Genomic DNA, 115,343 nt, shown 5'->3' with positions numbered 1-115,343 from the left:
AGCGCACGCTCAGGTTCAGCCATTCCAACAGATGTGCTTCCACAGTCTTTACCTCTCGCCTGTCACTCTGTCGTCGAGTGATCAGACCTTCTCTTATTGGTGGGGGGCAAGGATCAAACGCTCATCCTCTTTGAAAAAATGCTCATCGCAGTTATTGCCTGTGCCACTGCGATCAACCACCAGGAAGTCATCCCGCTTTTCGATCGTCAGCACCGGGTGGTGCCAGACGCCGCGATGGTAATTAATGCCCTGCCTGCCGTTGGTGACGAAGGCGCGGACCAAGCCTGATACAGGTTCATCGCCAAGTGGCGCGACCACGATCAGAAAGGGGTTGCCGAGCAGCGGAATGAAAGCCTGGCTGCCCAGCGGATGACGCTCCAGCATGCAGACAGTCAGCGGCATGTCCTGCGCGTCGGCGCGGAAGATGCTGATGATTGCCTTGTCCTCTGGCGTGGCGGTTTCAACCGTCGCCAGTTTGTGAAAGCGCATGGTCGAACCGTTGTTGATCATGAAGTGATCGCTGCCGTCGGTTTCGATCACGTCACCGAAAGGGGCGAAGGCTTCTTTGGTCAGCGGTTCAATCGTCAGTGTGCGCATGCTGGTCTTCTTTTCGTTGAGTTCTGTGTTGTTTGATCTGGCGCCTTCGCGGGCGAGCCTCGCTCCTACGGTCGGTGATACCTGTAGGAGCGAGGCTTGCCCGCGAAGGGCGCGCCGCTTATTTAGCGACCTTGCCCAATACGCGCAGGCGGCTCACACCGCCATCCGGGAACACGTTCAGGCGGATGTGGGTGATCGGGCCCAGCGCCTTGATCTGCTCGGCGAAGGTGTGCTCGGCATGCATCTCCAGTTTCTGCGCTGGCAGCAGTTCGCGCCAGAACAGCGATTGGGTTTCGATCTGGCTGTCGGTACCGCCCTTCACGAACGCGCCCTGGATCGAGCAAGTGTCCGGGTAGTTGCCCTTGAAGTGCAGGGTGTCGACGATGACTTTCTCGATCTCGCCGGCATGGCCCAGCGCGACGATGACCCAGTCGTTGCCTGGGGTGCGACGACGTGCAGTTTCCCAGCCGTCGCCCATGTTGATGCCACGGCCCGGGTTGAGGATGTTGCTCATGCGACCGAAGTGTTCGTCGGAGCAGGCGAGGGCGCGGCCACCGTTCAGGGCTGCGGCCAGGTCGACTTGCTCGTTGTCGCCAACAGCCGACCAGTCGCGGAACGGAACGCCGTAAACGCGCAGACGGGCTACGCCACCATCCGGGTAGATGTTGAAGCGCAGGTGGCTGAAGGCCTGGTCGTTGTTGATTTCGTGGAAATGGTGGCTGTTGCCTTGCAGCTCGACCGCTGAAAGCACTTCAGTCCACTGGGTGTTTTCGTCCGGCTCGCCCGAGGCCAGGAAGCAGGCTTCCAGGGAGGCCGACGGCGGGAAGTTGCCGGTGAAGAATGAAGTGTCGATGTCCACGCCTTTGATCGAGCCCGGTACACCCAGGCGGATCACGGCACTGTCGTAGCCTTCGAAGCGCTTGCGGCGCGACTCCCAGCCGTCCATCCACTTGCCGTTGTCATCGAACACGCCCTCCTTCCACACGGCCGGGGTCGGTTGGAACAGACGATTGGCGTCTGCGAACCAGTCATCGGTGACCGAGATGATTTTGGTGCCCAGGCGGGCGTCGGCCAGGTTGACGAACTTCTCGAAAGGTACGGCGTAAGCTTTCATTCTTCTTGTCTGCCTTTAATAAGTTGGCTTGGGATACTCGCGAGGCCCTGGGTGCTTTCCGCGTTCAAGAACACTCGGGCCATGCTTGCTATAGGGTCAGTAAACGGAACAGGGCAATTTGGTTGATCTGCGCCAGCGCACATTTGAATTCGGTGTCGACCGAGTTGTGGATGCGCGTTTCGAACGCCGCGAGGATCTGATGCCGGTTGCTGCCTTTTACCGCCATGATGAAGGGAAACTTGAACTTGGCTTTGTAGGCATCGTTCAGCTCGGTGAAGCGAGAAAACTCTTCGGCCGTGCATTGGTGAATACCCGCGCCAGACTGTTCTTGAGTACTGGCTGCGGTAAGCTGGCCCTGGACGGCGGCTTTGCCGGCCAGGTCCGGGTGAGCGTTGATCAGGGCCAGCTGGCTGGTGTGATCGGCGCTCAACAGGATGTCGCTCATGCGTAGGTGCAGGGTTTCGATCTGGTCGATCGACGCGTCCTGGCCCAGGTCGAAGGCTTTTTCGGCCACCCATGGCGAATGTTCATAGACATCGGCGAAGGCGGCGACAAATGCATCGCGGCTCAGGGTCGATGGCTTCAATGTTTGGAAGGTGCTCATTTGGCAGCCCCTTGGTACGGGTGGGTTTCGTGCCAGTGGCGAGCGATGTCGACGCGACGGCTGAACCACACCTGTTCATGACCTTTAGCGTATTCGATAAAGCGTTTGAGCGAGGCCAGACGCGCTGGACGGCCGATCAAACGGCAGTGCAAGCCAATGGACAACATCTTCGGTGCTTCAGCACCTTCGGCATACAGCACGTCGAATGCATCTTTAAGGTATTCAAAGAAGTCGTCGCCCTTGTTGAAGCCCTGGACCTGGGTGAAGCGCATGTCGTTGGTGTCCAGTGTGTACGGGATCACCAGGTGCGGCTTGCCGGTCGGGTTGTTCGGTTCCCAGTAGGGCAGGTCGTCGTCGTAGGTGTCGCAGTCGTAGAGGAAACCGCCTTCTTCCATCACCAGTCGACGGGTGTTCGGGCCGGTGCGGCCGGTGTACCAGCCCAGCGGACGTTCGCCGGTGATTTCAGTGAGCACGCGGATCGCTTCGAGCATGTGCTCGCGTTCCTGCGCTTCGTCCATGTACTGGTAATCGATCCAGCGGTAGCCGTGGCTGCAAATCTCGTGGCCGGCATTGACCATCGCGCGGATTACATCCGGGTGGCGCTGGGCGGCCATGGCCACGGCGAAGATGGTCAGCGGAATGTCGAATTCCTTGAACAGTTTCAGAATCCGCCAGACGCCGGCACGGCTGCCATACTCGTAAAGGGATTCCATGCTCATATTGCGCGCGCCTTGCAGCGGCTGTGCCGAGACCATTTCCGACAGGAAGGCTTCAGACTCTTTGTCGCCGTGCAGGATGTTGCGCTCGCCGCCTTCTTCGTAATTGAGTACGAAGGACAAGGCAATGCGGGCATTGCCCGGCCAGTGTGGGTGAGGAGGGTTACTGCCGTAACCGATCAGGTCGCGTGGGTAGTCAGCGCTCACTGCAGTCTTCCTTCTTATTCGTTGACAGGTTGTGTGGCGGCCTGGCGGTGAGATGACAGGCTGGCGTCACAGCGATGGGGTGATTGTATACAACTTTATATTCACTTTGTAAGCCTGAATTTTTGCATTTTTGATGAGCTGTCATCATTAGCTGCTCCAGGAGTGGCCCGTGCAAGAAATCTGCCTGAGTGGTCAGCTAATGGATCGTTGAGCCGCTGGTCGCCTGGTTTGGCTACAGATTCGTGCACAAATGGCGGATGCCGGTGTTTGCGGTAAAAATGTCGTTTTTATTGTGTACAATTTTTTTAAAAAGTGTCTTAATCAATCGCTCGCCGTAGCGTTTCGTGCTCCGAAACGGTGCGGCCTCCTTTCAACTGACTTCGGGAGGCGCGAGGTCTGACTGCTTGATGCAGGCAGGCGCGCAGAATCAATGGGACGTTTGACTACTCACGTTTTGGACGCTGCACACGGTTGTCCGGGCAGCTCGATCAAGGTCGAGTTGTACCGCGTTGAAGGTTCGCAGCTGGAATTGGTCGCCAGTGCGATCACGAACAGCGATGGCCGTGTCGATGCACCGCTGCTGCAAGGTGATGACTACCGCTCCGGGGTCTATCAGGTTCAGTTTCATGCGGGCGATTACTACCGCGCCCGTGGCGTTCAGCTGCCGGAACCTGCGTTCCTGGATGTGGTAGTGCTGCGTTTTGGTATCTCTGCCGAACAGGATCACTACCACGTGCCATTACTGATTTCGCCGTATAGCTATTCGACCTACAGAGGAAGCTAGGACTTTCCCCCCAAAAATCCTGCGCATAAAGCTTCTTTGGTCTTTCGCCCGCTCACACTGCGGGCTTTTTTTTTGCTAAAAAATATCCACGGACACTGGCTGCATCCGCTGCTACATAGGACTCACCCCGCCAAAATAGGGGACAACAAGACAATTCAGTTACGTATTGAGCGGGCAAAAAGCCAATTCATGTAGTATAACTACAAGCGTGCTACATCCCCGGCGCCTGCCAATAACAAAGAGTCCAGCCCCTTGAATCTGCTGCAACACATCGCCCAGTCGCGCCACCTGTTACGCAAGTCGGAGCTCAAGGTTGCCGACCATGTACTGCTTGACCCAGCAGCCGTGATGCACAGTTCCATGGCCGACCTGGCCCACAGCGTGGGTATCAGCGAACCGACCATCGTGCGTTTTTGCCGAGCCATCGGGTGTTCCGGGTTTCAGGATCTAAAGCTGAAGCTGGCGCAAAGCCTGGCGGCTGGCGCGAGCTTCGGGCAGTTTGCGATCCATGAAGACGATTCGGTTGCTGACTACAGCCTGAAAATTTTCGATACCACCTTGCACACCCTGATGGAGGTTCGCGAGAAGCTCGATCCGGTGGAGTTGCAGCGTGCTGTGTCACTCATGTCCCAGGCGCAGCGCGTCGAATTCTATGGCTTTGGTGCGTCGGGCGCGGTGGCGGCGGATGCCCAGCACAAGTTCTTCCGTTTGCTGCTGACCGCGGCAGCGTATTCCGACCCGCACATGCAGGCGATGTCGGCGGTAACCCTGAAGCCGACCGACGTCGCCATCTGTATTTCCCAGTCCGGGCGCTCCAAAGACCTGTTGATCACGGCCAACCTGGTGCGTGAGAGTGGTGCGTCGCTGATCACGTTGTGCCCGAGCCAGACGCCGCTGGCAGAGCTGTCGACCGTCAATCTGGCGATCGATGTGCACGAAGACACCGAAATCTATACGCCGTTGACCTCGCGTATCGCTCACCTGGTGGTGATCGACGTCTTGGCAATGGGCGTGGCCATGGCGCGCGGGCCGAGCCTGGTCAATCACCTCAAGAGCGTCAAGCGCAGCCTGCGCAGCTTGCGGTTGTCGCCCAAGTCAGTGAAAGCGCTCGACGATTGATGCTGATCTGAAATGGCTGGAAGGTCGTTCCGGTCTTATCGCGAGCAGGCTCGCACACGTGGGATTTGTGCACGCCACAGTTCAAATGTGTGCGAGCCTGCTCGCGATGGCATCCTTGAACACACCACTGCCACCGGCAACTTTCATCAGTCTGTAACGTCCGAGCCGCCAAACCGTCATCCCCCGCGCCTATCTTGAAACTCCCGTACTCGCCTTGGGAGACTAGAAATGGCCCAGCCCTACGAAGAACGCAACAGTGCTGTCAAAACCCGTCGCCAGCAGGAAGATCGGCGCCGCATGGTATTTCGCCGCGCTATCGAAGATCGCTGCGAACGCCGCCAGCTTCTGGCTGAGATTGGCGATTTTCCTGACGGACTGGAACTTAATTACTGGCAGGCAGCACCGGTAACTTCCCGTCGAAACGCTCAACCAGCGCGCTGATCTGTACTCGCTCGCTGCGGATAAACGCAAGGAATGCGTGAGCTACCGGTGACAGCCGTTTAGCCTTGGCTTGCACCAGGCACCAGCTGCGATACAGCGGCAATTCTTCGACCGGCAGCTCGATCAGTGCGCCGGTCGCCAACTCAAGGTTCAGGGCGTGGCGCGTCAACAGCGCCAGGCCCAGACCCGCCAATACGCATTCACGCTGGGCTTCAGCCGAAGCGACCTCCTGGGTCTGCGTGAAGTGCACGCGTTTCTCTTTGAAATACTCCTCGCACGCCAGTCGCGTACCGGAACCGGACTCGCGTAGCAGTAGTGTGTAAGGCTCGAGGTCTTGCAAGCGCAGAGGGCCCATGTGGCTCAGTGGGTGGTCGGGCGGAGCCACGGCAACGATCGGGTTGTTGAGAAAGGGCAGAAACTCCAGTCCCATGTCCTGTGGCACCATCGACATGATGACCAAGTCATCGCGGTTGTCCGATAGGCGCCGAATGACCTGGCCGCGATTCACCACCGTCAGGTGCAGATTCACTTCCGGATGCTGGCGCTTGAACGCAGCAAACAGATGCGGCACAAAATACTTGGCGCTGGATTCCACTGCCAGTTTCAGCTGGCCCTGCAGTGATCCCTGCATGTCCGAGAGCTGCATGTCGAGGTTTTCCAGGCGGCCGAAAATGTCGCGACTCGCCCGTTGAAGGGCTTCGGCGGCCTCGGTCATATAGAGCTTTTTGCCCACATAATCGAATAATGGCTGACCGATCAGCTCCTCAAGTTGACGAATCTGTAGGCTCACGGCAGGTTGTGTGAGCGACATTTCGTCAGCCGCACGGCTGTAGGACCGCAAATCACAGACCTCGTTGAAGATTTGTAATTGACGTAATGTCATACGCATCAAGGACTTACGCATTTTTAGTAACTCTGTCCGCAGGCTGATGCATCAACTATAAGTCTTTACTTATGCCTATCCCAATAATTATTCATTTTTGTTAATCCCTTGTGGGCGCTAGTGTGGTGTCGCGACTGAATTGAAACATTTGGTCACGCGTCGACCTGGTCTAGCAGGTCGTGGGTACCACCGGCTCAAGGGAACCTCCAAGTGATAAAAAAGATCCTGATCGCCAACCGTGGTGAGATTGCCGTACGAATCGTGCGTGCCTGCGCCGAGATGGGCATTCGCTCGGTCGCGATCTATTCCGACGCCGACCGTCATGCCTTGCATGTGAAGCGTGCGGACGAGGCCCACAGTATTGGTGCCGAGCCGCTGGCCGGTTACCTGAACCCGCGCAAGCTGGTGAATCTGGCGGTGGAAACCGGTTGCGACGCATTGCATCCCGGCTACGGTTTTCTCTCGGAAAACGCTGAACTGGCCGATATTTGCGCAGAGCGCGGCATCAAGTTCATTGGACCATCGGCTGAAGTGATTCGCCGCATGGGCGACAAGACCGAAGCGCGCCGCAGCATGATCAAGGCGGGCGTGCCCGTCACCCCTGGCACCGAAGGCAACGTCGCGGACATCGCCGAAGCCCTGACCGAAGGCGACCGCATCGGTTACCCGGTCATGCTCAAGGCCACCTCCGGTGGTGGCGGCCGCGGTATCCGTCGCTGCAACAGCCGCGAAGAACTCGAACAGGCTTTCCCCCGGGTGATTTCCGAAGCCACCAAGGCCTTCGGTTCGGCGGAAGTGTTCCTGGAAAAATGCATCGTTAATCCGAAGCACATCGAAGCGCAGATCCTTGGCGACAGCTTTGGCAACGTGGTGCACCTGTTCGAGCGTGACTGCTCGATCCAGCGCCGTAACCAGAAGCTCATCGAAATCGCCCCGAGCCCGCAACTGACCCCGGAACAGCGCGCCTACATTGGCGACCTGTCGGTGCGTGCAGCCAGGGCCGTGGGTTATGAGAATGCCGGCACCGTGGAGTTCCTGCTCGCCGAGGGCGAGGTCTACTTCATGGAGATGAACACCCGGGTGCAGGTGGAACACACCATCACCGAAGAAATCACCGGCATCGACATTGTCCGTGAGCAGATCCGCATTGCCTCGGGCCTGCCGCTCTCGGTGAAACAGGAAGACATCCAGCACCGTGGTTTCGCGCTGCAGTTCCGGATCAACGCTGAAGACCCGAAAAACAATTTCCTGCCGAGCTTCGGCAAGATCACCCGTTACTACGCGCCCGGCGGCCCCGGTGTGCGTACCGACACGGCGATCTATACCGGTTACACCATTCCGCCGTTCTACGACTCGATGTGCCTGAAACTGGTGGTGTGGGCGTTGACCTGGGAAGAGGCGATGGACCGTGGCTTGCGTGCCCTCGACGACATGCGTCTGCAAGGGGTCAAGACCACCGCAGCCTACTATCAGGAAATCCTGCGCAACCCGGAATTCCGTAGCGGCCAGTTCAACACCAGCTTTGTAGAAAGCCACCCTGAACTGACCAACTACTCGATCAAGCGCAAACCCGAAGAGCTGGCCCTGGCCATCGCCGCCGCCATCGCCGCCTACGCAGGCCTGTGAGGAATAGAACAATGAGCAAACAAATCTACGTTACCGACACAATCCTGCGCGACGCTCACCAATCGCTGCTCGCCACGCGCATGCGCACCGAAGACATGCTGCCGATCTGCGACAAGCTCGACAAAGTCGGCTACTGGTCGCTGGAAGTCTGGGGCGGTGCAACATTTGACGCCTGCGTTCGTTTCCTCAAAGAAGACCCGTGGGAGCGTCTGCGCCAACTGCGCGCGGCACTGCCTAACACACGCCTGCAAATGCTCCTGCGTGGCCAGAACCTGCTGGGCTACCGCCACTACAGCGACGACGTGGTCAAAGCCTTCGTCGCCAAGGCCGCGGTCAACGGCATCGACGTGTTCCGTATCTTTGATGCAATGAACGACGTGCGTAACCTGCGAGTGGCCATCGAAGCAGTAAAAGCAGCGGGCAAACACGCTCAAGGCACCATCGCTTACACCACCAGCCCGGTACACACCATCGATGCCTTCGTGGCGCAAGCCAAGCAAATGGAAGCCATGGGTTGCGATTCTGTAGCGATCAAGGACATGGCCGGTCTGTTGACCCCGTACGCCACCGGCGAACTGGTCAAGGCGTTGAAATCCGAACAGTCGCTGCCCGTGTTCATTCACTCGCACGACACCGCTGGCCTGGCTGCCATGTGCCAACTCAAGGCCATCGAAAACGGTGCCGACCACATCGACACCGCGATCTCCAGCTTCGCCTGGGGCACCAGCCATCCGGGCACCGAGTCGATGGTTGCCGCCCTTAAAGGCAGCGAATTCGACACCGGCCTGAACCTGGAACTGCTGCAAGAGATCGGCCTGTACTTCTACGCCGTGCGCAAAAAGTACCACCAGTTCGAAAGCGAATTCACCGCCGTCGACACCCGTGTGCAAGTCAACCAGGTACCGGGCGGGATGATTTCCAACCTGGCCAACCAGTTGAAAGAGCAGGGCGCGCTGAACCGCATGAGCGAAGTGCTGGCCGAAATCCCGCGCGTGCGTGAAGACCTTGGTTTCCCGCCGCTGGTGACACCGACCTCGCAGATCGTTGGTACCCAGGCGTTCTTCAACGTGCTGGCCGGTGAGCGCTACAAGACCATCACCAACGAAGTGAAGCTCTATCTGCAAGGTGGCTACGGCAAGGCACCGGGCGCCGTGAACGAACAATTGCGTCGTCAGGCCATCGGCAGCGAAGAAGTGATCGACGTCCGTCCAGCCGATTTGCTCAAGCCGGAAATGACCAAGCTGCGTGCCGATATCGGCAACCTGGCCAAGTCCGAAGAAGACGTGCTGACCTACGCCATGTTCCCGGACATCGGCCGCAAGTTCCTCGAGGAACGCGCTGCCGGCACCCTGACACCTGAAGTGCTGTTGCCGATTCCGGAAGTGGGCGGCGTGAGCTCGGCCGGTGGCGAAGGCGTACCGACCGAGTTCGTTATCGACGTCCACGGTGAAACCTACCGCGTCGACATCACCGGTGTCGGCGTCAAGGCCGAAGGCAAGCGTCACTTCTACCTGTCCATCGACGGCATGCCGGAAGAAGTGGTGTTCGAACCGCTCAACGAATTCGTCAGCGGCGGCGGCAGCAAGCGCAAGCAAGCCACTGCACCGGGCCACGTCAGCACCACCATGCCGGGCAACATCGTCGACGTACTGGTCAAGGAAGGCGACACCGTCAAGGCCGGCCAGGCCGTGCTGATCACCGAAGCGATGAAAATGGAAACCGAAGTTCAATCGGCCATCGCCGGCAAAGTCACCGCCATTCACGTGGCCAAGGGCGACCGGGTAAACCCGGGCGAAATCCTGATCGAGATCGAAGGCTGAGTTAACAGCCGAGATAACACCGCTTTAAACCTCGGGGGGGCATGTGCTCCCCTTTTTTTTGTCCTGGATTTGTGGGTTAGAAGCTCATTCGCCACTGACCCGTCACGCCATGGGTTCGGCTGTCGTTGCCGATCTCACCGTACAGGCCTACGCCCAAGGTATGTTTGGCTGATAAACCGAGTTCCAGACCTGTATCCAGCTGCAGACTGTCCCGATCCAGTGGCGCACCGGAAACGGTAAAGTTTTGCTCTTCTGTTACCAATCGTTGTCGGGTATCGCTGTGGACCTCGCCGTACGTGTGTTTCCAGCCGGCGCTGAATCGCGGTGTCAGCTGCATGCCGTTATCCAGAGTATTGAGCTTCGCCAAGCGTAAGCCAAATGTGCTGTTTAGGTTGTTCTGGGTCTGCCCGTGTACTTTCAGCGAAGCTGCACCACCTTTTTCCGTGTAACCGTCGCGCTGATAACGTTGGTAGCCAAGGCTGGCGAACGGTTCGATGCTGAGGTTGGCCCGGCCCAGGTTGAGACCTAGTTCCGCAAAGAGCTGTTGGGTGTTGGCATCGTAACGCCCTTCGGGGCGGTCGCTGAAACCGTTGAAGGCAACCCGGCGCTTGGTGCTGCCGTCGTGGCTGCTGAAGGTCGCACCGAGGCGCAGCGACAGGGGGCCATTCTGACGCAGGGCGTAGGCGCCCAAGTGCCAGCTGTCGAGATCGCCGTCGAGTCCATGGCTATCCAGACGAGTCTCAGACTTACCCCCCATCACACCCAGACGCCATTCCTCATCGATGCCCCAATCTGCGCCCAGCACCAGACCGTGGGTGGAATGTTTCAGGGCGTCGTAGTCGCGATCCAGCGTTCCGCTGTGACCCAGGGCTTGCAGCCAGACTCTGCCGTTGTGTTCGTTACCGGCGGCCATACGTGGAGTATTTTTCTGACTGCCATTGCCTGCGGCGTTGTCCAGTTGGCGCATGGCCGAGAGCAGGGTGGCGCTGATAGGAGCGTCGCTGTTCAAGGTTGCCTTGGCGAGGTTGGCGTTGTTGCCACCAATCAGTTGTTCCAGAGCGATCTCGAAAGTGGCGTCATCGGCGCTGAGCAGGGCGGTGAAGAGCGCGTCTTCGACTACGGGTTCGGTCGGGGACAGGGCGAGCTCAGCCTCAGACGGATCATTTTTTTTACGCTTGGGAGCGGTAGGTTTCTTCTTGGCGGGTGTTACGACAGCGGCATCAGGCTCCGCTTGCTGAGCCATGGACACTTCGATGCTGCCAAGGGTGAGGGCGATCGCCAAGGCAAATTGCTTTGGGCGATAAATGAACGGTATGGGCATTGAGTACGACCTCGTTTTCGGGAGATCGAACGTTATGAGGTCGGCCCTGTGCTTGAATGCCGGGCATTTCCGGGATTTTTGCAGGGGCTTGGAATTTTGGTTGTAGCTAAAATCCAACACAGAAGCCTGCGTGTGCATCGGACTCCATGGGTGGGTAAACCTGCCTACAACTTTTCAGGAGCGACCTGTTTCATACGGCTCAAAAACTCATCTGCCACTGCCCAATCACCCCATGATTCTGGCTATTACTCCCGATCTCTTCACTAAAACCAACACACCGAATGATGCGCCGAGATACCCAGATCCAAACCTGTCTCCAGCATTAGGCTGTCGCGATCTGGCGAACGGCCATCCACCCTAAATTGCCTTGCCACCAACCATAAACGCCTGTCGCGTCAAGCAGCTGACTGATGTACGTGCTCTATTTTAATCTGCACTATATTGCAGTTTTAAGGGTCTAGTAACTTTGTATGTGCATTTTAATGCGTTTTTTAGGATGTTTGGGAAGAGAAAAATGCACTATATTGCGTTCATGACTTAAAAAATCTCAAAGAAATGCATTTAAATGCAGGTGATGATGGCATGTACAACCTGACGCTACAGATCTTCACTACAGGGAAATGGCACGACGCCATGGTCTTAAGCTTCGACAGCCCTGAAGAAGGTTTCGAAAGCCGGTGCAACTTCGGCTACGAAACCCCCTATCTCGTCGAAAACATTGAGGGTATTGGTGCACCCTTTGCCAAGGCAGTGAGTGCCAGGTTTCCTTTGGACTGGGAAGGTAAGCGATCGAAAGCACCAGCATTTCTGCATGACATTGCACCTGCCGGTGCTGCCAGGAAATTTCTTCTGGCACACATAGGTCGTGACAAGCCCGATGACATGAGTGCCGACCTCTACTTACTGTCCAGAAGCACTCCGGCACCTATTGGCAGCATGCGGATAAAGGAGTCTGCGGAGGCAGTGGACCAACGTCAGCCGATGGGGTTTAAGCGGCATGACGTCATTATTCGCGACAATAGATTTCTCGAGTACGCCTATGAGCAGGGCGCTGCCATTGGCGGCGCAACGGGCGCAGGTGGCGAGGCGCCAAAACTCTTGTTGGCTCAGGCTAAGGACGGACTTTTATACCCTGATGCCGTATTGGACGACACAGACGTCACCCAGCATTGGTTTGTAAAATTCGCTCGCAATAAGGGGAATACGACTGATCAAGACATTCTCAGAAGCGAATACCACTATTACAAGGCGCTACAAACTCTGGGGATCGAGACGGTGGCGGCACTAGGTTTGGCTTTGGAAGAAGCGACCAAACCCAGCTTGTGGATGCAGCGTTTTGACCGTCAGGTGACCCCTCATGGCGTCGAGCGCTTTGCCGTTGAGTCAATCTACTCATTGGCGGACGTAACCACGCCGGGTAGCCGGATGAACCATATGGAAGTTATCCGGTTACTTGCCGGACTCTGGCGGGACGCAGGCCAAGCGATGCAGATTCCGGAGCTGGTTGCCGACTACTTGCGTCGGGATTTGCTCAACAAGATTCTTGGTAACTCGGATAACCATGGACGCAACACCGCAATCATTCGCGAAGCTTCCTCGTTTCGTCTGGCACCGATCTATGACCTGGCGCCGATGGTAATGGACGATGAAGGCGTGACACGCACTACCAAGTGGCCAAAAGACCTGGAAAGTGCGGGTGACGTTGATTGGCGTGGGGTTTGCCGTGCCTTGGCCGACATTGCTGATCCGAATGATCCGCTGGCAGCATTGAGTGATTCGCAGGATTCTTTTGAGCGACTGCGCGAGGATGCGAAGCGACTGATGGCGCTTCCCGACATTCTAGCGGCCAGCGGCTTGCCTGACGTGACCATGAATCACCCGCACATTGCATTGAAAAATCTGGAACAGCGTTTTAAAGAGTGGGACCTGAAATGAGCATGACCGTTGCCGAGCGCACTGTGCTCATCGAAAACATCCAAGAAGCGCTGGTGCAAGGCACTCTCGAAATCGGTGATGCAGTCCGCCGCTTGCGAGTGGAAGTCACTGGTTTGCACCAGACCCAGTTTGCAAAGATGTGCAAAATCTCAGTGCGCACACTGGTGCATATCGAGCATGGCGAAGGGAATCAAACGCTGAAGTCACTGAATGCGGTGTTCAGACCGTTTGGATTGAAGATGGGCGTGGTGCGGATCCGTCGAGATATTAGCTGAGCACACTCTATTTGGAGGTGCATCAAAAGCTTCGCGGGCAAGTCGGATCGCCGCATCGCTCGCTCCTAAGGTTTGGGGGCGTTCACACAGTTGTGTTCGGCAACATCCCTGTCGGAGCGACGCTTGCCCGTGAAGGCGTAGGCCCAGGCGCCAATGATTTACCCGCGACACTCGACCAAGGTTTTCACCTGCCCCGAATCCGTCTGGTTCTCATCGCTCAACCAGCGCTCAAACCCCGCGCCAATCGCCGGCCATTCCGAATCCAGAATCGAATACCAAGCCGTGTCGCGGTTCTGTCCTTTCACCACCATGTGCTGGCGGAACACCCCTTCAAAACTGAACCCCAGCCGTTCGGCCGCGTACTTGGAGCGGGCGTTGCCGTTGTTGCACTTCCACTCGAGACGCCGATAACCCAGGGCAAACGACTCCTTCGCCAGCAGATAAATCGCCTCCGTGCTTTTAGGCGAGCGCTGCATCGGTGCACCAAACGTCACGTGGCCGATTTCGATGCGGCCTTGTGCCGGGACGATCGACATCAAACTGAGGATGCCTTGCACGTCACCGCTGGCACGGTCGATCACGCTGAAGAAATACGGATCACTGGCGGCGGCATGATTGTTCAGCCAATCGTTGAATGCGCTACGCTCCGGGAAGGGACCGTAAGGCAGATAGTCCCAGAGTTTTGGATCGGAACCCGGGCCTTTCAGGGCGCTCCACAACCCGTCGGCATGGCGCGCCGGGTCGAGTTTTTCCAGGCGGATGAAACGTCCTTCGATGGTTTGAACCGTCGGCGCCGGGACGCCTTTCCAGTCCGCGAGTGAAATCGACATGCTGTTCTCCTTGAGCCTTAAATGGCTTTGCGAAACTGGATGAAACCGGGACGTTCGGCAATGCGCTCGTAGAGCTGGATCGCGGTGGCATTGGTTTCATGGGTCAGCCAGTGGACCTTGCAGCAACCGTCGGCTTTGGCGGTGGCGTAAACGAATTCGATCAGTTGCCGGCCGACGCCGGTGCCGCGGGTTTCGGGCGTTACCAGTAAATCTTGCAGGTAGCAGGAGTTTTCAATGCTCCAGTTCGAACGATGGTAGATGAAGTTCACCATGCCCACCGCGTTGCCATCGACCCACGCCAATGCCGAATGAGTCGGTTCGTTCGGATCGAGCATGCGCTGCCAGGTGCTTTGCGTGACCGCCTCGGGCAGTTCAGTGTTGTAGAAGCGCAGGTAGGCTTGCCATAGCGGCAGCCATGCGGCGTGATCGTCGGCGGTGACCTGGCGGATGTCGATCTGACTCATGTTCGTTCCTTAACGCATCAAGTGGGCGAGGGCTTGGTCGTGCACGTCGGGGCTGGCGGCGAGCCCCTCGCGCACACCGGCGATGTCTGCGGTGCTGCGGTTCTGGCTGAGCTTGCGTTTGCCTTCCAGGCGTTGGACAGGCAAGGCAAAACCGACGATGGCTTTGAGCATGCCGTCGATATAGTCGGCGGGGGCATCGGCGACTTTCCACGGTTGGGCGCGACCGGCTTCATGACGATCGGTTAACGCGCTGACCAGATTGCGCAGGCGATCGGCCTCGGTGAACACCTCTGCCGTGCCGTAGGCGTGCACGGCGACGTAGTTCCAGGTGGGTACGACTTTGCCGTGCTCGGCTTTGCTCGGGTAAAACCCCGGGCTTACATACGCATCGGCGCCGGCAAATATCACCAATGCCTCAGCGCCGTTTTGCAATTCCTTCCACTGTGGATTGGCCCGGGCGAAGTGGCCGTAGAGGGTGCCATTCGGGCCTTGGTCGGGGCTGAACAGCAGGGGCAGATGACTGGCTTGCAGGCCTTGTTCCCCATGAGTGACCACCATGGCAAGGCGAGTGCCGAGTATCTGCTGGTGCAGTTCATTCAAATCGTCGATGGCAAAAGCGCTTGGCGTATACATGTAAATTTTCCTTGGCGAATGCCTGCATCGTAGGCAGGCTATTGGTCTGTTGTAAGAGCCATTACCGATCAATTTCATAGGTCCAATGCTATGTCCAGCGAACCACTGTCCTTATCATTCAACCCCGCGGGGATCGAACTCGACCGTCGCCAGGGGCTGAGTCGGCAGCTCTATCAGGCCTTGCGCGTGCGCGTGCTCGACGGGCGGCTGGCCAGTGGCACGCGTTTGCCAGCCAGTCGGGATCTGGCAGCGGCCTTGGCGATTTCACGCAACAGCGTGGTCCGAGCCTACGATCAGCTCTACGCCGAAGGGTTTATCGAGGGGCGGGTAGGTGACGGGACGTATGTGGCGCAATTGCCTCAGGCGTCATTGCCGGTGAAAAAAATCGCCAAAAGGCTAGCCACGGCCTCATCCACACCGGGGGCGGAGTTACCGGTGGTCCCGTCCAGCACCGTCGTTTATAGCGGTGCCTTGGAGCGGGTTGAAAAGAACCATTTGGCGACGCCCCCGAGTGGCCCGCCCCGGGCTTTTCGAGTGGGCGTTCCGGCATTCGATCTTTTCCCGTTCGAGGTGTGGGCCAAGCTGAACGCGGCGTTCTGGCGCAAGCCCGATTTGCAGCAGCTGTGTTATGGCGCGCCCGAAGGGGATGCGCGCTTGCGTGCAATGATCGCGGCGTATTTGCGCAGCTCTCGTGGCATGCAGTGCACGGCGGAGCAAATTGTGATCACCAGTGGCGCACAACAGGGGATCAGCCTGTGTGCGCAATTGCTGGTGGAACCGGGTGATGTGGTGGGTATCGAGAATCCCGGGTATCGGGCGGCCGGTCATGCGTTCGCGGTGGCAGGAGCGCGATTGCAGGGGGTGGCGGTGGACAGTGAGGGCATTGACTGCACCGAGTTGGCGGCACTGGGCGATTGTCGTCTGGCGTACGTCACACCGTCGCATCAGTACCCGACAGGGGTGGTCATGAGTCTGGCGCGTCGCCTGGAATTGCTGGCCTGGGCCGAGCGCGCCCAAGGCTGGATTGTCGAAGACGACTACGATGGCGAATACCGTTACAGCGGCGCGCCGCTGGCGCCCTTGGCCGCACTGGATCGTCAGGGACGGGTTTTGTACGTCGGGACCTTTGGCAAAGTCGCTTTCCCGGCTCTGCGTTTGGGGTATCTGGTTTTGCCCCCGGCGCTGGTCGCGGCGTTCTCTCAGCGTCGGGCGGTGGATGTCCGGCATTCCGAGGTGAGCACTCAAGCGGTAATGGCCGAGTTCATGGCCGCCGGGCATTTCCAGCGCCACATCCGCCGCATGCGCCGTGCAGCACTGAGCCGACGTAACACATTGTTGGCCGGATGGCCGCAGAACATCCAAGGTGTTGGCAGCCTGCCCGCAGTGGCGGCAGGTTTGCACTTGACCGTGGCAGTCGACACGCTGGCCCGTGAGCGCGAACTGATTGAAAAAGCCGCCAGCATCGATGTCGAGATCAATGCGCTGAGCAGCTACTGGTTACCGGACTCGCAAAAACCCGTGGACCAGCGAGTGGGGCTGGTCCTCGGTTTTGCAGCGGTGCCCGAGGCGGCGATCAGCGAAGCGCTCGGGCGTCTGGAAAAAATCTGGCGTCGATAACGTCAGGTTTTGGCCTTCGGTTCCCGTTCCAAAAACAGCTGGCGCAGGTCGGGCTCGACGATTTTTCGCAGGACGCCATCAATGGCCTCGAACGTGTTTAATGCTGCTTGCTGCTCGGCAGAGAGCGTCTTCAGATAGTCATCCGAGATTTTCAGGTGTGCCGCTGTGGGGTGGTCGGCCGGGCTGGTGAAGGTTTCATAGTGAAAATGCGCAACCCATACCGGCTTGCTGTTTGTCTTGTCGAGAATCCGGTATTCCTGAAAAAAGTCACCCATGCCTTTGGTCTGGATTCGCCCTCGCTTGTCGGGATCGATTTCAACCTGCTTGTTTTCATGCAGCCATTTGAAAGCGGTTTGTGTCGGTTTTCGCTGTTGGTACAGCCTCGCTCGAACGCTGACGCCTTCTTCACGCATTCGACGGGCCGCCGTACGCATTTCGAGGCTCAAGGAAGCGATCGGTGGCGGGACGCCGTCTTCATTTTTAATCCGGATCATCGCCTGATCAACGCTGTTGGCGCTTTGCTCCAGTTTGAGAGCGTGTTGATCAAACAGATCCTGTATGTCAGCGGGTATACGCCTTGGACGCAACGCGTCTTTACCGGTGCGCTCGATGAATTTAGGCGTGTCCAGATTCAGTTCAATGGCGGCTTCGATAAGCTCCATGTCCTTTGGCGTCGAGACCGGCTGTTGGCGAAGCACTGGCGAAATTGCAGTGAGGGGATCGTCCGTAGTTTTTGTGGTTTCGCTGTGGGTGGGGGCTCGCGGCCGGGTTTTTCGTACTTTGACAGGTTGATGTGATGAGGCCTGACGACTGTGCACTGTCGGTTGTTGCACCTCCACCGGCTCAGGCTCTGGCTCTGGCAGCAAAGCCTGGAGTCGGGTTTGGGCCAATTGCGCGAACTCGTCGATAAGCGCGCGCAAGTGATTGAGTCGGGGCTTTTTGACCAGGCCGGGGTAGGCGTCTGGCAACTCCTGAATGCGCTGATCGGCATCGGCGAACGTCTCGATCAGCTTACTCAAGTCTTCAATACGTGCCTGCAGAGGGCTGTTGTCATCGACACCCGATGTAAAGTCCGCCACTTTATTCGCGGCTTTGGCGGCACTCACGACGATTTTGCCTACGGCCTCCCGTGCCTGGGGCATCAGGGCACTGGCCTGCTCTTCAATACACAGTGCCTGCGCCATGCCTATCTCGTTGGCTTTCAGATCCAGCGCGGTGAACGACGGTATGAGTTTATTGAAGTTTATCGCTCTCTCGATACCGGCCCTTCCTGCCGCGTGCATACCCTCAATCGTCGATTGTGAAAGCTCCAGTTTTTCGGCCATCTCGTGGCTCAGATCGGTCGCCAGCTGAATCCTGTCCACATAGGTTTGTATGGGCATCGGTTCTGTCTGGCCGGTTTCGGTCAGCATTCTTGTCGCCTGGGCATATTCGGTCTTTTTGATGACGAACCACAATGACAGATTCTTTTGCAGCAACGTACTGATGCGCAGCAACTCATAGACGTAGTCTTTCGTCCCGCCGAGGGTGCGCCATTCACGTAGTTTTTCCAGCGCCTGCTGGTACACAGCAATGGTGACGTCCAGTTTTTCGACGTACGCCTTGCTCAAGCGTTCGAAACTCTTGTTGTCCGAGTGCCGGAGTTCTGTTTGCAAGGTTGTAAGCTCACTTTCCATCGCCTTGTCCCGATTTTTGAAGGCGCTCAGAGCTTCTTCCAGTTCATGCAGGCGTAACTCTTTAGAGACGACCAAGGGTTTGCTGAAAGCATTCCCACCTCCACCACGCAGGCGCAAGCGCAGGTCGATATGCCACTGGCCCTTGGTGTTATGTGTCAGCAGCGGACCGGGGCGGTTCAGAACGACAGGGTCAACGATATGAGCCTGATCGTCGCCGTCGACCATGACCTGGAACCATCGCTCGCCGATTTGAGCAAAGCTTTTGTCATTGAGCTGATAGAGGTGAGGGGGCGCTACGTTCACCTTCGTCACGTTCTTGTCGGTAATATCGATCGCCGAGACCTTGAGGGTGTCCAGATAGGTGCCCAGCGCCGTAGGCGTTCGACGAGGCACTGACCCGGCCACCTCAAGTGAAGAGCAGTGCTCGGACGTAAGTTCAGCGACTAATGGGACCGGGTCGAGTGTGGCGGTGGCTGGCTCTATCCCCAGCATCGCTTGCGTTTCTATCGGCGGCCGTGAACGTTGCGGTTTGCCGAACACAACTTTGCGACGCATCGCGGCGTGGTGGCTGAGGGCTATCCCCGTGATCAGCAGAAGGTCCGACACCGACGTCCATTCAATGAAGCTGTCGCCCTGATCACTGGCGTCGATGGCCTGTTGGATCTCGTTGAGGGTCTGCCACACCCAGACGGCCGTTCCGACGGCGCCGGTGAGAAAATTCGAGGTGACAGCGAACAATGCCCAGCTACTTTCCTTGAGCAGGCTCCAACGTCGTTCGCCGTTGGAATGTGACTGGCGATCAGCGAGGTCGACCAAGGCCTGGGCGTTACGCTTGAACAGTGCTGACAGGAAATTACCGGTCATTTCGTCGTTCTCGACCGTCACGCGCCCGAACCTGCCCGCCCGTTGCAACGGGTTGACCAGCTGTTCGGCCACGAGCCAAGGGGACGGCAGGCCGGTGGGGAAAACATACTGGGCATATTCATAACTCAGCGTGGTGTCGGGCAGCCATGCGAGCACTGAGTCCCTGAGTTCTCCGGGATGATGTAGCGCGTACAGCAGGTTTTGTCTGGAGGGGAACTGCAGCAAGGGCTGGTCCAGCATCGGACGATAAAGCAGGCACGGCCCGCTGTCGGCATTTTGCGGGCTGATGATGAACATGTTTTCAACGGTGTCACTGCTACCGATCACGCGATGTTGCGGCGTCAGCGTGAGTGGGTAGATGGCGACGGAACGGGTCTTTTCGGTGTTGGTTTCGAGCAACTCGCAAATGTATCGGTAGCCGCGCTCATCAATACCCGCCTCTTGTTTGACCTTGCCTTCGAGCGCCAGGAGCGGCAACAGCAAGCGTAACTGGTCGCAGTAGAGTTTTTCCTGACGGCTGGATTCGACAGGATCATCCATCAGCTTGCGCTTGATCAGCGCGGGGTAAGCCTCGCCGATGTTGACTTGTGCAGCCAGGGTTGTGAGGAACGCCGGCGTGAGCCATTGCGGAACCGGCTGATCGTGCATGAACGATACCGTCGCCATATAGGGCGCGTCATTCTCCATGGCGAACTCGGCAAGCGTTTCCGTGCGGTGGTCGAGGGGATTGGGCAGCGTGAAGTTATCCGCGGTAAAACTGTTGGTGATGGTGATCTGCAATTCATTCAAAGGCAGATTCGCGGCATCGACTGCGCGGCTATCAGCGATGATCGCTTCACGCATCAGGCGCTGGGCATGGTCGGTGATGGACGGAATCTCGTCTCTGGCTGCCTTGCGGTCTGGCTGACGATAGAGTTTGCCCAGGGCGGTGATGTAACGACCGTAGTCTTGAATGTCGTTGGGCGATGCGTAGCGCAGCCAATCGGGAATCGCTGCGTTCAATTGCATGAGCCGCGCGCGCTCGGTTTTGTCGAGCCCGGTTTCAAGTTCAACGGCATCGCTGACCGGTGCCTCGAGGTACCTCATTGAGTCTATGGCATCGAGCTGTGACGAGACCAATGCCCAGGCCATATGGTCGAAGACGTTGCCTTCTGGTTCGAACAGCCGCCAGGTCAAGGCGCGTCCTGCCAGCTGTTCCTCCAGGCGGGCGGGCAGCGATGTGCCCAGTTGTTCCATGGAGCTGAACGATTCATAACCGCGCTCAATCGTATACATCACCATCAACTCGCGTTGGCGATACGTGGCCTTGAGCACCAAGGCCCCGCCGATCAAGAGATGGCTGGCTACTTTGTTTTCAACGGTGTCGATATCGATCAGGCTCGCCTGAATGACCGACAGGTCGCTGATTGAATGTTTGCGTGTGGCTTTGTCCGGGTCTTTAAACACCTCGCGTGCCATGGCGCATTCATCGGCGTCCCAACCTTTGACCGTTTGCACATTCAGGGCATTGCGCAATGAGTCGGATAGTTCCTGCCACCGTGGGATTTTACGGCCTTTCTGGTTCCAGAAATCCAGCTGTCGCTTTTGCAGCTCGACGAACAGCAGAGGCGCCGAGTCGTTGAGTACCTCGGCAATTTCTTCGATGCTGACGGCGAGATGAACCGGATCCTGGGCATCCTGCTCCAGGGTCAGGAAATGTTCGCCTTCGAGGTAATTGGCCTTTGTTCCATACAGGCTTTGAACGACAAGTGTGTAGGTGAGTGATTTGAATTCGGTCGGGCCCGTCTCGACGTGATCGTTCACCACGAGCCATTGCGGTGTGGCGATGAGCGTTTTGTCGGGGTCGATTTTCAGTGCTGGATAGCGTATTGCCAGTTTCTGGCGCAGCAGATCTGAAGCGACTTCACTCGGCTGCGGACCGTGACCGGTCTGGCTGACGAGATCACTTTTTTCGACAAGGGGCGTCGAGTCATTTGCGGACTCTGGTGACGGGGTATCAGTCATGTTGGGTACGTACCTGGGGGCGGTGATGAGGACAAGAAATGCCTCTCGGTTGCACCCAAGGTAGCGGGATGCCGATAGCCCTTGGCGGTAACTATGTATGCTTTCAAAGAGACCCGCGTCATCGCGGGTCTCGGGTTATTTAGCCTGGCGCGTGGCTCACGATGTTGAGGCGGAGGGCTTTGCCTTCGACAAAAACAGTGATCTGGCCAGATGAGGGCTGATTTCACTGCGATAGATCGCGATCAACTCGTTGTTGGTGGTGGCTGTTCGCAGGTCAAATGCGCCGCCCAGTGTTCGTTGCGCTTCGGTTTTCAAGTGCGCCGCGCTATAGGCCTGGGCGGCGGTGGAGGGCGTCGGGTAGTGGAAATGGGCGTACCAAAGCACTTTGTTGGAGGTGGCGTCACGAATTTCATACTCCTCGAGATAGTCTTTCTGGCGTCCTTTCAGCCGGTTTCGCCCCGGTTTCTTGACGATGGCGACCAGCCCTTTGCTGTGCAGCCATTCAACGCGAGCGGCAGTGGGCGGTTGTTGCTTGGTCATGCTGATGCGGGTAAGGCGACCCTTTTCGTCAAGACGGGCAGCGCCCTCATAGAGCTGTTTTGCTACGTCGACCGCTGATACCGGACCTGCGTCGGTGACGTTCAGGTCGATCAAGGCCCTTTCGATTGCGTCGGCTGCTTCCTCCATCCGGCGCGCCCGTTGCTGAAACATGTCCTCGATTTCTACAGGGATACGTCCTGGCCGTTTGGCGTGTGCTTCGGTTCGGCGGGTAAATGGCTCCAACTCAAGGAGCAATGCTTGTCCCGTCTGCATACTGGCGCTCAGGCCGGGGCGTACGGTAGTCGGTGACAGGGGCGTGCCTGACACATGTTCGAGCCAGACACCGGGAGTTTTCTCGTGAAACGTCATGACCTTTCCGCTGATCGGTGATGTCACATCGACCAGGTCGGTGCCCTGGGCGATCGTGCGCTCACGGAGCTTGCCGACGATCGTCCCCTTGAACCGGGTCTTGATAATACGTTTGGGCGCCGGGGCAGGTCGGGAGGGCCCGGGCGTCGGCTCGAGCATCCTGCGCTCATTCAGCAGGCTCGCGAGGTGTTTCACACTGCGCTCCTTGAAGGCTTCGATTCGTTGGCGCATCAGGTCCAGGGCGGGCTGTAGCAACTGTCCTGAGTATTCGTCGGGCAGATCGACAATCTGTAGGTCCAGGGTTGCAAATTGCTCCACCAGATCATTGAAGCCGTCGATCCGCTCCGGCAGCGCAAGTTCATGGTCTTCGGCCGCAAGGTCGAGTGAAGACAAGATGGTAAGGCCGGCATCTTCGACGAGCTTTTGCATGGCCTGGTGCGCTTGTGGGGTGGCCACTGTGCCGCTGTCGTTGAGGCATAACTCCTGAGCCAGGCTGATCTGGAACAGCTTCAGATCCTGCAGGTCGAACGACGGCAATTGCGCCTTGTACTGCCGGGCCGTTTCCACCGCCTCTTTGCCCAGTCGCATCAGTTCTTCGATTCGGGCCTGGGCGAACTCGATTTTTTCGATGAAGCCCTGGGTCATGTCGCTTGTGAGCTGATGGGTCTGGCGGGGTGTCTGAGCGCCCTCAATCGCCTCGTTATTCAGCAGGGCAAGAGACTTGCGCATGTGTTCACCGAATACAGGGTTTTGCCGGGTGAACCACTTCTGCGTCAGGAGTAGCTGATAATCCAGGCAGCTGGCAATCACCGGGCGGTAGTTGGCGATGGACTCAAGGGTGTTGAAGGTCTTGAGTTGCTCGATGTAGGTGCCGTAGGTCGTCAACTGTGAATTCAACAGATCGATCAACGACTGATGATTTGAATCGGTGGCGGTCTTTTCCGCTGCCGCGAGGTCCTTTTGCAGTTCACGCTTGCGGCCATCGAACGCGGTCAGTTGCTGTTTCAAGTCTTCCTTGAGTGTTTGGTTTTTGCGTTCGATTTCTTTGCGCGCTCTGCCCCCGCCGCGCAGCCTCAGTCGTGTGTCTATGAACCATTCGCCCTTCTCGGAGTGAATCAACAGGGGACCGGTTTTGGCAGGGATTTGCCTTGAGTCGACGATCTGCACATCACCGTTGTCATTGAGCATGACTTCGAACCAGCGCTGATCGACTTGGGCATACCACTTCTGCTCGAGCGGGGTCAGGAAACGGTACAGCCCGGTTGCGGCAGGCGTGGCTTTTAATGCAGCAGGTTTGGGAATCGCCAGGCTGTCCAGAACGACGCCAAGAGGCACTTTTGGCAGAAAACCGGTGGTGTAGACGGATGTTTCGTGGTTTTCCGGCAACTGGTCGGCGGCGAAATCGGCCCATTGAGTCTGAGTGGTTTTCGGGGGCAGCAGCGGTTTTGCAGCGGGTGTCGAAACCTTCTCGACAGTGCGCGGCACAGGCTTGTTGCGAGTTGCCGCATGATGAGAAAGCACCATGCCCAGAGACAGAAAAAAATCAGTCAGTGCCGCCCATTGATGATCGCTGTCGCCGACCTCGCGGGCTTCATTCGCTTCATGCAGGTCATCCATGATTTGCCAGATCCAGGCAGCCGTCGCGCCGATACGCCCAAGGAAGGGCAACGCACTATTGAATAGCATCCATGCGCCCTGTTTGAGCGTCGCCCAGCGGCGTTCGCCATTGGAGACCGATTGTCGATCTGCCAGGGTGATCAGCGCATTGGCGTTGGCGGTGAACAGTGCTGGCAGAGGCGGCTCAGGCAGTGGTGTCGCACTGATGGTTACAGCCCCCATCATGCCCAGTGCCGACGTGGGGTCGACCAACCATTGCGTGATCGTCCAGACCGACGGCAGCTCACCGGGGAAGACATATTGTGAGTAGTTGAAGTGCACGTTTTCCGGCAGCCAGGCCAGGACCGACTGGCGAAGCGCCTTGTCGTGTTTGATCGCGTACAGCAGATTCGCCTCGCTGGAGTACTGCGTCAGCGGATGATCGAGCAGGGGGCGAAACAGCAGGCAAGGTCCCTTATCGGCCAGTCTCGGTCCGATCACGAACATGTTGGCCACTTCGTCGGCCTTGTTATCGCTTCGTCCTCCAGGAACGAACGCCAACGGGCGAATGACCATTTCCAGCCCATCGACATAACGATCGGCAGCCTTTTCCTGTAAAGCCGCGACCACGTAGCGATAGCCCTGTTCGTCGACGCCATCGGTCTCGCCCTGGATCTTCAGTTGAAGCGCCTGTAGCGGCAGCTGCAGACGCAGGTGGCTGGTATAGAGGTTCTGTCGACGCAGGCTTTCGTTGGGATCGGCGAGCAGCGTGTTCTTGATCAGGTTCGGGTAGGTTTGCCCGATATTGACGGTGGTGACCAGCTCCTCCAGGTAGGCCGGCGTCAGCCACGCGGGCGCGGCCTCACCGTCTTGGTATTGCACCGTCTTGTTGCCAAGGGGCATGCCAAGCAGATTTTGCAGCGCGAGCTCGGCCAGCGACAGTTTCAGGGTCTGTGTCTTGCCTGGCACGATGACAGCGCCAAGGACGACAAGGCTGGTGATGCTGACTTCGATGTCCTCCAGCTTCAGGTTGGTTGCGGCTGAGAGATCCTTGATCTTCTGGTCGTTGATCATCTGATCGATCAGCGCTTGCAAGGCAAAGTCGGGGAGCGCGGGAATGCCCTCGTCAAAGGGTTTTCCGCGGTCCTGTTCACGCTGCAGCGCCAGATCCATCAAGTGTCGGCCGTAGCGCGTCAGGTCCGTGGGTGAAGCGTTTGTCAGCCAGTCCGGTAACAGGCGCTGGATCTGGCTGTAACGCGACGATACGGGTTCGTGGAAATCCGTGAAGCTTTTCGCCGCGGCGCCCACCTGCGGAGTAATGGAGGGTGTCAATGAGGCGGAGGCGTCGCCGATTGAGCCGATGACGTCGATCTCGAGGGCAATCAGCGCCCAGGCCAGATGGTCGAAAAAATTCCCGGAGGGCTCGTACAGACGCCATTGCAGCGCGCGATCACGCTTGGAGGAGTTAATGCGCCGGGACATCGTTTCGCCCAATGACGCCAGCGAGTCGTAATACCTGAAGCCTTCTGTGATCGAATGAGTAACGACCAGCGTGCGTTCATCCAGCGTGCCCACCAGTACGGCAATGTCCAGGACCCCCAGGTGTTCGCGGGTTGTATTATCGAGACTGTCGATATCGATCAGGCAAAGCCTGGTCTGGTATTTATCGTGGGATTCTCGTTCGTGCTTGTCCGGGTATTGATAAACGGAGAGGGCCATTTTTTGCGGGTCCTCGTCCCAGTCGGTCACCTTGTCGATGTTCCAGATGTTGTGCAGCGCATCGCGCAGCTGATGCCAGCGAGGTGTCGAGTCCGCCGTGCGCTGGTTCCAGTAGTCGAGTTGTTGCTCTTGATAGGCAATGAACAGCAGCCTGGCCAATCGGTTGAGCAGACAGCCGATGGCATCGATTTTGACTGGAAGATGAGTGGACGACTCGACACCGGGTTGCCGGGTCAGGAAGTGTTCACCGTCGAAATAGGCCACCGATGCGCCTGATAAACCCAGCCGCACCAGCACGTCGGTCAGGGATTCAAAGCGGCTGTTACCTGGAATGACCCGAGCATCGCTCATGGTCCAGACAGGCGTCACTACCAGGGTCAGATTCGGGTCGATGTGCAAATTCGGATATTCGGCGTCGAGGGCAGTACGCAATGAGTTCGCAGCGACTTCGCTGATCGAAGGACCTGTCACCAGTTGGGTCAGTATGTCTTCGGGGTATAGGGAGGAAGTGTCGGGCATGTCCGTTTCCTGTGTCCGTTGGAGCGCTGCAGGTGCAACGCTGTTGTCGGGCAAGGTAGAGGGCTGTCGGTGCCTGAAGGTGGTAGATATGTAGTGCGGACAAAAAAAAGACCCGCACGATGGCTAGCCGTAATGCGATCTGTAGCAGCTGGCGAAGCCTGCTGCTACAGATCGTGTTACGGCTGGTGATTTCAGGTGCCGGATTTGATCTTGGTCCAGGCCCGGGTGCGCGCGCGTTCGGCATCGCGTGGTAGCGGTTGCAGGGTATAGAGCGTGCTCATGGCCGTTTCGGTCGGGTACAGGTTAGGGTTGGTGCGGATCGCCGGGTCGACCATTTCGGTGGCGTCCTTGTTAGGGTTCGGGTAACCGACGAAGTCGCTGACCGGCGCGATGACCTGTGGTTGCAGCAAGTAGTTGATGAAGGTGTAGCCGTCTTCCGGGTTTTTCGCACCTTTAGGGATCGCGAGCATGTCGAACCAGATGGGCGCGCCTTCTTTCGGCAGGCGCATGTCGACGATCACACCGTTCTTGGCTTCCTTGGCGCGGTTGGCCGCCTGGGAGAAGCTGCCGGAGTAACCGACGGCGACGCAGATGTCACCGTTGGCGATGTCGGCCATGTACTTGGACGAGTGGAAGTAAGTGATGTAGGGACGGATCTTCATCAGCAGCGCTTCAGCTTTGTCGTAGTCCGCCGGCTTTTTGCTGTTCGGGTCCAGACCGAGGTGTTGCAGGGCCAGCGGCAGGATCTCTGACGGCGAGTCGAGCAGGGCGACGCCGCATTGCTTGAGCTTGCTGATGTTCTCTTCCTTGAAGATCAGGTCCCAGCTGTCCACCGGTGCATTGACGCCCAGCGCCGCTTTGACCTTGTCCGGATTGAAGCCGATCAGGATGGTGCCGTACATATACGGCACGGCAAATTTGTTGCCCGGGTCGTTGGCTTCGATCAGCTTCATCAACTTCGGATCGAGGTGGTTCCAGTTCGGCAGTTTGCTTCGATCCAGCGGTTGGAAGACGCCGGCCTCGATCTGCTTGGCGAGGAACACGTTGGACGGCACCACGACGTCGTACCCGGAGTTACCGGTCAGCAACTTGGCCTCCAGCGCTTCGTTGGTGTCGAAAATGTCGTAGACCAGTTTGGTCTGGCTGTTCTGCGCCTTGAAGTCGTCCAGCGCCTTGGGGGTGATGTAGTCGAACCAGTTGTAAACACGCAACGTTCGCTCTTCAGCGTGGACAACACCACTGAGCACCGCGGTGTATAGCAGCGTGGGGACGAGCGCTGGGGCGATAAAACGCTTGAGTCTGTTCATTGTTCTAATTCCTCATTGGGCGCTTTCAAAACCTTCGAGAACGTTCACGGCATTGATGCCGATTTCTTCCACCGCGTAACCGCCTTCCATCACGAACAGCGTCGGTTTGCCGAGGCCGGCGATGCGCGCGCCCATCGCCAGGTAATCCGGGCTGTCGAGCTTGAATTGGGAGATGGGATCGTCTTTGAACGTATCGACGCCCAGGGATACGACGACGATGTCCGCGCCGTATGTTTCGATCTCTTTGCAGGCCAGTTCCAGCGCTGCGCTCCAGCTGTCCCAAGCGCTGCCGGCGGGCAACGGGTAGTTGAAGTTGAAGCCTTCGCCTGCGCCTTCACCCGGCTCATCTTCATAGCCCAGGAAGAACGGGAACTCGGCTTCCGGATGGCCGTGGATCGAGGCGAAGAGCACGTCGCTGCGCTCGTAGAAAATTGATTGGGTGCCGTTGCCGTGGTGGTAATCGACGTCGAGGATCGCGACCTTTTTGTGGCCCTGATCGAGGAACGCCTGAGCGGCGATGGCGGCGTTGTTGAGGTAGCAATAACCCCCCATCAAGTCGCTGGCTGCGTGATGCCCCGGTGGCCGGCACAGGGCGAAGGCACTGTGGGCGCCGAGTTGGATAGCGGCTTGGGCGGTCAGTGCGACTTGGGCTGCGCTGTACGCCGCTTGCCAGGTTCCGGCCGTGATCGGCGCACCGCCGTCGAAGCTGTAATAGCCGAGCTGGCCATGCAGGCTGGTGGGAATGATTCGACGCAAGGTGCGGGCTGGCCAGGTGTAGGGCAGCAAATCGCCGTCGGTGCCGAACTCGGTCCAGCGGTCCCAGGCACCTTTGAAGAACTCGAGGTAGTCGCGGCTATGGATGCGCGCGATCGGGTCGAGGCCGAAATCCCGTGGCGCTTCGACCGGCCCGAGATTGCGCTGTTGCACGCGTTGCAGAACATGGTCGGCCCGAGAGGGCATTTCGAAGCAAGGCATCAGTTGCCCATCCATCAATTCACAACGGCCGTGGTGCAGGTGGTGATCGTCCGAGTAGATCGTCAGCATTTCTTGTTCTCCGCAGGCTGATTCGGTTGGACACAGTCTTACGGCGGGCGGCGTTTCGGAGAACGGCAGGAAAGGCCAAAAGGGGATTTATATGGCCAAAAGGTTTGACCGAAAATCGCCCCTTAGTGGCGAGAGTATGCCCTCACGTGGGGCGCGGTGTTCTTCCGGGCGCCATCGCGAGCAGGCTCGCTCCCACAGTGGATCTTCAGTAACTCTCGTATTTGTGTACGACTAAAACCCTTGTGGGAGCGAGCCCGCTCGCGAAAGTGGTAGCCCAGGTACCTCAAAACTCAGGGTCTGAACTGACTCGGCGCCACGCCGCTCCATCTGACAAACGCATGGCGAAAACTCGCGGTCTCGCTGAAGCCCAGTGCCTCGGCGATCCGGTAGATGGGCAGGTGATCTTCGCAGAGCATTTGCTTGGCCTGCTCGAAGCGCAATTCGTCGAGCAACTCCTGATAGCTGCAACCCAGGTCCTTGAGGTGTCGGCGCAGGGTCCGCGCCGAACAATTCAGCTGTTGTGCAAGCCCGTCGAGCCCGGGAGCGGCGTTCAATTGAGCCTTGAGCAATTGGCGAATGCGCCCCAGCCACGCCTGGCGCCCGGTGAATTCGGTGTTCTGTTTGCGGCAGCGTTCGGCCATGGCCTGGTGGGTGATAACGTCGGCCAGCGGCAGCAGCTGATCGAGCCAGCATCGGTCGAAGGCAAATGCGTTGTCCCGTGCCTCGAAGCGCAGTGGGCAGTTGAAGTGTTCGGCATAGGTCGATTGGTAGTCGGGCGCGGCATGTTCGAAGCGAGCGGCCAGCAGGGGTAATGGATGGCCCAGCAGGTCGTCGCAGATGACTTTCAACGACACCAGACAAAACTCGGCGTTGAACGCCGCCAGTGCCGGGCTCTCCCGATAATCGGCGGCGACGAACCAGATGCGCTCCCCGTCGTCTTCAAGGCTCAACTCGAAAAGTGTTCCCAACAGCGCCGGATAGCGTATCGCCAACCGTAAAGCGTCACCGAAGGTGGCACTTGTGAGCAGCGCATAGCCGAGCATGCCGTAGGAGGAAACGTGCATCCGACGGCCCAGTTCCAGGCCGATATCGCGCTTGAGTGCGACCGCGTTGGCGCAGACCTGCATCTCTTGATTAGTGGTGATGTGCGTGTCCGCCCGGCTTAAATCCGCCGCGCTGATACCGCTGCCGGCTAACAACTCTTCGCTGGACAAGCCATCGGCCTTGAAGGCGTCGAGTACCAACGAGACGGCGTTGAGGGTGGTGAGGTGGGAGTGGAGCATGCTCGGTTCCAGCGTGGGGATGCGGGAACCGAGCAACTTGTATGCCGACCTTTGGGCAACGCGTTAATGACCACTCAATAACGAGGCCGCTCCGGCGCCACTGAACAAACCTGCACTGATCCGGTTAAACCAGCTTTGGCCTTTGCCACTGCGCAGATACCGCGCCGCGCCATGGGCACCGAGGCCATAGGCCAACTTGCACAACAGGTCCAGCAGGGTCCAGGTTGCAATCATCACCAGCAATTGCGGCAAGAAGGGTTGCTGGGCGCTCAAAAACTGCGGCAGGAAGGCGGCGAAGAACAGGATGTCTTTCGGGTTGCTGGCGCCCAGTACGAACGCGCGGCCGAACAGTGCACGAAAACCGGGGACCGGTGCAGCCTGAGGCACTTCAGTGCTCCGGGATGGCTGACGCGATTGTTGCCAGCTCTGCCAGGCGAGGTAGAACAGGTACAGCGCGCCCACGATTTTCAGTGCGCTGAACAACTGCTCGGATGCCAGCAGCAAGGCGCCCAGACCCAGGGCGGATGCACTCAATAAGCAGATAGAGGCCGTCACGCCCCCCAGAAACGCCGGGTAGGAACGGCGCAAACCGTAATTCAGACTGTTGCTGATCATCAGCAAAGACAGTGGCCCCGGGATCAGGATCACTACCAGCGCAGCGCCGCTGAACAGCAGCCAGGTTTCCGGACTCATCACTTTCCTCCAAATGTGCAAAAGCCCCACCCGACGGGGTGGGGCTGGTTGAAGCTATGACCGCTTACAAGAAAACGAATTTGGCAATGAAGATCACGCAGAGCACCCACAGGCTGGCGGAAATTTCCTTGTACTTGCCGGTACCGGCCTTCAGCACCACATAAGTGATAAAGCCCAGCGCGATGCCGTCGGCAACCGAGAAGGTCAGCGGCATCATGATCGCGGTGACGATCGCCGGAATGCTGTCGGTCGCCTCATCCCATTTGATGTGAGCCATACCGCTCATCATCAGCATCGCCACATAAATCAGCGCACCGGCGGTGGCATACGCGGGGATCATGCCAGCGAGCGGGGCGAAGAACATGGCGGCAATAAATAGCACACCAACGGTCACTGCGGTAAGACCAGTCCGACCACCCGCGGCTACACCCGCGGCACTTTCCACGTAACTGGTGACCGGCGGAACACCGACCATGGCCCCGAACACACTGGAAGCACTGTCGGCTTTCATGGCGCGGGAAAGGTTCTCGATCCGGCCGTCAGCGTTTACCAGGTTGGCGCGCTGGGCGACGCCCATCAAGGTGCCGGCGGTGTCGAACATGTGCACGAAGAGGAAGGCCAGCACCACACTGATCATACTGACGTTGAACACGCCGGCGATGTTCATCGCCATCCAGGTCGGTGCCAGGCTTGGCGGGGCGGACATGATGCCCTCGTAGTGCACCAGGCCCAGGCCCCAACCGGCCAGCGTCACGGTGACGATACTGATGAGGATCGCGCCGAAGACTTTGTGGTAGCTGAGTACGGCGATCATCAGGAAGCAGATGGCGGCCAGCAGCGGGGCAGGTTCGCTCAGGGAGCCGAGCTTGATCAGAGTCGCCGGGCTGGCGACGATGATGCCGGCGGTTTTCAGGCCGATGATCCCCAGAAACAGTCCGACACCGGCGCCCATGGCATGGCGCAAGCCGACGGGAATGCTGTTGAGCAGCCATTCGCGGATCCGGGAGAAGGTCAGAATCATGAATAACACGCCGGAGACAAATACCGCGCCGAGGGCGGTTTCCCAGTTGTAGCCCATGGTGCCGACTACGGTGTAAGTGAAGAAGGCGTTCAAGCCCATACCCGGCGCCAGGCCGACCGGCCAGTTGGCGTACAGGCCCATCAACAGGCAACCCAGTGCAGCGGCGATGCAGGTGGCGACAAACGCGGCACCGTGATTGATGCCGGCGTCAGCCATGATGTTCGGGTTGACGAAGATGATATAGGCCATGGTGATGAAAGTTGTCAGACCGGCAATCAGCTCGGTCTTCACCGTGGTGCCATGAAAGCTGAGTTTGAAGATGCGCTCCAGCCAGCCATTGCGTAATGGCGGCGAGAGTTCCAGCGTCGGGGCTTCGGATTTGCGGCTTTCCACAGCGAGTACTCCTCAAGAGTTTTATTGTTATTTCCAGGGCCGGACCCATGAGGGTGGCAGCGACCCTTTGAGGCACTTGCGAATTTGTTGACCGCTTGGTCAGGAACTCGCACGAAGTGGATTATGCTTTTGTATACAAATAATGCAAATAATGTTTTTTGTTTTGTGGACGAAAAGTTTGGCAATAGGGATATATCGACAGGCAGGAGCGGCCTGAGGGGAGGGTAAAAACAAATAAACCGGCGCATGGGCTAATGCCGATCAGTTAAGAAAGTCTCAGGCGAAACACGCTCTTGGTAGCAGCTGGCGAAGCCTGCGTCCGGCTGCGCAGCAGTCGTAAAATCAGGCGGTGCGGTGTTTCAGGAAGACCTTGCGCTCAGGTTTTACGACTGCTGCGCAGCCGGACGCAGGCTTCGCCAGCTGCTACAGATCGCGTTACGGCTTAACTGACTGGCATTAGGCGCATGGGCCGGTTTATTTTTGTCTGAAATTTATGGTGTCTGGTCTGGCCTCTTCGCGAGCAAGCTCGCTCCTACAAGGGGAACACGGTCCACTGTGGGAGCGTGCTTGCTCGCGAAGGCGTCGCTCAGAGCACCATAAACCCATCAGGCTGCAGCGAAACGCTTGTCCAGATAATCAATGATCACCTTGGACTCATACATCCAGGTGGTCTGGCCATTTTCTTCGATGCGCAGGCACGGCACTTTGATCTTGCCGCCTTGCTCCAGCAGGGTCTGGCGATCCTGTTGGTTGTTTTTCGCATCGCGCAACGCCACCGGCACGTTCAGGCGGCGCAGGGTGCGGCGGGTTTTCACGCAGAACGGACAGGCGTGAAACTGATACAGGGTCAGGCCCTTGGCGGCCGTTTCGACCTGCGCCTGAGCGGCGGCAGGGCGCTGTTTCTTGCCCGGGCGGGTGATGAAGTCGATGAAGATAATCAGTTGGCCAAGGCCGACACGAAGCGCTTTAACGAACACGGTATAAGCCTCACGGGGCGAAAGAAGGCGCGCAGCTTACCTGATTTTCGCGGACGAAAAAAAACCGGCGATGAATGCCGGTTCTTTTCGTGCTGCGAATTACTTGATCAGGCTGAGAAACTCACTGCGGGTCGCCGCGTTTTCGCGGAACTCACCGAGCATCACAGAGGTGATCATCGTCGAATTCTGTTTCTCCACACCGCGCATCATCATGCACATGTGCTTGGCCTCGATCACCACTGCAACGCCCAGGGCGCCGGTGACTTGCTGGACCGCGTCGGCGATCTGGCGGCTGAGGTTTTCCTGGATCTGCAGACGGCGGGCGTACATATCGACGATTCGCGCGACCTTCGACAGCCCCAGCACTTTGCCGCTCGGGATATAGGCAACGTGAGCCTTGCCAATGAACGGCAGCAAATGGTGTTCGCACAACGAGTACAACTCGATGTCCTTGACCAGCACCATTTCACTGTTGTCGGAGCTGAACAAGGCACCGTTGGTGACCTCCTCCAGTGATTGTTCATAACCGCGGCAGAGGTACTGCATGGCCTTGGCGGCACGCTTTGGCGTGTCGAGCAGGCCCTCGCGGGAGACGTCCTCGCCCAGTTGGCCGAGAATCGCGGTGTAATTCTGTTCCAGTGTCACAGGGGCTGATTCCATAAGGGTTTCAGAGGGGTACTGTTTCTGTCTGTACCAATTGTGTACCAATCAAGCTCTTTTCAAACTTCCCGGGTTCGCTCCAATCGGTGCTGGCGCTGATCCATCGGGTGCGGGTCGATAGCAACATCTGAACGCTATGACCGAGCTGAGTGGCAATAAACGCAGGGTTCATCCCCGACATGAGGCACATGGTAGCGTATGTGTGACGGCAGTTGTATTGCCGACGGGCGCGAATACCTAAATCAGTCAGTGCGGTCAGGCCCTGTGCGGCGTTCTATCGCCTGGGCTTTTCTCTGGCAATCGTATGGTTTGAACCTTCTCAATTCAGCTGCAATCAAACGAATACATCGTCGGGCTTTGCCTGTCCGGAGAAGATCAAATGAAACGCACAACTGCATTAATATTGGTGGTGTCAGCAACCTTGCTGCTCGGTGGCTGCTGGCCATATTGGCATGACCATGATGGTCGCGGACATGAGCATGGTCGCTACTATGGTGGTGAACACGAAGGTCAGGAATACCACCGGTATTAGTGTTCAGGAGAACCGGAGTGGACTGCCAGGCTTAATCACGGACGGGCAGCGTTACTCGTCGCGTCCTTCCATCATGGTCCGTTTGAGCATCACATAAACGGCGCCTGCGCCGCCATGTTTCGCTTGGCACGAGGTGAAGCCAAGTACCTGTGAATGCTGGCGCAGCCAAGTGTTGACGTGGCTTTTGATCATCGGGCGCTTGCCGTCCAGGCGCACGGCTTTACCGTGAGTGACGCGTACGCAGCGGATTTCGAATTTGGTCGCTTCGGCCAGGAACGCCCAAAGGGTTTCCCGGGCCTTTTCCACACTCATGCCATGCAGGTCGAGGCTGCCTTCGAACGGAATCTGTCCGATCTTGAGCTTGCGCATCTGGCTTTCCTGCACACCGTCACGTGCCCACATCAGCTCGTCTTCCGGACCGACGTCGATGACGAACTGATCGGACAGCCCGTCAACGGTCGTGGCATCGGTACGCACGGTGGCGGCCTGACGCAGCTTGGCGATTTGCGCGCGGTCAGCTTTGGGTTTGCCGGTTTCGGCGCGATCGTGCTTGATCGGCTTGACGCCTTGGATCGCACTTTTGAACAGGGAAAAATCGTCGTCTTGCATGTCAGCCTCCGCGAAGGGCGGCCAGTTTACCCAAGTCTAGGCGTCATCCATAACTATTGGGCCCGTCAAATGGGCGGGCCTTCAATTCAATCGTGTTTTTTCATCAGGTGCGGGGACATGTTCAGCTCCCGCGACTGACGCGAGCGGCGACGGCAACGCCGCCACAACCACACGCCGATGTACAGCACGAACAGGCCAATCGCCAGAATCACGGCCGAGCCGATCGGGCTGGCGTTCAATTCGCCCAAGGCGGGCGGGTGACCGAGCAGGCTGGCAGCACCGGCCAGTGCGAGCAACACACCACACATCGCCAACAAGGCAGCGAACGCCGCGCCAAAACGAAAACGCCAGTTGCGTTGGCCTTTGGGCCGTAAGCGGCGAGCGTCAAAACCATCGGATAACTTCATTCCGACCTTCCTCAATAGGTATCGGCCCTTCGACCGGGAGTTGACCGGGATGTTCCTGAGGCTAAGACAATTACAGTAAATGATAGACTTTTGCGGATGAGCGGCGGCATGGACCGCTCATCAAACGTCGATCAGATCAGATCACGGGTCAGGGCGAGGGTGGCGAAGTTGTCCGCCATGATCGCCATTTCGGTCTGTTGAACATGCTCGGCGCTCAGGACGCCGCCCTTGTAAGGCAGGTCGCGGGTGGCGCAGGCATCTTCCACCAGGGTGCAACGAAAGCCCAGGTTCTTCGCGGCACGCACCGTGGTGCTGACGCTGGAATGGCTCATGAATCCGCAGACGATCAGGTCAAGGGCGCCGAGGTCCTGCAGGCGTTTTTCAAGCTGGGTGCCGTGAAAAGCACTTGGCAGCAATTTGCCAATAATGGTTTCGTTGTCTTGTGGCTCCAGGCCCGGGATGAACTCACCCCGTTCGCCCTGTGGATCGAACAGCCCACCGACGGTGCCAAGATGGCGCACATGGACGATCGGCCGACCGACGGCACGGGCGGCGGTCAACAGTTGCTTGATGTTCGCGACGGCAGCATCCATGCCGCTCAGGGCCAGAGGGCCACTGAGGTATTCTTTCTGGGCATCGATGATCACAAGGGTCGCATGGCTCAGATTGGCTGCAGCGTAACCGCGGCCGCTGAGTTGAAACATCGTTTTTGGAACGGACATTCTGGGGCTCCTTCGGGTGGGGCTTTTGCGACATTGTCCTCTGGCTGAGCGCTTCTGTGAATCGCTACCATCGTAGGCGCCGTCGTTACTGGCTTGTAGCCTTGTCAAGATGCCCGTTTTGTTCAATAGGCAGCCAAATAAACAGATTAGTCCTACATCCGGGTCGGTGTTTTTCACGCGTCGTCGTGGCGCCGTTTGGCTGGTAGAATCGCCAGTCGTTTTTTCTGGAGTTTGCCGCTGTGATCACTTCCCGACTTCGTACCCTGCGTGACCATATCCGTTGGGCCGTCAGCCGCTTCCATGGGGAGGATCTGTTTTTCGGCCATGGGGCCGACAACGCCTGGGACGAAGCCCGTCAACTGGTGTTGGGTGCCTTGCACCTGCCGTGGGAAATTGCCGACAGTTACCTCGACTGCAGTCTGGAAGAAGACGAGTTGGTGAAACTGCAACGCCTGCTCAAACGTCGCATCGAAGAACGCATTCCTACCGCGTACTTGTTGGGTGAAGCGTGGTTCTGTGGCATGTCGTTCATCGTCGACGAGCGCGTATTGATCCCCCGTTCCCCGATTGGCGAGCTGATTGAAAAGCGCTTCGAGCCGTGGCTGGGCGCCGAGCCTGCGCGGATTCTCGACCTGTGCACCGGTTCCGGTTGCATTGGTATCGCCTGCGCCTACGAGTTCCAGAACGCTGAAGTGGTGCTGGCCGACCTCTCATTCGAAGCGCTGGAAGTGGCCAATCAGAACATTGAGCGCCATGGCGTCGATGAGCGGGTATACACGGTGCAGGGCGATGGTTTCGATGGTTTGCCGGGTCAGCGTTTCGACCTGATCGTGTCGAACCCGCCTTACGTCGACGCAGAAGATTTCGCCGACATGCCGGACGAATACCAGCACGAGCCGGAGCTGGGCCTGGCCTGTGGTGAGGATGGTTTGAACCTGGTACGACGCATGCTGGCCGAAGCGGCAGATCACTTGACCGAGAAGGGCTTGCTGATCGTTGAAGTGGGTAACAGCCAGGTACACGTCGAGTCGTTGTACCCGGAGGTCGACTTCGCGTGGCTCGATTTCGAGCGCGGCGGGCACGGCGTATTCATGTTGACGGCGCAGCAGTGCCGCGATCATCAGGCGCTGTTCGCTTCTCGCGTCTGACCTTTTGTAGGAGCGAGCTTGCTCGCGATGGACGTTAACGATAACGCGTGTCTTCTGGATAAACACGTCGCGTTCAGGTCCATCGCGAGCAAGCTCGCTCCTACAAAAAAAACCATTAACGGTGTGTCGCAATCCAGATCAACAGCCCCGCCTGGAACACTGCAAACGACACCAGGCAGGTGATGGTAAAGCGCAATCCGGCGTCTTCACGCTTGAACTTGCTGACTTTCTCTTCTTGTTTTTTTAGCTTCACTTCCTGCTCGGCCAGATTCTGTTCGGCTTGCTGGAGCATCTGCGCCGCCTCGAGAATCTCCACTACCTGCAATTTTTCGGTGTTCCATTCAGCCAGCAGGTCGCCGACCTGCGCTTCTTTGACGCTGCCCTTCAAATGCTGGACATCGGCATACACCACCTCAAAACCATGCGCCTTTAGAAAGTGGTCGCGGCGCAGGCGGGTGTCTTCATTCAGCGCATCTTTGTTATTGAGGTCAGTGCCATCGACGGCATAACCGGGCCATCGCTTCTTCGCCCAGCGAATACCGTGCGCGGCCATGAAACGGCCGATACCTCGGTTCAACGGTTCGATCTGCAAGCCGCTGTCAGGCCCGAAATGCACGCGCTTGGTGGTGTGATCGACCCACACGTCCAGATGATTCTGTTCTTTGCGCACGCGCTGGCCGGGCAGCGAAATGCTCATGCGCATCAGGCTGCGTTCCTTGCTGTTGCGTTCGGCGTAACCGAACTCGACAAAGCGCAAGGGGCGCCCACCGGTATTACGGTCGGTCTGCAATGGTGCCAGACGGAGCATCTTGTGGTGCTCGACGTGGACGTCCGCCCATGGCAGCTCGGCCGCTGGCGGTGCGTCTTTTTCAGCGGTGGTGTCGGGTGAAGTCTGGGTATCGGTCATAACGGCGAGATCCTGTCCAAGCTCTGTTGCCGCCAGCCATAGCGCTGGCGACAAAGACTTATCGGCCGTTTTTCTCAGGACTGGAGGGCAAACAGCGCTTAACTGGCGCGAAGAGCGTCAATAAACCCGATGATTCGCGTGCCCAGCTCCGCCGCCAGCGGCAATTGCGGATCTTTATAGGAGGCCAACTGCTGTTTTAAGTCGTTGGGCACGATGCGCATGACATGGTTCATGCCTTGGATCAGTGCCAGTTCGGCGTCCGGTTTGGCTGCCTTGAGCATTTTCGCATCACCGACGCCGACCTGGATGTCATTGCTGCCCTGAATGATCAGCGCTGGCATTTTCAATTTGGCGAACGCCGCCGCCGGGTCCTGGCGGAACAGCGAAATCAGGTACGGTTGCACACTGGGGCGGAAAATCCCCTGCAGTTGCGGCGGGACGTTGTCATCGGTGTGGCCGGCCTTGAGGCTATCGAGCAACTCATTGCTGCGCAGCATCAGTGGTGGCGGCAGGCGATTGCTCAGTTGCTGGCGCAGCACTTGATCGACTGGCCGGGCGCTGCCGGACATCGAAATCACCGCCGCGGCATCGACGCTTGGCGCCGCGAGGGTGGCAATCAAGGCGCCTTCGCTGTGCCCCAGCAGAATCAGCTTGCCAAAGCGCGGATCGGATTTGAGTTTCTGGCCCCAAGCCTCGGCGTCGGCGACATAAGCCTCCAGGGTCAGATTGCGTTCGTCCGGTGTGGCGGCAAGGCTCGCCGCCACGCCGCGTTTGTCGTAACGCACGCTGGCAATGTTGTGGTTGGCCAGCACCCAGGCCAGCCGTTTGAGGCTGTCATTGCGTCCGCCATCCGGGTTGTTTCCGTCGCGGTCCGTAGGGCCGGAGCCAGAAATGATCAGGACAACCGGCACAGGCTTGTCGGACTTGGGCAGCAACAACGAGCCGAAAAGCTCGCCGGTGCCGGTGTCTAAAGTGATAGGCCGTTGCAGGACGGTAGCCTGAACAAAGCCGGTAAACAAGGTAAGGCTCAAGGCTAGAACTCGCAGCATCATCACGCCATCATGAACAAGATGCCGGTTGGACTCGCGGGCACCCATAAGGTTCGAGGATGAACTAGTCGGGTAGCCTGCGTATACTGGCGCGCATTACGTATTCAGGTTCATTTCACGGAGCGTCCTGCATGTCCGGCAATACCTACGGCAAGCTGTTCACTGTCACCACCGCGGGCGAAAGCCATGGTCCGGCGTTGGTCGCCATTGTCGATGGCTGCCCGCCGGGCCTGGAGATCTCTCTGGAAGATCTGCAGCGCGACCTGGATCGGCGCAAGCCCGGCACCAGTCGCCACACCACCCAGCGTCAGGAGGCCGACGAAGTCGAAATCCTCTCCGGCGTGTTTGAAGGTCGCACTACGGGTTGCTCCATCGGCCTGTTGATCCGCAACACCGACCAGAAGTCCAAGGACTACTCGGCGATCAAGGATCTGTTCCGCCCGGCCCACGCCGATTACACCTATCACCACAAGTACGGCGAACGCGATTACCGCGGCGGTGGTCGCAGTTCGGCCCGGGAAACCGCCATGCGCGTGGCGGCCGGGGCGATTGCGAAGAAATACCTGGCCACCCAGGGCATTGTCATCCGTGGCTACATGAGCCAGCTCGGCCCGATCGAAATCCCGTTCAAAACCTGGGATTCGGTGGAAGAGAACGCGTTCTTCAGCCCTGATCCGGACAAGGTGCCAGAGCTGGAAGCCTATATGGACCAGCTGCGCCGCGACCAGGATTCGGTCGGTGCGAAAATTACCGTGGTCGCTGAAGGCGTGATGCCTGGCCTTGGTGAGCCGATCTTCGACCGTCTCGACGCTGAGCTGGCCCATGCGCTGATGAGCATCAACGCGGTCAAGGGCGTAGAAATCGGCGCCGGTTTCGCCAGCGTTGCCCAGCGCGGCACCGAACACCGCGATGAAATGACTCCGGAAGGTTTCCTCAGCAACAACGCCGGCGGCATCTTGGGCGGCATCTCGTCCGGCCAACCGATTGTTGCGCATCTGGCGCTGAAGCCGACGTCGAGCATTACCACACCGGGCCGTTCCATCGACATCCATGGCAACCCGGTGGAGGTCGTTACCAAGGGGCGTCATGACCCGTGCGTGGGCATCCGCGCCACGCCGATTGCCGAAGCGATGATGGCCATCGTGTTGATGGATCACTTGCTGCGTCATCGCGGGCAGAACGCCGATGTGCGGGTCAGCACCCCGGTGCTGGGTCAGCTTTAATGGCTGACCTGGGGTCTGTACGAAAACTCGCCGAGCGGCGATCAGGCAAGGCAGCATGATCGTCGCGCAGGCAGTTTTGGTACAGAGCCTTACAGCCGCGGCGGTCTGACGACGATGGCGGCGCTCCCTTACTGGCGGCTCTCCAGTTTCTATCTATTCTATTTCGCCTTGCTCGGTTCGACAGCGCCGTTTCTGGCGCTGTACTTCGATCACCTGGGCTTTTCCAGCGCGCGAATCGGCGAGCTGGTGGCGATCCCGATGCTGATGCGCTGCGTCGCGCCGAATATCTGGGGCTGGCTCGGCGACTACACCGGCCAGCGGCTGGCCATCGTACGGTTCGGCGCCGTGTGCACGTTGCTGACGTTCTCGCTGATTTTCGTCAGCAAAACCTACGCCTGGCTGGCCATGGTCATGGCCTTGCACGCTTTTTTCTGGCACGCCGTGTTGCCGCAGTTCGAAGTCATCACGCTGGCGCATTTGAACGGTCAGACGCAGCGCTACAGTCAGATTCGCTTGTGGGGTTCCATCGGTTTCATCATCACCGTGGTCGCGCTGGGTCGGTTATTCGAATGGCTCAGCCTTGATATCTACCCGGTGGCGCTGGTGCTGATCATGGCCGGTATTGTGGTCAGCAGCCTGTGGGTACCCAATGCCCAGCCGGCCCATGGCAATCGCATAGCGGGGGAGGGGTTTATCAAGCAATTGCGCAGCCCCGGCGTCCTGGCATTCTATGGTTGCGTGGCGCTGATGCAGATGAGTCACGGACCGTATTACACCTTTCTGACGCTGCACCTTGAGCGATTGGGTTACAGCCGTGGATTGATCGGCATGCTCTGGGCAGTCGGCGTGGTGGCCGAAGTCTTGATGTTTCTGGCGATGAGCAGGATCCTCGCGCGCTTCTCCGTGCGCCGGGTGCTGCTGGCGAGTTTCCTGCTGGCGGCGCTGCGTTGGCTGTTGCTCGGTTCATTCGCCGAATTTTTGTGGGTGCTGCTGTTCGCCCAGGTGCTGCACGCAGCAACCTTCGGCAGTTTTCACGCCGCGGCCATCCAGTTCGTGCAACGTAGCTTCGGCGCGCGCCAGCAAGGGCAAGGCCAGGCGTTATACGCCGCACTCGCCGGCACTGGCGGCGCACTGGGCGCGTTGTATTCGGGCTACAGCTGGAACGCCCTCGGGCCCACGTTGACCTTTAGTATTGCCAGCCTCGCAGCCCTGGCGGCTGCCGTTATCATTGCAACACGACTGCAAGAGGACAGGCCATGAGCCTTACCCGTGAACACCTCGCCCAGGAAATCATCGATGCCGGGCGTTTTCTGTATGGCCGCGGCTGGTCGCCGGCCACCAGTAGCAACTATTCAACGCGCCTGTCGCCGAGCAAAGCCTTGCTGACGGTTTCCGGCAAGCACAAAGGCGAGTTGCGCCTTGACGATGTGCTGGCCACCGACCTGTCGGGCAACAGCCTGGAGCCAGGCAAAAAGCCGTCAGCCGAAACCCTGCTGCACACCCAGCTCTACCGCTGGCGGCCGGAGATCGGCGCGGTGCTGCATACCCATTCGGTGAACGCCACAGTGTTGTCGCGCCTGACGCCGCAAGACTTCATCGATTTCGAAGACTACGAACTGCAAAAAGCCTTCAGCGGCATCTCGACCCACGAATCCCGGGTGCGCGTGCCGATTTTCGACAACGACCAGAACATTGCGCGCCTCGCCGCCAAGGTGCAGCCTTGGCTGGACATCCATCACGATTGCGTTGGCTACCTGATTCGCGGCCACGGCCTCTACACCTGGGGCGCGCGCATGAGCGATGCCTTGCGGCAGATCGAGGCCTTTGAATTTTTGTTCGAGTGCGAGTTGAAGACGCGCTCAATCTTGAACCGCTAAGGAGTTGCCCTGATGAGCAGCCTGTCCGTTTACCACGTCTCAAGCCCTGACATTCCAAACAAGGTGCTGACCCATTTCGAAGACATCGCCTCGACCCTGGCCGAACAGGGTGTGCGCTTCGACCGCTGGCAAGCCGCCGCGAAGATCCAGCCCGGCGCCAGCCAGGAAGAAGTGATCAGCGCTTACCAGGAGCAGATCGACCAACTGATGACCGAGCGCGGTTACATCACCGTCGATGTCATCAGCCTGAACAGCGATCACCCGCAAAAAGCCGAGCTGCGCGCCAAGTTCCTCAATGAACACCGCCATGGCGAAGACGAAGTTCGGTTTTTCGTCGCAGGTCGTGGCTTGTTCACCCTGCACATCGACGATTACGTCTACGCCGTGCTCTGTGAGAAGAACGACCTGATCTCGGTCCCGGCCGGCACCAAACACTGGTTCGACATGGGCGAGCATCCGCATTTCGTCGCGATTCGCCTGTTCAACAACCCGGAAGGCTGGGTGGCCAATTTCACCGGCGAAGACATCGCTAGCCAATTCCCGCGTCTTGAGGACTGAGCCGATGCCGATCAAAGCGATTCTCACCGACATTGAAGGCACCACCAGCGCGGTGAGTTTTGTGTTCGACGTGCTGTTTCCCTATGCCGCCAAACACCTCCCGGCGTTCGTTCGACAGCACGCCGCGCGCGCGGATGTGGCCGAGCAACTGGCTGCCGTGCGCAAGGACAGTGATGAGCCGGACGCCGACGTTGAGCGCGTTATCGAGGTCCTTTTGCGCTGGATCGCCGAAGACCGCAAAGCCACGCCGCTCAAGGCATTGCAGGGCATGGTCTGGGAGCAGGGTTATCAGGCCGGCCAGTTGAAGGGTCATGTTTATCCAGATGCCGTTGAAGCGCTGAAGCGCTGGCACCAGGAAGGCTACATGCTGTTTGTTTATTCCTCGGGTTCGATTCAGGCCCAACGGCTGATTTTCGGCTGCTCGGAGGCCGGTGACTTGTCGCCGCTGTTCAGCGGCTATTTCGATACGACGTCCGGGCCCAAGCGTGAAGCGCAGTCGTACGAACGCATCACTCAGGCTATTGGCCTTGAGGCGTCGCAGATTCTGTTTCTGTCTGACATCGTCGAGGAGCTGGATGCGGCGCGCAGCGCAGGCATGGCGACCTGTGGGCTGGCTCGAGAGGGCGGTGAGTTGGCAGGGCATCAGACCGTCGACAGCTTTACGCGGATCAGTCCTTCAACCGTATAACCGCATAACCTGTAGGAGCGAAGCTTGCTCGCGAAGGTGTGTCAGGCAACGTAAATGTTAACTGACGCGCCCCCTTCGCGAGCAAGCTTCGCTCCTACAGTGATCGTTGCAAATTTAGCAGTGCAATGGTTTACACCGAGTGATACGACGGCAGGGCAAACCGTTGCTGACTTTGCAGCATGGAAATCTGCGGCAGCTCACTGGCCTGTTCGGCAATGTCGCGACGTATGGCGCTGATCACCCACGACAGCTGGTCACCGGCATGCAATTGCTGGTAGGAAATCGAGCGTTTGAACACTTTGCCATCGGCGTTACTCAAGGTCAGCAAGATGCCACCATCAGGCCGTGCCTGGGTGGTCACGTCGAAGTTGGAGAACAAAGACGAAAATTTTTCCTGGATCAGGCTCATGTCTATCAGCTCCGTTAGCGCTTGAGTGGCAAGCATGGGGAGGTAGTTGCAGCCTTTGTGCCAGCATTTGAAATTAATAAAAACGTTATAAATCAATAAGTTAATATTTTTGTCGTTTTTCTGTTTCGTGCAATCTGCATGATTGGCCATCGTGCATCCTGCATTTTGCGTGGTCGGCGACAATTGGATTGAACCAATTGCCCGGCCAATGCTCACCCTGTCCAGCGCATCGGTCGCGGATACAAAACATTTCAAAAACCGCGTGTACAGCTCAAGAACCGCTGACGTATTTTCGGGGTCAATCAACGCCGCCCGACAATAAAAATACTCAACGGGAGCATCAATGAGCGACACGATTACCTGGGGCATGATGCTCCGCAAGCTGCCTTCCATTGCCAACGCCATACCCCGATTGGTGAAGGGCATGAAAGTCGCCAACGTCAAGGACCCGACCCAAACGTGTGGTCTCGGCTGGAGCTTCGAGCAGGCGACCTTGCGCAACCCCGATGGCCCGGCCTTGCTGCAGGGGGAGGTGGTGCTCACGTACTCACAGGTTAACCAGTGGGCCAATCGCATGGCCCATCACCTGATTGCCCAAGGCATTGGCAAGGGCGACGTAGTGGCGGTCTTCATCGAGAACCGCCCGGAACTGTTGGTAACGATTCTGGCGGTGGCCAAGGTCGGAGCAATCAGCGCCTTGCTCAACACTGCGCAGACGCGCGATACCCTGGCGCACAGCCTGAACCTGGTGGCGCCGGCGGCGATTGTTGTGGGCGAAGAGCTGGTCCCGACGTTTTCAGCCGTCCGCGAGCGGGTGGCAATCGAGGCGACGCGCACCTGGTTTATCGCCGATCAAAACACCTGCAAACCTCCGGGCATTGCGCCCGACGGTTTCATCAACCTGATGACCGCCTGCGCCGACGGTTGCGCCGATAACCCCGCCAGCAGTCGGCAGGTGTTCTTCGACGACCCTTGTTTCTATCTCTACACCTCGGGTACCACCGGCTTGCCCAAGGCCGGTGTGTTCAAACACGGTCGCTGGATGCGCAGTTACGTGAGTTTCGGGATGATCGCGCTGGATATGCGCCCGGAGGATGTCATCTATTGCACGTTGCCGCTCTATCACGCCACCGGACTATGCGTGTGCTGGGGTTCGGCCATCAGCGGCGCCTGCGGGTTTGCCATTCGACGCAAGTTCAGCGCCAGTCAGTTCTGGAGCGACGTGCGCCATTACCGCGCGACCACCATTGGCTACGTCGGCGAATTGTGCCGCTACCTGGTGGATCAGCCGCCCGGCGCCCATGACAGTCAACACGGCGTGAAGAAGATGATCGGCAATGGCTTGCGCCCGGGCGCGTGGGGCGAGTTCAAGAGACGTTTTGGCGTGAATCACATCTGTGAGCTGTACGCCGCCAGCGACGGCAATATTGGCTTCAGCAACATTCTCAACTTCGACAACACTGTCGGTTTTTCGCTGATGTCCTGGGAGCTGGCGGCGTACGACCACGACAGCGGCGCGCCGACGCGTGACGCAACAGGTTTCATGCGCAAAGTTGCCAAGGGCGAGGAGGGGCTGTTGCTGGCGAAAATCGACGACAAGGCGCCACTCGACGGTTACACCGATCCGCAAAAGACTGAAACCGTGGTGCTCCACGATGTCTTCAAGAAGGGTGACCGTTACTTCAATACCGGTGATTTGCTGCGCAACATCGGTTTTGGTCATGCCCGGTTCGTCGATCGTTTGGGGGACACCTACCGCTGGAAGGGCGAAAATGTCTCGACCACTGAAGTCGAGAACACCCTCCTCAAACACCCGACCATTTCCGAGGCCGTGGCCTACGGTGTCGAGATTGAGAATACCAACGGGCGTGCCGGGATGGCGGCGATCACGCCGGCCGAATCCTTGGCGACCCTGGATTTCAGCGAGCTGCTGGCTTTTGCCCGCCAGCAATTGCCTGCCTATGCGGTGCCACTGTTCCTGCGGGTGAAAGTGAAAATGGAGACCACCGGTACGTTCAAATATCAGAAAACCCGTCTCAAGGATGAAGCCTTCGATCCGGGCAAAACCGGTGATGATCCGATCTACGCCTGGCTGCCGGGCACCGACACTTACGTGCGAGTCACCGAACAGCTGCTGGCGCAGATTCAGGGCGGCAAGTACCGCTATTGAATGTGGCTATGGTCGTGCATGAGAAAAAAGAAGTGACAGTCTCGGGGCTGCTCGGGAAACTGTCGGCTTTGCGAATAACTGAACGTGGAGTGCTTCAATGTCAGACCAAAGCCGCCAGATGACCCCCGAAGAAGCCGCTGAATTTGCCGAACAGGTATTCAACAAGGCGCGCGAGGGCGATGCGGCCATGATGGCTGCGCTGCTGACCAAGGGCCTGCCGCCTAACCTGCGCAACCACAAGGGCGACACGCTGCTGATGCTGGCCGCCTACCACGGTCATGTAGACACCGTGAAAGTCCTGCTGGAACACAAGGCTGACCCGGAAATCCGCAACGACAACGGTCAGAGCCCGATTGCCGGCGCGGCGTTCAAAGGCGACCTGGCAGTCGTCGCAGCGTTGGTTGAAGGTGGTGCGCAAGTGGAAGGTTCGTCCTTTGACGGCCGCACTGCGCTGATGATGGCGGCGATGTTCAACCGCGTCGAAATCGTCGACTACCTGATCAGCAAGGGTGCCGATCCGAAAGCCAAGGATGCCAATGGCATCTCGGCACTGGATGCCGCCAAGACCATGGGCGCGGTGGACACCACGGCGCAGTTGCAGAAGTTGCTCGGCTGATCGGCGTCGTGTGACCGCCGTGTCGCCGCCGTGTAGCAGCTGTCGAGCTTGCGAGGCTGCGTTCGGCGGCGGAGCCGTCGCAAACCCTGTACACGCGATCTACCTGAAAGACCACATCGCCCGATTTCACGACGGCTCCGCCGCCGAACGCAGCCTCGCAAGCTCGACAGCTGCTACAAGCCGTCAACCCGTCAGTCGTCAATACACCCACACCTCAACCCGCCGATTCTTGATCCGCCCCTCATCCGCGCTGTTGGCGGCCACCGGCATCTCGGCGCCAAAGCCGCGAATCTCGCGAAACACCACACCGCTTTTCACCAGTTCCCGCCGTACCGCCATCGCCCGCAGTTTTGACAACAGATCAGCGCGTGCCGGGTCACTCTTGGCATCGCCAAACCCCACCAGCGTCACCTGCCGATTGGTTTTGTCGCGCTGCTTTATATAGTCGAGTACCCGTGACAGGTCCTGCCGGGCCTTGTTATCCAGGGTCGCGCTGCCTTCCTCGAACCGGAAATTCACCGACAGCCGTTGGGCATGGCGACTGAGCGCCTGATAGCCCTCGGGCATCAGCGCATTCGGCGTGACGGTCATGGCCTGGACGGTCTGTGCGATAAAACCATTGGCCGCGACAATGGCCTGACCCTTGCTGCTCTGGGCAAATGCCACCAGCGCTTGGGCCCAGGGATTTTTCCCGTTAGGCGGCAGGTATAAGAACAGCCGGCGCGACAATGGATAGTCCTCCGTGGCAATCAGACTGTTGAGCGGCAACATGGCCTGGGATTGACCATCGACAATCGCGACTGGTTTGGCCTCCCGCACGTAAGGCAGGCCGATGAAGCCGATACCTTGTGGGTCGAGACTGACCGCGTCGGACAATTGCTCGCTGGATTCGAAGCGTTTCGCGGCGCCGCCCAGGGTTTTCCCACGACCGCTGAGGACCAATTCCTTAAACGTGTCATAGGTGCCGGATTGGTCATCCCGCGCATACTGGTGAATGGGCCCGCCGGTGCCGCCGAGTTCTTCCCAGGTCTTGGCCTCGCCACTGAATATTCGCGCCAGTTGCTCAGTGGTGAGTTGATTGAGTGGGTTTTGTGGGTGAAGGATGATCGCCAGCCCATCAATGGCGATGACCTGCTCGGCAGCGGAACTCTTCAGATCGCCCAAGGGCTTGAGGTCCACCAGTTCGCGGTCCTTGATCGGGCGCGACGACGCGGCAAGATCGGCCGTGCCGGCTTTCAGGGCCGCGAATCCGGTGCTGGAACCATGAGCCGCGATGTCCACCACGACGCGGCGACCCTCAACCGTTTCACCGACGACGCGCAATTCGTTGGCGGTCTCCGGTGTTTCGCTGTGAACCTTGAGCAAGCCCTGTTCGTGCAACAAACCTTCGACCAGGGCCGGTCCTAGCGCCGCGCCGATGGTATTGGAGCCGTGGATGCGCAGCGCCGGGCCCCGTTCGGGCGTTGGCAGGCCGCCGGCTGTAGCGGTGATTGGCAGCCAGGCACCCAGCATCAACAGGAATAACACGCGCAGCGTCATGCCGGCACCTTATAAGCCAAGGGAAGTGCCGGGAGAATAAGTCAGTAAGGTTGCGCAAAGATGACAGTTACCAACAATGTGGGAGCGAGCCTGCTCGCGAAGGGGGCTTAAGATTCAACACCTGTATTGAATGTAAGTCCGCCTTCGCGAGCAGGCTCGCTCCCACGGTTGATTTGTGAGATCAGCTCAACTCAAGCCAGATCGGCGCATGGTCCGAGGGTTTTTCCATCCCGCGCAGTTCGTAATCCACGCCCGCATCCTTCACCCGCGGCAGCAGGCCATGGGACGCCATGATCACGTCGATTCGCAGCCCACGCTTGGGTTCATCCTCAAACCCACGGCTACGGTAGTCGAACCAGCTGAAACGGTCGGCCACCTCCGGGTACAAGTGACGGAAGCTGTCCACCAGGCCCCAATTCTTCAAGCGAGCCATCCACTCGCGTTCCTCCGGCAGGAAGCTGCACTTGCCGGTTTTCAGCCAGCGCTTCATGTTGTCCGGGCCGATGCCGATGTCACAGTCTTCCGGGGAAATATTCACGTCACCCATCACTACCAACGGCTGCTCGTTACTGAACTGGCTTTCCAGCAAGTGCTGCAGATCGTTGTAGAAGCGTTCCTTGGCCGGGAATTTGGTGGGGTGGTCGCGGCTTTCACCTTGTGGGAAATAGCCATTCATGATGGTCACCGGCACGCCATTGGCGTCGGCGAAAGTGCCCCAGATAAAGCGCCGCTGGGCGTCTTCTTCATCCGTGACAAAACCTTTGTGCAGGTCAATCGGCTCCTGGCGCGAGAGCAGGGCGACGCCGTAATGACCTTTTTGCCCATGGAAATACACGTGATAGCCCAGTGCCTGAACCTCGGCCAACGGGAATTGGTCGTCGTGGACCTTGGTTTCCTGCAGGCCGATCACGTCTGGCTGATGTTTTTCGATCAGCGCCGCCAACTGATGGGGGCGAGCGCGCAGCCCGTTGATGTTGAAGGAGACGATCTTCATGGTCGGCAGTCCTGGCAAAAGGGCGATGCTAGCTGACCTGTAGGATCGGGGCCAGTGCCGGGAGAGGGGATTCGTGTTTGTCAGTAAGGGTTTCATCGTCAGGCCAGACCTCTTCGCGAGCAGGCTCGCACACACAGGGGATCAGTCTGGTCTATACCTTTGTGGGAGCGAGCTTGCTCGCGATGACGGCTTAAGCATCCACACTGATTTGGATCAGCCAGGAACTGTGCGGATGTTTATAGGCTCGTACCAATGAGAGCACAGCCATTTGAGCTGCGCCCCGGGGAGATCTACCGTAATGCCTGAAACCTCGACCGCCATCGCCGATATTCACATGCTCGACAGCGGCTATTCCCGCGAAGCCCGCTCCCTGCTGTATCAGGCCTACCGGCACGAACCGACGTTCGGCTACTTGTTCGAAGCCGAACGCCCCGGTTATGAACAGCGGGTTCGCGCCACCGTGCGTGAACTGGTCAAACAACACTTTCTTCAGGACTTGCCGGCCATTGGCCTGCTGGTCAACGATCGGTTGATCGGTATCGCGCTGATCGCACCGCCGCAACGTCGGTTGGGCATCACCGAAAGTTGGGCCTGGCGCCTGCGCATGGTGCTAAGTACCGGTTTTCGCTGCACCCGTCGCTACCTCGAGTATCACGATGCCGTGGCGGCCTGCGTGCCGTCCGATGCGGTGCATGTGCTGCCATTGCTGGGGATTCATCCGCAATTCCAGGGCAAACACTTCGGCGAACAACTGCTGCAAGCGGTCCATAACTGGTGTGCGGTGGATGAACACTCTCAGGGCGTGATCCTCGACACCGGGAATCCGCGTTATCTGGAGTTCTATAAGCGTCAGGGCTATGAGGAAATCGGTGAGGTCGCCGTAGGACCGATACGCGAGCATGTGTTTTTCCATGCCAATCCTCAGGTGCTGCAAACCGCAATGGCATAGAGGGTCGAACTTTCCGCGCACGCCAGGCTCTATCACGCTCCCAAGCTCGTGATAGCATCCTCGCCTATGAAGTTTCCAGGAAGAAATACCAGCGGCGTGCTGATGCTGATTTTCAGCTGCGCGGCGCTGGCCCAAAGTGAATTGGATGTGCGGGTCAAACCGTCCAACGATGAACTGAAAGCCAATATAGAGGGCTATATCGGCAGCCTCGGCGATCGGGACGAAAAAGCCTTGTTGCGCTTCAGTCGTGGCGCCGAAGAACAGGCGCGCAAGGCCGCCCAGGCCTTGGGTTATTACCAGCCGCAGATCGAGACGGACGTGCAGGGCGGCAAGACGCCGCGCCTGGTGCTCACCATCGATCCGGGAGAACCGATCCATCTGCGCAACGTCACCGTGCGCATCGACGGGCCGGCCGCTTCCCTCAAATCCTTTCGTGTGCCCAAAAGCGATGCGCTGAAAACCGGTGCGGTGCTCAACCATGGCCAGTACGAAGACGCCAAGCGGCTGATCCAGAATCAGGCGTCGCGCTATGGCTTTTTCAACGGCCGTTTTACCAGTCAGAAGTTATTGGTCGACCCGCGAGCCGGCGTCGCCGATATCGAGTTGATCTACGACAGTGGCCCGCGTTATTCCTTCGGCAAGGTCAAGTTTGAAGGCGATACGCCCTTCGACGAAGACCTGCTGCAGCGCATGGTGCCGTTCAAGGCGGGCGCGCCTTATGACTCCGAATTGATCGCCGAGCTCAATCAGGCCCTGCAATCGAGCGGCTATTTCGAAGGGGTGCGAGTGGACGCTGCACCCACCGCGTCGAAGGACGATGTGATCCCGGTGGACGTCAAGCTCGAGACCCGCAAGCCGCGGACCATGGGGCTCGGCCTGGGGTATTCCACCGACGTCGGCCCCCGGATCAAGGCCAACTGGACCCGGCACTGGGTCAATCCCCAAGGTCATAGCTATGGCTGGGAGACTGAAGTCTCCCAGCCACGGCAAAACGTCGGTGTTTTCTATGACATTCCCTTGGATCCGCCCCTGACCGACAAGCTGCGTTACGCCGGTGGCTATCAGTACGAGGAAATCGCCAATAAGGACAGCCTGAGCAAGCTGCTGACCCTCGGTCCCGAGTGGCACAGCAAGTTGCCCAGTGGCTGGCAACGGGTGGTGTCGCTCAAATGGCAGCGCGAGGAATACCGCCTTGGCGATGATTCTGGCCTGAGTAATTTGCTGATGCCTGGCGTCAGCTATTCCTACCTGAAAAGCGACAATCGCATCGACCCCCATAACGGTTATCGCCTCGAATTCGCAACCAAAGTGGCCAAGGAAGGGCTGGGCTCGGACAACAACCTGGTGTACGGCACGGCATTGGTCAAAGGCTTGACCACGGTCTTCGACAAACACCGTTTCCTCGGTCGGGTGCAGGTCGGCGGCAGCGCCACCAACGGCTACACATCGGTGCCGCCGTCGTTGCGTTTTTTCGCCGGTGGCGATCAGAGCGTGCGCGGTTATGACTATCAGAGCCTGTCCCCGGAAAACTCCGCGGGTGATCGCATCGGGGGGCGCTACATGGTCACCGGCAGTGTCGAGTACCAGTATTCCATTGCCGAAAAATGGCGGGTCGCGACCTTTATCGACCAGGGCAACTCGTTCAATACAATCGAACTGCCAAACCTCAAGACCGGCGTCGGCATTGGCGTGCGCTGGGTGTCTCCGGTGGGGCCGCTTCGCCTCGACCTGGCCCATGCGTTGGACGATGACGGCGGCATCCGACTGCACTTTTCCATGGGGCCTGAGCTTTGAATCGTGGTTTGAAAATAACGTTGCTGGCGATTCCGACGCTGCTGACACTGGTCATTCTTGCCGTGTCCGCGGTCTTGGGGACAGCGGCGGGTAGTCGTTGGGTGCTGGGCTTCGTGCCGGGTTTGACCGTGGAGAATTTCCAGGGCCGGTTGGGCGGGCAGTGGAGCGCCGATCATCTGTTGTGGCAGCAGGACAGCAGCCGGGTTGAACTGAGCAGAGTGATTTTCGCCTGGTCGCCGCTGTGCCTGACGCGCATGACCCTGTGCATCGAGCAATTGCAGGCTGATCAGGTCAGCCTGCAATTTGCGCCCGGCACGGAAGAAAAAAGCACTGCGCCGATGACGCTTCCGGACCTGAAATTACCCTTGGCGATTGAGTTGGGGGAGGTGAAGGTTGGCCGTTTGCTGTTCAACGGCAGCGAAGAACTCAAAGGCTTGCAACTCGCGGCGCACTGGACCGAACACGGTGTGCAGATCGACACCGTGCGGCTGCAACGTGACGAGCTGAATCTGAACCTCTCCGGCCTGCTGCAACCCAACGGCAACTGGCCGCTCAACGTCGAAGGCACACTGACCCTGCCGGCCCCGGGCGCTGAACCTTGGGCGCTGGCCCTGAAGGTTGACGGTGACTTGCTGAAAACCCTGCATCTGAAAGCCGACAGCAGCGGTTACTTGAACGGCCAACTGACCGGCGAGCTGCAACCGCTGGTGGACAACCTGCCGGCCAAGGTGCGGATCACGGCCGACGGCTTCAAGCCCAGCGCCGATTTACCGGACACCCTGCAACTCAATCAGCTTGAACTCACCGGCGACGGTGACCTGAAAGACGGTTATCAGATCCTCGGCAATGCCACGTTGCCCGCAGAACATGGCCCGGTCGCCCTGATGCTGCAAGGCAAGGTCGACGCCAAGGGCGCGCAGATTGCCGGCCTCGACCTGACCGCCAGCGACAAACAAAGTCTCAAGCTCAGCGGCCAAATAGACTGGAGCAAAGGCCTGAGCGCCGACGCAAAAATCGACTGGCTGGACTTTCCGTGGCACCGCCTCTATCCGCTGATCAACGAACCGGAAGTCGCGCTGCGCAGCTTCAAAGGCGACATTTCCTACACCGACGGAAAATACCTCGGTAGCTTCAACGCCGCGCTGGATGGCCCGGCCGGGGCGTTCAGCCTGAGCAGCCCGTTCAGCGGCGACCTGACGAAAATCTACCTGCAACAAATCCAGCTCGAAGCCGGGCAGGGCAAGGCCGAAGGGCACCTGAACCTGCAATTCGCTGATGGCATCGCCTGGGACACCGCGCTCGATGTGTCCGCGATCAACCCGGCGTATTGGGTCGCAGAGTTGCCGGGTATGCTCGCAGGGCCGGTGCGCAGCCATGGCGAAATGAAAAATGAAAAACTCAGCCTGACTGCCGATCTCGATTTGAAAGGCAAACTGCGTGGCCAACCGGCGGTGATTCAGGCGAAGGCCGATGGCACTGGCGAGCAATGGAACCTTAACGCGCTGCAGATTCGTCTGGGTGACAACAGCATCACCGGCAAGGGCAGCCTGCAACAGAAACTCGCCGGCCAGATCGATATCAAGCTGCCGCGCCTGGCTCAGCTTTGGCCGCAACTGCGCGGTCAGCTCAACGGCCGCGTTGATGTCGCCGGCACGCTCAAGGCGCCGCAAGGCAAGCTCGGTTTGCAAGGCACGCAACTGGCGTTCGCAGACAATCGCCTGCAAAGCGTGAACCTCGACGCGACCCTCGACAGCGCGCAACGGGCGGAAATCGATTTCAAGGGCAGTGGCATTGAGGCTGGCGACACCTCGCTGGGCACACTGACGGCCAGCGGCCAGGGTGATATCAAAAACCAGAAGCTCAACCTCGACTTGCAAGGGCCGAAACTGAAACTGGCGCTCGGCCTCGACGGCAGTCTGGACAAAGGCAATTGGCGTGGACGCTTGGCCCGCGGCGATATCCAGGCCGGTGGTCAGGACTGGAAGCTGCAGGGGCCGGCGAAACTGGAACGGTTGGCCGACGGCAAGATCAACTTCGGCGCGCATTGCTGGATGTCCGGCCCGGCCAGCCTGTGCGGTGAAGACCAGCGTTTGATCCCTGAACCGAAGCTGCGTTACCACCTCAAGCAATTCCCGATCGATAGCCTGGCACAGTGGTTGCCGAAGGATTTCGCCTGGAAGGGCACTCTCAATGCCGACCTGCAACTGGACCTGCCCGCCAGCGGTCCGAACGGTCAGATCAGCATCGACGCCAGTGGCGGCACCTTGCGCATGAAGGAAAAGGATCATTGGCTGGACTTCCCGTACCAGACACTGAAGCTCACCAGCAAACTCACGCCCAAACGCATCGACACCGATCTCAATTTCGTCGGCGGCAAACTTGGAGAATTGAGCGTGCAGGCGCAGATCAATCCGCTGCCGAAGAACAAACCGCTGACCGGCTCGTTCCGTCTCAGTGGACTGGACATGTCGGTGGCGCGGCCGTTTGTGCCGATGGTCGAGAAACTCACGGGCCATTTGAATGGCAGCGGCACGATCTCTGGCGGGCTGATGGCACCCCAGGTCAACGGCAGCCTGCTGCTCAGCGACGGTGAGGTGTCCGGGCCGCAACTGCCAATCGAGCTTCAAGCTTTGCAGCTTCAAGTCGTGATCTCAGGCGAAACCGTGCAATTGAACGGCGGCTGGAAAAGCGGCAAAGCCGGGCAGGGGAGTTTGAACGGTAACATCGCCTGGGGGCAGGCGTTGGTGGTGGATCTGACACTCAAAGGCTCGCAATTACCCGTCACCGTCGAGCCGTACGCCAAGCTCGAAGTGGCGCCAGACCTGAAGATTTCGATGAAGGGTGACGAGCTGGCCATCGCTGGCAAAGTCCTGGTGCCCAGGGGCGAAATTACGGTGCGCGAGTTGCCGCCATCGACGGTCAAGATCTCCGGTGACACGGTGATCGTCGGCCAACAGACCGAGGCGGGCAAACCGCCGCTGGCGATGAAGATGGACATCGACGTGGTGGTCGGCGACGACAAACTGAGTTTCGCCGGGTTTGGCCTGACCGCCAACCTACAAGGCCATGTGCACATCGGCGACAACATGGACACCCGTGGCGAACTCTGGCTCAACGACGGGCGCTATCGGGCCTACGGCCAACGGCTGACCGTGCGCCGGGCGCGGCTGTTGTTTGCCGGGCCCATTGACCAGCCGTATCTGGACATCGAAGCGATTCGCCAGACCGACGACGTGATCGCCGGTATTCGCCTGAGCGGCAGTGCCGAGCAGCCGACCACGCAGATCTTCTCCGAGCCGGCCATGAGCCAGGAACAGGCATTGTCCTATCTGGTGCTGGGGCGTCCGCTGGCCAGTAACGGTGAAGACAACAACATGCTCGCCCAGGCAGCGCTCGGGTTGGGCTTGATGGGCAGCGCCGGGGTGACCAGCGGGTTGGCCAAGGAGCTGGGTATTCAGGACTTCCAGCTCGACACACAGGGCAGTGGCACCACGACCAGCGTGGTGGCCAGCGGCAATCTCTCCGAGAAGCTGAGCTTGCGTTATGGCGTCGGGGTGTTTGAGCCGGCCAACACGATTGCCTTGCGTTACAAGCTGAGCAAGAAGGTCTACCTCGAAGCGGCTGGCGGCGTGGCGAGTTCGCTCGATATCTTCTACAAGCGGGATTTCTAGGTCCCGTCTCCTTCCAAAAACCGAGTTGCCCCCTTCGCGAGCAGGCTCGCAACCACCAGGATCACATCAATCCAGTGGGAGCGAGCCTGCTCGCGAAGGGGGCGCTGCGTTCGTCGATCAAAGGCAACTTCCTCCCTCCACTTATCCACTAAATACACAGCTGGCTAACTATTACGTTGACATTAGCTGCCTGAGCAGTAATATCTCGACATACATTCTCTGCCTAGGCAGCTAATTGGTGGTCAGATGAAACATTTCACCCCGGACGAATTCAAAAATTGCCATCTCGGTCTCCTGCTTGGGCGTGCTGCATTGCTCAAGGACCGGATCATCGACACGCACATGGAACCCCACGGCATCACCTCCGCGCAGTTCAAAGTGCTGATCATCATGGCCCAGTTCGGCGTCGATACGCCGGCCGAGCTGTGCCGGCACCTGTCGCTGGACAGCGGCTCGATGACCCGAATGCTCGATCGTCTGGAACAGAAAGGTTTTCTCGCCCGGCAACGCTCAGAGGCGGACCGCCGTCAGGTTCAGTTGGTGCTGACTGAAGAGGGCGTGAAGCTCGCCGACCTCCTGCCGCACATCGGCGCCGACGCCATGAATGAACTGGCGGGCGCGATTACGCCGCAAGAGCTGGACACCCTGGAACAGATCCTGAAAAAAATTTTGGTGGCAGCCGGTGACTCGATCACCCTGCTGCGGGTAGGTGACAAATGAGCAGTAAAACCTTGCGCGCCGGCCTGAGCCTGGTGCTGGCGGCCATGACCCTGGCCGGTTGCGCCAGCTACAGCGGCCTGACCACCGAAGGCGTCAGCCTCGATGCGAAAAACCTCAAGGCCGGGCAATCACTCAACGGTGTGACCCTGTCACCCGCCGCGTGGCCGAAAAGCGACTGGTGGAAAAGCCTCGGTGACCCACAGCTCGACGGTCTGATTCGCGAAGCCCTGCACGACAGCCCCGACATGCAAATTGCCGATGCCCGCGCTCACCAGGCCAGCGCCGCCGCGTATGCAGCCGATGCCGCGCGGATGCCGACGCTCGATGCCAGTGCCGGCGTCAGCCGTTCGCGTCTGGCCAAGGATCAAGACCCGCGCGGGCAAGGTGATACTTACGCCACCGTGCGTAATATCGGTGCCAGTTTCAATTACAACTTTGATCTCTGGGGCGGTCAGCGTGACACCTGGGAAGCCGCCTTAGGCCAGGCCCGCGCAGCGGAAGTCGACCAACAGGCCGCGCAGTTGACCCTGGCTGCCGACGTCGCTCGCGCTTACAACAATTTGGGTCAGGCGCATATCGTGTATGACCTGGCGAGTGATGACCTCAAGCGGACCCGGCAGATGCTCGACCTGGGCCAACGTCGCCTGAGCTCCGGGATCGACAGCCAGTACCAGTTCCAGCAAACCGAAAGCCTGGAAGCCACCTCTGAAGCCAGCCTGATCGACGCCGAGAAACGCCTGCAAAGCGCCAAAATCGCTCTGGCCGTGCTGCTCGGCAAAGGCCCGGATCGTGGCAATGAAATTGCCCGACCGAAAATCCTTCAGGCCAGCGCCGTGGCGTTGCCATCGGTACTGCCGGCGGAATTGCTCGGTCGTCGTCCAGACCTGGTGGCAGCACGCTGGCGGGTTGAGGCTGCGAACAAGAACATCGCCGCCGGCAAAACACAGTTCTATCCCAACCTGAACCTCAGTGCGGCAGCGGGTACCGAATCTTTGCTGGGCGACGCGATGTTCGGTTCGGCCAGTCGTTTCTTCAATATCGCGCCGACGATCTCGGTGCCGATTTTCGACGGCGGCCGCCTGCGCGCCAACCTCGATTCCCGCGACGCCGATTACGACCTCGCGGTGGCGCAGTACAACAAAAACCTGGTGAAAGCCCTGGGTGATGTCAGCGACACCATCAACCAGTTGCGCGATATCGGCCGGCAGATCGGCGCTCAGCAGCACGCCACCGACATCGCTCAGGATTCTTACAACACCGTGGTCCAGCGGTACGGTTCCGGCATCGGCAACTACCTGGACGTGCTCAGCATCGAACAGCAATTGCTCCAGGCCCAGCGTCAGCTGGCCAACCTGAATGCCGAGCAGATCGACCTGTCGATTCAACTGATGCAGGCGTTGGGTGGCGGCTTCCAGGGCGAGACCCTGGCTACCGCCAAAACAACCCCAGCCACGCTGACCCACTAATTCAAGGTATCTGTCATGGCCATTGCCGAAACAACTCCTGCTCCAACTGATCAAGCGTCTGACAACGCTCAAGGCGCCAGCAACCCGGGTAAACGTAAAGTCATGCTGGTCGTACTGGCCATCGTGGTGATTCTCGCCGGTGTCGGCGTCTGGGGCTATCACCAATTCTATGGTCGCTGGAACGAAAGCACCGACGACGCCTATGTGAACGGCAACGTGGTGGAAATCACCCCGCTGGTTACCGGCACCGTGGTCAGCATCGGCGCCGACGACGGCGACTTGGTCCATGAAGGTCAGGTGCTGATCAATTTCGACCCGAACGACGCCGAAGTCGGCCTGCAAAGTGCCCAGGCCAACCTGGCTCGCACCGTTCGTCAGGTTCGCGGCTTGTACAGCAACGTCGACGGCATGAAAGCTCAGGTCAACGCTCAACAGGCTGAAGTGCAGAAGGCACAGGACAATTTCAATCGTCGGAAAAACCTTGCCGCTGGCGGGGCGATTTCCCAGGAAGAACTGTCCCACGCTCGTGACGACCTGACCTCGGCGCAAAACGCCCTGTCCAACGCCAAACAACAACTGAAAACCACCAGCGCTCTGGTGGATGACACGGTGGTTTCGTCGCACCCGGACGTGATGTCTGCCGCCGCACAATTGCGTCAGGCGTACCTGAACAATTCCCGCAGCACCTTGATTGCGCCGGTTACCGGTTACGTGGCCAAACGCTCTGTGCAGCTCGGTCAGCGCGTCCAGCCGGGAACCGCGTTGATGGCGGTGATTCCGCTGGATCAGCTGTGGATCGACGCCAACTTCAAGGAAACCCAGCTGTGTGACATGCGCATCGGTCAGCCGGTGGACATCCAGGCCGACCTCTATGGCAGCGACGTGAAATTCAGCGGCACCATCGATAGCCTCGGCGCCGGTACCGGCAGCGCTTTTGCCCTGTTGCCGGCGCAGAACGCCACCGGCAACTGGATCAAGATCGTCCAGCGTGTGCCCGTGCGGATTCATATCAACGCCGAAGAACTGGCCAAGCACCCGTTGCGGGTCGGCCTGTCGACTCAGGTCGATGTGAACCTGCGCGACCAGAGTGGCCCGGTACTGGCGCAACAGCCGCCGCAAAAGGCCTCGTTCAGCACCAGCGTCTACGACCGTCAGTTGGCCGAGGCTGACGCCATGATCACTCAGTTGATCCACGACAACAGCGCTGCGGTCAGCAAAACCGCTCAACGCTGATTCGCCAATCCGTCAGCTGCGCCCCGCTAACGGGCGCAGCACCAGCCCTGTTCCAAAGGATTCGCGATGAGTAATAACGCGTCTTTCACGCCGCCCAGCCTGGTGCTCAGCACCATTGGCCTGTCGCTGGCGACCTTCATGCAAGTGCTCGACACCACCATCGCCAACGTGGCGCTGCCGACGATTTCCGGCAACCTGGGCGTGAGTTCGGAGCAGGGCACCTGGGTGATTACTTCGTTTGCCGTGAGCAACGCGATCGCCCTGCCGCTGACCGGTTGGCTCAGCCGGCGCTTTGGTGAGGTCAAGCTATTCCTCTGGGCGACGATTCTGTTTGTACTGGCCTCGTTTCTTTGCGGGATCTCCACGTCGATGCCGGAGCTGATTGGCTTCCGTGTCTTGCAAGGCTTGGTGGCAGGCCCGTTGTACCCGATGACCCAAACGCTGCTGATCGCGGTCTATCCACCCGCCAGGCGTGGCATGGCCCTGGCATTGCTGGCGATGGTTACGGTAGTGGCACCGATTGCCGGGCCGATCCTGGGCGGCTGGATTACCGACAGTTATAGCTGGCCGTGGATCTTCTTTATCAACGTACCCATCGGGATTTTTGCGGTGATGGTGGTGCGTTCGCAGCTCAAGACGCGGCCGGTGGAGACCAGCTACCAACCGATGGATTACGTGGGGTTGATCACGCTGATCATTGGCGTCGGCGCGTTGCAGGTGATCCTCGACAAGGGCAACGACTTGGACTGGTTCGAGTCGAGCTTCATCGTCGTTGGCGCGGCCATTTCGGTGATTGCGCTGGCGGTGTTTGTGATCTGGGAAATGACCGACAAGCACCCGGTGGTAAACCTGCGGTTGTTCGCTTACCGCAACTTCCGCATCGGCACCCTGGTATTGGTGTTGGGGTATGCCGGATTCTTCGGGATCAACCTGATGCTGCCGCAATGGCTGCAAACCCAGATGGGCTACACCGCGACCTGGGCGGGGTTGGCAGTAGCGCCGATTGGCATTCTGCCGGTGATCCTGTCGCCGTTTGTCGGCCGATACGCGCACAAGTTCGACCTGAGATTGTTGGCGGGCGGCGCGTTTCTGGCGATTGGCTTGAGTTGCTTCATGCGTGCCGGGTTTACCAACGAAGTCGATTTCCAGCACATCGCGCTGGTGCAGCTGTTTATGGGCATTGGCGTGGCGCTGTTCTTCATGCCGACCCTGAGCATTTTGATGTCTGACCTGCCACCGAGCCAGATCGCCGACGGCGCAGGCCTGGCAACGTTCCTGCGGACGTTGGGCGGCAGTTTTGCGGCGTCGCTGACGACGTGGATCTGGATTCGTCGGGCGGATCAACATCATGCGTATTTGAGTGAAAGCATCACCACCTATGACCCGGCGACCCGGGATGCCTTGCACAATCTGGGCGGGGCCGGTAGCCCGGCGTATGCGCAGCTGGATCATGTGCTGACCAGCCAGGCGTACATGCTCTCCACCGTGGATTACTTCACGTTGCTGGGGTGGGGGTTTATGGGGCTGATACTGATTGTGTGGCTGGCGAAACCGCCGTTTGCGGCGAAGGCGGGGCCTGAAGCGGCAGGCCACTAAACACAACACGGTCAATGTGGGAGCGAGCTTGCTCGCGATGGCGGTGGATCAGTCAACAAAGATGTTGAATATGAATCCGCTATCGCGAGCAAGCTCGCTCCCACAGGGTTTTGTGTTCTGCAGTCAGTTGCCGGGTGCTGCCAGCTGTTGCGGGAAATCAAAAGGCGCCAACGCAAACCCTTGCTCATCCACCTGCAACGCCCACCCCTGACGATCCCAATCCCCCAGCACAATGCGCTTGGCCGCTTGTTCGCCGATCTGCAACTTGTGAATGGCCGGGCGATGGGTATGCCCATGAATCAACGTTTTCACGCCATAGGCCTGCATGATCCGCGGCACTTCGTCCGGCGTGACATCAACAATGTCATTGGCCTTCATCCGCGTCTGCGCACGGCTTTCGCTGCGCAGTTTGCGCGCCAATTTATGGCGAGTGCGCAAGGGCAGGTGGCGCAGGATGAACAGTGAGATCGGGTTGCGCAGGTAACGACGCAGCTTCATGTAGGCTTCGTCGCGGGTGCAGAGGCTGTCACCGTGCATCAATAGCACCGGCTCACCGTTGAACTGCACGACACTCGGGTCCTTCAGCAGCGTGCAGCCAGCCTGTTTGCAAAAGGCCTGGCCGAGCATGAAGTCGCGATTGCCGTGCATCAGAAAAATGGCCGTGCCGCTGTCGCTGAGTTCGCGCAGGGCCTGGCAGATGGAATGCTGAAAGGGCGTCATGGCATCGTCGCCAATCCACACCTCGAAAAAGTCGCCCAAAATGTACAACGCGCTCGCCGAGCGGGCGCGTCCGGCGAGCAAATCCAGAAACGCCCGGGTAATGTCCGGGCGCTCCTCTTCCAGATGCAAGTCTGAAATCAGCAGTATCACTCAATGATCTCGGCTTTCTCGATGATCACGTCTTCTGCCGGAACGTCCTGGTGACCGGATTTCATGGTGGTGGAAACACCTTTGATCTTGTCGACCACGTCGGTGCCTTCAACCACTTTAGCGAATACCGCGTAGCCCCAGCCCTGAGTGGTCTTGGCGCTGTGGTTCAGGAAGCTGTTATCAGCCACGTTGATGAAGAACTGGGCGGAAGCCGAATGCGGCTCCATGGTGCGCGCCATGGCCACGCTGTACTTCACGTTCGGCAGGCCGTTGTCGGCTTCGTTCTGGATGCTTGGGCGCTTGTCTTTCTTTTCTTTCATGCCAGGCTCGAAACCGCCGCCCTGGATCATGAAGTTACCGATGACGCGGTGGAAAACAGTGTTTTCGTAGTGACCGGCTTTGACGTACTCGATGAAGTTGGCCACGGTGATCGGGGCTTTCTCCGCGTTCAGTTCCAGGACGATGTCGCCATGGTTGGTCGTCAGTTTGACTTGGGTCATGATCGGTACTCTTTCAAGGAATTCGTGTGTCTCGGGGCAGTCAAGACCCGAGCCTCTAGGCTAAGTAATGGCCAAGGCGTGCAGTTTAGCGTGAGATTTCCGGGTTTTGCGCCGGAATTTTTACCGCCTGGTATTAAAAGCAGCAGTTTTAGGTCTTGCTCTGTCAGGGGGTTAACGGCATCGGCTATGATAGCGGCTTTGATTTATCTGGCTATCAGGCCACGCACTTTGTCTGTTCAAGGATCCTATGAGCAAGCCCACTGTCGACCCTACCTCGAATTCCAAGACCGGCCCTGCTGTGCCGGTCAATTTCCTGCGCCCGATCATCCAGGCGGACCTGGACTCGGGTAAGCACACGCAGATCGTCACTCGTTTCCCGCCTGAGCCCAACGGCTACCTGCACATCGGTCACGCCAAGTCGATCTGTGTGAACTTCGGCCTGGCCCAGGAGTTTGGCGGCGTGACGCACCTGCGTTTCGACGACACCAACCCGGCCAAGGAAGACCAGGAATACATCGACGCGATCGAAAGCGACGTCAAATGGCTGGGCTTCGAGTGGTCCGGTGAAGTGCGCTATGCCTCGCAGTATTTCGACCAGTTGCACGACTGGGCCGTTGAATTGATCAAGGCCGGCAAGGCCTATGTCGACGACCTGAGCCCTGAACAGGCCAAGGAATACCGTGGCAGCCTGACCGAGCCGGGCAAGAACAGCCCGTTCCGCGACCGTAGCGTCGAAGAGAACCTGGACTGGTTCGCCCGCATGCGCGCCGGCGAGTTCCCTGATGGCGCACGCGTGCTGCGGGCCAAGATCGACATGGCCTCGCCGAACATGAACCTGCGCGATCCGATCATGTACCGGATCCGTCATGCCCACCACCACCAGACCGGTGACAAGTGGTGCATCTATCCGAACTACGACTTCACCCACGGTCAGTCGGACGCCATCGAAGGCATCACCCACTCGATCTGCACCCTGGAATTCGAAAGCCACCGTCCGCTGTACGAGTGGTTCCTCGAAAACCTGCCCGTGCCGGCGAAACCGCGTCAGTACGAGTTCAGCCGTCTGAACCTGAACTACACGATCACCAGCAAGCGCAAGCTCAAGCAGCTGGTGGACGAGAAGCACGTCAATGGCTGGGACGATCCGCGCATGTCCACGCTGTCGGGCTTCCGCCGCCGTGGCTACACGCCGAAATCGATCCGCAACTTCTGCGAAATGGTCGGCACCAACCGTTCTGACGGCGTGGTCGACTTTGGCATGCTGGAATTCAGCATCCGTGACGACCTCGATCACAGCGCCCCGCGTGCCATGTGCGTGCTGCGTCCGCTGAAAGTCGTGATCACCAACTACCCGGAAGGCCAGGTCGAGAACCTCGAACTGCCCTGCCACCCGAAAGAAGACATGGGCGTGCGCGTTCTGCCGTTCGCCCGTGAGATCTACATCGACCGTGAAGACTTCATGGAAGAGCCGCCAAAAGGCTACAAGCGCCTGGAGCCGAACGGCGAAGTCCGTCTGCGCGGCAGCTACGTGATCCGTGCCGACGAAGCGATCAAGGACGCCGATGGCAACATCGTCGAACTGCGTTGCTCGTATGACCCGCAAACCCTGGGCAAGAACCCTGAAGGCCGCAAGGTCAAAGGCGTGGTGCACTGGGTGCCGGCGGCTGCCAGCGTCGAATGTGAAGTGCGTCTGTACGATCGTCTGTTCCGTTCGCCGAACCCGGAGAAAGCTGAAGACAGCGCCGGTTTCCTGGACAATATCAACCCTGACTCGCTGCAGGTGCTTACCGGTTGTCGTGCCGAGCCTTCGCTGGGCAACGCACAGCCGGAAGACCGTTTCCAGTTCGAGCGCGAAGGTTACTTCTGCGCGGATATCAAGGACTCGAAACCGGGCGCTCCGGTATTCAACCGTACCGTGACCTTGCGTGATTCGTGGGGCCAGTGATTCAAGGAACATAAAGTGCTGACGATCTACAACACGCTCACCAAGAGCAAAGAAGTTTTCAAGCCGCTGGATGGCAACAAGGTGCGCATGTACGTCTGCGGGATGACCGTGTACGACTACTGCCACCTCGGCCACGGCCGCAGCATGGTCGCGTTCGACCTGGTGACCCGCTGGTTGCGGTTCAGCGGGTACGACCTGACCTACGTGCGCAACATTACCGACATTGATGACAAGATCATCAATCGGGCCAACGAAAACGGCGAGTCGTTCGAGGCGTTGACCGAGCGCATGATCGCGGCGATGCACGAAGACGAAGCGCGCCTGAACATCAAGAAGCCGGACATGGAACCGCGCGCCACCGGCCATATTCCCGGCATGCACGCGATGATCCAGACCCTGATCGACAAGGGTTACGCCTACGCCCCGGGTAATGGCGACGTGTACTACCGCGTCGCCAAGTTCATGGGCTACGGCAAGCTGTCGCGCAAGAAAATCGAAGACCTGCGCATCGGCGCGCGGATCGAAGTCGACGAGTCCAAGCAGGACCCGCTGGACTTCGTGCTGTGGAAAGGCGCCAAGCCGGGCGAGCCGAGCTGGCCTTCGCCTTGGGGCGACGGTCGCCCGGGCTGGCACATCGAGTGCTCGGTGATGTCCACCTGCTGCCTCGGCGAGACCTTCGACATTCATGGCGGCGGCAGTGACCTTGAGTTCCCGCACCACGAAAACGAAATCGCCCAGAGCGAAGCGGCCACCGGCAAGACCTACGCCAACGCGTGGATGCATTGCGGCATGATTCGCATCAATGGCGAGAAGATGTCCAAGTCCTTGAACAACTTCTTCACCATTCGCGATGTGCTGGAAAAGTACCACCCGGAAGTCGTGCGTTACTTGCTGGTGTCGAGCCACTACCGCAGTGCGATCAACTATTCGGAAGACAACCTCAAGGACGCCAAAGGCGCACTCGAGCGTTTCTACCACGCACTCAAAGGCTTGCCGAACGTGGCGCCGGCGGGTGGCGAAGCCTTTGTCGAGCGATTCACTCAGGTGATGAACGACGACTTCGGCACGCCGGAAGCGTGCGCGGTGCTGTTCGAGATGGTTCGCGAGATCAACCGTCTGCGCGAGAGCGATCTCGACGCGGCGGCCGGTTTGGCGGCACGCTTGAAAGAGCTGGCCAGTGTGTTGGGCGTGTTGCAGCTGGAAGCCGATGACTTCCTGCAGGCTGGCGCTGAAGGCCGGGTTGATGCAGCTGAAGTGGATGCGCTGATTGCTGCGCGTCTGGCGGCTCGTGCCGGCAAAGACTGGGCAGAATCGGACCGCATCCGTGACCAGCTCACCGCCATGGGCGTGGTGCTGGAAGACGGCAAGGGCGGCACGACCTGGCGTCTGGCTGACTGATCGCTTCTTTGGTTAAAAACAAAACCCGCCTGGTGCGGGTTTTGTTTTTTGGCTTGGCCCGAGGGTCTTTGGAGCTGGGTCAGCTCAAGAGGCCGGTACTGACGGCGACGATCAGAAAGATGCCCAGTAACGCTCGGTAAATGACAAAAGGCCAGGTGGAAAATTTTTCCAGGAACTTCATCAGTCCCCAGATTGCGAAAAACGCCGAGACACTGGCGACAATCAAGCCGAAAGCCAGGTGTGCCCATGCTTGCGCGGAGAGTTGGGCATGGTACAGCACCCACAGTTCTTTCAGGCCAGCCAAGGCGATAGCGGGCAGGCCCAGCAGGAAAGAAAAGCGTGCCGCTTCTTCGCGTTTGAAATTAAGGAAGAGCGCGGCCGTAAGGGTTGAACCGGAACGGGAAACCCCGGGAATCAGCGCGCCGATCTGAGCAATACCGACAATCAGGGCATCGCGCAGACGCATTTCGCCAACGGTGCGGCGGTGGCGGCAACTGAGCTCGGCGGCGGCCAGCAAAACGGCCATCACCACGCATGAAATCCCGATCACCATCAGGCCTCTCAATGGCGAGTTACAGGCGTTGAGTGTTGAAGATAAGGCCAGGCCTGCAATGCCAATCGGGATGGTCGCCAGCACGATGGCAACGGCCAGCTTGAACCACTGGTTGTTGTAGTCACCCTGCCGCACCGCGTCCACACTGCCGGTGACAACTTGTCTCACATCGCGCCAGAAATAGCTGACCACAGCCGCCAGCGCGGCCAGTTGCATGGCGGCGGAAAACGCCGAACCAGGATCGGGCCAGCCAAGCAGGGCGGGTACGATTCGCATATGAGCAGTGGAAGAAACGGGCAACAACTCAGTGATGCCTTGAATGATGCCCAGAATGCCTATTTGCAGGTAATCCAGAGATGCAAACCCTATATCAAGGCCGCTGGAACAGATATTTGTCAAAGCACTTATCCTGTGAGAATAAGAGGGGAGGGAGGTATTTGGTTCAAGACAAGCAGGTCTAGAAGCTGAAACATTTCGTCACGTTTAGCCAGCGCGGTCAATGGCTTCATTCAGCGGAGGCAGACTGGATGACATTTGATGAACACGGGATGAATCAGGATTGTCGGAAACGGGTGTCTGGGCTGAGATCTTCGTGAGCAGGCTCGCTCTCACATTTGGACTGTATTTGCAGGAGACTCCCTGTGTGAGCGAGCCTGCTCGCGAAAAGGCCAAACCTGGCACTAAACCTCTTCAGTCGAGCAAATACCTCACAGAAACACTGTTCACCTTTGCGTAGTCGACTTGTCAGGCCAAAACAGCTAAATCCGTGTACCTGGCAACCAAAGGGTCGGCGGTGAGGAGCTTCATCGGTTCGGTCATGGCCGTCGCAATAATGATTCGGTCGAACGGGTCACGATGGTGATGTTCGAGGTCTTTCACGGCAATGGCGTGTTCTGAGGTCACAGGTAACTCAATAAAACCGCTTTCGAGGCAGTACCGGCGGATTTCTTCCAGATCAACATTCAGCTTTCCCAGCCCGACCTTGATCGCCATTTCCCAGAATGTTGCTGCACTGATGTAAATGTCGGCGGCGCTCTCAATGAGCTTTCTGGCTTTGCCAGATAATCTGGGATCATCACTGAGTGTCCAAAGCAGGATGTGCGTGTCGAGCAGAAGCCTCATTCCTGAGTGCCTTCGAAAGCATCGAGCATGTCGTTCGGTAGTGGTGTGTCAAAGTCTTCGGGAATCACCAGTTTGCCTTTCATCGTTCCGATTCTCTGGCCGCTGGGTTTTCCTATCGGAACCAGGCGCGCAAGGGCCCGACCATGCTTTGCAATCGTGATGATCTGTCCTGCGGCTGCATCATCGACAAGTTTGGACAGATTGTTTTTTGCTTCGGCCAACGGGACGATGATCATCACTTCTCCCCTATATTCTGGACAAATATAGCCAGAATATTTTGGAGCTGCAAAGTTGTGTGGTTGCTCTGTACTGATCAGTGGCAGTTGGGGGAGGTTCGCTTTGTAGGGTAGCCGCGTGACATTGCCTTGGCGCTGAGCGGCCAAGGCGTCGAAGCTGTCTACTAAGTCAAAAAACAGGTCGCGTTTCATTTTTGGCTCTCGTCTCGATTGCTCCATCCAGTCGTCATCCAGGATAGAGCTAAATGCTCAATGTCGGCTGTAGGACGAAACGGACAATCCGGCGAGGGCATTCCGGGATTGGGGGAGGAGGCGAGTGCAGCGGTAACAATTCGCACAAACGCAAAAACGGCACCCGAAGGTGCCGTTTCTGTTTTCTACCTACAACTGCTTAAGCGATCAACCTGCCAGTACGGCCTGCTGAACCAAAACCAGCAACGGCTGCGGATACAGTCCCAGGAAGAACGCCAGTACGGCGATGGCCAGCAGCATCACGCCGCCAGCACGTTGCTCCCAGTGCAGTTGCGCATCGTGGCGACGCAGGTTCGGCTCGATCAGGTACAGGGTGACCATGACGCGCAGGTAGTAGAAGACGCCGATGGCGCTGCCCAGTACCAGGGAACCGACCAGCCACCATTGGTGCGACTCGACGCCGGTAGCAATGATGTAGAACTTGCCGATGAAGCCCGCGGTCAGCGGGATACCGGCCAGGGACAGCATCATCACGGTCAGTACGGCGGTCAGGTACGGACGGCGCCAGAACAGGCCGCGGTATTCGTACAGGGCATCGGCGTCACGACCGTTGTACGGCGAGGACATCAGTGTGATCACGCCGAACGCACCAAGGCTGGTGATCACATAGGTGACCAGATAAACGCCGATGGCTTCCACGGCCAGGCCTTTGCTCGCCACCAGGGCGATCAGCAGGTAACCGAAGTGAGCGATGGACGAGTAACCCAGCAGACGCTTGAGGTTGCTTTGGGTCAGTGCCAGCAGGTTACCGAACAGGATCGACGCGATGGCGATAATGGTCAGTACGTCGCTCAGTACACCGCTGCTCGCCGCTGGCGAGATCTGGAACAGGCGCACCATCACCGCGAACACAGCGACTTTCGACGCGGTCGCCAGGAACGCGGCCACCGGTGCCGGAGCACCTTCGTAAACGTCCGGGGTCCAGAGGTGGAATGGCACCAGCGACAGCTTGAACGCCAGACCGATCAGCATCATGCCCAGGCCCATCTGAGCCAGCGAGCTTGGCAGCCCGGTGGCCGCCAGGGCCTGGCCGATACCGACAAAGCTCAGGGAGCCTGCATCGGCGTAGAGCAGGGCCATACCGAACAACAGGAACGCGGAGCCGGCGGCCGACAGCACCATGTACTTGATGCCGGCTTCCAGCGAACGCTTGTTGAAGAAGGCGTAAGCCACCAGACCGTAAACCGGTACCGAGAGCAGTTCCAGACCGACGAACAACCCGGCCAGGTGCTGCGCGCTGACCAGTACCAGACCACCTGCGGCGGCCATCAGGATCAGCAGGTAAAGTTCTTCACGGTTGCCGGGGTAACCCGAACCGCCATCGCCGAGGTAGGCGTGGGCGAGGGTCACACAAGCGAGGGTGGCGACCAGGATCAGCGCCATGTACAGACACGCGAAGCTATCGATTTGCAGCAGCGGGGTCACCGCCAATGGCGCGACTTTCAGCGCAGGCAAGATCGACAGCAACGCCAGGTTCAGACCTGCCACGGAAATCAGGAAGGTCTGCGAGTGGTTGCGGCGCCAGGCGATCGCCATCATCACCACGATGATCGTGGCGCTGGTGATCAACAACGGCGCAAGCGCGATAAAGTGTTGAGTCGTGAATTCCATAGCGCTCTTACCGGGCCGAAGCGAGTTGAGTGAAGGCGGAGCCGAACCACTGCTGCACGCCATGCATCGTCGCGGCAGAGGTATCGAGGAACGGTTGCGGGTACACGCCGATGTAAATCAGCAGCGCCGCCAGCCCGACCACCATGATCAGTTCGCGACCATCCATGCCATGCAGCACCGCGTCCGATTTGGACGGGCCGAAGTAGGCACGGTGGATCATGATCAGCGAGTAGACCGAACCGAACACCAGGCCCGCCGTCGCGATCACGGTGACCCACGGTGCAGCGGCGAACGTGCCGATCAGGATCAGGAACTCGCCGACGAAGTTACCGGTAACCGGCAAGCCCAGGGACGCGGCCGCAAAGAACAGGCTGATGGCCGGCAGGTACGCGATCTTCGACCACAAACCACCCATCTCACGCATGTCGCGGGTGTGGGTGCGTTCGTACAGCTGACCACTCAGGATAAAGAGTGCCGCGGCCGACAGACCGTGAGCCAGCATCTGCATCACCGCGCCCTGCAGCGCCAGTTGGCTGCCGGAGTAGATGCCGATCAACACGAAACCCATGTGGGAAACGGAGGAGTAGGCGATCAAACGCTTGATGTCGGTTTGTGCGAAAGCCAGGAACGCACCGTAGAAGATCCCGATCAGACCGAGGGTCATGGCAAACGGCGCAAACTCGGCCGAGGCATTCGGGAACAGCGGCAGGGCGAATCGCAGCAGACCGTAAGCCGCTGTCTTCAACAAGATACCCGCCAGGTCGACGGAACCCGCGGTCGGTGCCTGGGCGTGAGCGTCAGGCAACCAGGAGTGGAACGGCACCACTGGCAGCTTCACCGCGAAAGCGATGAAGAAGCCGAGCATCAGGATGTACTCGGTAGTGAGCGACATCTTGGTTTTCAACAGGTCGGCGTAGTTGAAGGTAATCACGCCGGTGCTGTTGAAGTTGACCAGTACCAGACCCAGGATCGCCACCAACATGATCAGGCCGGAAGCCTGAGTGAAGATGAAGAACTTGGTCGCCGCGTAGATCCGGGTTTTCTTGCCGTCCGAAGAACTGTGACCCCAGAGCGCGATGAGGAAGTACATCGGCACCAGCATCATTTCCCAGAAGAAGAAGAACATGAACAGGTCGAGGGCGAGGAACACGCCGACGACGCCGCCCAGGATCCACATCAGGTTCAGGTGGAAGAAGCCAACGTGACGCTGGATCTCTTTCCACGAGCAGAGTACCGAGAGGACACCCAGCAGACCGGTCAGCAGGATCATCAACAGCGACAGGCCGTCGAGGGCCAGGTGCACGCTGATGCCGAAGCGCTCGATCCAGATGTGCTTGAACTCAAGCGCCCAGGTCGGATCGGCGCCAGGCGCCGGTGCAAATGAATAATTACCGTGGGCCCACAGCCAGAGGCCGAGTGCGAGTTCCAGGGTCATGGTCAACAGCGCAATCCAGCGGGGGAGGGTAGCGCCGAAGCGCTCACCCATCCAGCACAGCAGGCCGCCGATGAAGGGGATCAGGATTAGCCAAGGCAGAATCATGACGGGCTCAATTCCTTTCGCAAGTTCGCAAGGTTCATATCAGACCGCTACCAGCACGATGGCGCCGATGACCAGCACGGAGCCGGCTGCCATCGATGCGGCGTACCAACGCAGTTGACCGGTTTCGGTACGGCTCAGGGCGGTGTGACTGCCTTTGGCCATACGCGGGATCAGACCGATGGTCTGGTCGAGCGGGTCTCTGCGTAGTACGTGGCTGATCGCAAGGTATGGCTTGACGAACAGTTTGTCGTAGATCCAGTCGAAGCCCCAGGCAGCGAACCACCAGGCCGAAAGGAAACGGCCGATGCCGCTGTTGGCGATTGCAGTGACGAAACGACGCTTGCCGAGGAACAGCAGCGCGGCCAGCAGGATACCGGACAGGGCGATGGCGCCCGAGGCGATTTCCAGACTGTGCTTGGCTTCGCCACCGGCATGGCCGACGCTTTCCGGCAGCACACCGTGCAGTGGCGGAACGATCATGGCGCCGACGAAGGTCGACAGCACGATCAGCACCGACAATGGCAGCCAGTGAGCGATGCCGTGACCGGCGTGGGCTTCGGTCTTCACTTCACCGTGGAACGCGATGAAGATCAGGCGGAAGGTGTACAGCGACGTCATGAACGCACCGACCAGACCTGCATACAGCAGACCGTGATTGCCGCTGGCGAAAGCTTCCCAGAGGATTTCGTCCTTGGAGTAGAAGCCTGCGGTCACCAGTGGCAGGGCCGAAAGGGCCGCGCCGCCGACGATGAAGCTGGCGTAGGCCAGAGGCAGTTTTTTCCACAGGCCGCCCATCTTGAAGATGTTCTGCTCGTGGTGGCAGGCAACGATCACCGAACCGGACGCAAGGAACAGCAGCGCCTTGAAGAAGGCGTGGGTCATCAGGTGGAAGATCGCGCCATCCCAGGCACCTACGCCCAGCGCCAGGAACATGTAACCGATCTGGCTCATGGTCGAGTAGGCGAGGATACGTTTGATGTCGGTCTGCACCAGTGCGGCAAAACCTGCCAGCACCAGGGTCACGCCACCCACGACACCGACCAGGTGCAGGATATCCGGCGCCAGGGCGAACAGGCCGTGAGTACGGGCGATCAGGTAAACACCCGCGGTCACCATGGTCGCGGCGTGGATCAGTGCCGAAACCGGAGTAGGACCGGCCATCGCATCTGCCAGCCAGGTTTGCAGCGGCAATTGTGCGGATTTACCGACAGCGCCGCCCAGCAGCATCAGGGTCGCCAGAACGATCCAGAAGTCGCCGACCTTGAAGTGTTCAGGTGCCTTGACCAGCAGGTCCTGAATATTCAGCGTGCCCAATTGCGCAAACAGGATGAACAGGCCGATGGCCATGAACACGTCGCCGATGCGGGTGACGATAAAGGCTTTGAGCGCCGCGTTACCGTTGTTGCGGTTGCTGTAGTAGAAACCGATCAACAGGTACGAGCACAGGCCCACGCCTTCCCAGCCGAAGTACAGGAACAACAGGTTATCGCCCAGGACCAGGAACAGCATGCTGGCGATAAACAGGTTGGTGTAGGCGAAGAAGCGCGAGTAACCGGCTTCACCGCGCATGTACCACGACGCGAACAGGTGGATCAGGAAGCCGACGCCGACAACCACGCCGAGCATGGTCACGGACAGACCATCCAGGTACAGCGCGAAGTTTGGCGTAAAGCCTTCCACCGCCATCCACTGCCACAACACCTGGGTGTAGTGGCCATCTTCGGGGGGGGCGACGTTGAATTGCCAGATCACGTAAGTCGCGACGATGGCAGACAGGCCGATGGAACCGACGCCAATCAGCGCCGACAGGTTTTCCGAGAGACGGCCGCGAGAGAACGACAGCAGCAGGAAACCTAGTAGAGGGAATACGAAAGTCAGATAGAGAAGATTCATCCGCGCATCTCGCTGGCAGCGTCGATATCGAGAGTGTGGAAGCGGCGATACAGCTGCAACAGAATCGCCAGGCCAATACTGGCCTCGGCCGCTGCCAGGCTGATCACCAGGATGAACATGATCTGTCCATCCGGCTGCGCCCAGCGGCTACCGGCAACGATGAACGCCAAAGCGGAGGCATTCATCATGACCTCCAGGCTCATCAGCACGAAGAGAATGTTGCGGCGGACCATCAGGCCGACCAGACCGAGGCAGAACAGGATGCCGGCAACCGCCAGACCATGCTCCATAGGGATAGCAGGCATCGTCATTGCTCCTTGGCTTCGTTGCGGCCCAAGTGGAACGCCGTGATGGCTGCGGCGAGCAGCAGCATCGAGGCGAGTTCGACCACCAGCAGATACGGACCGAACAGGCTGATGCCCACGGCCTTGGCGTCTACGGTGGTGTGGCCGACGGCCTGACCGCTGGAGTGACTGAACAGCACATACAGCAATTCAGTCAGCAGCAGGGCACCCAGAATGACCGGGCCGAGCCAGATGCCGGGTTTGAGCCAGACGCGCTCTTGCTGAACCGAGGCCGGGCCCAGGTTCAGCATCATCACCACGAACACGAACAGCACCATGATGGCGCCGGCGTAGGCGATCACTTCCAGCACACCGGCAAACGGCGCACCGAGCGCGAAGAACGTCATCGCCACGGAGATCAACGAAATGATCAGGTAGAGCAGGGCGTGCACAGGGTTGGTGTTGGTGATCACGCGAAGCGTGGACACAACAGCGATACCCGATGCGAAATAGAAAGCGAATTCCATCTTTCTTCCTTAAGGCAGCAAGCTCTTCACGTTGATCGGTTCGGCTTCATTTTGCGCGGCGCCCTTAGGCTTACCGGCAATCGCCATACCTGCAACACGATAGAAGTTGTAATCAGGGTTTTTGCCGGGGCCGGAGATCAGCAGATCTTCTTTCTCGTAAACCAGGTCCTGACGTTTGAACTCGGCCATCTCGAAATCCGGTGTCAGCTGGATCGCGGTGGTCGGGCAGGCTTCCTCGCAGAGGCCGCAGAAAATGCAGCGCGAGAAGTTGATGCGGAAGAAGTCCGGGTACCAGCGACCGTCTTCGGTTTCAGCTTTCTGCAGCGAGATGCAACCGACTGGACATGCCACGGCGCACAGGTTGCAAGCTACACAACGCTCTTCGCCATCAGGGTCACGGGTCAGGACGATACGGCCACGGTAGCGCGGCGGCAGGTACACGGCTTCTTCCGGGTACTGCAGCGTGTCGCGCTTGCGGAAGGCGTGGCCGAAAATCATCACCAGGCTGCGAAGCTGGGTGAAGAAGCCATGCACGATGTCAAAAATGTACTTCATGATTCTCTATCCTCACTGAGCCGCGACGGCGGGCGTGTTGAGCAACACGATCGCAGCGGTCACCAGCATGTTGACGAGGGTCAGCGGCAGGCAGAACTTCCAGCTGAAATCCATCACTTGGTCATACCGTGGGCGCGGGATCGAGGCGCGCAGCAGGATGAAGATCATGATGAAGAACGCGGTTTTCAGCGCGAACCAGATGAACGGGATCTGCGGCAGAATATCGAACGGACCGTGCCAGCCACCGAAGAACAAGGTCACCAGCAGCGCCGAAATCAACACGATGCCGATGTACTCGCCGACGAAGAACATGCCCCATTTCATGCCGGCGTATTCAATGTGATAACCGTCGGCCAGTTCCTGCTCCGCTTCCGGCTGGTCGAACGGGTGACGGTGAGTCACGGCGACGCCGGCGATGAAGAAGGTCAGGAAACCGAAGATCTGCGGAATGATGAACCACAGGTGCTGGGCCTGGTAATCGACGATGTCGCGCATGTTGAACGAGCCGACCTGGATCACGATGCCCATCAACGACAGGCCCATGAACACTTCGTACGACACGGTTTGTGCCGAGGCCCGCAAACTGCCCAACAGGGCGAACTTGTTGTTACTCGACCAACCGGCGAACAACACCGCGTAGACCGACAGACCGGCCATGGCGAAGAAGAACAGGATGCCGATGTTCAGATCCGCCACGCCCCAGGTCGGGGTGATCGGGATGATCGCGAAGGCAACCAGCAAGGCGCTCATGGCCACGACCGGTGCCAACGTGAAGATCATCTTGTCGGCGAACGGTGGGGTCCAGTCTTCCTTGAAGAACATCTTGATCATGTCGGCGGCGATCTGGAACGCGCCGAACGGGCCGACGCGGTTCGGACCGTAACGGTCCTGCCAGAGGGCGAGCAAACGACGCTCGACCCAGCTCAGCAGGGCACCGCAGACCACCACGGCGAGCAGAATCACCACGGACTTGAGGACCGCGATGATGATGTCGATCACTTCAGGAGTGAACAAGGTCATTGAGCTGCCTCCTGCAGACCGTCAACGGTTTTGCCAAAGATCGCTGGCGGAATGCCGGCGATACCGGCCGGCAATGCGACCAGGCCGGCACCCAGCTCTTCGTTGATGCGTAGTGGCAGACGCAGGGTCTGGCCAGCGACGTTCAAGCTCAGCAGCGCGCCATCATTGACACCCAGGCGGTCGGCTTCGGACTTGGCCAAAGCGACGTAAGCGGCCGGGATGCGTTCCTGAACCGGTGCGGCTTTGGAAGAGGTCTCTTCGCTGCCGAACAGGTGGAAGAACGGCACAACCTGCCAGGTACCCGGAGCCGGGTTGAACGCACGCGGAACAGCGGCGAACCAGTTCAGCGAATCACCGTTGCTTTCGATCAGGCGGGTGCCTGGGTCGCCAGCGCGGATGTGACCACCGACTTCGTCCTGGAACTTGTTCCAGGCTTGCGGCGAGTTCCAGCCCGGAGACCAGGCGAATGGCACTTGCTGACGTGGTTCGACCGAGCCCGAGTAACCTTCCATCGAGAAATTGAACGCGGTGTCGTTGTCTTGCGGAGTACGCGGTTCGTGCACGCTGATGTCGGCGCGCATGGCGGTACGACCGGAGTAACGCAGCGGTTCGCGGGCCAGTTTCATGCCTTTGATGCGGAACGCGGCAGACGGTGCGGCATCAACGATACGCGCCAGTTGCGGCATGCTCGAAGCGACGGCAGCGGTCGCGTGGTCCAGTTGCGTCCAGTCGATCGGCTGGTTCAGCAGGGTGGAGCGCAAGGCATGCAGCCAGCGCCAGCCTTCGTGAACCAGGATGCTGGCGTCCATGTATTTCGGATCGAACACCTGGAAGAAGCGCTGGGCGCGGCCTTCCTGGCTGACTAGCGTACCGTCGCCTTCAGCGAAGCTGGCGGCTGGCAGAACCAGGTGCGCGCGATCGCTGGTGGCGGTCTTCTGATGGTCGGCAACGATCACCACTTTCGCGGCGCTCAGGGCAGCATCGACACGGGCTTTGTCGGTACGGGTGTACAGATCGTTTTCCAGCACGACGATGGCGTCGGCCTTGCCATCGATCACGGCTTGCAGCGCGGCGTCGACCGATTCGCCACCGAGCATGGCCAGGCCAAGGCTGTTGGCCTCTGGCACGATCAGGCTGATGGAACCGTTCTTCTCGCGCAGCTTCAACGCTTTGGCAATGTTCGCCGCCGCTTCGATCAGCGCCTTGGAACCCAACGAGGTGCCGGCAATGATCAGTGGACGCTTGGCCGCGAGCAGGGCGTCGGCAATGCGCTTGGCCAGTGCGAGGGCTTCGGCATCGAGGCCTTCAACTGCCGGGGCGCTGGCGTCGAGGGCGTGAGCCACGGCGAAACCGATGCGGGCCAGGTCGTCTGGCGCGGCGTGAACACATTCTTCAGCGATGTCGTCGAGCTTGGTTTCAGCCAGGCTGGCGATGAACAGCGGGTTCAGCGCGTGCTGACCGATGTTCTTCACCGCCGCGTCGAGCCAAGGCTGAACGCGCATGGCGTCGGCCATGTCTTCGGCTTTGCCTTTGACCGATTGACGCAGGGACAGCGCCATACGGGCAGCGGTCTGGGTCAGGTCTTCACCGAGGACGAAAATGGCGTCGTGGTCTTCGATGTCGCGCATGTTCGGGATCGGTAGAGGGCTGTCTTTCAGCACCTGCACGACCAGGCGAATGCGTTCCAGCTCAGCGGCTTCGATACCGGAGTAGAAGTGCTCGGCGCCGACCAGTTCGCGCAACGCGTGGTTGCTTTCAAGGCTGGCACGGGGCGAGCCGATACCGACGATGTTGCGACCGCGCAGCAGGTCAGCGGCTTTATCCAGCGCTTCGTCGAGGCTCAGCTTGGCACCGTTGGCCAGCAATGGCTGACGCGGGCGGTCTTCGCGGTTGACGTAGCCATAGCCGAAACGGCCACGGTCGCACAGGAAGTACTGGTTTACCGAACCGTTGAAACGGTTTTCGATACGGCGCAGTTCACCGTAGCGCTCGCCCGGAGAGATGTTGCAACCGCTGGAGCAGCCATGGCAGATGCTCGGCGAAAACTGCATGTCCCACTTACGGTTGTAGCGCTCGGAGTGAGTCTTGTCGGTGAACACACCGGTCGGGCAGACCTCGGTGAGGTTGCCGGAGAACTCGCTTTCCAGAGTGCCGTCTTCAACGCGACCGAAGTACACGTTGTCGTGGGCGCCGAACACACCGAGGTCAGTGCCGCCGGCGTAGTCCTTATAGAAGCGCACGCAACGATAGCAGGCGATGCAGCGGTTCATTTCGTGGGAAATGAACGGGCCCAGTTGCTGGTTCTGGTGGGTACGCTTGGTGAAGCGATAACGGCGCTCGTTGTGGCCGGTCATCACGGTCATGTCTTGCAGGTGGCAGTGACCGCCTTCCTCACAGACCGGGCAGTCGTGAGGGTGGTTGGTCATCAGCCATTCAACGACGCTGGCGCGAAATACTTTCGCTTCTTCGTCGTCGATGGAGATCCAGCTGCCGTCGGTGGCGGGGGTCATGCAGGACATGACGATCCGACCACGCTTGTCGTTTTCGTCGGTGTACTGCTTGACCGCGCACTGGCGGCAAGCGCCAACGCTGCCAAGGGCTGGGTGCCAGCAGAAATAAGGGATATCGAGGCCTAGCGACAGACATGCCTGTAACAGGTTGTCTGCCCCATCGACTTCGAGCTCTTTGCCGTCTACGTGGATAGTGGCCATGGTTCAAAGTTCTTCGTTGGCCCGGTGTCAGCGGGCGTGGCTAATGGAATCTTGTTATTCGCGTGAATCAACACAGCCGTTCAAGGCGTCATCACACGAAAAGCTGCGGGCACGGACCCTTCGCTCTTTTTAAGCGTTTACGCGCCGACTACGATCGGCCTTGCCAGAGGCGGGACGGTGGCGCGGGTGGGCGCGATACCGGCTTCGAACTCTGGACGGAAGTATTTGATTGCACTGCCCAACGGCTCCACGGCGCCCGGTGCGTGAGCACAGAAGGTTTTGCCTGGGCCGAGGAAACCGACCAGACCCAGCAGGGTCTCGATATCGCCGGCTTGTCCTTCACCGTTCTCGATTGCGCGCAGAAGCTTGACGCTCCACGGCAGACCGTCACGGCACGGGGTGCAGAAACCACAGGATTCGCGGGAGAAGAATTCTTCCATGTTGCGCAGCAAGGACACCATGCTGACGCTGTCGTCCACCGCCATGGCCAGGCCGGTACCCATCCGGGTGCCCACTTTGGCGATGCCGCCGGCGTACATTTGTGCGTCCAGGTGTTCCGGCAACAGGAAACCGGTACCGGCGCCGCCTGGCTGCCAGCACTTGAGCTTGAAGCCGTCGCGCATGCCACCGGCGTAGTCTTCGAACAGCTCGCGACCTGTGACGCCGAATGGCAGTTCCCACAGGCCCGGGTTCTTGACCTTGCCGGAGAAGCCCATGAGCTTGGTGCCCATGTCTTCGCTGCCTTCACGCGCCAACGATTTGTACCAGTCCACGCCGTCGGCAATGATCGCCGGCACGTTGCACAGGGTTTCAACGTTGTTCACGCAGGTCGGCTTGCCCCACACGCCAACGGCGGCAGGGAAGGGCGGCTTGGAGCGCGGGTTGGCGCGGCGGCCTTCGAGGGAGTTGATCAGTGCGGTTTCTTCACCGCAGATATAACGCCCGGCGCCGGTGTGGACGAACAGTTCGAAATCGAAGCCGCTGCCCAGGATGTTCTTGCCCAGCAGGCCGGCGGCCTTGGCTTCTTCCACGGCACGGTTCAGGTGCTTGGCGGCGGTGGTGTACTCGCCACGCAGGAAGATGTAGCCACGGTAGGTTTTCAGCGCGCGAGCACTGATCAGCATGCCTTCGATCAGCAGATGGGGCAGTTGCTCCATCAGCATGCGGTCTTTCCAGGTGTTCGGCTCCATTTCATCCGCGTTGCACAGCAGGTAGCGGATGTTGATGGATTCGTCCTTGGGCATCAGACCCCACTTAACGCCCGTGGGGAAGCCTGCACCGCCGCGACCTTTCAGGCCGGAGTCTTTCACGGTCTGGACGATGTCGTCCTGGGCCATGTCGGCAAAGGCTTTGCGCGCAGCGGCGTAACCGTTCTTGGCCTGGTACTCGTCGAGCCATACGGCTTCGCCGTCGTCACGCAGGCGCCAGGTCAGCGGGTGAGTCTCTGCGACACGCTTGATGCGGTTGGCAGGGCCGAAGGAAGTCAGGGTCATACGTAGCCCTCGAGCAGTTTGGCAACGCCGGCAGGCTGCACATCACCGAAAGTGTCATCGTCGATCATCAGCGCCGGCGCCTTGTCGCAGTTGCCGAGGCAGCAGACTGGCAGCAGGGTGAAACGACCGTCGGCGGTGGTTTGACCCAGGCCGATGCCGAGCTTGCTCTGGATTTCGCTGACCACGGACTCGTGCCCACCGATGTAGCAGACCATGCTGTCGCAGACGCGAATGATGTGGCGGCCGACTGGCTGACGGAAGATCTGGCTGTAGAACGTCGCCACCCCTTCAACGTCGCTCGCCGGAATGCCGAGGATCTCGCCGATGGCGTAGAGCGCGCCGTCAGGCACCCAGCCACGTTCCTTCTGGACGATCTTCAAGGCTTCGATCGACGCCGCGCGCGGGTCTTCGTAGTGATGCAACTCGTGCTCGATGGCCGAGCGCTCGGTTTCGCTCAAGGCGAAACGGTCTGTCTGGATAAGCGTGCTGTTCATGCTTAGCGGTCCACGTCGGCCATAACGAAATCGATACTACCCAGGTACGCGATCAAGTCCGCGACCATGCTGCCTTTGATCACCGAAGGGATCTGCTGCAAGTGCGGGAAGCTTGGAGTACGAATCCGGGTGCGGTAGCTCATGGTGCCGCCATCGCTCGTCAGGTAATAACTGTTGATGCCCTTGGTCGCTTCGATCATCTGGAAGGATTCGTTGGCCGGCATGACCGGGCCCCACGAAACTTGCAGGAAGTGCGTGATCAAGGTCTCGATGTGCTGCAGCGTGCGCTCTTTCGGCGGCGGCGTGGTCAGCGGGTGATCCGCCTTGTACGGGCCTTCCGGCATGTTGCGCATGCACTGCTCGATGATTTTCAGGCTCTGGCGCATTTCTTCGACGCGCACGATGCAACGGTCGTAGGCATCGCCATTGGCTGCCAGCGGTATTTCGAATTCGAAGTTCTCGTAGCCGGAGTACGGGCGAGCCTTGCGCAAGTCGAAGTCGCAACCGGTCGAACGCAAGCCTGCACCGGTGACGCCCCATTCCAGGGCTTCTTTGGTGTTGTAGGCGGCGACGCCGATGGTCCGGCCACGCAGGATGCTGTTGTCCAACGCCGCTTTCTGGTATTCGTCCAGACGCTTTGGCATCCATTCGACGAAGTCTTTCACCAGTTTTTCCCAGCCGCGTGGCAGGTCGTGTGCAACACCACCAATGCGGTACCAGGCCGGGTGCAGACGGAAACCGGTGATGGCTTCGATCACCGTGTACGCCTTCTGGCGGTCGGTGAAGGTGAAGAACACCGGGGTCATGGCGCCGACGTCCTGGATGTACGTTCCCAGGAACAGCAGGTGGCTGGTGATCCGGAAGAACTCGGCCATCATGATGCGGATGACGTCGACCTTCTCGGGCACCTTGATGCCGGCCAGCTTCTCGACCGAGAGCACGTACGGCAGGTTGTTCATCACGCCGCCGAGGTAGTCGATACGGTCGGTGTACGGAATGAAGCTGTGCCAGGACTGACGCTCGGCCATCTTCTCGGCACCACGGTGGTGGTAACCGACGTCAGGCACGCAATCGACGATCTCTTCACCGTCCAGCTGCAGGATGATGCGGAACGCACCGTGCGCGGAAGGGTGGTTCGGGCCGAGGTTGAGGAACATGTAGTCCTCGTTCGCACCGGAACGCTTCATGCCCCAGTCTTCAGGCTTGAAACGCGCGGCTTCTTCCTCAAGCTGTTGCTTGGCCAGGTTCAGGGTGAACGGGTCGAACTCGGTGGCACGGGCCGGGAAGTCCTTGCGCAACGGGTGACCTTCCCAGGTCGGCGGCATCATGATACGGGTCAGGTGCGGGTGACCGGCAAAGTTGATGCCGTACATGTCCCACACTTCACGCTCGTACCAGTTGGCGTTCGGCCAGATGCCGGTAACGGTTGGCACGCTGAGGTCGCTCTCGGACAAGGCGACCTTGATCATCACGTCACTATTACGTTCTATCGACATCAAGTGATAGAACACGGTGAAATCGGCGCCGCTTGGCAGTCCTTGACGCTTGGTGCGCAGACGCTCGTCCACGCCGTGCAGGTCATAGAGCATGACGTACGGCTTGGGCAGGTTGCGCAGGAAGGTCATCACTTCGACGAGTTTGGCACGGGCAACCCAAAGCACCGGCATGCCGGTGCGGGTAGGCTGGGCGGTAAACGCCTCGGGGCCAAAACGGTTATTCAGTTCGACGACCACATCCTGGTCGTCTGCCTTATAAGGCGGGATGTACAGAGCACTGCCTGTAGTCATGGTTATTTTATCGCTTTCGGTCAACGTAAAGAATGAAGCCAGTTTCTCGTTCTATAAAAGAAGCAGGGCTGGATCAGACTTCGTCGGGGCTGCGCAGGTTGGTGACTGCGATTCGCTGTTCGCGGCGCTTTTCCTTCTCGGATGGCATCTCGGCGCGGTATACGCCTTGATCACCAACGACCCAGGAAAGCGGACGACGCTCCTGGCCAATCGACTCTTGCAAGAGCATCAAGCCTTGCAGAAAAGCTTCAGGGCGGGGCGGGCAGCCAGGCACGTAGACGTCCACGGGCAGGAACTTGTCCACCCCTTGAACGACAGAGTAGATATCGTACATGCCACCGGAGTTGGCGCACGAACCCATGGAAATGACCCATTTAGGTTCGAGCATTTGCTCGTAGAGACGCTGAATGATCGGCGCCATCTTGATGAAGCAGGTACCGGCGATAACCATGAAATCCGCCTGACGCGGCGATGCCCGGATAACCTCGGCGCCAAAGCGCGCGATGTCGTGGGGCGCCGTGAAGGCGGTGGTCATTTCCACGTAGCAGCACGAAAGACCGAAGTTATACGGCCACAGGGAGTTCTTGCGCCCCCAGTTGATCGTGCCGTTAAGCACGTCTTCGAGCTTGCCCATGAAGATGTTTTTGTGGACTTGATCTTCTAACGGATCGGAAACGGTTTCCCGTTCGCCAATCGGATACTGCTCGTTAGGAGCATCGGGGTCGATCCTGGTGAGATTGTATTGCATTGCCAAAGCCTCATTGTTTCAGCTTCGCCTGCCGCTTGCGACGAGCTTCCGGAGCCCAGTCAAGGGCGCCCACTCGGAACAGGTAGACAAGACCTGCCAACAGAATTGCTATGAAAACGAGAGCTTCGACGAATCCGGTCCAGCCGCTTTCGCGGACGGACACAGACCAGGCAAAGAGAAAGAGGGCTTCGATATCGAAGATCACGAAGAGCATCGCGACCAGATAGAATTTGGCTGAGAGCCGCAAGCGGGCGCCACCTGTAGGTAGCATGCCGGACTCGAACGGTTCGTTTTTGCTGCGGCCCCAGGCTTTTGACCCAAGGAGGCTGGAAACGCCAAGCATGAAGGCGCAGAGGCCGACAACGCCCAGAAGGAAAATGGCAAAGCCCCAGTTGTGGGCCATGAGTCCTGTCGCTTCGGGCATGCTGGTAATCCTTAACAGAGAGCAAAGGTCTCTGAGCTTGAAAAAGAAACAACGCAGTGACGATATGTCGCAGCAATCAATCCCGCTGATTTTATGGCTAAACACCGTGCAAGTAAAATTCAGATAGCGAAATTATTTAGCTGAATAAGGACATAGCGAACCTTTAAGGTCCCGCAGCCCATGCGTTGCGGGCATTAGCAGGCATTTCATCAATATTGTTTTGTTGGGAATGTAACGAACATAGTTGCCTCTAAATGATAATCAATATTATTTGTAGTGGTTTTTAAACTGTTTAACGCAGTGAGCGTCGCGAAGTCGACTTATATGCACGTTACTGCAAGTAGCGGTGGTGCTCGTTTTAGCGGATTTTTATGAGAGCGATGGCGCTCTGGATCAATGTTTTTTGAGCTCGCATGCCCCTGTAGGAGCGAGGCTTGCCCGCGAAGAATGCGCCGCGGTACATCGGGCCCAACGCGTCATCGTTCTTCGCGGGCAAGCCTCGCTCCTACGGGGGGATGCAATTCCAGGCAAAAAAAAACGCCCCGAACCAGTCGGGGCGTCAGATGTGCAGCACTGCGGTTAGCTTTCTATTCGGTCCGCAACGGCCGTTTGCTCAGGCGAAGCCGATCAGTGGAACTGTTCTTCTTCGGTCGAACCGGTCAGCGCGGTCACCGAAGACGAGCCACCTTGAATCACGGTGGTCATGTCGTCGAAGTAGCCGGTGCCCACTTCCTGCTGGTGAGCCACGAAGGTGTAACCCTTGGCAGCGTCAGCAAACTCTTGCTCTTGCAGTTTCACGTAGGCAGTCATGTCGTTGCGGGCGTAGTCGTGCGCCAGGTTGAACATGCTGTGCCACATGTTGTGAATGCCGGCCAGGGTGATGAACTGGTGCTTGTAACCCATGGCGGACAGTTCGCGCTGGAACTTGGCGATGGTCGCGTCGTCCAGGTTTTTCTTCCAGTTGAAGGAAGGCGAGCAGTTGTACGAGAGCAGTTGGTCCGGGTATTCCTTTTTGATCGCTTCAGCGAAGCGACGAGCCTCGTCCAGATCCGGCTTGGCGGTTTCGCACCAGATCAGGTCGGCGTACGGAGCGTAAGCCAGGCCGCGAGCGATCGCCTGGTCCAGGCCGGCGCGCACTTTGTAGAAGCCTTCCTGGGTGCGTTCGCCAGTCACGAATGGCTGGTCATACGGGTCGCAGTCGGATGTCAGCAGGTCAGCCGCGTTGGCGTCGGTACGTGCCAGGATGATGGTCGGTGTACCGGCAACGTCAGCAGCCAGGCGAGCAGCGGTCAGCTTCTGTATCGCTTCCTGGGTAGGAACCAATACTTTGCCGCCCATGTGGCCGCATTTCTTCACGGAAGCCAGCTGGTCTTCGAAGTGAACGCCGGCGGCGCCTGCTTCGATCATGCTTTTCATCAGCTCGTAAGCATTCAGTACGCCGCCGAAACCGGCTTCAGCGTCAGCCACGATCGGTGCGAAGTAGTCGATGTAACCTTCGTCGCCCGGGCCTTTGCCGGCTTTCCACTGGATCTGGTCAGCACGACGGAACGAGTTGTTGATGCGCTTGACCACGGTCGGAACCGAGTCCACCGGGTACAGCGACTGGTCCGGGTACATCGATTCGGCGGAGTTGTTGTCCGCAGCAACCTGCCAGCCCGACAGGTAAATCGCCTGGATACCGGCTTTAACTTGTTGTACAGCCTGGCCGCCGGTCAGGGCGCCCATGCAGTTGACGAAATCTTTCTCGGGACGGAAGGACGGCTTGGCGCCCTGGGTTACCAGGTTCCACAGCTTCTCGGCGCCCAGTTTTGCAAAGGTGTGCTCAGGTTGAACCGAGCCACGCAGGCGGACGACGTCAGCAGCGGAGTAAGCGCGTGTCACGCCTTTCCAGCGTGGGTTTTCAGCCCAATCTTTTTCGAGGGCTGCAATTTGCTGTTCGCGTGTCAGTGCCATGGAGATAAACCTCGTCGCGTCTTGTATCGATAGTGGTTCTGGGGTGGAAAATTCCTGCGTGCCGGTTACGCAATTCAAAGGGGCGTAAAAGGCTGCTCGCTGACCAGAAGCTTAGGCGGTCAAGTCGGGTTTGACGGGGGTGGCGACGGGATGAGCGATGGGCTCGAGGGGAAGTGAGCAGGTAAGGGCGAACTGGCGAGCGCATTCGGGCGTCGTGGGCCTTGGTGCGAACATCAGTGTGGAGCCGGATTACCTGATTACGCTTCCGTCCCTCGGGACAACTTCGTTCCAGTCGGCAACCTCGTCAAACACACCTTGTGGGCGGTACAGACACGAAACGGCTCGCGGGGTAGGTGCGAGCATCGCCTCGAAGGCCCTTGCCAGGGCCCCTGATTAGCGGGAGCGAGGCCATCATGCCTTTGCTTTTTTCGATCGTCAAACGTTTTGTAGTGCTTTTTATGTGGCACTACATCTTTGGTCTAATACGACTAATCAGTCAGTTTTCGGTGGTTTAGTCCAAAGTATCGACTTTCACCCGCAGCGTCATGTCATCCCGGCCCTGAGTCGCGTAGTTGCGGGTCTGGCCCTGTTTGTCGGCCTGAGTCTGGTGGTTAACGCCCGCCAGAGTGATCCATTCGCCGAGACGCCCCGTGACAGTTGTGTCGGTACTTTGCACATTCACTACATCGAGACGCTCCTGGCTCATCCGGTCACGGTTGGTGCTGATCGACAGGTGAACGATCTCGCCGGTAATGCTGGCTGTGACGTAGAAACCCTGGGTGACGTTGCGGTATTCGGTCTGGCTGCGCAGATCGCCATAGGAGTCGGCCTGAGTGCTGGTCAGCGGAACACTCTGGCCGACCTGAATCAGCGCGGGTGCACCTTCGCTGGTTTGAACCTGCTGGATGCCGCCATCACGACTGTCGGTGCTGCGATTGATGATCCGGGTCTGGCTCGGTTTGGCGCCATTCACCGAGTAACCCTGGTCGCCCTGGAAGTTGTTTTCATTGGTGTCGACGGTGATCAGCAGGCGCTTGGGTTTTGTGTCGAGTTGCGCGATAAGTGCTTTAAGTTCGTCGATCTTGCGCTGATCGCTAGTAACGATCAGTTGATTTCCGTAGGCGCTGACCTGGCCATCCTTGCCGATGAAATCCTGTGCCGTCGGCAGCATGTCAGCGCTGGTGCGGTAGTTCAGTGGCACGATCTCGGTGGCGGCCATGACCGAAAAACTGCAGGTCAACAGCAGCGTGGTGAGCAGGGCGCGTAGGGACATATCCGTTATCTCCGACTTTTTGGTGTGTATGTAGGAGCAAGCTCTCTCCTACAGGTCTTGATATTGCCAGTTTGTCGGCCCGGCATGGGGCAAGTTGAATCGTAGACAGCAAAACGCCCCGGCATCGGTTGATGGCGGGGCGTTTTGTGGTGTTGTTTCGGGGTTCTTCGCGGGCAAGTCGAATCGTCGCACCGCTCGCTCCTACAGGTATTCGCGTACCGTAGGAGCGAGGCTTGCCCGCGAAGGCAGCACCTCGGTCTCAAGCCGAATGACGCACCATGTCCACATGCGGAATGCCTGCTTCCAGGAACTCCTCACTGACCAGGCTGAAGCCCAAGCGCTCATAGAACGCTGTGGCCTGCACTTGCGCACTTAGCATCTGTTGCTTCAGCCCGCACTTCTCGGCCTCGAAGATCACCGCTTGCATCAGTGCATCGCCGACCTTCAAGCCGCGCCAGTCTTTCAGTACCGATACCCGGCCGACTTGCCCGTCGGGCAGCAGGCGGGCGGTACCAATCGGGAAGTCGCCTTCGAAGGCCAGAAAGTGCAACGCTGTTGCGTCATCGGCATCCCATTCCAGCTCGGGCGGAACGGATTGCCCGGCGATGAACACCGTCTCACGAATGCGCCGGATCTCGGCGTTGTCCTTTTGCCAGTCTGCGACACGTACGTGAATTTTATTCATCAGCAAACCCCAGGCTTCCTTGCTTGATCAGCTCGCACAGCAGGCCCCGACCGTCTTCGTCGCTCAGCCAGTCGCCCAGATTGTCGACGTGCAGCGCGTCGGCGGCGCAGATCATTTTCAGCAGTTCGCGCAGTTTGCCCGGCAGGTAACGGCTCTGGCCGCTGGCGAACAACAGCAGGTCGTCATCGACTTCGGACCAGGCCAGGCGTGCGCTTGGGTTACGAATCAGCACAGCACCTTGCTCAAGGCTGGCGAGCAGATCGTCTTCTTCGATTTCTTCCGGGCCCACCACCAGTTCCGGGTAGCGCGGTTCGGTCATGAACTGGCCGAACCAGGTCAGCAGCAGGCGTTCGTCGCTCATGTGCTCGGCCAGCAAAGCTTTCAGGCGATCAAGAGCGTCGTGCTGAATCTGGTGCGGATCGACTGCCGGCAGCGCGTCGGCATCGGTGTAGCGCTCTTCGTCGGTCAGGAACTGGCTGAGGAAGTCAGTGAAGTGAGTCAACACTTCAGAGGCACTCGGGGCGCGAAAGCCGACCGAGTAGGTCATGCAGTCGTCAATCGCAACACCACAGTGAGCCAGTCGCGGCGGCAGATAGAGCATGTCGCCCGGTTCCAGGACCCACTCATCGGTGGCTTCGAATTCAGCCAGGATGCGCAAGTCTGCATGTTGCAGCAGCGGGCTCTCGGAATCGCACATCTGGCCGATTTTCCAGTTGCGCTTGCCGTGACCTTGCAGCAGGAATACATCGTAGTTGTCGTAGTGCGGGCCAACGCTTCCGCCTGGGGCGGCGAAGCTGATCATCACGTCATCGACGCGCCAGCTCGGCAGGAAGCGGAAGTGCTCCAGCAACTCGCTGACTTCCGGCACGAATTGGTCAACGGCCTGGACCAGCAGGGTCCACTCGCGCTCCGGCAATTTGCTGAATTCGTCCTCAGCGAACGGGCCGCGGCGCAATTCCCAAGGATGCTCGCCGTGCTCAATCACCAGGCGCGATTCAACTTCTTCTTCCAGCGCCAGGCCCGCCAGTTCGTCGGCGTCGATCGGGCTTTCGAAATCAGGAATCGCCTGACGGATCAGCAGTGGTTTTTTCTGCCAGTAGTCGCGCAGGAATTCGCGCGCTGTGATGCCGCCCAGAAGTTGAAGAGGAATGTCAGGATTCATGTGTAACCTATTGAAAAAAAGCACTTTTCAGACGGGAATAAAAACGCCCGGCGCTGCCGGGCGTCTCAAACGGGTAAAACGGTCGATCAAATGCGTTTGGCTTGCTCGCAAGCGTTGCCGATGTAGTTCGCCGGGGTAAGCAACTTCAGCTCAGCCTTGGCGGCGGCTGGCATGTCCAGGCCGTCGATGAAAGTTTGCAGCGCTTCAGGGCTGATGCCCTTGCCGCGGGTCAATTCTTTCAGCTTCTCGTACGGGTTTTCGATGTTGTAACGACGCATCACGGTCTGGATCGGCTCGGCCAGAACTTCCCAGCACGCGTCCAGGTCCGCAGCGATCTTCTGAGCATTCAGCTCAAGCTTGCTGATGCCTTTGAGGCTGGCTTCGTACGCGATCACGCTGTGGGCGAAGCCGACACCGAGGTTACGCAGAACGGTGGAGTCGGTCAGGTCACGCTGCCAGCGGGAGATCGGCAGCTTGCTCGCCAAATGCTGGAACAGTGCGTTGGCGATACCCAGGTTGCCTTCGGAGTTTTCGAAGTCGATCGGGTTGACCTTGTGCGGCATGGTCGACGAACCGATTTCGCCAGCGATGGTGCGCTGTTTGAAATAACCCAGGGAGATATAGCCCCAGATGTCACGGTCGAAGTCGATCAGGATGGTGTTGAAGCGTGCGATCGCGTCGAACAGCTCTGCGATGTAGTCGTGCGGTTCGATCTGCGTGGTGTACGGGTTGAAGCCCAGGCCCAGCTCGTCTTCGATGAAGGCGCGGGCGTTTTCTTCCCAGTCGATCTCAGGGTAGGCCGACAGGTGGGCGTTGTAGTTGCCAACAGCGCCGTTGATTTTGCCCAGCAGCGGAACGGCCGCGACTTGAGCGATTTGACGCTCCAGACGGTAAACCACGTTCGCCAGCTCTTTGCCCAGGGTGGTCGGCGAGGCCGGTTGACCGTGGGTGCGCGACAGCATCGGGACGTCGGCGAACCGGATGGCCAGTTCGCGGATGGCGTCGGCAGTCTGGCGCATCAGTGGCAGCATGACGTCATCACGGCCTTCGCGCAGCATCAGGGCGTGGGACAGGTTGTTGATGTCCTCGCTGGTGCAGGCAAAGTGGATGAATTCGCTGACCTTGGCCAGTTCCGGCAGCTTGGCCGCTTGCTCTTTGAGCAAGTATTCAATGGCCTTGACGTCGTGGTTGGTGGTGCGCTCGATCTCTTTCACACGCTCGGCGTGCTCCAGAGCGAAGTTTTCCGCCAGGGTGTTGAGCACAGCGTTGGCTTCGGCGGAGAACGCCGGCACTTCGCTGATGCCAGGGTGAGCGGCCAGGCGCTGGAGCCAGCGCACTTCAACCAGAACGCGAGCGCGGATCAAACCGTATTCGCTGAAAATTGGGCGCAGGGCCTGGGTTTTGCCGGCGTAGCGGCCGTCAACAGGGGAAACCGCAGTGAGCGAAGAAAGCTGCATGGGGTGTTCTCGGACAGTCGGGCAACGAAATGGGGCGCGTATCATACATGAAAAAATCCGCCGGTCCGTTGCCAACTGACCGGCGTACTACGCGTTATAGATCAAAAACGATGTTGCGGGCGCGGTTCAGCTGCTGCGCATCAGCGGGTAAAGCTCTTTCAGCAATTTGCGACGACTGACCACCAACTGCCAGCGATGGCCGCCCAACTGCCGCCACAAGCGTGCCGAACGAATCCCGGCCAGTAACAGCGCGCGGATTTTCGAGGCGTTGCTCGGTTGCTGCAGGTTGCGCATGTCGCCGTGGACCTGAATCCGTTGGCGCAGGGTACTCAGGGTATCCTGATACAGCGCACCGCAGGCGGCGATCACGTTTTCATGCACCGGGCCGAAGTGCTCGACCTGAGACTGGATTTGCGGCAATCGCTTGCCGATTATGTCGAGCATGTCGTTGCGTTTGGCCAGTTGTCGTTCAAGGCCGAGCATCGCCAGCGCATAACGCAGCGGTTCGCGTTGCAGGGTGCTGGGGTCGCGTTCCAGGGCGCCAATCAATGCGCGGTAGCCTTCACGCAGATTGATATCGTCGCCGCCATACACTTCCAGCGTGTCCTTGGGGTCGCGAATCAGCAGGCTGGCAAGCATGCAGCTCAAACCGGCTTCGGTGGTCTGGCCGGTCTTGGCAATCTTGTCGACCAGTACGGCGGCGAGAAAAACGCCGCCCAGCGCCGTCAGCTGCTCCTGGGTCGGGCTCATTGTGGCTGGCCTTTACTGGTCCACGGTTCGGCAATTTCGATGACGCCGCCGCCAAGGCAGATTTCACCGTCGTAGAACACCACGGACTGGCCCGGGGTCACCGCGCGTTGCGGGTCATCGAAGGTCACACGGTAACCGGTGGCGGTTTTTTCCAGCGTGCAAGGTTGGTCGCTTTGGCGGTAACGGACTTTGGCCGTCAGCTTGCGTGGCTCGGCAAGGTCGATCGGGTTAACCCAATAGATGTCCGAGGCGAGCAGGGCGCGGGAGAACAAATAAGGATGGTCGTTGCCCTGGCCAACGATCAGCTCGTTGTGTTCCAGGTCTTTGATCAGCACGTACCACGGCTCGTCGCTGGCGTCTTTCAGTCCGCCGATGCCCAGGCCCTGGCGCTGGCCGATGGTGTGGTACATCAAGCCGTGGTGGCGGCCAATGACTTCACCTTCGGTGGTCTTGATCTCGCCGGGTTGAGCCGGCAGGTACTGTTTGAGGAAGTCGCTGAAACGACGTTCGCCAATAAAGCAGATCCCGGTGGAATCCTTTTTCTTCGCGGTGGCCAGGTCGTGTTTCTCGGCAATCGCGCGCACTTCGGGTTTTTCCAGCTCGCCAACCGGGAACAGGGTCTTGGCGATCTGTTCGCCGCCGACGGCGTGCAGGAAGTAGCTCTGGTCCTTGTTCGGGTCCAGGCCCTTGAGCAGTTCGGTGCGCCCGTCGATGTCGCGGCGACGCACGTAGTGGCCGGTGGCAATCAGGTCGGCACCGAGCATCATGGCGTAGTCGAGGAACGCTTTGAACTTGATCTCGCGGTTGCAGAGGATGTCCGGGTTCGGCGTGCGACCGGCCTTGTATTCGGCCAGGAAATGCTCGAACACGTTGTCCCAGTACTCGGCAGCGAAGTTGGCGGTGTGCAGCTTGATGCCAATCTTGTCGCACACGGCCTGGGCATCCGCCAGGTCATCCATGGCGGTGCAGTATTCCGTTCCATCGTCTTCTTCCCAGTTCTTCATGAACAGGCCTTCCACCTCATAACCCTGCTCGATCAGCAGGAGAGCGGAAACGGAAGAGTCTACGCCGCCGGACATGCCGACAATGACGCGCTTCTTTTGTGTGTCAGAAGGGGCTGGATCACGCATAGGGATTCAATGAGTGTCTTGAAAAAGGACGCGATTCTAACAGGCCGAAGCCCGCAAGGCTAAAGAGAAGGGCGGATCAGTTCGAGATCGAAGTGTTGGCCGTCCAGATAATCATCGATACAGCGGATGATCAGCTCACTGCGCCAGTTTGCGCGCTGTGCCAGCAGTTCGTCACGCGTCAGCCACTTTGCGCCGACAATGCCGTCGTCCAGCTGATAGTCGGGGTGGTGTTTCAAGGGTTTTGCGATGAAGCAGACGCGCTGGTAAGTCACGCCGTTGCTCGGGGCGGTGTAAAGGTAAATACCCACGACACCTGTCGGCTCTACGTCCCAACCGGTTTCTTCAAGGGTTTCGCGCACGGCGGCGTCAATCAGGGTTTCGTTCGGGTCAAGGTGGCCGGCCGGCTGGTTGAGTACCGCTCGTCCGCCCTTGAGTTCTTCGACCATCAGGAAACGGCCATTGTCTTCGACGATAGTGGCGACGGTGATGTGGGGTAGCCAGGTCATGCAATATCCTCCGGTCGTCAATCTGTAGGAGCGAGGCTTGCCCGCGAAGGCGGAGTGTCAATAACAATGATGTCGACTGGCACACCGCCTTCGCGGGCAAGCCTCGCTCCTACAGGAATGGGTATTTGAAACAGAAACCCCGGCACTGGGCCGGGGCTTCTTTGCATCCTTACAACCTTAAACCAGCGCAGCGATCGCGGCGTTGAAAGTGTTGCTTGGGCGCATGGCCTTGCTGATCAGCTCGGCATTGGCGTGGTAGTAACCGCCGATGTCCACTGGCTTGCCCTGAACGGCATTGAGCTCGGCAACGATGGTCGCTTCGTTCTCGGCCAGGGTTTTGGCCAGCTGGCCGAACTGCGCCTGCAGTGCAGCGTCTTCAGTCTGGGCGGCCAGGGCTTGAGCCCAGTACAGCGCCAGGTAGAAGTGGCTGCCGCGGTTGTCGATGTTGCCGACTTTGCGCGATGGCGACTTGTTGTTGTCCAGGAACTGGCCGGTGGCCTGATCCAGGGTCTTGGCCAGCACCAGCGCCTTAGGGTTGTTGTAAGTCACACCCAAGTGCTCAAGGGAAGCGGCCAGGGCCAGGAACTCACCCAGGGAATCCCAGCGCAGGAAGTTCTCTTCCAGCAGCTGCTGAACGTGCTTCGGAGCCGAACCGCCAGCGCCGGTTTCGAACAGGCCACCGCCATTCATCAGCGGAACAATCGACAGCATCTTGGCACTGGTGCCCAGTTCCATGATCGGGAACAGGTCGGTCAGGTAGTCGCGCAGTACGTTGCCGGTCACCGAAATGGTGTCGAGGCCGGAGCGGGTGCGGCCCAGGGTGAAGGCCATCGCGTCGACGGGCGACATGATGCGGATGTCCAGGCCCGACGTGTCGTGATCCTTCAGGTAGGCCTGAACTTTCTCGATCACTACGCCGTCGTGGGCGCGCATTGGGTCCAGCCAGAAAATCGCTGGCGTGCTGCTGGCGCGAGCACGGTTGACGGCCAGTTTGACCCAGTCCTGGATCGGCGCGTCTTTGGTCTGGCACATGCGGAAGATGTCGCCGGCTTCAACCGACTGCTCCAGCAAGGTACGGCCAGCGCTGTCGGAAACCCGAACCACGCCGTTGGACTTGATCTGGAAGGTCTTGTCGTGGGAGCCGTACTCTTCGGCTTTTTTCGCCATCAGGCCAACGTTTGGCACGCTGCCCATGGTGGTCGGATCGAAAGCGCCGTGCAGCTTGCAGTCTTCGATCACCGCCTGGTAGATGGTGGCGTAGCAGCGATCCGGGATCACAGCCTTGGTGTCGTGCAGCTGACCGTCAGTGCCCCACATCTTGCCGGAGTCACGGATCATGGCGGGCATCGAGGCGTCGACGATGACGTCGCTCGGCACGTGCAGGTTGGTGATGCCTTTGTCGGAGTTGACCATGGCCAGCGACGGACGAACAGCGTAGACCGCCTGGATGTCCGCTTCGATCTGCGCTTGCTGCTCAGCCGGCAAGGCTTTGATGCGAGCATACAGGTCGCCGATGCCGTTGTTCAGGTTGAAGCCGATCTGTGCCAGCACGTCAGCGTGTTTGGTCAGTGCGTCTTTATAGAACTCGGCGACGATCTGGCCGAACATGATCGGGTCGGAGACCTTCATCATGGTGGCTTTCAGGTGAACCGACAGCAGCACGCCTTTGGCTTTGGCGTCTTCGATCTCGGCAGCGATGAAGCTGCGCAGAGCGTTTTTGCTCAAGACCGCGCAATCGAGGATCTCACCGGCTTGCACGGTGGTTTTTTCTTTCAGGACGGTGGTGGTGCCGTCTTGAGCGATCAGTTCGATTTTGACCGCGTCAGCGGCGTCGATCAGGGCCGCTTTCTCGCTGCCATAGAAATCGCCGGTGCTCATGTGCGCGACGTGGGACTTGGAGTCCGCAGCCCAGGCGCCCATTTTGTGCGGGTGCTTGCGCGCGTAGTTCTTGACCGACAGTGGTGCGCGACGATCAGAGTTGCCTTCGCGCAGAACCGGGTTTACGGCGCTGCCCTTGATTTTGTCGTAACGCGACTTGGCGAGCTTGTCGGCATCGCTGGTGACGGTTTCCGGGTAGTCCGGAATGGCGAAACCTTGCGCTTGCAGTTCTTTGATCGCGGCCTGCAGTTGCGGAACTGAAGCGCTGATGTTCGGCAATTTGATGATGTTGGCTTCAGGCGTAATGGCCAGGTCGCCCAGTTCGGCGAGGTGGTCGGCTACGGCTTTGTCGCCCAATTGCTCAGGGAAGCTGGCCAGGATGCGCCCTGCAAGGGAGATATCGCGGGTTTCCACGGCGATATCAGCCGAGGCGGTGAATGCCTCTACGATAGGCAACAGTGAATAGGTGGCGAGGGCTGGGGCTTCGTCGGTGAAGGTATAGATGATCTTCGAGCGGGTGGGCATATTCGGATTAACTCTCTCTTCTTTGCTAAAGAGTGCGCAGAAACTCGAGGGGCGCCGGGTAAGCGCGCGTTCGTTCAAAGTCATCCATGAGCCGAATGTCGAGATTTGTGCGCGGTGATGTTGGGTGCATCAGTCGAGCGTCAAGCGGGTGGACTGCGGTAACAATCCTGCTTTTTCGGGCTCGGAATCTCGTCATAGAGAAGTCGGCCGTCGTGACTCTGCGGTCAGCGGGCGGCATTATACATAGGTAGCTGGCAATCTGCCGATGGTTCATACACAACGAATATCGTCCATTGGTCTAAAGGTCGCAGGAGAGCGTGGGGCGTAGAGTCTTGCACCGTGCTTGAGTTTGGCGCTTTTCCCTTTGCTTTCAGGCTTGTACGTCGCGAACTGCGCAGCTTCGCGGCAGATGGATGGAACAGAGGGTTTGCGTGTCGATTTAACTGGGGTACGCTCGAACGAAGCCAGATGTTCAATCCAAACAATGGAGTTCAGCATGGGATACAAGAAGATTCAGGTTCCAGCCGTCGGCGAAAAAATCACCGTCAACGCGGACCATTCTCTCAATGTTCCTAACAACCCGATCATTCCCTTCATCGAAGGCGATGGTATTGGCGTTGATATCAGCCCGGTCATGATCAAGGTTGTCGATGCTGCTGTTAAGAAGGCTTACGGCGGCGAGCGCAAAATTTCCTGGATGGAAGTCTACGCCGGGGAGAAAGCGACTCAGGTTTACGATCAGGACACCTGGCTACCTCAGGAAACCCTGGACGCAGTCAAGGATTACGTGGTTTCCATCAAGGGCCCTCTGACCACGCCGGTCGGCGGCGGTATCCGTTCCCTCAACGTGGCCCTGCGTCAGCAACTTGACCTTTATGTCTGCCTGCGCCCGGTGCGCTGGTTCGAAGGCGTGCCAAGCCCGGTCAAAAAGCCAGGCGACGTCGACATGACGATCTTCCGCGAAAACTCGGAAGACATTTATGCCGGTATCGAATGGAAGGCCGGTTCGCCGGAAGCGACCAAGGTCATCAAGTTCCTTAAAGATGAAATGGGCGTCACCAAGATCCGTTTCGACGAAAATTGCGGTATCGGCATCAAGCCGGTTTCGCTGCAAGGCACCAAGCGTCTGGCACGCAAGGCATTGCAGTATGTGGTCGACAACGACCGCGACTCGCTGACCATCGTGCACAAAGGCAACATCATGAAGTTCACCGAAGGTGCCTTCAAGGAATGGGCCTACGAAGTGGCCGCTGAAGAATTCGGCGCGACCCTGCTCGATGGCGGTCCGTGGATGCAGTTCAAGAACCCGAAAACCGGCAAGAACATCATCGTCAAGGACGCTATCGCCGACGCCATGCTTCAGCAGATCCTGCTGCGCCCGGCTGAATACGATGTCATCGCGACCCTGAACCTGAACGGCGACTACCTCTCCGACGCTCTCGCGGCCGAAGTGGGCGGTATCGGTATCGCGCCGGGTGCCAACCTGTCCGACACCATTGCCATGTTCGAGGCGACCCACGGTACTGCGCCCAAATATGCCGGCAAGGACCAGGTCAACCCGGGTTCGCTGATCCTGTCCGCAGAGATGATGCTGCGTCACATGGGCTGGACCGAAGCGGCCGATCTGATCATCAAGGGCACCAACGGCGCGATTTCGGCCAAAACCGTGACCTATGACTTCGAGCGTCTGATGGAGGGGGCGAAGTTGCTGTCGTCTTCGGCGTTTGGTGATGCGCTGATTTCGCACATGTAAGCGGAACGCAGTCGTCAAAAAAACCGCCTGGCTCATCAATGAGTCAGGCGGTTTTTTTTATGACCGGGAGATTGCAGTGAGCTTAAGCTGTAACGGTTTGTTGCCCGGCGGGTGCGAGCGCCTTTGGAGTGTCCTGAGGTGAGCCGATGTTGACGGCGTGCAAGCCTTTTGGTCCTTGAATGATCTCAAAGACCACAGCCTGTCCGGCTTTCAGGGTTTTATAACCGTCCATCTGGATGGCCGAGAAGTGGGCGAACAGGTCTTCGCTCTTGCCATTCTCGTTGATGAATCCATAACCCTTGGCGTTGTTGAACCATTTGACCTTGCCGCTCACCTTGACACCTGACATACCCATATCCCTCTGCTACAGACTCCATCACTGGAGTATCATCCAGTTTATCCGCAGTCACTTCTTAAATAAGGTTGACTCCGCGGACCTTTTTTACCCACTGTGGGCTCTATTGGTTGTAACACCGTTTTGCCGATAGTCAAGGTGACCAGGCAGTCGGAGTTGAAATCGTTCATAGACGTCCCCACTACTGTATTCGCACAACTGACGAACCTTTCTTTCCATGCATGCAATCAGCCAGATTCGACTAACATTCAATCAGGATCGCCCGGCTCTCCAAAAAGATCACCCGGGGGCACACGAGGACGATTCCGCAGGCATTGCTGTTCAGGAAGCTAAGCCTGCTTTACAGGCGCCGCCGATGTACAAGGTGGTTTTGTTCAATGATGACTACACACCGATGGATTTCGTCGTCGAAGTGCTCGAGGTGTTTTTTAACCTGAATCGCGAGCTGGCGACCAAGGTCATGCTGGCCGTCCACACAGAAGGACGGGCAGTATGTGGAGTGTTTACCCGCGACATCGCCGAGACCAAGGCCATGCAGGTCAACCAGTACGCCAGGGAAAGCCAGCATCCGCTACTCTGTGAAATCGAGAAGGACGGTTAATCGCCGACCACTTGGGTATGAGGTGAAGCTATGTTAAACCGCGAGCTCGAAGTCACCCTCAATCTTGCCTTCAAGGAGGCTCGTTCGAAGCGTCATGAATTCATGACCGTCGAACACCTTTTGCTGGCCCTATTGGACAATGAGGCTGCCGCCACCGTTCTGCGTGCCTGCGGCGCAAACCTCGACAAACTCAAGCATGATCTGCAGGAGTTCATCGACTCCACCACGCCGTTGATCCCCCTCCATGATGAGGATCGCGAGACCCAACCGACCCTGGGCTTCCAGCGTGTTTTGCAGCGTGCTGTCTTTCACGTACAGAGCTCGGGTAAACGCGAAGTGACTGGCGCCAACGTGCTGGTTGCGATCTTCAGTGAGCAAGAGAGTCAGGCAGTGTTCCTGCTGAAACAGCAGAGCGTTGCGCGTATCGATGTCGTCAACTACATCGCTCACGGCATTTCCAAAGTGCCGGGGCATGGCGATCACTCTGAAGGTGAGCAAGATATGCAGGACGATGAGGGCGGTGAGTCTTCTTCCTCAGGCAATCCTCTGGATGCTTATGCCAGCAACCTCAACGAACTCGCGCGCCAGGGTCGAATCGATCCGTTGGTAGGCCGTGAACTCGAAGTCGAGCGTGTCGCGCAGATACTCGCGCGTCGTCGCAAAAACAATCCGCTGCTGGTGGGCGAAGCTGGCGTGGGTAAAACCGCGATTGCCGAAGGCCTGGCCAAACGGATTGTCGACAACCAGGTGCCAGACTTGCTGGCCAACAGCGTGGTGTATTCCCTCGATCTGGGCGCCTTGCTGGCCGGGACCAAATACCGTGGCGATTTCGAGAAACGCTTCAAGGCGTTACTCAATGAACTGAAAAAACGTCCGCAGGCGATCCTGTTCATCGACGAAATCCACACCATTATTGGTGCGGGTGCTGCGTCGGGTGGTGTCATGGATGCCTCGAACCTGCTGAAACCGCTGTTGTCGTCGGGTGATATCCGGTGCATCGGTTCCACCACGTTCCAGGAGTTCCGCGGGATCTTCGAGAAGGACCGTGCTCTGGCTCGGCGCTTCCAGAAGGTCGATGTGTCGGAGCCGTCGGTAGAAGACACCATCGGCATCCTGCGCGGCCTGAAAGGTCGTTTCGAAGCGCACCACAACATCGAATACAGCGATGAAGCGTTGCGTGCCGCTGCCGAACTGGCCTCGCGTTATATCAATGACCGGCATATGCCGGACAAAGCTATCGACGTGATTGACGAGGCGGGTGCCTACCAGCGCCTGCAACCGATCGAGAAACGTGTGAAACGCATCGAAGTGCCTCAGGTCGAGGACATCGTTGCGAAAATCGCGCGGATTCCGCCGAAGCACGTCACCAGCTCCGACAAAGAGCTGCTGCGTAACCTTGAGCGTGACCTGAAGCTGACGGTATTCGGTCAGGATGCGGCGATCGACTCGTTGTCGACCGCGATCAAGCTGTCCCGTGCCGGCCTCAAGTCGCCTGACAAGCCTGTCGGTTCGTTCCTGTTCGCAGGGCCGACCGGTGTCGGTAAAACCGAAGCGGCGCGTCAGTTGGCCAAGGCGTTGGGGATCGAGCTGGTTCGCTTCGACATGTCCGAGTATATGGAACGCCACACCGTATCGCGTCTGATCGGTGCGCCTCCAGGCTATGTCGGGTTCGATCAGGGCGGTCTGCTGACCGAAGCCATCACCAAGCAGCCTCATTGCGTGCTGCTGCTCGATGAAATCGAGAAGGCGCACCCGGAAGTCTTCAACCTGCTGTTGCAGGTCATGGACCACGGTACGCTGACCGATAACAACGGGCGCAAGGCGGATTTCCGAAACGTGATCGTCATCATGACGACCAACGCCGGTGCCGAAACGGCCGCGCGTGCTTCGATCGGTTTCACCCATCAGGACCACTCGTCCGATGCGATGGAAGTGATCAAGAAGAGCTTCACGCCGGAGTTCCGCAACCGTCTGGACACCATTATCCAGTTTGGTCGCCTCAGTCATGAGGTCATCAAAAGCGTGGTGGACAAGTTCCTTACCGAGCTTCAAGCGCAGCTGGAAGACAAGCGCGTGCAGCTGGAAGTGACAGACGCTGCGCGCAGCTGGCTGGCCGCGACTGGCTATGACACGGCAATGGGTGCCCGGCCGATGGCGCGTTTGATTCAGGACAAGATCAAGCGTCCGCTGGCGGAGGAGATTCTCTTTGGTGAACTGGCTGACCATGGTGGTGTGGTGCATATCGACCTCAAGGATGGCGAGTTGACCTTTGAGTTCGAGACCACGGCTGAAATGGCCTGATCGACTGTAATGCGAAAGGCGCCTTCGGGCGCCTTTTTTATTGTTTGAGATTTGGGTGTATATCCGGTTTTTTGGTAGCGGCCGCTACCGCAGAAATGGATATACACCCAATCTAACAACCCAAAAAACGCACACACAAAAACGCCCGGCAAAAGCCGGGCGTTTTGTATTGACTTGATTAGCGAGCGCGGTAAGTGATGCGCCCTTTGCTCAAGTCATAGGGCGTCAGCTCGACGCGCACTTTGTCACCGGTAAGAATACGGATGTAATTCTTGCGCATCTTGCCGGAGATATGCGCGGTTACGACGTGCCCATTTTCCAACTCCACACGAAACATGGTGTTGGGCAGGGTGTCGACGACAGTGCCTTCCATTTCGAAGCTGTCTTCTTTCGACATGCAGTAAAGCCCTCGGTGTCCAATGAATGGCCCGGTGCAACTGCGCCAGGCAAAAGCGGCGTGCATTGTGCCCGAAAAATGGGGTTTAAGCCAAGGGGTTTAGGGCTTGCTCTAGTTCAGGATGACCCAGCGTTGATTAATCAGCAGTTCGATAGGGCGATATTGCGTCTTGTAGCTCATCTTTTTGCAGTTTTTGATCCAGTAGCCCAGGTAGACCGCTTCCAGCCCCAGCCGCTGGGCCTCGGCGATTTGCCAGAGAATCGCGTAACGCCCCAGGCTGCGGCGTTCTTCGGCAGGTTCGTAGAAGGTATAAACCGCCGACAGGCCGTTGGGCAGCAGGTCCGTGACGGCAACAGCCAGCAACCGGCCTTCGAGGCGGAACTCGTAGAAACGGGAAAATGGCAGGTCACGTACAAGGAACGTCGAAAACTGATCGCGGCTGGGCGGGTACATATCGCCATCGGCGTGACGCTGTTCGATGTAGCGCTGATAAAGGTCGAAATATTCTTCGCTGTACTGCGGTTTGGCCGGGCGTACCTGTAGGTCGGCATTGCGTTTGAAAATACGCTTCTGCTGGCGGTTGGGTTCAAATCGCGCCACAGGGATACGCGCCGGGACGCACGCGTTGCAATTTTGGCAATGAGGCCGGTAAAGATGATCGCCACTGCGACGAAAACCCATTTCGGACAGGTCTGCGTAGACATGCACATCCATGGGCTGACTAGGGTCGAGGAACAGCGTGGTGGCCTGCTCCTCGGGCAGATAACTGCAAGAGTGGGGCTGAGTGGCATAAAACTTCAAACGCGCCAACTCGGTCATGATCAACCCTCGGGATAAGCTTTTGAATTAAGTGTAAGCCACTCGCGCAAAAGTCGCTCAGCAAACCCAGGTGGCGCTGTTGGGCTGGTCCAGATGCTGCGCAAGGTAGCCGGCAAACGTGCGGCGGGGAATCGCTCGGGCGCCGAGACTGTGCAGATGATCGGTAGGCATTTGGCAGTCGATCAGCACGAAACCCGATTCTTTCAGGTGTCGGACCAAAGTGGCAAAGCCATATTTCGAGGCGTTATCGGCACGGCTGAACATGGATTCGCCGAAAAACAGCTGACCCATCGCCAAGCCATAGAGCCCGCCAACCAGTTCGCCCTGGTCCCGGACTTCCACCGAATGCGCGTAACCGCGCCTGTGCAGGTCCAGGTAGGCATTCTGCATCGCTTCGGTGATCCAGGTGCCGTCGGCGTGCTCCCTGGGGGCGGCGCAGGCGCGGATGACCGAGGAAAAATCCTGATCAAAGGTCACTTGATAACGTTGTTGGCGCAACAACTTGTTCAGGCTGCGTGAAACATGCAGCTCATCGGGAAACAGAACGGTGCGCGGGTCCGGTGACCACCAGAGAATAGGCTGGCCTTCCGAGAACCATGGAAAGCAGCCGTGGCGATAGGCCTGAATCAGACGATCGGCGGATAGATCGCCGCCAGCAGCCAGCAGCCCGTTGGGATCGCGCATGGCTTTATCCAGCGGTGGGAACGTCAGCGTGTTGCGTTGTAACCAAGTCAGCATGGTATCCGGGCTTACAAAAGGGGAGGGCAGTGGCGGGCGGGTCGGCCCACCATGAAGTGTGCCGTCAAACGGCTGGAATGTCGTCGAGGTATTTTTCAGCGTCCAGCGCGGCCATGCAACCGGCGCCTGCAGACGTGACGGCCTGGCGGTAAACATGATCGGCCACATCGCCCGCGGCAAACACCCCCGGGATCTCGGTGGCGGTAGCATCGCCTTCGCTGCCGCTTTTGACCAGCAGGTAGCCGTCGCGCATGGGTAACTGGTCGATAAACAGATCGGTGTTGGGCTTGTGGCCGATGGCGATGAACACACCGGCCAGCGCCAAGTCACTGGTTTCGCCCGTGTGGCTGTCTCGCAGGTGGGCGCCGGTCACGCCACTGGCATCGCCGAGGACTTCGTCCAGATGCTGATTCCAGTGCAGGTGAATATTGCCGTTGGCGGCTTTTTCGAAGAGTTTGTCCTGAAGAATTTTCTCCGAGCGCAATTTGTCGCGACGGTGAATCAGGTGAACTTCCTTGGCGATGTTCGATAAATACAGGGCTTCTTCAACCGCTGTATTGCCGCCACCGACGACTGCCACCACTTGATTGCGATAGAAGAAGCCATCGCAAGTAGCGCAGGCTGAAACCCCTTTGCCGGCAAATGTTTCTTCCGATGGCAGCCCCAGGTATTGCGCCGAGGCGCCGGTGGCAATGATCAGCGCATCGCAAGTGTAAGTTCCACTGTCGCCGATAAGTTCGAAAGGGCGCTGTTGCAACTTGGCGGTGTGGATGTGGTCGTAAACGATCTCTGTGTCAAAGCGCTCGGCGTGTTTTTGCATGCGTTCCATCAGCACCGGGCCGGTGAGGCCTTCGACGTCGCCCGGCCAGTTGTCGACTTCGACGGTAGTGGTGAGCTGGCCACCTGCCTGTATGCCGGTGATGACAACCGGTTTGAGGTTGGCGCGGGCGGCATAAACGGCTGCGCTGTAACCGGCAGGGCCGGAACCCAGAATGATCAGGCGGGAATGCTTCGCTTCGCTCATAAAAACACCTCATAAGCCTTTGTCACAAAAGAGAATGCATGCTCAAATTGAGCCGTGCGTAATGTGCTGTTGGTTATGCTACGCCCAAGGCTTCAAGCATGGCATCCGACGAACAAACCCGTACAATGCCGCCTGTTATGCAATATTCAGTGCGCACCGTGTTTATAAAAACCGGGGAGCAGTGTTAAAAGTAGTCCCAGTTACGCCTGTTAACTTTTTTACCTGCCTGGATTGGGCAGTTTTTTATAGTCTTTCAACAGATGGACGCGCCACAGGCGCAGGAAAAGAAGCGTTTTGAAGAAATCCACCGCAGCACCTAAAACAGTCGTCGTTCCGCTCTGGCGTCAACAATTGCACTACCGACTCAAGGAAGGTGCATTGATCGCCATCGGCGGCTTGTGCCTGTTCCTGATGATGGCCTTGTTGACCTACGGCAAGGACGATCCGGGCTGGAGCCATAACAGCAAGATCGACGATGTGCAGAACTTCGGCGGGCCGGTCGGCTCCTACAGCGCTGATATTTTGTTCATGGTGCTGGGTTACTTCGCCTACATCTTCCCGCTGTTGCTGGCGATCAAGGCCTGGCAGATCTTCCGTCAACGCCACGAACAGTGGCAATGGAGCGGCTGGCTGTTCTCCTGGCGCCTGATCGGCCTGGTGTTCCTGGTGCTGTCGGGCGCGGCGCTGGCGCATATCCATTTTCATGCTGCCACGGGCCTGCCTGCCGGCGCGGGCGGCGCGCTGGGTGAAAGCCTTGGCGACCTGGCCAAGAACGCCCTGAATATTCAGGGCAGCACACTGCTGTTCATCGCTCTGTTCCTGTTCGGCCTGACGGTGTTCACCGACCTGTCATGGTTCAAGGTAATGGACGTCACCGGCAAGATCACCCTCGACCTGTTCGAACTGTTCCAGGGCGCGGCCAATCGCTGGTGGGCGGCCCGTGTCGAGCGCAAGCAACTTGTTGCACAGCTGCGTGAAGTCGACGACCGCGTCCATGACGTGGTGGCCCCGACCGTCACCGACAAACGGGAGCAGGCCAAGGTCAAGGAACGCCTGATCGAGCGTGAGCAAGCGCTGAGCAAGCACATGTCCGAGCGCGAAAAACAGGTGCCGCCAGTCATTGCGCCCGCGCCACCTGCGCCCGCGGCTCCCAGCAAGCGCGTGGAAAAAGAGAAACAGACGCCATTGTTTGTCGACAGCGCCGTCGAAGGCACCTTGCCGCCGATCTCGATTCTCGACCCGGCCGAAAAGAAACAACTCAACTATTCCCCTGAGTCGCTGGCTGCGGTTGGCCACTTGCTGGAAATCAAACTCAAGGAGTTCGGCGTTGAAGTCTCGGTGGATTCGATTCACCCGGGCCCGGTGATTACCCGCTACGAGATTCAACCCGCGGCGGGCGTCAAGGTCAGCCGTATTTCCAACCTGGCGAAAGACCTGGCGCGCTCCCTGGCCGTGACCAGCGTGCGGGTGGTGGAAGTGATTCCGGGCAAGACCACCGTCGGTATCGAAATCCCGAACGAAGACCGCCAGATCGTGCGCTTCTCTGAAGTGCTGTCGACGCCGGAGTACGACAACTTCAAATCCCCGGTCACCCTGGCCCTGGGCCACGACATCGGCGGCAAACCGGTCATCACCGACCTGGCGAAAATGCCTCACTTGCTGGTGGCCGGTACGACCGGTTCCGGTAAGTCGGTGGGTGTGAACGCGATGATCCTGTCGATCCTGTTCAAGTCCGGCCCGGAAGACGCCAAACTGATCATGATCGACCCGAAAATGCTTGAGCTGTCGATCTACGAAGGCATTCCGCACTTGCTGTGCCCCGTCGTGACCGACATGAAGGACGCGGCCAACGCCCTGCGCTGGAGCGTGGCGGAGATGGAGCGTCGCTACAAGCTGATGGCGAAAATGGGCGTGCGTAACCTGTCGGGCTTCAACGCCAAGGTCAAGGAAGCCCAGGACGCCGGCACGCCACTGACCGACCCGTTGTATAAGCGCGAAAGCATTCACGACGAAGCGCCGCTGCTGACCAAGCTGCCAACCATCGTTGTGGTGGTCGACGAATTCGCCGACATGATGATGATCGTCGGCAAGAAGGTTGAAGAACTGATCGCCCGTATCGCCCAGAAAGCCCGTGCCGCCGGTATCCACTTGATCCTCGCGACCCAGCGTCCGTCGGTGGACGTGATCACCGGTCTGATCAAGGCCAACATTCCGACGCGCATGGCGTTTCAGGTGTCGAGCAAGATCGACTCCCGGACCATCATCGACCAGGGCGGCGCCGAACAATTGCTGGGCCACGGTGACATGCTCTACATGCCACCGGGCACCAGCCTGCCGATTCGCGTTCACGGTGCCTTCGTTTCCGATGACGAGGTTCATCGGGTGGTTGAAGCCTGGAAACTACGCGGCGCGCCGGAATACAACGACGAAATCCTCGCCGGTGTCGAAGAGGCGGGCAGTGGCTTTGAGAATGGCGGCGGTGGTGGTGATGACGACGCTGAAACCGACGCGCTGTACGATGAAGCGGTGCAGTTCGTTCTGGAAAGCCGCCGTGCGTCCATCTCTGCGGTTCAGCGCAAACTGAAGATCGGCTACAACCGCGCCGCGCGCATGATCGAAGCCATGGAAATGGCCGGGGTCGTGACGTCCATGAATACCAACGGTTCGCGTGAAGTCCTGGCCCCTGGCCCGGTGCGCGACTGATTTGAATTGAAAAAGGGTAGTGCACATGCGCTACCCGCTCTCCCACGAATGTTATGAGGACTCCCATGCGTCTTATCCGCATGCTGTTGCTGCCGGTACTGGCTTTGACCACGCTCTCGGCCCACGCCGGTGACAAAGACGTGGCCCGTCTGACCCAACTGCTGGAAAAATCCCAGACCCTGACTGCCCGTTTCTCGCAGTTGACCCTCGATGGCAGCGGCACTCAGTTGCAGGAAACCGCCGGCGACATGTCGCTGCAGCGTCCGGGCCTGTTCTACTGGCACACCAATGCGCCGGCTGAACAAACCATGGTCTCCGATGGCAAGAAAGTGACCCTGTGGGACCCGGATCTGGAGCAGGTCACGATCAAGAACCTTGACCTGCGCCTGACCCAGACGCCGGCACTGCTGCTGTCCGGTGACGTGTCCAAGATCAGCCAGAGCTTCGATATCAGCGCCAAGGAAGCCGGCGGTGTGATCGACTTCACCTTGAAGCCGAAAACCAAGGACACCCTGTTCGACAGCCTGCGCCTGTCGTTCCGCAATGGCCTGGTCAATGACATGCAACTGATCGACAGCGTCGGCCAGCGCACCAATATCCTGTTCACCGGGGTCAAGGCCAACGAGCCGATTCCGGCGTCCAGGTTCAAGTTCGACATCCCCAAGGGTGCCGACGTGATCCAGGAATAAAACGCAAGTCCCTGTAGGAGCGAAGCTTGCTCGCGAAAGCGGTGTTTCAGACGACATTCACGGCGACTGACCTACCGCTTTCGCGAGCAAGCTTCGCTCCTACGGGGGATAGAGAACCAGTGAGGTTTCAACAGTTGTGATGGACCTGTTTCGCAGTGCCCCGATAGCTCAGCCCTTGGCCGCCCGTTTGCGTGCGGCCAATCTGGACGAGTACGTCGGTCAGGAACACCTGCTCGCTCGCGGCAAGCCTTTGCGCGAAGCGCTGGAGCAAGGCGCCCTGCACTCGATGATTTTCTGGGGGCCGCCGGGCGTGGGTAAAACCACCCTGGCGCGACTGTTGGCGGAAGTCTCGGACGCGCACTTCGAAACGGTGTCGGCGGTATTGGCCGGTGTGAAGGAAATCCGTCAGGCGGTGGAAATCGCCAAGCAACAGGCCGGTCAGTACGGTAAGCGCACCATCCTGTTCGTCGATGAAGTGCATCGCTTCAACAAGTCGCAGCAAGACGCGTTCCTGCCTTACGTTGAAGACGGCACGCTGATTTTCATCGGCGCGACCACTGAAAACCCGTCGTTCGAACTGAACAACGCCTTGCTGTCCCGGGCCCGGGTTTACGTGCTCAAAAGTCTCGACGAAGCGGCGCTGCGCAAGTTGGTGCATCGCGCGCTGACCGAAGAGCGCGGCCTGGGCAAGCGGCAACTGACCCTCAGCGATGAAGGCTTCCAGATGCTGCTGTCCGCCGCCGATGGCGATGGCCGGCGTTTGCTCAACCTGCTGGAAAACGCTTCGGATCTGGCGGATGACAACAGCGAGATTGGCGTCGATTTGCTGCAAAGCCTGCTCGGTGATACCCGTCGGCGTTTCGACAAGGGCGGGGAAGCGTTCTACGATCAGATTTCCGCGCTGCATAAATCGGTGCGCGGTTCCAATCCCGACGGCGCGTTGTACTGGTTCGCGCGGATGATCGACGGTGGCTGCGATCCGCTGTACCTGGCCCGGCGCGTGGTGCGCATGGCCAGCGAAGACATCGGCAATGCCGACCCGCGGGCCCTGAGCCTGTGCCTGGCCGCGTGGGAAGTGCAGGAGCGCCTCGGCAGCCCCGAAGGCGAACTGGCGGTGGCCCAGGCCATCACTTACCTGGCTTGTGCGCCGAAAAGCAACGCGGTGTACATGGGGTTCAAGGCGGCGCTGCGCAGCGCCACCGAACACGGTTCGCTGGAGGTGCCGCTGCACCTGCGCAATGCGCCGACCAAGTTGATGAAACAGCTGGGTTATGGCGACGAATACCGTTATGCCCATGATGAGCCGGATGCCTATGCTGCCGGCGAAGACTATTTCCCGGAAGAACTCGAGCCACAACCGTTTTATCAGCCCGTGCCCCGTGGCCTGGAGCTGAAGATTGGCGAGAAGCTCAACCACCTCGCACAACTTGACCGTTTAAGCCCCCGGCAGCGGAGAAAATAGTGATTCGAACTATTCTTGCGGTGTCCGTGGCCGGTATCGCTGGTACATTATTGCGTTTCGCCGCCAGCAACTGGGTCAGCGCCAACTGGCCCCGGCATTTTTATTTTGCGACGCTGGCTGTCAATCTGGTGGGCTGCCTGATCATCGGTTTGCTCTACGGGCTGTTTTTGACGCGCCCGGAAGTGCCGATCGAAATCCGCGCCGGTCTGATTGTCGGCTTTGTAGGCGGTCTGACGACCTTTTCATCCTTTTCACTGGATACGCTGCGCCTGTTGGAAAGCGGGCAGGCACCGGTAGCCTTCGGTTATCTGGCCATCAGCGTATTCGGCGGGCTGCTCGCCACCTGGGCTGGCCTATCCTTGACCAAACTTTGATAACGAGAGACCGACATGCTCGATTCCAAACTGTTGCGTAGCAACCTTCAGGACGTAGCGGACCGCCTGGCATCCCGTGGCTTTGCCCTGGATGTTGCGCGCATCGAAGCGCTGGAAGAACAGCGCAAGACCGTCCAGACCCGCACCGAGGCATTGCAGGCTGAACGTAATGCGCGCTCCAAAACCATCGGTCAGGCCAAGCAGCGCGGCGAAGACATTGCGCCGTTGATGGCTGACGTCGAGCGCATGGCGAACGAATTGAGCGCCGGTAAAGTCGAGCTGGACGCGATCCAGACCGAGCTGGATTCGATCCTGCTCGGCATTCCGAACCTGCCACACGAATCCGTGCCGGTCGGCAAGGATGAAGAAGACAACGTCGAAGTACGCCGTTGGGGCACCCCGACCACCTTCGATTTCCCGGTTCAGGATCATGTCGCCCTGGGCGAGAAGTTCGGCTGGCTGGACTTTGAAACCGCCGCCAAACTGTCCGGTGCACGCTTCTCGCTGCTGCGTGGGCCTATTGCCCGTCTGCACCGCGCCCTCGCGCAGTTCATGATCAACCTGCACACCAGCGAACACGGTTACGAAGAGGCTTACACGCCTTATCTGGTCCAGGCGCCAGCGCTGCAAGGCACCGGGCAGCTGCCGAAGTTCGAAGAAGACCTGTTCAAGATCGCTCGCGAAGGCGAAGCCGATCTGTACCTGATCCCGACGGCTGAAGTGTCGCTGACCAACATCGTGGCCGGCGAGATCGTCGATTCGAAGCTGCTGCCGATCAAGTTCGTTGCACACACGCCGTGCTTCCGCAGTGAAGCCGGTGCGTCGGGTCGCGATACGCGCGGCATGATCCGTCAGCACCAGTTCGACAAGGTCGAGATGGTCCAGATCGTTGAGCCATCGACGTCGATGGACGCGCTGGAAGGCCTGACCGCCAACGCCGAGAAAGTCCTGCAACTGCTGGAACTGCCTTATCGCACGATTGCACTGTGCACCGGCGACATGGGCTTCAGCGCAGTCAAGACTTACGACCTGGAAGTGTGGATCCCGAGCCAGGAGAAGTACCGCGAGATTTCGTCGTGCTCCAACTGCGGCGATTTCCAGGCCCGTCGTATGCAAGCGCGTTTCCGTAACCCGGAAACCGGTAAGCCGGAACTGGTTCACACCCTCAATGGTTCCGGCCTGGCCGTCGGTCGTACCTTGGTCGCCGTGCTGGAAAACTACCAGCAAGCCGACGGTTCGATCCGTGTGCCAGACGTGCTGAAACCGTACATGGGTGGCCTTGAGGTCATCGGCTAAATGGACTATCTGCCGCTGTTTCATAACCTTCGCGGCAGTCGTGTGTTGGTCGTCGGTGGGGGGGAGATTGCCTTGCGCAAATCCCGCCTGCTGGCCGAAGCCGGTGCGCTGCTGCGGGTGGTCGCACCTGAAATCGAACCGCAACTGCATGAGTTGGTTGTCGGCAGCGGTGGCGAGTGCCTGCTGCGTGGCTACCTCGAAGCGGATCTGGACGGTTGCGGGCTGATCATTGCCGCCACCGACGATGAACCGTTGAACGCTCGCGTTTCCGCCGATGCTCATCGGCGTTGCGTGCCGGTCAACGTGGTGGATGCGCCTGCGCTGTGCAGCGTGATCTTCCCGGCGATCGTCGATCGTTCGCCTCTGATTATCGCCGTTTCCAGTGGCGGCGATGCGCCGGTGCTGGCGCGGCTGATCCGCGCCAAACTGGAAACCTGGATTCCTTCTTCATACGGGCAACTGGCGGGTCTGGCAGCGCGTTTTCGCAATCAGGTCAAGCGTCTGTTTCCGGATGTGCAGCAGCGTCGGGCATTCTGGGAAGATGTGTTCCAGGGCCCGATTGCCGACCGACAACTGGCCGGGCAGGGCGCTGAAGCCGAGCGCTTGATGTTGGCAAAAATCAACGGCGAAGCCCCTGTCTCCACGGGCGAAGTCTATTTGGTGGGCGCCGGGCCGGGCGATCCGGATCTGCTGACCTTTCGCGCCTTGCGTCTGATGCAGCAAGCCGATGTGGTGCTCTACGACCGCTTGGTGGCGCCTGCGATTCTGGATTTGTGCCGTCGCGATGCCGAGCGGGTCTATGTCGGCAAGCGCCGCGCCGATCACGCGGTGCCTCAGGACCAGATCAACCAGCAACTGGTGGATCTGGCCAAACAGGGTAAGCGCGTCGTGCGGTTGAAGGGCGGTGATCCGTTCATTTTCGGCCGTGGCGGTGAAGAAATCGAAGAACTGGCGGCCCATGGCATCCCGTTCCAAGTCGTGCCGGGTATCACGGCGGCCAGCGGTTGCGCGGCGTATGCCGGGATTCCGCTGACGCATCGCGATTACGCACAGTCCGTACGTTTCGTCACCGGGCACTTGAAGGATGGCTCCACCGATTTGCCGTGGGCAGACCTCGTCGCGCCCGCGCAAACCCTGGTGTTTTACATGGGGCTGGTGGGCTTGCCGATTATTTGCGAACAGTTGATTAAACACGGTCGCGGGGCAGATACCCCGGCGGCGTTGATTCAGCAGGGCACTACCGTTAATCAGCGGGTGTTTACCGGCACCCTGGCTGATCTTCCACGGTTGGTGGCGGAGCATGAAGTGCATGCGCCGACGCTGGTGATTGTGGGGGAAGTGGTGCAGTTGCGCGAGAAACTGGCGTGGTTCGAAGGGGCTCAGGCGCAAGTCTAGAGACCGCATCGCTTCTTTCGCGGGCAAGCCTCGCTCCTACAGATCAATGCAGACCCGTAGGAGCGAGGCTTGCCCGCGAAGGGGCCCTCAAAACCTGCACACATCTCAGGCTCTGCGCCAAACCCCTTTCCCGCTCAACCGCGCCCGATCATGCGGTGCCGTAAAGTCCTGCGAAGGTCCTTTCGGCACAATCCCGGTCGGGTTGATGGTTTTGTGGCTGCCGTAGTAGTGATTCTTGATGTGGGTGAAGTCCACCGTCTCGGCAATCCCCGGCCACTGATAAATCTCCCGCAGCCAATTCGACAGATTCGGATAATCGGCAATCCGCCGCAGGTTGCATTTGAAGTGCCCGTGATACACCGCATCAAAGCGAATCAGCGTAGTGAATAACCGAATGTCCGCCTCGGTCAGGTATTCGCCCACCAGATAGCGATTGGCGCCGAGCAACGCTTCCAGTCGATCCAGTTCCGCAAACAACCCATCGAACGCCTCTTCATAAGCTGTCTGCGATGTCGCAAACCCGGCGCGATAGACACCGTTGTTCACTGCCGGATAAATCCGTTCGTTCAGCGCGTCGATTTCACCGCGCAGGGGGGCCGGGTAGAAGTCCAGGTCATTGCCGGTCAGGCCATCGAACGCGCTGTTGAACATGCGGATGATCTCCGCCGATTCATTGTTGACGATGCGATTCTGCTGTTGGTCCCAGAGCACCGGTACGGTGACACGGCCGGTGTAGTCGACGGTGTCGGCGGTGTAGCGCTGGTGCATGAAATTGAAGTGATCGAGCTTGTCGCCGGTCGAGCCGAGGTTCTGGTCGAAGGTCCAGCCGTTTTCCAGCATCAGCCAGCTGACCACCGAGACGTCGATCAGGCGTTCGAGGCCTTTGAGTTTGCGCAGGATCAGCGTGCGATGGGCCCACGGACAGGCGAGGGACACGTAGAGGTGATAGCGACCGGCCTCGGCGGCAAAGCCACCGACGCCGCTCGGGCCTGGCTTGCCGTCGACGGTCAGCCAATTACGACGCTGCGCCTGTTCACGCTGGAACGCGCCATCTTTGCTGCTTTCGTACCACTGGTCATGCCAGCGACCTTCAACTAACAAACCCATGTCCAGGACTCCTCAACCGATAAGCGTTGGAATGGAGTCTATGCGCATAGGTTCGAACAAAAAGCGCAAAGGTTGGGCGGTTATGATCGGTTAAATCGATCTGTCCCGGGCATCCCAATACTGCCGGGCGGTTTCGAAGGCTTGTTCACGCGTCTGGCCAAGGCCGCGCAAGGCCAGGGCGATGGTCGAAATCAGCGCCATTTGCGGGTAGCTGTCGACCACGTCGCCGCGCCACACGGCTTTCAAATGCTCGGGCTCAAGCGAGGCGGGTTTGACGTGGCGCTGGCTCGACAGCTGCGGCCATTCCTCATCCCAGCTTTCGCCGCCGGTGGTGCCGTACAAATGGCTGTCGGCGTCCGGATTGATTTCGATCTCGCCACCATCGCCTTTCACCACAATGGCGGTGTCGCCGAGCAAGCCGCTGGCATCGCGATGCACAGCCTGATAGCCGGGGTGAAAAATGCTTTGCAGGCCGCAGCGAGCGTTCAACGGATTGAGAATCCGCGTCAGCGAATGAATCGGCGAACGCAGGCCCAAGGTGTTGCGCAAGTCGATCATGCGCTGCAGTTGCGGCGCCCAATCCACCAGCGGCATGAACGCCAGCCCCCCGTTATCGAGTGCCGATCCGACCTGTTGCCAGCTACGGCACAACGGGATCTTCAATTCGTCCAGCAGTTGTTCGCTGTACAGCCGACCCGCCGTGTGCGCGCCGGCGCCGTGCATGAAAATCCGCACGCCGTTTTGCGCCAGGCACTTGGCGGCCAGCAGATACCACGGCAAGTGACGCTTCTTGCCAGCATACGTCGGCCAGTCCAGGTCGACATTTAACGTGGGTGCCTGCAAACGCTCACGCAAGGCTTCGGTGAACCCGGCCATTTCCTCGGCGCTTTCTTCCTTATGCCGCAACAGCATCAGAAACGCGCCGAGCTGGGTGTCCTCGACCTTGTGGTCGAGCACCATGCCCATGGCTTCGCGGGCTTCCTCGCGGGTCAGGTCGCGGGCGCCGCGCTTGCCTTTGCCGAGGATCCGCACGAACTGGGCGAACGGGTGCTCGGCGGGCGTTTCGAGGGTCAGTGCTGGAGAGTCGGTCATAAACAATTCGTCGGTTTGGGCAGGCCCGCCAGTTTCGCGGCGAGTTTGGCAGGGGTGCCTTTGAACAGTCGGTTCAGGTGCAGGCTGTTGCCTTTGAGCGGGCCCAGCTTCGTTGCCGTGTACTTGATCAGCGGGCGAGTGGCCGGGGACAGCTGGAATTCGGCGTAGAAGCTGCGCAGCAGTTCGAGGATTTCCCAGTGTTCGGGGCTCAACTCGATGCCTTCGGCAGCAGCCAGGGCTGTGGCCACGTCGTTAGACCAGTCGCTGAGTTCGACCAGGAATCCATCCTTGTCCAACGGGATGGCGCGAGCGCCGACCGTAAGGGAATTCATAGCCAACTGTTGACCTTGTCGTAGTGAATCGACAGTTCGACGAAGGCCGGATAATCAATGGCCTTGGCCGTGTCAGGAATATCCAGAGCGCGAGCCTGGGCGTCTTCGGCCAGCACGAACAGCGTCGGACGCCGGGCGGCCAGCGCATTGAATGGCGCGGTGCCCGGTTGCAAGGCATACACCGCGTCGCCCGTCAGCAATAGCGCATCGTTTGTGCCAATGACACGCAGGCAACTGGTCAGGCGATCGTCGCCGAACGGGGAATGAGACAACACATGCAAAGTCGACATCAGAGGGTGATCACCTGGTCGTAACGGTCAATAAGTGCAATGATTTCGAGGGCGGACAACACTTGAGCATCTTCGAGCGCTAAACCTTTCGGGTCCAGACCGCGTGCTGCAGCGCTGTCGCCACAGACAAACAGGTCTTCAACACCGAACATCGGCAAGGCTTGCAGATTGGCGCTCAGATCTTTCTGTTGCAGGGCCTTGGCGTCCTGTTTCGCGGCGAGCTGGAACACCCCGTCATCGAGAAACAGCAAGCCAATCGGCAAATCGAAGGCACCGCCGGCCAGTACGATGTCCAGCGCCTCCCGTGCGTTTGGCCCGGACCACGGCGCCTGACGGCTGATGATCAGCAAGGATTTAGGCATTTCACGCGCCTCCGAAACAAATCAGGCGGTCAGCGTCCTGCACCGCGTCATGTAGCTGGCCGAGGCCGGACAATTCCCACGGCGCGCCCACCGCAACGGCTTCACGCTGATAACGCCCGGCTTCTTCTTCATTCAATACGCCACGGCGCAGGGCGGCAGCGATGCAGACGACGCCGTCCAGTTGGTGTTCGATGACAAAGGCACGCCATTGCTTGGGCAGGTCCAGCTCATCCTGAGGCGTGACCACGCTACCGGAGGCGTTGTAGACGCCGTCCTGATAGAAAAACAGCCGGACAATCTCATGCCCGCCGGCCAGCGCGGCCTGGGCGAACAACAAGGCGCGGCGCGAGGAGGGCGCATGGGCGGCGGAAAACAGCGCGATGGCAAACTTCATGACGGACTCGGTCAGCAAAACTGCGGCCATGATAAAGCTTTATCGTCGGGGCGGTACACCGTCCCCTGTAGGAGCGAGCTCGCTCGCGAAAAACCTGAGAACGCCTGAGGGGTGTCAGGTTTTTCGCGTTATCGTTGACGACCATCGCGAGCGAGCTCGCTCCTACAGAAGGGGAACCCGCTTAGCGCGGCATGTAGCCCAACTGCCAACGCCGCGGAATCTTCAGCGACAGCACGCCCAGTGATCCGGCCAGCAGACCGCTGGCAAACAAAGCCTTGAGCCCAAGGTGATGTTCCAGCACAGCACCCAGCACCGCGCCGGCAAACATGCCTGTCCAGGGGATCAGCTGAACCCGCCAGCCATTGCGCCGCTCGCCGAGTATCCAGCGCCCCAGCCCACGACCGAAGCGCGACAGCGCGCCGGTGACGTACGTGAGGCCGACCGGCAGGCCGTTCACATCTTCCACCGCCGCATTGAGCATGCCCATGGCAATGATCGCCGCCAGCAACGCCGGCAGTTGTTCGTCATACGGCCAGGCTGCGGCGCCGCAGAGTAGCGTGGCGATGCACAGCAACAAGGGCAGCGCGCGACGCCCGCCGAGACGGCTGACGATGATGCCCACGGCATTGCCGATGATGAACGTGGCCACAAGGATCAGCAGGCGCAAGGACAGCCCGAAATTGCCGTCGCTGATCGCGACGGCAAGGCGCGTGGTGTTGCCGCTCATGAACGAAACGAAATCGCCACTGGCCATGAAACCGATGGCGTCGGTCATGCCGGCGAGCACCGAGAGGCTGGCGACCAGCGACAGGCCGATCCTTCCGCGCCATTTCTGAGTGTGCAGATGACCCGGGCTGGCGCGGTGACTGGAGGGTGAAGGCAGCATCGGTGTTGGCATCCTTGAGCGGCGACGGTTACTTGCTTAACCCATACAACTCGCAATACTCCAGCCAGGACATGCCGGCCATTTCGGCCACTTCCTTGTGCACTTCCAGGCGTTGGGCCTGATACTCCTCGTCCGAGGTCGACATCAGTTGCAGCGTCAGTTCCCAGGCATACAAACCCCGGCGCTCGGCTTCGGCTTCGAAGGCTTCGTGCAGGCGCTCGTCGCGGTACTGCTCCATCGTTTCGCCCTTGGCTTGAGCCAACAGCGGATTGAGGTTGTCGAGTTCAGCGCGCAGTTCAGGGCACGCATCGAGAAATTTCTTCAGCGCCTGCTCGTGTTGCTGTTCGGTTGCCGCCATGGTCGCTCCTTGAGGCCGGGGTTACGCAGATTGCTTCTTGGCTTTGGCTGCAGCGGCCAGGCACTCGAGCGCAAACTGCTCGGGGTAAGTCATCTGGATCGGCGTGGTTTCGCCTTTGACGGTTCTTTCGCCGTCGAGGATGTAACGAATCCGCTTGTCGGTAACACCGATTCGCTTGGCGATCCAGGAAGGCGTCTGACCGATTTGGCTGATCAGCTTGTCAGCGTATTCAGCAGTCGGTTTGTAAAACTCGGCGTTGGGTGTCATGGCCTTTCCAGAAAAATGAGCCCGGGAAAATGGGCGATGTGGCGTTAATGGCGCAACAGGGTGCGCGAATCGTCACGCGGTGTCGCGGTATAAATAAAGTAAAGCAGAACGATACGCCGTGCCACGGTGATACAGTCCGCTTTTTTATTGATGAGCGAATGCAATGCGAATTCTGATGGTGGCGCTGGCCGTCACGTTGCTGGCGGGATGTGCGGGTTCGGTGATGGATGATGCCCGCACTGGAACGCCGTACAAAGTCCTGCACTCGGACAAACCGGAAAAAGCCGTCGCCGAGTGCGTGCAGTTTTCCTGGCAGGACGAGGCCGTGTTTGGCGTCGATGCCGCCGCGTATTTGCAACCGGGCAAGAAGGGCGGTTCCACCGTTTACGCGCGTTCGGCAGAATCTTTTGTGGACGTGACCACCGATGCTTCAGGCACGGTGTTGAGTTACTACGCGCAGCACGATGACTTTGTCGCCAAGCGCCGATTGGCGGCATTGGCGACCTGCCTCTGACCTCAGGGCAGACGCACATCTCCC

Annotated in this window: 102 protein-coding genes and 2 pseudogenes (1 of these 104 running past the window's edge); 35 read left to right on the top strand and 69 right to left on the bottom strand. The window is 58.9% G+C overall.

Features of this window, described 5'->3' with window-relative positions; translation table 11 throughout:
• From ACM6IR_RS00520 to puuE, 5 genes are all read right to left on the bottom strand, one after another.
• Positions 1–43: the start of a urate hydroxylase PuuD gene (locus ACM6IR_RS00520; protein WP_414905881.1), read on the bottom strand. The gene continues 1,259 nt to the left of window position 1, outside the view; the window shows 43 of its 1,302 coding nt (coding positions 1–43); it begins with the start codon at positions 41–43; the stop codon falls past the left edge of the window.
• Positions 44–93: 50 nt separating this feature from the next.
• Positions 94–597: an ureidoglycolate lyase gene (locus tag ACM6IR_RS00515; RefSeq protein ID WP_007898831.1), complete on the bottom strand. Its 504-nt coding sequence runs from the start codon at positions 595–597 to the stop codon at positions 94–96.
• 118 nt (positions 598–715) lie between these two features.
• A complete protein-coding gene (gene alc / locus ACM6IR_RS00510) occupies positions 716–1,711 on the bottom strand; it encodes an allantoicase (RefSeq protein WP_150656316.1) in 996 nt (331 codons plus the stop codon).
• A gap of 88 nt (positions 1,712–1,799) precedes the next feature.
• The gene (gene uraD, locus ACM6IR_RS00505; protein WP_414905880.1) at positions 1,800–2,315 is read right to left on the bottom strand and encodes a 2-oxo-4-hydroxy-4-carboxy-5-ureidoimidazoline decarboxylase; all 516 of its coding nucleotides are present in this window, start codon (positions 2,313–2,315) and stop codon (positions 1,800–1,802) included.
• Positions 2,312–3,238 (bottom strand): allantoinase PuuE, encoded by a 927-nt coding sequence (gene puuE, locus ACM6IR_RS00500; protein ID WP_414905879.1) that lies wholly within the window; start codon positions 3,236–3,238, stop codon positions 2,312–2,314. The genes uraD and puuE overlap by 4 nt, the downstream gene beginning before the upstream one ends.
• Before the next feature lie 430 nt (positions 3,239–3,668).
• Between puuE and uraH the strand changes: the two genes are divergently transcribed.
• The 3 genes from uraH to ACM6IR_RS00485 all read left to right on the top strand — a co-directional run bounded on the left by uraH (position 3,669) and on the right by ACM6IR_RS00485 (position 5,582).
• Positions 3,669–4,022: a hydroxyisourate hydrolase gene (uraH, locus tag ACM6IR_RS00495; protein ID WP_010456673.1), complete on the top strand. Its 354-nt coding sequence runs from the start codon at positions 3,669–3,671 to the stop codon at positions 4,020–4,022.
• Between the two features lie 252 nt (positions 4,023–4,274).
• Positions 4,275–5,141 carry a transcriptional regulator HexR gene (hexR, locus tag ACM6IR_RS00490; RefSeq protein ID WP_008027445.1) on the top strand — a complete coding sequence of 289 codons (867 nt, stop codon included), beginning with the start codon at positions 4,275–4,277 and terminating at the stop codon, positions 5,139–5,141.
• A 228-nt stretch (positions 5,142–5,369) separates the two neighbouring features.
• Positions 5,370–5,582 (top strand): PA3496 family putative envelope integrity protein, encoded by a 213-nt coding sequence (locus tag ACM6IR_RS00485; RefSeq protein ID WP_414905878.1) that lies wholly within the window; start codon positions 5,370–5,372, stop codon positions 5,580–5,582.
• Here ACM6IR_RS00485 and ACM6IR_RS00480 read toward each other — a convergent pair.
• The gene (locus ACM6IR_RS00480) at positions 5,524–6,486 is read right to left on the bottom strand and encodes a LysR family transcriptional regulator (protein WP_414905877.1); all 963 of its coding nucleotides are present in this window, start codon (positions 6,484–6,486) and stop codon (positions 5,524–5,526) included. The genes ACM6IR_RS00485 and ACM6IR_RS00480 overlap by 59 nt on opposite strands.
• Positions 6,487–6,675: 189 nt before the next feature.
• Here ACM6IR_RS00480 and ACM6IR_RS00475 point away from each other — a divergent pair, with 189 nt between their 5' ends.
• Positions 6,676–8,091 (top strand): acetyl-CoA carboxylase biotin carboxylase subunit, encoded by a 1,416-nt coding sequence (locus ACM6IR_RS00475; RefSeq protein ID WP_414905876.1) that lies wholly within the window; start codon positions 6,676–6,678, stop codon positions 8,089–8,091.
• 11 nt (positions 8,092–8,102) lie between these two features.
• Positions 8,103–9,911 (top strand): sodium-extruding oxaloacetate decarboxylase subunit alpha, encoded by a 1,809-nt coding sequence (gene oadA, locus ACM6IR_RS00470; RefSeq protein ID WP_414905875.1) that lies wholly within the window; start codon positions 8,103–8,105, stop codon positions 9,909–9,911.
• A gap of 76 nt (positions 9,912–9,987) precedes the next feature.
• Here the strand turns inward: oadA and ACM6IR_RS00465 are convergent.
• Positions 9,988–11,019 (bottom strand): annotated as a pseudogene (locus ACM6IR_RS00465) (autotransporter domain-containing protein); the annotation flags it as partial.
• Positions 11,020–11,814: 795 nt separating this feature from the next.
• Between ACM6IR_RS00465 and ACM6IR_RS00460 the strand changes: the two are divergent.
• Both ACM6IR_RS00460 and ACM6IR_RS00455 read left to right on the top strand, forming a co-directional pair.
• A complete protein-coding gene (locus tag ACM6IR_RS00460; protein WP_414905874.1) occupies positions 11,815–13,167 on the top strand; it encodes a HipA domain-containing protein in 1,353 nt (450 codons plus the stop codon).
• Complete coding sequence (locus tag ACM6IR_RS00455) at positions 13,164–13,442, top strand: helix-turn-helix domain-containing protein (protein WP_414905873.1); 279 nt, start codon at positions 13,164–13,166, stop codon at positions 13,440–13,442. The genes ACM6IR_RS00460 and ACM6IR_RS00455 overlap by 4 nt, the downstream gene beginning before the upstream one ends.
• A gap of 158 nt (positions 13,443–13,600) precedes the next feature.
• Here the strand turns inward: ACM6IR_RS00455 and ACM6IR_RS00450 are convergent, their stop codons facing one another.
• From ACM6IR_RS00450 to ACM6IR_RS00440, 3 genes are read right to left on the bottom strand one after another with little or no spacing between them, the layout of a single operon-like run.
• Positions 13,601–14,272: a GNAT family N-acetyltransferase gene (locus ACM6IR_RS00450; RefSeq protein WP_414905872.1), complete on the bottom strand. Its 672-nt coding sequence runs from the start codon at positions 14,270–14,272 to the stop codon at positions 13,601–13,603.
• 17 nt (positions 14,273–14,289) lie between these two features.
• Complete coding sequence (locus tag ACM6IR_RS00445; protein WP_414905871.1) at positions 14,290–14,736, bottom strand: GNAT family N-acetyltransferase; 447 nt, start codon at positions 14,734–14,736, stop codon at positions 14,290–14,292.
• A gap of 9 nt (positions 14,737–14,745) precedes the next feature.
• Positions 14,746–15,369 carry an FMN-binding negative transcriptional regulator gene (locus ACM6IR_RS00440; protein ID WP_414905870.1) on the bottom strand — a complete coding sequence of 208 codons (624 nt, stop codon included), beginning with the start codon at positions 15,367–15,369 and terminating at the stop codon, positions 14,746–14,748.
• 90 nt (positions 15,370–15,459) lie between these two features.
• Here ACM6IR_RS00440 and ACM6IR_RS00435 point away from each other — a divergent pair, with 90 nt between their 5' ends.
• Entirely contained in the window at positions 15,460–16,986 is a 1,527-nt protein-coding gene (locus ACM6IR_RS00435) for a PLP-dependent aminotransferase family protein (RefSeq protein ID WP_414905869.1), read from the top strand.
• Between the two features lie 2 nt (positions 16,987–16,988).
• On the opposite strand, the gene ACM6IR_RS00430 is transcribed toward ACM6IR_RS00435, so the two are convergent.
• The 13 genes and pseudogenes from ACM6IR_RS00430 to ACM6IR_RS00370 form a co-directional block, all read right to left on the bottom strand.
• Positions 16,989–21,530: a dermonecrotic toxin domain-containing protein gene (locus ACM6IR_RS00430; protein WP_414905868.1), complete on the bottom strand. Its 4,542-nt coding sequence runs from the start codon at positions 21,528–21,530 to the stop codon at positions 16,989–16,991.
• A 156-nt stretch (positions 21,531–21,686) separates the two neighbouring features.
• The gene (locus tag ACM6IR_RS00425) at positions 21,687–26,273 is read right to left on the bottom strand and encodes a dermonecrotic toxin domain-containing protein (RefSeq protein ID WP_414905867.1); all 4,587 of its coding nucleotides are present in this window, start codon (positions 26,271–26,273) and stop codon (positions 21,687–21,689) included.
• A 191-nt stretch (positions 26,274–26,464) separates the two neighbouring features.
• On the bottom strand, positions 26,465–27,580 hold the full coding sequence (locus ACM6IR_RS00420) for a polyamine ABC transporter substrate-binding protein (RefSeq protein ID WP_414905866.1): 1,116 nt from the start codon (positions 27,578–27,580) through the stop codon (positions 26,465–26,467).
• 12 nt (positions 27,581–27,592) lie between these two features.
• Entirely contained in the window at positions 27,593–28,624 is a 1,032-nt protein-coding gene (locus tag ACM6IR_RS00415; RefSeq protein WP_414905865.1) for a histone deacetylase family protein, read from the bottom strand.
• A 290-nt stretch (positions 28,625–28,914) separates the two neighbouring features.
• The gene (locus ACM6IR_RS00410) at positions 28,915–29,907 is read right to left on the bottom strand and encodes an AraC family transcriptional regulator (protein ID WP_414905864.1); all 993 of its coding nucleotides are present in this window, start codon (positions 29,905–29,907) and stop codon (positions 28,915–28,917) included.
• A 63-nt stretch (positions 29,908–29,970) separates the two neighbouring features.
• Positions 29,971–30,600, bottom strand: a complete 630-nt coding sequence (locus ACM6IR_RS00405) for a LysE family translocator (protein WP_414905863.1) — start codon at positions 30,598–30,600, stop codon at positions 29,971–29,973.
• A 64-nt stretch (positions 30,601–30,664) separates the two neighbouring features.
• Positions 30,665–32,014, bottom strand: a complete 1,350-nt coding sequence (locus ACM6IR_RS00400; RefSeq protein WP_414905862.1) for an NCS2 family permease — start codon at positions 32,012–32,014, stop codon at positions 30,665–30,667.
• 605 nt (positions 32,015–32,619) lie between these two features.
• Positions 32,620–32,991 (bottom strand): glutathione S-transferase N-terminal domain-containing protein, encoded by a 372-nt coding sequence (locus ACM6IR_RS00395; RefSeq protein ID WP_414905861.1) that lies wholly within the window; start codon positions 32,989–32,991, stop codon positions 32,620–32,622.
• 99 nt (positions 32,992–33,090) lie between these two features.
• Positions 33,091–33,636: a GTP cyclohydrolase I FolE gene (gene folE, locus ACM6IR_RS00390; RefSeq protein WP_201116383.1), complete on the bottom strand. Its 546-nt coding sequence runs from the start codon at positions 33,634–33,636 to the stop codon at positions 33,091–33,093.
• Between the two features lie 22 nt (positions 33,637–33,658).
• A pseudogene (locus ACM6IR_RS00385) lies at positions 33,659–33,904 on the bottom strand (site-specific integrase); the annotation flags it as partial.
• A 330-nt stretch (positions 33,905–34,234) separates the two neighbouring features.
• Complete coding sequence (locus tag ACM6IR_RS00380) at positions 34,235–34,792, bottom strand: Smr/MutS family protein (RefSeq protein ID WP_008146127.1); 558 nt, start codon at positions 34,790–34,792, stop codon at positions 34,235–34,237.
• An 86-nt stretch (positions 34,793–34,878) separates the two neighbouring features.
• Positions 34,879–35,199, bottom strand: a complete 321-nt coding sequence (locus ACM6IR_RS00375; RefSeq protein WP_414905860.1) for a hypothetical protein — start codon at positions 35,197–35,199, stop codon at positions 34,879–34,881.
• A gap of 131 nt (positions 35,200–35,330) precedes the next feature.
• Positions 35,331–35,921 (bottom strand): cysteine hydrolase family protein, encoded by a 591-nt coding sequence (locus ACM6IR_RS00370; RefSeq protein ID WP_414905859.1) that lies wholly within the window; start codon positions 35,919–35,921, stop codon positions 35,331–35,333.
• 239 nt (positions 35,922–36,160) lie between these two features.
• Between ACM6IR_RS00370 and prmB the strand changes: the two genes are divergently transcribed.
• Positions 36,161–37,069, top strand: a complete 909-nt coding sequence (gene prmB, locus ACM6IR_RS00365; protein ID WP_414905858.1) for a 50S ribosomal protein L3 N(5)-glutamine methyltransferase — start codon at positions 36,161–36,163, stop codon at positions 37,067–37,069.
• 115 nt (positions 37,070–37,184) lie between these two features.
• Here prmB and ACM6IR_RS00360 read toward each other — a convergent pair whose 3' ends face one another.
• Together ACM6IR_RS00360 and ACM6IR_RS00355 are read right to left on the bottom strand one after the other, a co-directional pair.
• Complete coding sequence (locus ACM6IR_RS00360; RefSeq protein WP_414905857.1) at positions 37,185–37,976, bottom strand: hypothetical protein; 792 nt, start codon at positions 37,974–37,976, stop codon at positions 37,185–37,187.
• A 98-nt stretch (positions 37,977–38,074) separates the two neighbouring features.
• Positions 38,075–39,073 (bottom strand): alpha/beta hydrolase, encoded by a 999-nt coding sequence (locus ACM6IR_RS00355; RefSeq protein WP_414905856.1) that lies wholly within the window; start codon positions 39,071–39,073, stop codon positions 38,075–38,077.
• A gap of 83 nt (positions 39,074–39,156) precedes the next feature.
• On the opposite strand from ACM6IR_RS00355, the gene aroC reads away from it, so the two are divergent.
• The 5 genes from aroC (at position 39,157) to mtnC (ending at position 43,371) form a co-directional block, all read left to right on the top strand.
• Positions 39,157–40,248: a chorismate synthase gene (aroC, locus tag ACM6IR_RS00350; protein WP_131062445.1), complete on the top strand. Its 1,092-nt coding sequence runs from the start codon at positions 39,157–39,159 to the stop codon at positions 40,246–40,248.
• Between the two features lie 114 nt (positions 40,249–40,362).
• The gene (locus tag ACM6IR_RS00345; protein ID WP_414905855.1) at positions 40,363–41,508 is read left to right on the top strand and encodes an MFS transporter; all 1,146 of its coding nucleotides are present in this window, start codon (positions 40,363–40,365) and stop codon (positions 41,506–41,508) included.
• On the top strand, positions 41,505–42,125 hold the full coding sequence (locus tag ACM6IR_RS00340) for a methylthioribulose 1-phosphate dehydratase (protein WP_414905854.1): 621 nt from the start codon (positions 41,505–41,507) through the stop codon (positions 42,123–42,125). The genes ACM6IR_RS00345 and ACM6IR_RS00340 overlap by 4 nt, the downstream gene beginning before the upstream one ends.
• A gap of 12 nt (positions 42,126–42,137) precedes the next feature.
• Positions 42,138–42,683, top strand: a complete 546-nt coding sequence (locus ACM6IR_RS00335; protein ID WP_414905853.1) for a 1,2-dihydroxy-3-keto-5-methylthiopentene dioxygenase — start codon at positions 42,138–42,140, stop codon at positions 42,681–42,683.
• A gap of 4 nt (positions 42,684–42,687) precedes the next feature.
• Positions 42,688–43,371: an acireductone synthase gene (gene mtnC, locus ACM6IR_RS00330; RefSeq protein WP_414905852.1), complete on the top strand. Its 684-nt coding sequence runs from the start codon at positions 42,688–42,690 to the stop codon at positions 43,369–43,371.
• Positions 43,372–43,501: 130 nt separating this feature from the next.
• Here the strand turns inward: mtnC and ACM6IR_RS00325 are convergent, their stop codons facing one another.
• Positions 43,502–43,780 (bottom strand): DUF3509 domain-containing protein, encoded by a 279-nt coding sequence (locus ACM6IR_RS00325; RefSeq protein WP_414905917.1) that lies wholly within the window; start codon positions 43,778–43,780, stop codon positions 43,502–43,504.
• A 343-nt stretch (positions 43,781–44,123) separates the two neighbouring features.
• On the opposite strand from ACM6IR_RS00325, the gene ACM6IR_RS00320 reads away from it, so the two are divergent.
• Positions 44,124–45,950 (top strand): long-chain-acyl-CoA synthetase, encoded by a 1,827-nt coding sequence (locus ACM6IR_RS00320; RefSeq protein WP_414905851.1) that lies wholly within the window; start codon positions 44,124–44,126, stop codon positions 45,948–45,950.
• A 97-nt stretch (positions 45,951–46,047) separates the two neighbouring features.
• A complete protein-coding gene (locus ACM6IR_RS00315) occupies positions 46,048–46,566 on the top strand; it encodes an ankyrin repeat domain-containing protein (protein ID WP_414905850.1) in 519 nt (172 codons plus the stop codon).
• Between the two features lie 198 nt (positions 46,567–46,764).
• Here the strand turns inward: ACM6IR_RS00315 and ACM6IR_RS00310 are convergent, their stop codons facing one another.
• Together ACM6IR_RS00310 and xthA are read right to left on the bottom strand one after the other, a co-directional pair.
• The gene (locus ACM6IR_RS00310) at positions 46,765–48,105 is read right to left on the bottom strand and encodes a substrate-binding domain-containing protein (protein WP_414905849.1); all 1,341 of its coding nucleotides are present in this window, start codon (positions 48,103–48,105) and stop codon (positions 46,765–46,767) included.
• A 181-nt stretch (positions 48,106–48,286) separates the two neighbouring features.
• The gene (gene xthA, locus ACM6IR_RS00305) at positions 48,287–49,099 is read right to left on the bottom strand and encodes an exodeoxyribonuclease III (protein ID WP_414905848.1); all 813 of its coding nucleotides are present in this window, start codon (positions 49,097–49,099) and stop codon (positions 48,287–48,289) included.
• A gap of 298 nt (positions 49,100–49,397) precedes the next feature.
• Here xthA and ACM6IR_RS00300 point away from each other — a divergent pair, with 298 nt between their 5' ends.
• From ACM6IR_RS00300 to ACM6IR_RS00270, 7 genes are all read left to right on the top strand, one after another.
• Positions 49,398–50,048 carry a GNAT family N-acetyltransferase gene (locus ACM6IR_RS00300; RefSeq protein ID WP_414905847.1) on the top strand — a complete coding sequence of 217 codons (651 nt, stop codon included), beginning with the start codon at positions 49,398–49,400 and terminating at the stop codon, positions 50,046–50,048.
• Between the two features lie 66 nt (positions 50,049–50,114).
• Positions 50,115–51,842, top strand: a complete 1,728-nt coding sequence (locus tag ACM6IR_RS00295; RefSeq protein WP_414905846.1) for an autotransporter assembly complex protein TamA — start codon at positions 50,115–50,117, stop codon at positions 51,840–51,842.
• Positions 51,839–55,513: a translocation/assembly module TamB domain-containing protein gene (locus tag ACM6IR_RS00290; RefSeq protein WP_414905845.1), complete on the top strand. Its 3,675-nt coding sequence runs from the start codon at positions 51,839–51,841 to the stop codon at positions 55,511–55,513. Before ACM6IR_RS00295 ends, ACM6IR_RS00290 begins: the two co-directional genes overlap by 4 nt.
• A gap of 246 nt (positions 55,514–55,759) precedes the next feature.
• Entirely contained in the window at positions 55,760–56,233 is a 474-nt protein-coding gene (locus tag ACM6IR_RS00285; RefSeq protein ID WP_414905844.1) for a MarR family winged helix-turn-helix transcriptional regulator, read from the top strand.
• The gene (locus tag ACM6IR_RS00280; protein ID WP_414905843.1) at positions 56,230–57,699 is read left to right on the top strand and encodes an efflux transporter outer membrane subunit; all 1,470 of its coding nucleotides are present in this window, start codon (positions 56,230–56,232) and stop codon (positions 57,697–57,699) included. Before ACM6IR_RS00285 ends, ACM6IR_RS00280 begins: the two co-directional genes overlap by 4 nt.
• Before the next feature lie 15 nt (positions 57,700–57,714).
• On the top strand, positions 57,715–58,932 hold the full coding sequence (locus ACM6IR_RS00275; RefSeq protein ID WP_414905842.1) for an efflux RND transporter periplasmic adaptor subunit: 1,218 nt from the start codon (positions 57,715–57,717) through the stop codon (positions 58,930–58,932).
• A 66-nt stretch (positions 58,933–58,998) separates the two neighbouring features.
• Positions 58,999–60,528 (top strand): DHA2 family efflux MFS transporter permease subunit, encoded by a 1,530-nt coding sequence (locus tag ACM6IR_RS00270; protein WP_414905841.1) that lies wholly within the window; start codon positions 58,999–59,001, stop codon positions 60,526–60,528.
• 123 nt (positions 60,529–60,651) lie between these two features.
• On the opposite strand, the gene lpxH is transcribed toward ACM6IR_RS00270, so the two are convergent.
• Positions 60,652–61,398: a UDP-2,3-diacylglucosamine diphosphatase gene (gene lpxH, locus ACM6IR_RS00265; protein WP_414905840.1), complete on the bottom strand. Its 747-nt coding sequence runs from the start codon at positions 61,396–61,398 to the stop codon at positions 60,652–60,654.
• Positions 61,395–61,898: a peptidylprolyl isomerase gene (locus ACM6IR_RS00260; protein ID WP_218535829.1), complete on the bottom strand. Its 504-nt coding sequence runs from the start codon at positions 61,896–61,898 to the stop codon at positions 61,395–61,397. The genes lpxH and ACM6IR_RS00260 overlap by 4 nt, the downstream gene beginning before the upstream one ends.
• A gap of 247 nt (positions 61,899–62,145) precedes the next feature.
• On the opposite strand from ACM6IR_RS00260, the gene ACM6IR_RS00255 reads away from it, so the two are divergent.
• Together ACM6IR_RS00255 and cysS are read left to right on the top strand one after the other, a co-directional pair.
• Positions 62,146–63,843 carry a glutamine--tRNA ligase/YqeY domain fusion protein gene (locus tag ACM6IR_RS00255; RefSeq protein ID WP_414905839.1) on the top strand — a complete coding sequence of 566 codons (1,698 nt, stop codon included), beginning with the start codon at positions 62,146–62,148 and terminating at the stop codon, positions 63,841–63,843.
• Positions 63,844–63,858: 15 nt separating this feature from the next.
• Positions 63,859–65,241: a cysteine--tRNA ligase gene (cysS, locus tag ACM6IR_RS00250; RefSeq protein WP_007946963.1), complete on the top strand. Its 1,383-nt coding sequence runs from the start codon at positions 63,859–63,861 to the stop codon at positions 65,239–65,241.
• A gap of 79 nt (positions 65,242–65,320) precedes the next feature.
• On the opposite strand, the gene ACM6IR_RS00245 is transcribed toward cysS, so the two are convergent.
• From ACM6IR_RS00245 to ACM6IR_RS00125, 25 genes are all read right to left on the bottom strand, one after another.
• Complete coding sequence (locus ACM6IR_RS00245) at positions 65,321–66,193, bottom strand: undecaprenyl-diphosphate phosphatase (RefSeq protein WP_414905838.1); 873 nt, start codon at positions 66,191–66,193, stop codon at positions 65,321–65,323.
• Between the two features lie 345 nt (positions 66,194–66,538).
• Positions 66,539–66,916, bottom strand: coding sequence for a type II toxin-antitoxin system VapC family toxin (locus tag ACM6IR_RS00240; RefSeq protein WP_414905837.1), 378 nt, complete (start codon positions 66,914–66,916; stop codon positions 66,539–66,541).
• Positions 66,913–67,344: a type II toxin-antitoxin system Phd/YefM family antitoxin gene (locus ACM6IR_RS00235; RefSeq protein WP_414905836.1), complete on the bottom strand. Its 432-nt coding sequence runs from the start codon at positions 67,342–67,344 to the stop codon at positions 66,913–66,915. The genes ACM6IR_RS00240 and ACM6IR_RS00235 overlap by 4 nt, the downstream gene beginning before the upstream one ends.
• 207 nt (positions 67,345–67,551) lie before the next feature.
• Positions 67,552–69,015 (bottom strand): NADH-quinone oxidoreductase subunit NuoN, encoded by a 1,464-nt coding sequence (gene nuoN / locus ACM6IR_RS00230; protein ID WP_414905835.1) that lies wholly within the window; start codon positions 69,013–69,015, stop codon positions 67,552–67,554.
• 7 nt (positions 69,016–69,022) lie between these two features.
• On the bottom strand, positions 69,023–70,555 hold the full coding sequence (gene nuoM / locus ACM6IR_RS00225) for an NADH-quinone oxidoreductase subunit M (protein WP_414905834.1): 1,533 nt from the start codon (positions 70,553–70,555) through the stop codon (positions 69,023–69,025).
• Positions 70,556–70,594: 39 nt separating this feature from the next.
• Positions 70,595–72,448, bottom strand: coding sequence for an NADH-quinone oxidoreductase subunit L (nuoL, locus tag ACM6IR_RS00220; RefSeq protein WP_414905833.1), 1,854 nt, complete (start codon positions 72,446–72,448; stop codon positions 70,595–70,597).
• Complete coding sequence (gene nuoK, locus ACM6IR_RS00215; protein ID WP_007946416.1) at positions 72,445–72,753, bottom strand: NADH-quinone oxidoreductase subunit NuoK; 309 nt, start codon at positions 72,751–72,753, stop codon at positions 72,445–72,447. The genes nuoL and nuoK overlap by 4 nt, the downstream gene beginning before the upstream one ends.
• A gap of 2 nt (positions 72,754–72,755) precedes the next feature.
• Positions 72,756–73,259, bottom strand: coding sequence for an NADH-quinone oxidoreductase subunit J (gene nuoJ, locus ACM6IR_RS00210; RefSeq protein ID WP_414905832.1), 504 nt, complete (start codon positions 73,257–73,259; stop codon positions 72,756–72,758).
• 9 nt (positions 73,260–73,268) lie between these two features.
• Positions 73,269–73,814: an NADH-quinone oxidoreductase subunit NuoI gene (gene nuoI, locus ACM6IR_RS00205; RefSeq protein WP_177331423.1), complete on the bottom strand. Its 546-nt coding sequence runs from the start codon at positions 73,812–73,814 to the stop codon at positions 73,269–73,271.
• Positions 73,815–73,826: 12 nt separating this feature from the next.
• On the bottom strand, positions 73,827–74,834 hold the full coding sequence (nuoH, locus tag ACM6IR_RS00200) for an NADH-quinone oxidoreductase subunit NuoH (protein ID WP_414905831.1): 1,008 nt from the start codon (positions 74,832–74,834) through the stop codon (positions 73,827–73,829).
• Positions 74,831–77,545 (bottom strand): NADH-quinone oxidoreductase subunit NuoG, encoded by a 2,715-nt coding sequence (gene nuoG, locus ACM6IR_RS00195; protein ID WP_414905830.1) that lies wholly within the window; start codon positions 77,543–77,545, stop codon positions 74,831–74,833. The genes nuoH and nuoG overlap by 4 nt, the downstream gene beginning before the upstream one ends.
• Before the next feature lie 137 nt (positions 77,546–77,682).
• On the bottom strand, positions 77,683–79,038 hold the full coding sequence (gene nuoF, locus ACM6IR_RS00190) for an NADH-quinone oxidoreductase subunit NuoF (RefSeq protein WP_414905829.1): 1,356 nt from the start codon (positions 79,036–79,038) through the stop codon (positions 77,683–77,685).
• On the bottom strand, positions 79,035–79,532 hold the full coding sequence (gene nuoE / locus ACM6IR_RS00185; protein WP_007970445.1) for an NADH-quinone oxidoreductase subunit NuoE: 498 nt from the start codon (positions 79,530–79,532) through the stop codon (positions 79,035–79,037). The genes nuoF and nuoE overlap by 4 nt, the downstream gene beginning before the upstream one ends.
• Before the next feature lie 2 nt (positions 79,533–79,534).
• On the bottom strand, positions 79,535–81,319 hold the full coding sequence (gene nuoC / locus ACM6IR_RS00180) for an NADH-quinone oxidoreductase subunit C/D (RefSeq protein ID WP_414905828.1): 1,785 nt from the start codon (positions 81,317–81,319) through the stop codon (positions 79,535–79,537).
• A 73-nt stretch (positions 81,320–81,392) separates the two neighbouring features.
• Positions 81,393–82,067, bottom strand: coding sequence for a NuoB/complex I 20 kDa subunit family protein (locus ACM6IR_RS00175; protein WP_007946424.1), 675 nt, complete (start codon positions 82,065–82,067; stop codon positions 81,393–81,395).
• Positions 82,068–82,077: 10 nt separating this feature from the next.
• On the bottom strand, positions 82,078–82,491 hold the full coding sequence (locus tag ACM6IR_RS00170; RefSeq protein ID WP_003223812.1) for an NADH-quinone oxidoreductase subunit A: 414 nt from the start codon (positions 82,489–82,491) through the stop codon (positions 82,078–82,080).
• A 627-nt stretch (positions 82,492–83,118) separates the two neighbouring features.
• Positions 83,119–84,444 carry an isocitrate lyase gene (gene aceA / locus ACM6IR_RS00165; RefSeq protein ID WP_414905827.1) on the bottom strand — a complete coding sequence of 442 codons (1,326 nt, stop codon included), beginning with the start codon at positions 84,442–84,444 and terminating at the stop codon, positions 83,119–83,121.
• Positions 84,445–84,955: 511 nt separating this feature from the next.
• Positions 84,956–85,717, bottom strand: a complete 762-nt coding sequence (locus tag ACM6IR_RS00160) for a secretin N-terminal domain-containing protein (RefSeq protein ID WP_414905826.1) — start codon at positions 85,715–85,717, stop codon at positions 84,956–84,958.
• Between the two features lie 259 nt (positions 85,718–85,976).
• Positions 85,977–86,402 (bottom strand): GNAT family N-acetyltransferase, encoded by a 426-nt coding sequence (locus tag ACM6IR_RS00155; RefSeq protein ID WP_414905825.1) that lies wholly within the window; start codon positions 86,400–86,402, stop codon positions 85,977–85,979.
• Positions 86,395–87,564, bottom strand: a complete 1,170-nt coding sequence (locus ACM6IR_RS00150) for a JmjC domain-containing protein (protein WP_414905824.1) — start codon at positions 87,562–87,564, stop codon at positions 86,395–86,397. Before ACM6IR_RS00150 ends, ACM6IR_RS00155 begins: the two co-directional genes overlap by 8 nt.
• Before the next feature lie 86 nt (positions 87,565–87,650).
• The gene (gene purB / locus ACM6IR_RS00145) at positions 87,651–89,021 is read right to left on the bottom strand and encodes an adenylosuccinate lyase (protein WP_414905823.1); all 1,371 of its coding nucleotides are present in this window, start codon (positions 89,019–89,021) and stop codon (positions 87,651–87,653) included.
• Between the two features lie 126 nt (positions 89,022–89,147).
• Positions 89,148–89,771: a high frequency lysogenization protein HflD gene (gene hflD / locus ACM6IR_RS00140; protein ID WP_414905822.1), complete on the bottom strand. Its 624-nt coding sequence runs from the start codon at positions 89,769–89,771 to the stop codon at positions 89,148–89,150.
• Entirely contained in the window at positions 89,768–90,901 is a 1,134-nt protein-coding gene (mnmA, locus tag ACM6IR_RS00135; protein ID WP_414905821.1) for a tRNA 2-thiouridine(34) synthase MnmA, read from the bottom strand. Before mnmA ends, hflD begins: the two co-directional genes overlap by 4 nt.
• A gap of 59 nt (positions 90,902–90,960) precedes the next feature.
• A complete protein-coding gene (locus ACM6IR_RS00130) occupies positions 90,961–91,407 on the bottom strand; it encodes an NUDIX hydrolase (RefSeq protein WP_414905820.1) in 447 nt (148 codons plus the stop codon).
• A gap of 177 nt (positions 91,408–91,584) precedes the next feature.
• Positions 91,585–93,810, bottom strand: a complete 2,226-nt coding sequence (locus tag ACM6IR_RS00125) for an NADP-dependent isocitrate dehydrogenase (RefSeq protein ID WP_414905819.1) — start codon at positions 93,808–93,810, stop codon at positions 91,585–91,587.
• Between the two features lie 496 nt (positions 93,811–94,306).
• On the opposite strand from ACM6IR_RS00125, the gene icd reads away from it, so the two are divergent.
• Positions 94,307–95,563, top strand: coding sequence for an NADP-dependent isocitrate dehydrogenase (gene icd / locus ACM6IR_RS00120; RefSeq protein WP_414905818.1), 1,257 nt, complete (start codon positions 94,307–94,309; stop codon positions 95,561–95,563).
• 82 nt (positions 95,564–95,645) lie between these two features.
• On the opposite strand, the gene cspD is transcribed toward icd, so the two are convergent.
• Positions 95,646–95,912 (bottom strand): cold shock domain-containing protein CspD, encoded by a 267-nt coding sequence (gene cspD, locus ACM6IR_RS00115; RefSeq protein ID WP_414905817.1) that lies wholly within the window; start codon positions 95,910–95,912, stop codon positions 95,646–95,648.
• Positions 95,913–96,135: 223 nt separating this feature from the next.
• Between cspD and clpS the strand changes: the two genes are divergently transcribed.
• Positions 96,136–96,519 carry an ATP-dependent Clp protease adapter ClpS gene (gene clpS / locus ACM6IR_RS00110; RefSeq protein ID WP_140680026.1) on the top strand — a complete coding sequence of 128 codons (384 nt, stop codon included), beginning with the start codon at positions 96,136–96,138 and terminating at the stop codon, positions 96,517–96,519.
• A gap of 30 nt (positions 96,520–96,549) precedes the next feature.
• Positions 96,550–98,820 carry an ATP-dependent Clp protease ATP-binding subunit ClpA gene (clpA, locus tag ACM6IR_RS00105; protein ID WP_414905816.1) on the top strand — a complete coding sequence of 757 codons (2,271 nt, stop codon included), beginning with the start codon at positions 96,550–96,552 and terminating at the stop codon, positions 98,818–98,820.
• A gap of 178 nt (positions 98,821–98,998) precedes the next feature.
• Here clpA and infA read toward each other — a convergent pair whose 3' ends face one another.
• From infA to trxB, 4 genes are all read right to left on the bottom strand, one after another.
• Positions 98,999–99,217 (bottom strand): translation initiation factor IF-1, encoded by a 219-nt coding sequence (gene infA, locus ACM6IR_RS00100; protein WP_002553999.1) that lies wholly within the window; start codon positions 99,215–99,217, stop codon positions 98,999–99,001.
• Positions 99,218–99,328: 111 nt separating this feature from the next.
• Positions 99,329–100,036 (bottom strand): arginyltransferase, encoded by a 708-nt coding sequence (locus ACM6IR_RS00095; protein WP_414905815.1) that lies wholly within the window; start codon positions 100,034–100,036, stop codon positions 99,329–99,331.
• Between the two features lie 57 nt (positions 100,037–100,093).
• Entirely contained in the window at positions 100,094–100,774 is a 681-nt protein-coding gene (gene aat, locus ACM6IR_RS00090) for a leucyl/phenylalanyl-tRNA--protein transferase (protein ID WP_414905814.1), read from the bottom strand.
• Positions 100,775–100,838: 64 nt separating this feature from the next.
• Positions 100,839–101,798: a thioredoxin-disulfide reductase gene (gene trxB, locus ACM6IR_RS00085; protein ID WP_414905813.1), complete on the bottom strand. Its 960-nt coding sequence runs from the start codon at positions 101,796–101,798 to the stop codon at positions 100,839–100,841.
• A gap of 294 nt (positions 101,799–102,092) precedes the next feature.
• On the opposite strand from trxB, the gene ACM6IR_RS00080 reads away from it, so the two are divergent.
• From ACM6IR_RS00080 to cysG, 6 genes are all read left to right on the top strand, one after another.
• Positions 102,093–104,501: a DNA translocase FtsK gene (locus ACM6IR_RS00080; protein WP_414905812.1), complete on the top strand. Its 2,409-nt coding sequence runs from the start codon at positions 102,093–102,095 to the stop codon at positions 104,499–104,501.
• Between the two features lie 65 nt (positions 104,502–104,566).
• The gene (lolA, locus tag ACM6IR_RS00075) at positions 104,567–105,190 is read left to right on the top strand and encodes an outer membrane lipoprotein chaperone LolA (protein ID WP_414905811.1); all 624 of its coding nucleotides are present in this window, start codon (positions 104,567–104,569) and stop codon (positions 105,188–105,190) included.
• Positions 105,191–105,329: 139 nt separating this feature from the next.
• On the top strand, positions 105,330–106,652 hold the full coding sequence (locus ACM6IR_RS00070) for a replication-associated recombination protein A (RefSeq protein ID WP_414905810.1): 1,323 nt from the start codon (positions 105,330–105,332) through the stop codon (positions 106,650–106,652).
• On the top strand, positions 106,652–107,026 hold the full coding sequence (gene crcB, locus ACM6IR_RS00065; RefSeq protein ID WP_414905809.1) for a fluoride efflux transporter CrcB: 375 nt from the start codon (positions 106,652–106,654) through the stop codon (positions 107,024–107,026). The genes ACM6IR_RS00070 and crcB overlap by 1 nt, the downstream gene beginning before the upstream one ends.
• 15 nt (positions 107,027–107,041) lie before the next feature.
• Entirely contained in the window at positions 107,042–108,322 is a 1,281-nt protein-coding gene (serS, locus tag ACM6IR_RS00060; protein WP_414905808.1) for a serine--tRNA ligase, read from the top strand.
• On the top strand, positions 108,323–109,717 hold the full coding sequence (gene cysG, locus ACM6IR_RS00055; protein WP_414905807.1) for a siroheme synthase CysG: 1,395 nt from the start codon (positions 108,323–108,325) through the stop codon (positions 109,715–109,717).
• A gap of 105 nt (positions 109,718–109,822) precedes the next feature.
• Here the strand turns inward: cysG and ACM6IR_RS00050 are convergent, their stop codons facing one another.
• The 9 genes from ACM6IR_RS00050 to ACM6IR_RS00010 form a co-directional block, all read right to left on the bottom strand.
• Positions 109,823–110,824, bottom strand: coding sequence for a glutathione S-transferase family protein (locus tag ACM6IR_RS00050; RefSeq protein ID WP_414905806.1), 1,002 nt, complete (start codon positions 110,822–110,824; stop codon positions 109,823–109,825).
• A gap of 90 nt (positions 110,825–110,914) precedes the next feature.
• A complete protein-coding gene (locus tag ACM6IR_RS00045; protein WP_414905805.1) occupies positions 110,915–111,916 on the bottom strand; it encodes a glycosyl transferase family protein in 1,002 nt (333 codons plus the stop codon).
• Positions 111,913–112,248 carry a TusE/DsrC/DsvC family sulfur relay protein gene (locus ACM6IR_RS00040; protein ID WP_201111723.1) on the bottom strand — a complete coding sequence of 112 codons (336 nt, stop codon included), beginning with the start codon at positions 112,246–112,248 and terminating at the stop codon, positions 111,913–111,915. The genes ACM6IR_RS00045 and ACM6IR_RS00040 overlap by 4 nt, the downstream gene beginning before the upstream one ends.
• The gene (gene tusB / locus ACM6IR_RS00035) at positions 112,245–112,538 is read right to left on the bottom strand and encodes a sulfurtransferase complex subunit TusB (RefSeq protein ID WP_414905804.1); all 294 of its coding nucleotides are present in this window, start codon (positions 112,536–112,538) and stop codon (positions 112,245–112,247) included. The genes ACM6IR_RS00040 and tusB overlap by 4 nt, the downstream gene beginning before the upstream one ends.
• Positions 112,538–112,900 carry a sulfurtransferase complex subunit TusC gene (tusC, locus tag ACM6IR_RS00030; protein ID WP_414905803.1) on the bottom strand — a complete coding sequence of 121 codons (363 nt, stop codon included), beginning with the start codon at positions 112,898–112,900 and terminating at the stop codon, positions 112,538–112,540. Before tusC ends, tusB begins: the two co-directional genes overlap by 1 nt.
• A gap of 1 nt (position 112,901) precedes the next feature.
• A complete protein-coding gene (gene tusD, locus ACM6IR_RS00025) occupies positions 112,902–113,294 on the bottom strand; it encodes a sulfurtransferase complex subunit TusD (RefSeq protein ID WP_414905802.1) in 393 nt (130 codons plus the stop codon).
• Between the two features lie 181 nt (positions 113,295–113,475).
• A complete protein-coding gene (locus tag ACM6IR_RS00020; protein WP_414905801.1) occupies positions 113,476–114,180 on the bottom strand; it encodes a YoaK family protein in 705 nt (234 codons plus the stop codon).
• A gap of 28 nt (positions 114,181–114,208) precedes the next feature.
• Complete coding sequence (locus ACM6IR_RS00015; RefSeq protein WP_414905800.1) at positions 114,209–114,538, bottom strand: DUF6388 family protein; 330 nt, start codon at positions 114,536–114,538, stop codon at positions 114,209–114,211.
• 21 nt (positions 114,539–114,559) lie between these two features.
• A complete protein-coding gene (locus tag ACM6IR_RS00010; protein WP_092269990.1) occupies positions 114,560–114,805 on the bottom strand; it encodes a hypothetical protein in 246 nt (81 codons plus the stop codon).
• 163 nt (positions 114,806–114,968) lie between these two features.
• Here ACM6IR_RS00010 and ACM6IR_RS00005 point away from each other — a divergent pair, with 163 nt between their 5' ends.
• Entirely contained in the window at positions 114,969–115,319 is a 351-nt protein-coding gene (locus ACM6IR_RS00005; protein ID WP_414905799.1) for a hypothetical protein, read from the top strand.
• Positions 115,320–115,343 lie beyond the last annotated feature (24 nt).

Origin of the sequence: Pseudomonas sp. IT-P253 (genome assembly GCF_949768125.1) — a bacterium.
Taxonomy (GTDB): Bacteria; Pseudomonadota; Gammaproteobacteria; order Pseudomonadales; family Pseudomonadaceae; genus Aquipseudomonas.
The sequence above is the reverse complement of the archived record's forward strand: the minus strand, read 5'-3'. Positions and strand labels throughout refer to the sequence as shown.

Excerpts from the sequence above, each read along its gene's own strand:
- infA (WP_002553999.1), bottom strand. The coding sequence starts at position 99,217 with ATGTCGAAAGAAGACAGCTTCGAAATGGAAGGCACTGTCGTCGACACC.
- ACM6IR_RS00050 (WP_414905806.1), bottom strand. The coding sequence starts at position 110,824 with ATGGGTTTGTTAGTTGAAGGTCGCTGGCATGACCAGTGGTACGAAAGC.
- trxB (WP_414905813.1), bottom strand. The coding sequence starts at position 101,798 with ATGAGCGAAGCGAAGCATTCCCGCCTGATCATTCTGGGTTCCGGCCCT.
- ACM6IR_RS00150 (WP_414905824.1), bottom strand. The coding sequence starts at position 87,564 with ATGAATCCTGACATTCCTCTTCAACTTCTGGGCGGCATCACAGCGCGC.
- ACM6IR_RS00335 (WP_414905853.1), top strand. The coding sequence starts at position 42,138 with ATGAGCAGCCTGTCCGTTTACCACGTCTCAAGCCCTGACATTCCAAAC.
- ACM6IR_RS00040 (WP_201111723.1), bottom strand. The coding sequence starts at position 112,248 with ATGAATTCCCTTACGGTCGGCGCTCGCGCCATCCCGTTGGACAAGGAT.
- ACM6IR_RS00355 (WP_414905856.1), bottom strand. The coding sequence starts at position 39,073 with ATGGGTGCCCGCGAGTCCAACCGGCATCTTGTTCATGATGGCGTGATG.
- ACM6IR_RS00410 (WP_414905864.1), bottom strand. The coding sequence starts at position 29,907 with ATGCTCCACTCCCACCTCACCACCCTCAACGCCGTCTCGTTGGTACTC.
- nuoN (WP_414905835.1), bottom strand. The coding sequence starts at position 69,015 with ATGGAATTCACGACTCAACACTTTATCGCGCTTGCGCCGTTGTTGATC.
- ACM6IR_RS00340 (WP_414905854.1), top strand. The coding sequence starts at position 41,505 with ATGAGCCTTACCCGTGAACACCTCGCCCAGGAAATCATCGATGCCGGG.
- nuoE (WP_007970445.1), bottom strand. The coding sequence starts at position 79,532 with ATGAACAGCACGCTTATCCAGACAGACCGTTTCGCCTTGAGCGAAACC.
- hflD (WP_414905822.1), bottom strand. The coding sequence starts at position 89,771 with ATGAGCCCGACCCAGGAGCAGCTGACGGCGCTGGGCGGCGTTTTTCTC.
- ACM6IR_RS00320 (WP_414905851.1), top strand. The coding sequence starts at position 44,124 with ATGAGCGACACGATTACCTGGGGCATGATGCTCCGCAAGCTGCCTTCC.
- ACM6IR_RS00070 (WP_414905810.1), top strand. The coding sequence starts at position 105,330 with ATGGACCTGTTTCGCAGTGCCCCGATAGCTCAGCCCTTGGCCGCCCGT.
- ACM6IR_RS00430 (WP_414905868.1), bottom strand. The coding sequence starts at position 21,530 with ATGACTGATACCCCGTCACCAGAGTCCGCAAATGACTCGACGCCCCTT.
- lolA (WP_414905811.1), top strand. The coding sequence starts at position 104,567 with ATGCGTCTTATCCGCATGCTGTTGCTGCCGGTACTGGCTTTGACCACG.
- ACM6IR_RS00380 (WP_008146127.1), bottom strand. The coding sequence starts at position 34,792 with ATGCAAGACGACGATTTTTCCCTGTTCAAAAGTGCGATCCAAGGCGTC.
- nuoL (WP_414905833.1), bottom strand. The coding sequence starts at position 72,448 with ATGAATCTTCTCTATCTGACTTTCGTATTCCCTCTACTAGGTTTCCTG.
- nuoI (WP_177331423.1), bottom strand. The coding sequence starts at position 73,814 with ATGAAGTACATTTTTGACATCGTGCATGGCTTCTTCACCCAGCTTCGC.
- ACM6IR_RS00275 (WP_414905842.1), top strand. The coding sequence starts at position 57,715 with ATGGCCATTGCCGAAACAACTCCTGCTCCAACTGATCAAGCGTCTGAC.
- nuoK (WP_007946416.1), bottom strand. The coding sequence starts at position 72,753 with ATGCCTGCTATCCCTATGGAGCATGGTCTGGCGGTTGCCGGCATCCTG.
- ACM6IR_RS00240 (WP_414905837.1), bottom strand. The coding sequence starts at position 66,916 with ATGAGGCTTCTGCTCGACACGCACATCCTGCTTTGGACACTCAGTGAT.
- ACM6IR_RS00405 (WP_414905863.1), bottom strand. The coding sequence starts at position 30,600 with ATGAGTCCGGAAACCTGGCTGCTGTTCAGCGGCGCTGCGCTGGTAGTG.
- ACM6IR_RS00480 (WP_414905877.1), bottom strand. The coding sequence starts at position 6,486 with ATGCGTAAGTCCTTGATGCGTATGACATTACGTCAATTACAAATCTTC.
- ACM6IR_RS00515 (WP_007898831.1), bottom strand. The coding sequence starts at position 597 with ATGCGCACACTGACGATTGAACCGCTGACCAAAGAAGCCTTCGCCCCT.
- ACM6IR_RS00295 (WP_414905846.1), top strand. The coding sequence starts at position 50,115 with ATGAAGTTTCCAGGAAGAAATACCAGCGGCGTGCTGATGCTGATTTTC.
- clpA (WP_414905816.1), top strand. The coding sequence starts at position 96,550 with ATGTTAAACCGCGAGCTCGAAGTCACCCTCAATCTTGCCTTCAAGGAG.
- nuoM (WP_414905834.1), bottom strand. The coding sequence starts at position 70,555 with ATGATTCTGCCTTGGCTAATCCTGATCCCCTTCATCGGCGGCCTGCTG.
- ACM6IR_RS00375 (WP_414905860.1), bottom strand. The coding sequence starts at position 35,199 with ATGAAGTTATCCGATGGTTTTGACGCTCGCCGCTTACGGCCCAAAGGC.
- ACM6IR_RS00300 (WP_414905847.1), top strand. The coding sequence starts at position 49,398 with ATGCCTGAAACCTCGACCGCCATCGCCGATATTCACATGCTCGACAGC.
- xthA (WP_414905848.1), bottom strand. The coding sequence starts at position 49,099 with ATGAAGATCGTCTCCTTCAACATCAACGGGCTGCGCGCTCGCCCCCAT.
- nuoG (WP_414905830.1), bottom strand. The coding sequence starts at position 77,545 with ATGGCCACTATCCACGTAGACGGCAAAGAGCTCGAAGTCGATGGGGCA.
- ACM6IR_RS00285 (WP_414905844.1), top strand. The coding sequence starts at position 55,760 with ATGAAACATTTCACCCCGGACGAATTCAAAAATTGCCATCTCGGTCTC.
- aroC (WP_131062445.1), top strand. The coding sequence starts at position 39,157 with ATGTCCGGCAATACCTACGGCAAGCTGTTCACTGTCACCACCGCGGGC.
- icd (WP_414905818.1), top strand. The coding sequence starts at position 94,307 with ATGGGATACAAGAAGATTCAGGTTCCAGCCGTCGGCGAAAAAATCACC.
- ACM6IR_RS00010 (WP_092269990.1), bottom strand. The coding sequence starts at position 114,805 with ATGACACCCAACGCCGAGTTTTACAAACCGACTGCTGAATACGCTGAC.
- ACM6IR_RS00455 (WP_414905873.1), top strand. The coding sequence starts at position 13,164 with ATGAGCATGACCGTTGCCGAGCGCACTGTGCTCATCGAAAACATCCAA.
- cspD (WP_414905817.1), bottom strand. The coding sequence starts at position 95,912 with ATGTCAGGTGTCAAGGTGAGCGGCAAGGTCAAATGGTTCAACAACGCC.
- alc (WP_150656316.1), bottom strand. The coding sequence starts at position 1,711 with ATGAAAGCTTACGCCGTACCTTTCGAGAAGTTCGTCAACCTGGCCGAC.
- ACM6IR_RS00270 (WP_414905841.1), top strand. The coding sequence starts at position 58,999 with ATGAGTAATAACGCGTCTTTCACGCCGCCCAGCCTGGTGCTCAGCACC.
- ACM6IR_RS00155 (WP_414905825.1), bottom strand. The coding sequence starts at position 86,402 with ATGAATAAAATTCACGTACGTGTCGCAGACTGGCAAAAGGACAACGCC.
- ACM6IR_RS00440 (WP_414905870.1), bottom strand. The coding sequence starts at position 15,369 with ATGTATACGCCAAGCGCTTTTGCCATCGACGATTTGAATGAACTGCAC.
- nuoH (WP_414905831.1), bottom strand. The coding sequence starts at position 74,834 with ATGACCTTGTTCACTCCTGAAGTGATCGACATCATCATCGCGGTCCTC.
- ACM6IR_RS00425 (WP_414905867.1), bottom strand. The coding sequence starts at position 26,273 with ATGCCCGACACTTCCTCCCTATACCCCGAAGACATACTGACCCAACTG.
- ACM6IR_RS00325 (WP_414905917.1), bottom strand. The coding sequence starts at position 43,780 with ATGAGCCTGATCCAGGAAAAATTTTCGTCTTTGTTCTCCAACTTCGAC.
- tusC (WP_414905803.1), bottom strand. The coding sequence starts at position 112,900 with ATGCCTAAATCCTTGCTGATCATCAGCCGTCAGGCGCCGTGGTCCGGG.
- ACM6IR_RS00460 (WP_414905874.1), top strand. The coding sequence starts at position 11,815 with ATGTACAACCTGACGCTACAGATCTTCACTACAGGGAAATGGCACGAC.
- tusD (WP_414905802.1), bottom strand. The coding sequence starts at position 113,294 with ATGAAGTTTGCCATCGCGCTGTTTTCCGCCGCCCATGCGCCCTCCTCG.
- nuoF (WP_414905829.1), bottom strand. The coding sequence starts at position 79,038 with ATGACCCTGACTTCCTTCGGCCCTGCCAACCGCATCAAGCGTGTCGCA.
- ACM6IR_RS00315 (WP_414905850.1), top strand. The coding sequence starts at position 46,048 with ATGTCAGACCAAAGCCGCCAGATGACCCCCGAAGAAGCCGCTGAATTT.
- ACM6IR_RS00310 (WP_414905849.1), bottom strand. The coding sequence starts at position 48,105 with ATGACGCTGCGCGTGTTATTCCTGTTGATGCTGGGTGCCTGGCTGCCA.
- uraH (WP_010456673.1), top strand. The coding sequence starts at position 3,669 with ATGGGACGTTTGACTACTCACGTTTTGGACGCTGCACACGGTTGTCCG.
- purB (WP_414905823.1), bottom strand. The coding sequence starts at position 89,021 with ATGCAGCTTTCTTCGCTCACTGCGGTTTCCCCTGTTGACGGCCGCTAC.
- serS (WP_414905808.1), top strand. The coding sequence starts at position 107,042 with ATGCTCGATTCCAAACTGTTGCGTAGCAACCTTCAGGACGTAGCGGAC.
- tusB (WP_414905804.1), bottom strand. The coding sequence starts at position 112,538 with ATGTCGACTTTGCATGTGTTGTCTCATTCCCCGTTCGGCGACGATCGC.
- nuoJ (WP_414905832.1), bottom strand. The coding sequence starts at position 73,259 with ATGGAATTCGCTTTCTATTTCGCATCGGGTATCGCTGTTGTGTCCACG.
- ACM6IR_RS00160 (WP_414905826.1), bottom strand. The coding sequence starts at position 85,717 with ATGTCCCTACGCGCCCTGCTCACCACGCTGCTGTTGACCTGCAGTTTT.
- aat (WP_414905814.1), bottom strand. The coding sequence starts at position 100,774 with ATGCTGACTTGGTTACAACGCAACACGCTGACGTTCCCACCGCTGGAT.
- ACM6IR_RS00015 (WP_414905800.1), bottom strand. The coding sequence starts at position 114,538 with ATGGCGGCAACCGAACAGCAACACGAGCAGGCGCTGAAGAAATTTCTC.
- clpS (WP_140680026.1), top strand. The coding sequence starts at position 96,136 with ATGCATGCAATCAGCCAGATTCGACTAACATTCAATCAGGATCGCCCG.
- ACM6IR_RS00255 (WP_414905839.1), top strand. The coding sequence starts at position 62,146 with ATGAGCAAGCCCACTGTCGACCCTACCTCGAATTCCAAGACCGGCCCT.
- ACM6IR_RS00095 (WP_414905815.1), bottom strand. The coding sequence starts at position 100,036 with ATGACCGAGTTGGCGCGTTTGAAGTTTTATGCCACTCAGCCCCACTCT.
- ACM6IR_RS00005 (WP_414905799.1), top strand. The coding sequence starts at position 114,969 with ATGCGAATTCTGATGGTGGCGCTGGCCGTCACGTTGCTGGCGGGATGT.
- ACM6IR_RS00445 (WP_414905871.1), bottom strand. The coding sequence starts at position 14,736 with ATGAGTCAGATCGACATCCGCCAGGTCACCGCCGACGATCACGCCGCA.
- aceA (WP_414905827.1), bottom strand. The coding sequence starts at position 84,444 with ATGGCACTGACACGCGAACAGCAAATTGCAGCCCTCGAAAAAGATTGG.
- uraD (WP_414905880.1), bottom strand. The coding sequence starts at position 2,315 with ATGAGCACCTTCCAAACATTGAAGCCATCGACCCTGAGCCGCGATGCA.
- ACM6IR_RS00170 (WP_003223812.1), bottom strand. The coding sequence starts at position 82,491 with ATGCCCGAAGCGACAGGACTCATGGCCCACAACTGGGGCTTTGCCATT.
- cysG (WP_414905807.1), top strand. The coding sequence starts at position 108,323 with ATGGACTATCTGCCGCTGTTTCATAACCTTCGCGGCAGTCGTGTGTTG.
- ACM6IR_RS00130 (WP_414905820.1), bottom strand. The coding sequence starts at position 91,407 with ATGACCTGGCTACCCCACATCACCGTCGCCACTATCGTCGAAGACAAT.
- ACM6IR_RS00280 (WP_414905843.1), top strand. The coding sequence starts at position 56,230 with ATGAGCAGTAAAACCTTGCGCGCCGGCCTGAGCCTGGTGCTGGCGGCC.
- mnmA (WP_414905821.1), bottom strand. The coding sequence starts at position 90,901 with ATGCGTGATCCAGCCCCTTCTGACACACAAAAGAAGCGCGTCATTGTC.
- mtnC (WP_414905852.1), top strand. The coding sequence starts at position 42,688 with ATGCCGATCAAAGCGATTCTCACCGACATTGAAGGCACCACCAGCGCG.
- ACM6IR_RS00485 (WP_414905878.1), top strand. The coding sequence starts at position 5,370 with ATGGCCCAGCCCTACGAAGAACGCAACAGTGCTGTCAAAACCCGTCGC.
- ACM6IR_RS00420 (WP_414905866.1), bottom strand. The coding sequence starts at position 27,580 with ATGAACAGACTCAAGCGTTTTATCGCCCCAGCGCTCGTCCCCACGCTG.
- ACM6IR_RS00125 (WP_414905819.1), bottom strand. The coding sequence starts at position 93,810 with ATGCCCACCCGCTCGAAGATCATCTATACCTTCACCGACGAAGCCCCA.
- nuoC (WP_414905828.1), bottom strand. The coding sequence starts at position 81,319 with ATGACTACAGGCAGTGCTCTGTACATCCCGCCTTATAAGGCAGACGAC.
- ACM6IR_RS00260 (WP_218535829.1), bottom strand. The coding sequence starts at position 61,898 with ATGACCCAAGTCAAACTGACGACCAACCATGGCGACATCGTCCTGGAA.
- oadA (WP_414905875.1), top strand. The coding sequence starts at position 8,103 with ATGAGCAAACAAATCTACGTTACCGACACAATCCTGCGCGACGCTCAC.
- ACM6IR_RS00435 (WP_414905869.1), top strand. The coding sequence starts at position 15,460 with ATGTCCAGCGAACCACTGTCCTTATCATTCAACCCCGCGGGGATCGAA.
- ACM6IR_RS00045 (WP_414905805.1), bottom strand. The coding sequence starts at position 111,916 with ATGACCGACTCTCCAGCACTGACCCTCGAAACGCCCGCCGAGCACCCG.
- ACM6IR_RS00450 (WP_414905872.1), bottom strand. The coding sequence starts at position 14,272 with ATGTCGATTTCACTCGCGGACTGGAAAGGCGTCCCGGCGCCGACGGTT.
- ACM6IR_RS00235 (WP_414905836.1), bottom strand. The coding sequence starts at position 67,344 with ATGAAACGCGACCTGTTTTTTGACTTAGTAGACAGCTTCGACGCCTTG.
- ACM6IR_RS00345 (WP_414905855.1), top strand. The coding sequence starts at position 40,363 with ATGGCGGCGCTCCCTTACTGGCGGCTCTCCAGTTTCTATCTATTCTAT.
- ACM6IR_RS00360 (WP_414905857.1), bottom strand. The coding sequence starts at position 37,976 with ATGACCGATACCCAGACTTCACCCGACACCACCGCTGAAAAAGACGCA.
- ACM6IR_RS00415 (WP_414905865.1), bottom strand. The coding sequence starts at position 28,624 with ATGCTGACGATCTACTCGGACGATCACCACCTGCACCACGGCCGTTGT.
- ACM6IR_RS00370 (WP_414905859.1), bottom strand. The coding sequence starts at position 35,921 with ATGTCCGTTCCAAAAACGATGTTTCAACTCAGCGGCCGCGGTTACGCT.
- ACM6IR_RS00020 (WP_414905801.1), bottom strand. The coding sequence starts at position 114,180 with ATGCTGCCTTCACCCTCCAGTCACCGCGCCAGCCCGGGTCATCTGCAC.
- ACM6IR_RS00175 (WP_007946424.1), bottom strand. The coding sequence starts at position 82,067 with ATGCAATACAATCTCACCAGGATCGACCCCGATGCTCCTAACGAGCAG.